This is a genomic window from Enterobacter sp. 198 (genome assembly GCF_009025585.1).
Taxonomy (GTDB): Bacteria; Pseudomonadota; Gammaproteobacteria; order Enterobacterales; family Enterobacteriaceae; genus Enterobacter; species Enterobacter ludwigii.
In genome coordinates, this window is the sequence record NZ_WCIM01000019.1 from 342,437 (window position 1) to 457,421 (window position 114,985).

Annotated in this window: 113 protein-coding genes (2 of these 113 cut by a window edge); 48 read left to right on the forward strand and 65 right to left on the reverse strand. The window is 54.7% G+C overall.

Annotation, left to right across the window (positions count from 1 at the left end):
• The 4 genes in view from F8561_RS11680 to dsbG are tightly spaced (at most 47 nt apart) and all read left to right on the forward strand, a layout consistent with a single transcriptional unit that may run on beyond the window.
• Positions 1-208 carry the 3' portion of a hypothetical protein gene (locus F8561_RS11680; RefSeq protein ID WP_040017533.1) on the forward strand. Its footprint begins 164 nt before the window's first position, so only the last 208 of its 372 coding nucleotides appear in the window; the start codon falls outside the window, past its left edge; the stop codon is at positions 206-208.
• 47 nt (positions 209-255) lie between these two features.
• Entirely contained in the window at positions 256-2,289 is a 2,034-nt protein-coding gene (locus F8561_RS11685) for a protein-disulfide reductase DsbD family protein (protein ID WP_151887480.1), read from the forward strand.
• Positions 2,290-2,296: 7 nt separating this feature from the next.
• The gene (locus F8561_RS11690) at positions 2,297-2,908 is read left to right on the forward strand and encodes a DsbA family protein (protein WP_020884110.1); all 612 of its coding nucleotides are present in this window, start codon (positions 2,297-2,299) and stop codon (positions 2,906-2,908) included.
• 42 nt (positions 2,909-2,950) lie between these two features.
• Positions 2,951-3,709 (forward strand): thiol:disulfide interchange protein DsbG, encoded by a 759-nt coding sequence (dsbG, locus tag F8561_RS11695; RefSeq protein ID WP_151887481.1) that lies wholly within the window; start codon positions 2,951-2,953, stop codon positions 3,707-3,709.
• Between the two features lie 47 nt (positions 3,710-3,756).
• Here the strand turns inward: dsbG and F8561_RS11700 are convergent, their stop codons facing one another.
• The 3 genes from F8561_RS11700 to F8561_RS11710 all read right to left on the reverse strand — a co-directional run bounded on the left by F8561_RS11700 (position 3,757) and on the right by F8561_RS11710 (position 6,988).
• Positions 3,757-5,049 carry a glycoside hydrolase family 10 protein gene (locus F8561_RS11700; RefSeq protein ID WP_014170106.1) on the reverse strand — a complete coding sequence of 431 codons (1,293 nt, stop codon included), beginning with the start codon at positions 5,047-5,049 and terminating at the stop codon, positions 3,757-3,759.
• Positions 5,050-5,056: 7 nt separating this feature from the next.
• Positions 5,057-5,344, reverse strand: a complete 288-nt coding sequence (locus F8561_RS11705) for a VF530 family DNA-binding protein (RefSeq protein WP_014170105.1) — start codon at positions 5,342-5,344, stop codon at positions 5,057-5,059.
• 153 nt (positions 5,345-5,497) lie between these two features.
• Positions 5,498-6,988: a UbiD family decarboxylase gene (locus tag F8561_RS11710; RefSeq protein ID WP_032680977.1), complete on the reverse strand. Its 1,491-nt coding sequence runs from the start codon at positions 6,986-6,988 to the stop codon at positions 5,498-5,500.
• Between the two features lie 115 nt (positions 6,989-7,103).
• Between F8561_RS11710 and F8561_RS11715 the strand changes: the two genes are divergently transcribed.
• Positions 7,104-7,988, forward strand: coding sequence for a LysR substrate-binding domain-containing protein (locus F8561_RS11715; protein WP_063214437.1), 885 nt, complete (start codon positions 7,104-7,106; stop codon positions 7,986-7,988).
• Here the strand turns inward: F8561_RS11715 and F8561_RS11720 are convergent.
• The 4 genes from F8561_RS11720 to F8561_RS11735 all read right to left on the reverse strand — a co-directional run bounded on the left by F8561_RS11720 (position 7,979) and on the right by F8561_RS11735 (position 11,482).
• The gene (locus tag F8561_RS11720; RefSeq protein ID WP_063214438.1) at positions 7,979-8,890 is read right to left on the reverse strand and encodes a LysR family transcriptional regulator; all 912 of its coding nucleotides are present in this window, start codon (positions 8,888-8,890) and stop codon (positions 7,979-7,981) included. The genes F8561_RS11715 and F8561_RS11720 overlap by 10 nt on opposite strands.
• 13 nt (positions 8,891-8,903) lie before the next feature.
• Positions 8,904-9,890, reverse strand: coding sequence for an MBL fold metallo-hydrolase (locus tag F8561_RS11725; protein ID WP_014170098.1), 987 nt, complete (start codon positions 9,888-9,890; stop codon positions 8,904-8,906).
• Between the two features lie 142 nt (positions 9,891-10,032).
• Positions 10,033-10,776: a 5'-nucleotidase, lipoprotein e(P4) family gene (locus tag F8561_RS11730; RefSeq protein ID WP_249221881.1), complete on the reverse strand. Its 744-nt coding sequence runs from the start codon at positions 10,774-10,776 to the stop codon at positions 10,033-10,035.
• A gap of 178 nt (positions 10,777-10,954) precedes the next feature.
• The gene (locus tag F8561_RS11735) at positions 10,955-11,482 is read right to left on the reverse strand and encodes a GNAT family N-acetyltransferase (RefSeq protein WP_020884118.1); all 528 of its coding nucleotides are present in this window, start codon (positions 11,480-11,482) and stop codon (positions 10,955-10,957) included.
• A gap of 132 nt (positions 11,483-11,614) precedes the next feature.
• On the opposite strand from F8561_RS11735, the gene treZ reads away from it, so the two are divergent.
• From treZ to glgX, 3 genes are read left to right on the forward strand one after another with little or no spacing between them, the layout of a single operon-like run.
• Positions 11,615-13,402: a malto-oligosyltrehalose trehalohydrolase gene (gene treZ / locus F8561_RS11740; RefSeq protein WP_151887482.1), complete on the forward strand. Its 1,788-nt coding sequence runs from the start codon at positions 11,615-11,617 to the stop codon at positions 13,400-13,402.
• Positions 13,399-15,867: a malto-oligosyltrehalose synthase gene (treY, locus tag F8561_RS11745; RefSeq protein ID WP_151887483.1), complete on the forward strand. Its 2,469-nt coding sequence runs from the start codon at positions 13,399-13,401 to the stop codon at positions 15,865-15,867. The genes treZ and treY overlap by 4 nt, the downstream gene beginning before the upstream one ends.
• Before the next feature lie 16 nt (positions 15,868-15,883).
• Positions 15,884-17,959 carry a glycogen debranching protein GlgX gene (glgX, locus tag F8561_RS11750; protein ID WP_032680984.1) on the forward strand — a complete coding sequence of 692 codons (2,076 nt, stop codon included), beginning with the start codon at positions 15,884-15,886 and terminating at the stop codon, positions 17,957-17,959.
• Here the strand turns inward: glgX and F8561_RS11755 are convergent, their stop codons facing one another.
• Positions 17,960-18,508, reverse strand: a complete 549-nt coding sequence (locus F8561_RS11755; RefSeq protein ID WP_014170092.1) for a winged helix DNA-binding protein — start codon at positions 18,506-18,508, stop codon at positions 17,960-17,962.
• Positions 18,509-18,752: 244 nt separating this feature from the next.
• Between F8561_RS11755 and F8561_RS11760 the strand changes: the two genes are divergently transcribed.
• The 3 genes from F8561_RS11760 to F8561_RS11770 are packed head-to-tail and all read left to right on the forward strand — an operon-like array spanning position 18,753 to position 21,480.
• Complete coding sequence (locus F8561_RS11760; protein WP_138013852.1) at positions 18,753-19,475, forward strand: DUF969 domain-containing protein; 723 nt, start codon at positions 18,753-18,755, stop codon at positions 19,473-19,475.
• Entirely contained in the window at positions 19,472-20,458 is a 987-nt protein-coding gene (locus tag F8561_RS11765) for a DUF979 domain-containing protein (protein WP_014170090.1), read from the forward strand. The genes F8561_RS11760 and F8561_RS11765 overlap by 4 nt, the downstream gene beginning before the upstream one ends.
• Before the next feature lie 26 nt (positions 20,459-20,484).
• Positions 20,485-21,480, forward strand: coding sequence for a DUF2891 domain-containing protein (locus F8561_RS11770; protein ID WP_151887484.1), 996 nt, complete (start codon positions 20,485-20,487; stop codon positions 21,478-21,480).
• 35 nt (positions 21,481-21,515) lie between these two features.
• On the opposite strand, the gene F8561_RS11775 is transcribed toward F8561_RS11770, so the two are convergent.
• A complete protein-coding gene (locus F8561_RS11775) occupies positions 21,516-22,925 on the reverse strand; it encodes an MFS transporter (protein WP_151887485.1) in 1,410 nt (469 codons plus the stop codon).
• Positions 22,926-23,041: 116 nt separating this feature from the next.
• On the opposite strand from F8561_RS11775, the gene F8561_RS11780 reads away from it, so the two are divergent.
• On the forward strand, positions 23,042-23,965 hold the full coding sequence (locus F8561_RS11780; RefSeq protein WP_151887486.1) for a LysR family transcriptional regulator: 924 nt from the start codon (positions 23,042-23,044) through the stop codon (positions 23,963-23,965).
• On the opposite strand, the gene F8561_RS11785 is transcribed toward F8561_RS11780, so the two are convergent.
• The gene (locus F8561_RS11785) at positions 23,952-25,412 is read right to left on the reverse strand and encodes a Cu(+)/Ag(+) sensor histidine kinase (RefSeq protein ID WP_151887487.1); all 1,461 of its coding nucleotides are present in this window, start codon (positions 25,410-25,412) and stop codon (positions 23,952-23,954) included. The genes F8561_RS11780 and F8561_RS11785 overlap by 14 nt on opposite strands.
• On the reverse strand, positions 25,402-26,085 hold the full coding sequence (gene silR, locus F8561_RS11790) for a copper/silver response regulator transcription factor SilR (RefSeq protein ID WP_032670366.1): 684 nt from the start codon (positions 26,083-26,085) through the stop codon (positions 25,402-25,404). Before silR ends, F8561_RS11785 begins: the two co-directional genes overlap by 11 nt.
• 190 nt (positions 26,086-26,275) lie before the next feature.
• Here silR and F8561_RS11795 point away from each other — a divergent pair, with 190 nt between their 5' ends.
• The 5 genes from F8561_RS11795 to F8561_RS11815 all read left to right on the forward strand — a co-directional run bounded on the left by F8561_RS11795 (position 26,276) and on the right by F8561_RS11815 (position 32,976).
• A complete protein-coding gene (locus F8561_RS11795; RefSeq protein WP_151887488.1) occupies positions 26,276-27,661 on the forward strand; it encodes an efflux transporter outer membrane subunit in 1,386 nt (461 codons plus the stop codon).
• A 33-nt stretch (positions 27,662-27,694) separates the two neighbouring features.
• On the forward strand, positions 27,695-28,036 hold the full coding sequence (cusF, locus tag F8561_RS11800; protein WP_014170083.1) for a cation efflux system protein CusF: 342 nt from the start codon (positions 27,695-27,697) through the stop codon (positions 28,034-28,036).
• 11 nt (positions 28,037-28,047) lie between these two features.
• Positions 28,048-29,298 carry an efflux RND transporter periplasmic adaptor subunit gene (locus F8561_RS11805; RefSeq protein ID WP_151887489.1) on the forward strand — a complete coding sequence of 417 codons (1,251 nt, stop codon included), beginning with the start codon at positions 28,048-28,050 and terminating at the stop codon, positions 29,296-29,298.
• A gap of 10 nt (positions 29,299-29,308) precedes the next feature.
• Positions 29,309-32,443, forward strand: coding sequence for a Cu(+)/Ag(+) efflux RND transporter permease subunit SilA (gene silA, locus F8561_RS11810; RefSeq protein WP_032678165.1), 3,135 nt, complete (start codon positions 29,309-29,311; stop codon positions 32,441-32,443).
• 221 nt (positions 32,444-32,664) lie between these two features.
• A complete protein-coding gene (locus F8561_RS11815) occupies positions 32,665-32,976 on the forward strand; it encodes a hypothetical protein (RefSeq protein WP_049022559.1) in 312 nt (103 codons plus the stop codon).
• A gap of 156 nt (positions 32,977-33,132) precedes the next feature.
• On the opposite strand, the gene F8561_RS11820 is transcribed toward F8561_RS11815, so the two are convergent.
• The 5 genes from F8561_RS11820 to F8561_RS11840 all read right to left on the reverse strand — a co-directional run bounded on the left by F8561_RS11820 (position 33,133) and on the right by F8561_RS11840 (position 37,166).
• Positions 33,133-34,335: a serine hydrolase domain-containing protein gene (locus F8561_RS11820; protein WP_080471937.1), complete on the reverse strand. Its 1,203-nt coding sequence runs from the start codon at positions 34,333-34,335 to the stop codon at positions 33,133-33,135.
• Positions 34,336-34,412: 77 nt separating this feature from the next.
• Positions 34,413-35,144, reverse strand: a complete 732-nt coding sequence (locus F8561_RS11825; protein ID WP_151887490.1) for a putative quinol monooxygenase — start codon at positions 35,142-35,144, stop codon at positions 34,413-34,415.
• 29 nt (positions 35,145-35,173) lie between these two features.
• Complete coding sequence (locus F8561_RS11830) at positions 35,174-36,193, reverse strand: aldo/keto reductase (protein WP_151887491.1); 1,020 nt, start codon at positions 36,191-36,193, stop codon at positions 35,174-35,176.
• An 18-nt stretch (positions 36,194-36,211) separates the two neighbouring features.
• Positions 36,212-36,769, reverse strand: coding sequence for an NAD(P)H-dependent oxidoreductase (locus F8561_RS11835; protein ID WP_047955615.1), 558 nt, complete (start codon positions 36,767-36,769; stop codon positions 36,212-36,214).
• A gap of 94 nt (positions 36,770-36,863) precedes the next feature.
• Entirely contained in the window at positions 36,864-37,166 is a 303-nt protein-coding gene (locus tag F8561_RS11840) for a hypothetical protein (protein WP_032680999.1), read from the reverse strand.
• A gap of 139 nt (positions 37,167-37,305) precedes the next feature.
• Between F8561_RS11840 and F8561_RS11845 the strand changes: the two genes are divergently transcribed.
• Entirely contained in the window at positions 37,306-38,205 is a 900-nt protein-coding gene (locus tag F8561_RS11845; RefSeq protein ID WP_151887492.1) for a LysR family transcriptional regulator, read from the forward strand.
• Between the two features lie 49 nt (positions 38,206-38,254).
• Here F8561_RS11845 and F8561_RS11850 read toward each other — a convergent pair whose 3' ends face one another.
• A complete protein-coding gene (locus F8561_RS11850) occupies positions 38,255-38,839 on the reverse strand; it encodes a hypothetical protein (RefSeq protein ID WP_151887493.1) in 585 nt (194 codons plus the stop codon).
• Between the two features lie 292 nt (positions 38,840-39,131).
• On the reverse strand, positions 39,132-40,751 hold the full coding sequence (locus F8561_RS11855) for a mechanosensitive ion channel family protein (RefSeq protein WP_151887520.1): 1,620 nt from the start codon (positions 40,749-40,751) through the stop codon (positions 39,132-39,134).
• Between the two features lie 226 nt (positions 40,752-40,977).
• On the opposite strand from F8561_RS11855, the gene F8561_RS11860 reads away from it, so the two are divergent.
• Positions 40,978-41,340: a DUF4406 domain-containing protein gene (locus F8561_RS11860; RefSeq protein WP_020884136.1), complete on the forward strand. Its 363-nt coding sequence runs from the start codon at positions 40,978-40,980 to the stop codon at positions 41,338-41,340.
• 60 nt (positions 41,341-41,400) lie between these two features.
• Here the strand turns inward: F8561_RS11860 and F8561_RS11865 are convergent, their stop codons facing one another.
• Entirely contained in the window at positions 41,401-42,174 is a 774-nt protein-coding gene (locus F8561_RS11865) for a DeoR/GlpR family DNA-binding transcription regulator (RefSeq protein WP_020884137.1), read from the reverse strand.
• An 86-nt stretch (positions 42,175-42,260) separates the two neighbouring features.
• On the opposite strand from F8561_RS11865, the gene F8561_RS11870 reads away from it, so the two are divergent.
• Positions 42,261-42,845 (forward strand): NUDIX domain-containing protein, encoded by a 585-nt coding sequence (locus tag F8561_RS11870; protein ID WP_149376535.1) that lies wholly within the window; start codon positions 42,261-42,263, stop codon positions 42,843-42,845.
• An 82-nt stretch (positions 42,846-42,927) separates the two neighbouring features.
• On the forward strand, positions 42,928-43,686 hold the full coding sequence (gene tam, locus F8561_RS11875; RefSeq protein ID WP_020884139.1) for a trans-aconitate 2-methyltransferase: 759 nt from the start codon (positions 42,928-42,930) through the stop codon (positions 43,684-43,686).
• A 6-nt stretch (positions 43,687-43,692) separates the two neighbouring features.
• Here the strand turns inward: tam and F8561_RS11880 are convergent, their stop codons facing one another.
• From F8561_RS11880 to F8561_RS11900, 5 genes are all read right to left on the reverse strand, one after another.
• Positions 43,693-44,883, reverse strand: a complete 1,191-nt coding sequence (locus F8561_RS11880; RefSeq protein ID WP_014170066.1) for a cytochrome c biogenesis protein/redoxin — start codon at positions 44,881-44,883, stop codon at positions 43,693-43,695.
• Positions 44,884-45,020: 137 nt separating this feature from the next.
• Positions 45,021-46,319 carry an ATP-binding protein gene (locus F8561_RS11885; RefSeq protein WP_148575645.1) on the reverse strand — a complete coding sequence of 433 codons (1,299 nt, stop codon included), beginning with the start codon at positions 46,317-46,319 and terminating at the stop codon, positions 45,021-45,023.
• On the reverse strand, positions 46,316-47,056 hold the full coding sequence (locus tag F8561_RS11890; protein WP_151887494.1) for a response regulator: 741 nt from the start codon (positions 47,054-47,056) through the stop codon (positions 46,316-46,318). The genes F8561_RS11885 and F8561_RS11890 overlap by 4 nt, the downstream gene beginning before the upstream one ends.
• 44 nt (positions 47,057-47,100) lie before the next feature.
• Positions 47,101-48,096, reverse strand: a complete 996-nt coding sequence (locus F8561_RS11895) for an alpha/beta fold hydrolase (protein WP_032678150.1) — start codon at positions 48,094-48,096, stop codon at positions 47,101-47,103.
• A 145-nt stretch (positions 48,097-48,241) separates the two neighbouring features.
• Positions 48,242-48,682 (reverse strand): GNAT family N-acetyltransferase, encoded by a 441-nt coding sequence (locus F8561_RS11900; RefSeq protein WP_014170062.1) that lies wholly within the window; start codon positions 48,680-48,682, stop codon positions 48,242-48,244.
• A 143-nt stretch (positions 48,683-48,825) separates the two neighbouring features.
• Here F8561_RS11900 and F8561_RS11905 point away from each other — a divergent pair, with 143 nt between their 5' ends.
• On the forward strand, positions 48,826-49,374 hold the full coding sequence (locus tag F8561_RS11905) for a GNAT family N-acetyltransferase (RefSeq protein WP_025204195.1): 549 nt from the start codon (positions 48,826-48,828) through the stop codon (positions 49,372-49,374).
• Here the strand turns inward: F8561_RS11905 and F8561_RS11910 are convergent.
• The 9 genes from F8561_RS11910 to sad all read right to left on the reverse strand — a co-directional run bounded on the left by F8561_RS11910 (position 49,362) and on the right by sad (position 59,731).
• The gene (locus F8561_RS11910; RefSeq protein ID WP_014170060.1) at positions 49,362-50,276 is read right to left on the reverse strand and encodes a bestrophin family protein; all 915 of its coding nucleotides are present in this window, start codon (positions 50,274-50,276) and stop codon (positions 49,362-49,364) included. The genes F8561_RS11905 and F8561_RS11910 overlap by 13 nt on opposite strands.
• 202 nt (positions 50,277-50,478) lie before the next feature.
• The gene (locus F8561_RS11915) at positions 50,479-51,930 is read right to left on the reverse strand and encodes a tagaturonate reductase (protein ID WP_014170059.1); all 1,452 of its coding nucleotides are present in this window, start codon (positions 51,928-51,930) and stop codon (positions 50,479-50,481) included.
• A gap of 117 nt (positions 51,931-52,047) precedes the next feature.
• A complete protein-coding gene (locus F8561_RS11920; protein WP_020884147.1) occupies positions 52,048-52,575 on the reverse strand; it encodes a GNAT family N-acetyltransferase in 528 nt (175 codons plus the stop codon).
• Positions 52,576-52,657: 82 nt separating this feature from the next.
• Positions 52,658-53,623, reverse strand: a complete 966-nt coding sequence (locus F8561_RS11925) for a sensor domain-containing diguanylate cyclase (RefSeq protein WP_014170057.1) — start codon at positions 53,621-53,623, stop codon at positions 52,658-52,660.
• 109 nt (positions 53,624-53,732) lie between these two features.
• Complete coding sequence (locus F8561_RS11930; RefSeq protein ID WP_020884148.1) at positions 53,733-55,178, reverse strand: GGDEF domain-containing protein; 1,446 nt, start codon at positions 55,176-55,178, stop codon at positions 53,733-53,735.
• A gap of 113 nt (positions 55,179-55,291) precedes the next feature.
• The gene (locus F8561_RS11935; RefSeq protein ID WP_047356499.1) at positions 55,292-55,648 is read right to left on the reverse strand and encodes a DUF4186 domain-containing protein; all 357 of its coding nucleotides are present in this window, start codon (positions 55,646-55,648) and stop codon (positions 55,292-55,294) included.
• On the reverse strand, positions 55,648-56,574 hold the full coding sequence (gene glsB, locus F8561_RS11940; RefSeq protein WP_020884150.1) for a glutaminase B: 927 nt from the start codon (positions 56,572-56,574) through the stop codon (positions 55,648-55,650). The genes F8561_RS11935 and glsB overlap by 1 nt, the downstream gene beginning before the upstream one ends.
• Positions 56,575-56,636: 62 nt before the next feature.
• Complete coding sequence (locus F8561_RS11945; protein ID WP_151887495.1) at positions 56,637-58,226, reverse strand: methyl-accepting chemotaxis protein; 1,590 nt, start codon at positions 58,224-58,226, stop codon at positions 56,637-56,639.
• Between the two features lie 116 nt (positions 58,227-58,342).
• On the reverse strand, positions 58,343-59,731 hold the full coding sequence (gene sad / locus F8561_RS11950; protein ID WP_151887496.1) for a succinate-semialdehyde dehydrogenase: 1,389 nt from the start codon (positions 59,729-59,731) through the stop codon (positions 58,343-58,345).
• Between the two features lie 99 nt (positions 59,732-59,830).
• On the opposite strand from sad, the gene ptrR reads away from it, so the two are divergent.
• Positions 59,831-60,709, forward strand: a complete 879-nt coding sequence (gene ptrR, locus F8561_RS11955; protein WP_014170051.1) for a putrescine utilization regulator PtrR — start codon at positions 59,831-59,833, stop codon at positions 60,707-60,709.
• Here the strand turns inward: ptrR and F8561_RS11960 are convergent.
• The gene (locus tag F8561_RS11960; protein ID WP_014170050.1) at positions 60,663-61,145 is read right to left on the reverse strand and encodes a GNAT family N-acetyltransferase; all 483 of its coding nucleotides are present in this window, start codon (positions 61,143-61,145) and stop codon (positions 60,663-60,665) included. The two genes, ptrR and F8561_RS11960, sit on opposite strands and share 47 nt — an antisense overlap.
• Before the next feature lie 61 nt (positions 61,146-61,206).
• Positions 61,207-62,118 (reverse strand): LysR family transcriptional regulator, encoded by a 912-nt coding sequence (locus F8561_RS11965; protein WP_226778048.1) that lies wholly within the window; start codon positions 62,116-62,118, stop codon positions 61,207-61,209.
• A gap of 92 nt (positions 62,119-62,210) precedes the next feature.
• On the opposite strand from F8561_RS11965, the gene F8561_RS11970 reads away from it, so the two are divergent.
• A complete protein-coding gene (locus tag F8561_RS11970; RefSeq protein ID WP_020884154.1) occupies positions 62,211-63,173 on the forward strand; it encodes an NmrA/HSCARG family protein in 963 nt (320 codons plus the stop codon).
• A 51-nt stretch (positions 63,174-63,224) separates the two neighbouring features.
• Here the strand turns inward: F8561_RS11970 and F8561_RS11975 are convergent, their stop codons facing one another.
• A complete protein-coding gene (locus F8561_RS11975; protein WP_032681016.1) occupies positions 63,225-64,025 on the reverse strand; it encodes a PhzF family phenazine biosynthesis protein in 801 nt (266 codons plus the stop codon).
• Positions 64,026-64,052: 27 nt separating this feature from the next.
• Positions 64,053-64,841 (reverse strand): PhzF family phenazine biosynthesis protein, encoded by a 789-nt coding sequence (locus F8561_RS11980; RefSeq protein WP_059306736.1) that lies wholly within the window; start codon positions 64,839-64,841, stop codon positions 64,053-64,055.
• A gap of 177 nt (positions 64,842-65,018) precedes the next feature.
• Here F8561_RS11980 and F8561_RS11985 point away from each other — a divergent pair, with 177 nt between their 5' ends.
• Positions 65,019-66,215 (forward strand): sugar transporter, encoded by a 1,197-nt coding sequence (locus F8561_RS11985; protein ID WP_020884157.1) that lies wholly within the window; start codon positions 65,019-65,021, stop codon positions 66,213-66,215.
• A 58-nt stretch (positions 66,216-66,273) separates the two neighbouring features.
• Here the strand turns inward: F8561_RS11985 and F8561_RS11990 are convergent, their stop codons facing one another.
• Complete coding sequence (locus tag F8561_RS11990) at positions 66,274-66,939, reverse strand: MarC family NAAT transporter (RefSeq protein WP_014170045.1); 666 nt, start codon at positions 66,937-66,939, stop codon at positions 66,274-66,276.
• 256 nt (positions 66,940-67,195) lie between these two features.
• Here F8561_RS11990 and marR point away from each other — a divergent pair, with 256 nt between their 5' ends.
• From marR to marB, 3 genes are read left to right on the forward strand one after another with little or no spacing between them, the layout of a single operon-like run.
• Complete coding sequence (gene marR / locus F8561_RS11995) at positions 67,196-67,630, forward strand: multiple antibiotic resistance transcriptional regulator MarR (RefSeq protein ID WP_020884159.1); 435 nt, start codon at positions 67,196-67,198, stop codon at positions 67,628-67,630.
• A gap of 20 nt (positions 67,631-67,650) precedes the next feature.
• Entirely contained in the window at positions 67,651-68,031 is a 381-nt protein-coding gene (gene marA / locus F8561_RS12000; RefSeq protein ID WP_008502237.1) for an MDR efflux pump AcrAB transcriptional activator MarA, read from the forward strand.
• 32 nt (positions 68,032-68,063) lie between these two features.
• Positions 68,064-68,282 carry a multiple antibiotic resistance protein MarB gene (marB, locus tag F8561_RS12005; protein ID WP_014170042.1) on the forward strand — a complete coding sequence of 73 codons (219 nt, stop codon included), beginning with the start codon at positions 68,064-68,066 and terminating at the stop codon, positions 68,280-68,282.
• A gap of 38 nt (positions 68,283-68,320) precedes the next feature.
• Here the strand turns inward: marB and eamA are convergent, their stop codons facing one another.
• Positions 68,321-69,220, reverse strand: coding sequence for an O-acetylserine/cysteine exporter (gene eamA, locus F8561_RS12010; RefSeq protein WP_151887497.1), 900 nt, complete (start codon positions 69,218-69,220; stop codon positions 68,321-68,323).
• A gap of 247 nt (positions 69,221-69,467) precedes the next feature.
• Here eamA and ydeE point away from each other — a divergent pair, with 247 nt between their 5' ends.
• The gene (gene ydeE / locus F8561_RS12015) at positions 69,468-70,661 is read left to right on the forward strand and encodes an efflux MFS transporter YdeE (protein WP_151887498.1); all 1,194 of its coding nucleotides are present in this window, start codon (positions 69,468-69,470) and stop codon (positions 70,659-70,661) included.
• Positions 70,662-70,709: 48 nt separating this feature from the next.
• Here the strand turns inward: ydeE and zinT are convergent, their stop codons facing one another.
• The 8 genes from zinT to F8561_RS12055 all read right to left on the reverse strand — a co-directional run bounded on the left by zinT (position 70,710) and on the right by F8561_RS12055 (position 78,726).
• Positions 70,710-71,348 (reverse strand): metal-binding protein ZinT, encoded by a 639-nt coding sequence (zinT, locus tag F8561_RS12020; protein WP_151887499.1) that lies wholly within the window; start codon positions 71,346-71,348, stop codon positions 70,710-70,712.
• A 52-nt stretch (positions 71,349-71,400) separates the two neighbouring features.
• Positions 71,401-72,099: an urea ABC transporter ATP-binding subunit UrtE gene (gene urtE, locus F8561_RS12025; RefSeq protein WP_151887500.1), complete on the reverse strand. Its 699-nt coding sequence runs from the start codon at positions 72,097-72,099 to the stop codon at positions 71,401-71,403.
• A 9-nt stretch (positions 72,100-72,108) separates the two neighbouring features.
• Positions 72,109-72,906, reverse strand: a complete 798-nt coding sequence (gene urtD, locus F8561_RS12030) for an urea ABC transporter ATP-binding protein UrtD (RefSeq protein ID WP_151887501.1) — start codon at positions 72,904-72,906, stop codon at positions 72,109-72,111.
• Entirely contained in the window at positions 72,906-73,979 is a 1,074-nt protein-coding gene (gene urtC / locus F8561_RS12035) for an urea ABC transporter permease subunit UrtC (RefSeq protein ID WP_044858652.1), read from the reverse strand. The genes urtD and urtC overlap by 1 nt, the downstream gene beginning before the upstream one ends.
• Positions 73,979-75,553: an urea ABC transporter permease subunit UrtB gene (gene urtB, locus F8561_RS12040; protein ID WP_151887502.1), complete on the reverse strand. Its 1,575-nt coding sequence runs from the start codon at positions 75,551-75,553 to the stop codon at positions 73,979-73,981. Before urtB ends, urtC begins: the two co-directional genes overlap by 1 nt.
• Positions 75,554-75,577: 24 nt before the next feature.
• A complete protein-coding gene (gene urtA, locus F8561_RS12045) occupies positions 75,578-76,849 on the reverse strand; it encodes an urea ABC transporter substrate-binding protein (RefSeq protein ID WP_020884166.1) in 1,272 nt (423 codons plus the stop codon).
• A 203-nt stretch (positions 76,850-77,052) separates the two neighbouring features.
• Positions 77,053-78,156 carry a cobalamin-independent methionine synthase II family protein gene (locus F8561_RS12050; RefSeq protein ID WP_047356507.1) on the reverse strand — a complete coding sequence of 368 codons (1,104 nt, stop codon included), beginning with the start codon at positions 78,154-78,156 and terminating at the stop codon, positions 77,053-77,055.
• Between the two features lie 156 nt (positions 78,157-78,312).
• Positions 78,313-78,726, reverse strand: coding sequence for a rhodanese-like domain-containing protein (locus F8561_RS12055; RefSeq protein WP_151887503.1), 414 nt, complete (start codon positions 78,724-78,726; stop codon positions 78,313-78,315).
• 73 nt (positions 78,727-78,799) lie between these two features.
• On the opposite strand from F8561_RS12055, the gene ftrA reads away from it, so the two are divergent.
• Positions 78,800-79,801 (forward strand): transcriptional regulator FtrA, encoded by a 1,002-nt coding sequence (gene ftrA / locus F8561_RS12060; protein WP_032670382.1) that lies wholly within the window; start codon positions 78,800-78,802, stop codon positions 79,799-79,801.
• A 158-nt stretch (positions 79,802-79,959) separates the two neighbouring features.
• Here ftrA and F8561_RS12065 read toward each other — a convergent pair whose 3' ends face one another.
• The gene (locus F8561_RS12065; protein ID WP_014170029.1) at positions 79,960-80,322 is read right to left on the reverse strand and encodes a hypothetical protein; all 363 of its coding nucleotides are present in this window, start codon (positions 80,320-80,322) and stop codon (positions 79,960-79,962) included.
• A gap of 242 nt (positions 80,323-80,564) precedes the next feature.
• Between F8561_RS12065 and F8561_RS12070 the strand changes: the two genes are divergently transcribed.
• Complete coding sequence (locus F8561_RS12070; RefSeq protein WP_025204219.1) at positions 80,565-80,795, forward strand: DUF2554 family protein; 231 nt, start codon at positions 80,565-80,567, stop codon at positions 80,793-80,795.
• On the opposite strand, the gene F8561_RS12075 is transcribed toward F8561_RS12070, so the two are convergent.
• Positions 80,796-82,760: a peptidase U32 family protein gene (locus F8561_RS12075; protein WP_047744637.1), complete on the reverse strand. Its 1,965-nt coding sequence runs from the start codon at positions 82,758-82,760 to the stop codon at positions 80,796-80,798.
• An 80-nt stretch (positions 82,761-82,840) separates the two neighbouring features.
• Entirely contained in the window at positions 82,841-83,368 is a 528-nt protein-coding gene (locus F8561_RS12080) for a helix-turn-helix domain-containing protein (RefSeq protein WP_014170026.1), read from the reverse strand.
• Positions 83,369-83,460: 92 nt separating this feature from the next.
• Between F8561_RS12080 and F8561_RS12085 the strand changes: the two genes are divergently transcribed.
• Positions 83,461-84,627, forward strand: a complete 1,167-nt coding sequence (locus F8561_RS12085; RefSeq protein ID WP_151887504.1) for a benzoate/H(+) symporter BenE family transporter — start codon at positions 83,461-83,463, stop codon at positions 84,625-84,627.
• Here the strand turns inward: F8561_RS12085 and F8561_RS12090 are convergent.
• Positions 84,607-85,479: a helix-turn-helix domain-containing protein gene (locus F8561_RS12090; protein ID WP_025204220.1), complete on the reverse strand. Its 873-nt coding sequence runs from the start codon at positions 85,477-85,479 to the stop codon at positions 84,607-84,609. The two genes, F8561_RS12085 and F8561_RS12090, sit on opposite strands and share 21 nt — an antisense overlap.
• 173 nt (positions 85,480-85,652) lie before the next feature.
• On the opposite strand from F8561_RS12090, the gene F8561_RS12095 reads away from it, so the two are divergent.
• Positions 85,653-86,549, forward strand: coding sequence for a DMT family transporter (locus tag F8561_RS12095; protein ID WP_014170023.1), 897 nt, complete (start codon positions 85,653-85,655; stop codon positions 86,547-86,549).
• Between the two features lie 33 nt (positions 86,550-86,582).
• On the opposite strand, the gene F8561_RS12100 is transcribed toward F8561_RS12095, so the two are convergent.
• A complete protein-coding gene (locus tag F8561_RS12100) occupies positions 86,583-87,257 on the reverse strand; it encodes a DUF3313 domain-containing protein (RefSeq protein WP_020884175.1) in 675 nt (224 codons plus the stop codon).
• A gap of 135 nt (positions 87,258-87,392) precedes the next feature.
• Complete coding sequence (locus F8561_RS12105; RefSeq protein ID WP_032678134.1) at positions 87,393-88,988, reverse strand: ABC transporter substrate-binding protein; 1,596 nt, start codon at positions 88,986-88,988, stop codon at positions 87,393-87,395.
• A 111-nt stretch (positions 88,989-89,099) separates the two neighbouring features.
• Between F8561_RS12105 and pepT the strand changes: the two genes are divergently transcribed.
• Entirely contained in the window at positions 89,100-90,329 is a 1,230-nt protein-coding gene (gene pepT / locus F8561_RS12110; protein WP_020884177.1) for a peptidase T, read from the forward strand.
• Here pepT and tehB read toward each other — a convergent pair.
• Together tehB and tehA are read right to left on the reverse strand one after the other, a co-directional pair.
• Positions 90,326-90,919 carry a tellurite resistance methyltransferase TehB gene (tehB, locus tag F8561_RS12115; protein WP_032681029.1) on the reverse strand — a complete coding sequence of 198 codons (594 nt, stop codon included), beginning with the start codon at positions 90,917-90,919 and terminating at the stop codon, positions 90,326-90,328. The two genes, pepT and tehB, sit on opposite strands and share 4 nt — an antisense overlap.
• A complete protein-coding gene (gene tehA / locus F8561_RS12120; RefSeq protein WP_151887505.1) occupies positions 90,909-91,922 on the reverse strand; it encodes a dicarboxylate transporter/tellurite-resistance protein TehA in 1,014 nt (337 codons plus the stop codon). The genes tehB and tehA overlap by 11 nt, the downstream gene beginning before the upstream one ends.
• A gap of 122 nt (positions 91,923-92,044) precedes the next feature.
• Here tehA and ydcK point away from each other — a divergent pair, with 122 nt between their 5' ends.
• Positions 92,045-93,025: a YdcK family protein gene (gene ydcK / locus F8561_RS12125; protein WP_025204226.1), complete on the forward strand. Its 981-nt coding sequence runs from the start codon at positions 92,045-92,047 to the stop codon at positions 93,023-93,025.
• Here ydcK and rimL read toward each other — a convergent pair.
• From rimL to F8561_RS12145, 4 genes are all read right to left on the reverse strand, one after another.
• Positions 93,020-93,568 carry a 50S ribosomal protein L7/L12-serine acetyltransferase gene (gene rimL / locus F8561_RS12130; protein WP_151887506.1) on the reverse strand — a complete coding sequence of 183 codons (549 nt, stop codon included), beginning with the start codon at positions 93,566-93,568 and terminating at the stop codon, positions 93,020-93,022. The two genes, ydcK and rimL, sit on opposite strands and share 6 nt — an antisense overlap.
• Before the next feature lie 47 nt (positions 93,569-93,615).
• Positions 93,616-95,271, reverse strand: coding sequence for a glucan biosynthesis protein D (locus F8561_RS12135; protein WP_025204228.1), 1,656 nt, complete (start codon positions 95,269-95,271; stop codon positions 93,616-93,618).
• Positions 95,272-95,513: 242 nt separating this feature from the next.
• Positions 95,514-96,287, reverse strand: a complete 774-nt coding sequence (locus F8561_RS12140; RefSeq protein ID WP_025204230.1) for a transporter substrate-binding domain-containing protein — start codon at positions 96,285-96,287, stop codon at positions 95,514-95,516.
• Between the two features lie 10 nt (positions 96,288-96,297).
• Complete coding sequence (locus F8561_RS12145) at positions 96,298-97,467, reverse strand: pyridoxal phosphate-dependent aminotransferase (RefSeq protein WP_151887507.1); 1,170 nt, start codon at positions 97,465-97,467, stop codon at positions 96,298-96,300.
• A gap of 113 nt (positions 97,468-97,580) precedes the next feature.
• On the opposite strand from F8561_RS12145, the gene F8561_RS12150 reads away from it, so the two are divergent.
• Complete coding sequence (locus F8561_RS12150) at positions 97,581-98,438, forward strand: LysR family transcriptional regulator (RefSeq protein WP_050736771.1); 858 nt, start codon at positions 97,581-97,583, stop codon at positions 98,436-98,438.
• On the opposite strand, the gene F8561_RS12155 is transcribed toward F8561_RS12150, so the two are convergent.
• On the reverse strand, positions 98,410-99,915 hold the full coding sequence (locus F8561_RS12155) for a carboxylesterase/lipase family protein (protein WP_032678128.1): 1,506 nt from the start codon (positions 99,913-99,915) through the stop codon (positions 98,410-98,412). The two genes, F8561_RS12150 and F8561_RS12155, sit on opposite strands and share 29 nt — an antisense overlap.
• A 42-nt stretch (positions 99,916-99,957) precedes the next feature.
• A complete protein-coding gene (locus F8561_RS12160; RefSeq protein WP_151887508.1) occupies positions 99,958-101,301 on the reverse strand; it encodes a VOC family protein in 1,344 nt (447 codons plus the stop codon).
• Between the two features lie 644 nt (positions 101,302-101,945).
• Between F8561_RS12160 and F8561_RS12165 the strand changes: the two genes are divergently transcribed.
• The 8 genes from F8561_RS12165 (at position 101,946) to F8561_RS12200 (ending at position 108,475) form a co-directional block, all read left to right on the forward strand.
• Positions 101,946-102,125, forward strand: coding sequence for a general stress protein (locus F8561_RS12165; RefSeq protein WP_020884187.1), 180 nt, complete (start codon positions 101,946-101,948; stop codon positions 102,123-102,125).
• A 91-nt stretch (positions 102,126-102,216) separates the two neighbouring features.
• Positions 102,217-102,711: a ferritin-like domain-containing protein gene (locus tag F8561_RS12170; protein ID WP_020884188.1), complete on the forward strand. Its 495-nt coding sequence runs from the start codon at positions 102,217-102,219 to the stop codon at positions 102,709-102,711.
• Between the two features lie 23 nt (positions 102,712-102,734).
• Positions 102,735-102,938: a hypothetical protein gene (locus F8561_RS12175; RefSeq protein ID WP_020884189.1), complete on the forward strand. Its 204-nt coding sequence runs from the start codon at positions 102,735-102,737 to the stop codon at positions 102,936-102,938.
• Between the two features lie 25 nt (positions 102,939-102,963).
• Positions 102,964-103,470, forward strand: a complete 507-nt coding sequence (locus tag F8561_RS12180) for a ferritin-like domain-containing protein (protein WP_059305991.1) — start codon at positions 102,964-102,966, stop codon at positions 103,468-103,470.
• Between the two features lie 16 nt (positions 103,471-103,486).
• Entirely contained in the window at positions 103,487-104,359 is an 873-nt protein-coding gene (locus tag F8561_RS12185) for a manganese catalase family protein (RefSeq protein WP_020884190.1), read from the forward strand.
• A gap of 68 nt (positions 104,360-104,427) precedes the next feature.
• Positions 104,428-105,831 (forward strand): cytochrome ubiquinol oxidase subunit I, encoded by a 1,404-nt coding sequence (locus tag F8561_RS12190; protein ID WP_151887509.1) that lies wholly within the window; start codon positions 104,428-104,430, stop codon positions 105,829-105,831.
• The gene (gene cydB, locus F8561_RS12195) at positions 105,831-106,841 is read left to right on the forward strand and encodes a cytochrome d ubiquinol oxidase subunit II (protein ID WP_151887510.1); all 1,011 of its coding nucleotides are present in this window, start codon (positions 105,831-105,833) and stop codon (positions 106,839-106,841) included. The genes F8561_RS12190 and cydB overlap by 1 nt, the downstream gene beginning before the upstream one ends.
• 8 nt (positions 106,842-106,849) lie before the next feature.
• On the forward strand, positions 106,850-108,475 hold the full coding sequence (locus F8561_RS12200) for an alpha-amylase family protein (protein ID WP_151887511.1): 1,626 nt from the start codon (positions 106,850-106,852) through the stop codon (positions 108,473-108,475).
• Here F8561_RS12200 and F8561_RS12205 read toward each other — a convergent pair whose 3' ends face one another.
• The 4 genes from F8561_RS12205 to F8561_RS12220 are packed head-to-tail and all read right to left on the reverse strand — an operon-like array spanning position 108,476 to position 110,969.
• Entirely contained in the window at positions 108,476-109,462 is a 987-nt protein-coding gene (locus F8561_RS12205; RefSeq protein ID WP_151887512.1) for an SDR family oxidoreductase, read from the reverse strand.
• Between the two features lie 17 nt (positions 109,463-109,479).
• Complete coding sequence (locus tag F8561_RS12210) at positions 109,480-109,998, reverse strand: 2-oxo-tetronate isomerase (RefSeq protein WP_014169998.1); 519 nt, start codon at positions 109,996-109,998, stop codon at positions 109,480-109,482.
• Positions 109,999-110,009: 11 nt separating this feature from the next.
• Complete coding sequence (locus F8561_RS12215) at positions 110,010-110,456, reverse strand: DUF421 domain-containing protein (protein WP_020884195.1); 447 nt, start codon at positions 110,454-110,456, stop codon at positions 110,010-110,012.
• A gap of 9 nt (positions 110,457-110,465) precedes the next feature.
• Positions 110,466-110,969, reverse strand: a complete 504-nt coding sequence (locus F8561_RS12220; RefSeq protein WP_032678124.1) for a hypothetical protein — start codon at positions 110,967-110,969, stop codon at positions 110,466-110,468.
• 138 nt (positions 110,970-111,107) lie between these two features.
• Between F8561_RS12220 and F8561_RS12225 the strand changes: the two genes are divergently transcribed.
• The 4 genes from F8561_RS12225 to F8561_RS12240 form a co-directional block, all read left to right on the forward strand.
• Complete coding sequence (locus F8561_RS12225) at positions 111,108-111,497, forward strand: YdeI family stress tolerance OB fold protein (RefSeq protein ID WP_020884197.1); 390 nt, start codon at positions 111,108-111,110, stop codon at positions 111,495-111,497.
• Positions 111,498-111,561: 64 nt separating this feature from the next.
• On the forward strand, positions 111,562-112,446 hold the full coding sequence (locus F8561_RS12230; RefSeq protein WP_032678123.1) for an SDR family oxidoreductase: 885 nt from the start codon (positions 111,562-111,564) through the stop codon (positions 112,444-112,446).
• 186 nt (positions 112,447-112,632) lie between these two features.
• Positions 112,633-113,556, forward strand: coding sequence for a LysR substrate-binding domain-containing protein (locus tag F8561_RS12235; RefSeq protein WP_014169993.1), 924 nt, complete (start codon positions 112,633-112,635; stop codon positions 113,554-113,556).
• 282 nt (positions 113,557-113,838) lie between these two features.
• Positions 113,839-114,985, forward strand: the start of a protein-coding gene (locus tag F8561_RS12240; RefSeq protein ID WP_151887513.1) for a glucose/quinate/shikimate family membrane-bound PQQ-dependent dehydrogenase. 1,235 nt of this gene lie beyond the right edge of the window; only the first 1,147 of its 2,382 coding nucleotides appear in the window; it begins with the start codon at positions 113,839-113,841; the stop codon falls past the right edge of the window.

Genomic DNA, 114,985 nt, shown 5'->3' on the forward strand with positions numbered 1-114,985 from the left:
GCCGTCCGGGCCATCGCCGTGTCAGTTAGGCGCACACTCGCTGCTTTGTGCTCAGCCGCTGTTCTTTGATGGTGCGCTACCGGCGATTATCATCTTCTTCGCGCTACTTCAGTTGTTTACGCAAGGGCGGGCATGCGTTCCGAGAGAACAGCCCGTTCAGGCACCGCCTCCCCGAATACACCTCAAAAACTGCGTTTTTCGTGAATGAAAAGCATCGTCACCACACGATAATTTTCACTATTCACGGAGTAAAACATGTTTAACCTCTTCAGGGGATTCGTCTTCCTGTGGCTGTCCTGCATCGGCATTGTCCATGCGGCGGATACAGGCTGGCTGGTTTCCCCGCAAAACGATCATGCCCGGATCCGCGTTCAGGCGGAAAGGGAGCAAAACCGCATCCTCGCGCTGCTCACCGTTGAGCTGCAGCCAGGCTGGAAAACCTACTGGCGTTCACCCGGCGAGGGCGGCGTAGCCCCGAAAATCACCTGGCCGGCTGGCGTAACGGATGACTGGCACTGGCCGGTGCCTTCGCGCTTTGATATCTCCGGGATGACCACCCAGGGCTATCACGGTAAGGTCATCATCCCCATCACCCTCGACGGTGCGGCGGGGGATGCGCTCGACGGGACGCTTACCCTTTCCACGTGCAGTAATGTCTGTCTGCTGACGGACTATAAGCTGCATCTTGATTTTAACCAGCCGGTGGATGAGGGATTCAGCCACGCGTTTGAACGCGCGATGCAGGCCATTCCCGCGACATCTGGCGTGTCCGCAGACCTGTCAGCCTGGTTATCAGACGACAAGCTGATCATTACGGGAACCACACAAGGGCAATGGGACAAGCCAGGGATCTATTTTGACCCGCTGGAAGGCGACATTCTTCCCGGTGAACCGACCCTCAAAGCCGACGGCAATCAGCTTCGGGTAACGGTGCCCGTGACCGATGAGTGGGGAGATAAACCCACTTCGCTGCAGGGAAAAGCGCTGTCGTTTGTGCTCACCAATGGCGATAAAGCGCAGCAAACCGTGATGACCGTCGGGGCAACGCCCGCGGAACCGTCAGCGGCGGGCGTGTCTGAGGGAACCGGCAAAATGGTTCTCTTTGCGCTACTGGGCGGGTTGATCCTGAACCTGATGCCTTGCGTGCTGCCGGTGATGGGCATGAAGCTCAACAGCGTGCTCCATGCGGGCTCAGACAAGCGGATGATCAGGCTCCGTTTTCTGGCAACCAGTGCCGGGATCCTGGTCTCCTTTATGCTGCTGGCCGCAATGGTAACCGCGCTTAAGCTGACCGGTGCCTCGCTGGGCTGGGGTATTCAGTTCCAGAATCCGTGGTTTATTGGCCTGATGGTCGCGGTGACCTTCCTCTTTGCACTCAATCTGTTCGGGGCGTTTGAGATGCTGCTGCCTTCTGCCGCCGCAGGACGGCTGGCAACGGCAGGGGGAACGGGGCTTGCCGGCAGTTTCTGCGAAGGGATGTTTGCCACGCTGCTGGCCACACCATGTTCTGCGCCGTTCCTCGGCACGGCGGTGGCCTTTGCCCTTGGCGCACCGCTGCATTCCCTGTGGCTTATCTTCCTGATGCTCGGCGTGGGGATGAGTTTGCCTTGGTTGTTCGTTGCGCTGGTTCCAAAAACCGCCATGCTGCTGCCAAAACCTGGTCGCTGGATGAACGGCCTGAAGATTATTCTTGGCCTGATGATGCTGGCTTCTAGCCTGTGGCTGGTGACGTTGCTTAGCCCGCATCTGGGTGAGGCGGTGAGCCAGAGCGTGATGTTAGTGCTTATCGTCGTCGCTATCGCACTGCTTGCGATGACCGGGCAGAAAACCTCGCCGCTGTTCTGGTGCGTGGTGATCGCGCTGTCAGCCTTTGGCGGGTACCAGCTGCGCGGGTTGCTTACCTCACCGCCTGTAACAAACACCGCAAGCGTCGCTCAAGCAATCCCGTGGCAACCGCTAAGTGAAGACGCTATTCAGGGTGCCCTTGCGCAGGGCAAACGGGTCTTCGTGGATATCTCCGCGGACTGGTGTGTTACCTGCAAGGTAAACGAGCATCGGGTGTTGAACCAGCCTGACGTTATTGCCGCGCTTAGCCAGCCGGACGTGGTGGCGCTGCGTGGCGACTGGAGCAAGCCTTCAGCGTTTATCGCCGAATTCCTTGAAAAGCGAAACCGTTACGCCATCCCGTTTAACGAGGTGTACGGCCCGGGCTTCCCTGAGGGGGAGATGCTTTCGCCGCTGCTGGATAAAGACACGCTTATTGCCACCCTGAACAACGCTAAAGGCTAAATGTATTATGAAAAGAATCCTTATTACGCTTCTGCTACTGTTGACCTCAGCGCAGGTGATGGCGGCGCAGACCATGACGCCGGAACAGGAGCAACGTGCACAGAAGATGGTTTATGACTTTCTGTTTAACGACCCGGACTCGCCGCGCATTGGCGCTAAGGATCCGAAGCTCACCCTGGTGGTCTTTACGGATTACAACTGCCCGTACTGCAAGAAATTCGATCCTTACCTGGAAAAGATCGTCGAAAAACACCCGGATGTGGCGGTGGTATTTAAGTTCTTGCCTTTCCGGTCGGAAAGTTCACTGACCTCAGCACGCGATGCCTTAACCGTCTGGCGCGCGCATCCTGAGCAATTTATGAAATTTAACCATACCCTGATGGCTAAAAAGGGATATCACGATGACGCCAGTATTCAGGAGGCGCAAAAACGGGCCGGGGTGAACGTCACAACGCCTGATGATGAGAGCCTGGTGACGATCAAACGCAGCCTGATCATCGCCGAAAAGATGGGTATCCAGGGAACACCGGCCACGCTGATTGGCGAAGGGTTACTCCCGGGCTGGGTTCCTTTTGAACAGTTCGATGAAATGGTCAGTGACGCACTGAAAAATCGTTAACGTGAAGGGGGCGGTTCGCCCCCAATGATCCCGGAGCGGAAAATGAAAAAATTACTGTTACTGTCGGTGCTGGCAACGTCAGGGCTAGTGCAGGCCGCTGAAGCGATACCGGATGTGGTGAAGCTCTTCAGCGAGCAGCAGAATATCAAAATCATTAAGAAAATTGATGCGCCAGGGGGCGCGCCGGCCTGGCTGGGGCAGTATCAGGATATGGGCGTTACGCTGTTTTTAACCCCTGACGGCAAGCACGTAATTTCTGGCTATCTGTACGATGAAAAAGGAAAAAACTTGAGTGAAGGCTATTTCCAGAAAGAGATCTACGCCCCGATGGGACGCGAAATGTGGAAGCAACTGAACGCGGCGCATCCCCTGAAAGAGGGGGCGGATAACGCTCCGCGCAAAGTCTTCGTCTTCGCCGATCCGTTCTGCCCGTACTGTAAGCAATTCTGGTCCGAGGCGCAGCCGTGGGTGAAGGCGGGCAAGGTGCAGCTTAATACGCTGCTGGTAGCGTTTCTCAACCCCAACAGTGGGCGTAATGCCTCCGCTATCCTGAATGCGAAAGATCCCGTTTCGGCATGGCGTGATTACGAGCTTTCTGGCGGGAAAAAATTGCCAAAACCGCAGGGCACTGCGTCCCGTGAAACCGTCGACATACTGCAAAAACACCAGACGTTAATGGACAACCTGGGCGCGAATGCCACGCCCGCCATTTATTATCTGAATGCCGATAATGAGCTTCAGCAGGTGGTCGGCATGCCGGATGAGAAGCAGCTTGAGGCGATGTTTGGGCCGAAGCCGTAGTAAAAAAAACAGGCAGAAACAGGGTGTTTCTGCCTGATGTAGACAGGTCAGCTACCCCAGCGTCCGCGCAGGTAGCTGACGGCTTCCTGCGTCTGCGGCTGGTTAAGATAATCTTCGCGGAACAGGATCGTGCCATTCACGTTGGGCAGAGAATCGTTGAGATCGAGCTGTTTTTTCAGCTCCGGCACGCCGCCCTGAACCGTCCAGTCCGGCTCATTTTTCGACGGTTCACCTACCTTGTAGAACGCAATGCCGATATACAGGCGGGTATGCGTCGGTTTCACCACCTCTGCCCACCATTTCGTCAGCACGTCATAGCGCGCCGCATCCCGGGAGAAAGGCCAGTAAATTTGTGGCGCGATATAGTCCAGCAGACCCTGCTGCACCCACTGACGCGTGTCGGCGTAGGATTCATCGTAGGCTGCGGCACCGCGCGTGTCTGAGCCTGCCGGGTCGAATGAGCGGTTACGCCATACGCCAGCCGGGCTGACACCAAACTCCACGCCAGGTTTCGTCTGCTTAATAGCCCGGGAAACCTGCACAATCAGCTGCTGCGTATTGTGGCGGCGCCAGTCTGCTTTAGAGGCAAATCCCTGACCGTATTGTCTGAAAGTCTGCGCGTCATTGAGCGCGGATCCCGGTGATTCGGTATAGAAATAGTCGTCAAACTGCACGCCATCAATGGGATAGTGCGCAACCACTTCGGTGACCACCTGCGTTATCCAGTCGCGCACTTGCGGAATGCCGGGGTCGAGTACAAAACGATCGCCGGCAATACGAATCCATTCCGGATGCTGGACATAAACGCTGGAAGGGTGCAATGACGACGTGCGGTTCAGCGCGGCAATGGTCGACGGTTTGGTATTGGTTGAAACGCGGTAAGGGTTGAACCAGGCATGGACTTTCATGCCGCGTTTGTGCGCTTCATCGAGCATAAACTGCAGCGGATCGTAGCCCGGGTACTCGCCGATATTGCCGGTGAGCATATCTGACCACGGCAGAATTTTAGACGACCAGAGCGCCGTGCTGTCCGGTTTGACCTGGAAAAACACGGTATTGATACCGAGGTGCTTAAGCTTGTCGAGCTTGTTCGTCAGGGCCTGTTTTTGCATCGCGATGCGGTCTTGCGCATCGCGGCCATTCACTGAGGCCACCGGGGGCCAGTCCAGGCGTGAGACGGTTGCCAGCCAGATCCCACGCATCGGCTCGTTAGCCTGCTGGGTCGGTTTACTCGCGGTCGGGAGAGGCGTTACCAGTGATTTTGGTGGTTTTGAGGAGCAACTAACAAGTAAAAGTGCGCAGGCAGTCAGCGCACCAATCCGTTTTACATGTCGCGTCATTTGCGTTTTAGCTCTTGGTTATCCGACTGTTAGCCCAGGGGTTAAAGGCGGGTTCGTCCGGTTCTGCGATCCCCTCATCATTCAGGGAATCAAGATACAGGGCTTCAACTTCTGCGCGAGCCCAGGGCGTGCGGCGCAGAAATTTCAGGCTCGATTTAACGCTTGGGTCTTTTCTGAAACAGTTAATTTTGATTCGATCGCCCAACTCACTCCAGCCATATCGTGCAACCAGGGCATTGACCTGCATCTCCAGCGTTACGCCATGTAAAGGGTCTTTAGAAAGGTGTGCAGTCATAAGCGTCCGGATGTCTCAGTTCTTGTGGGGTTGGGGTTAACGACGAAAGGGTACAAGAAAGCAGGGGAAGCGGCAATTTCCCTTTTTGCCTGCGATGAAAAACAGAAGAGCGTATGACCCGAAAGCCATACGCTCTTCTGTATCGCGAACGCGCTAGTCGTGTTTTGTGCCAAACAAATCTGGTGCCCACGGACGTGGGTCAACCTCCATAAACGGCGCGCGTTCGAAGCGGTCCTTCAGCGCCCACGGTACCGTGCAGTCGAAGATGGTCTTACAGGAAATGCCATTTCCGCGAATCGACGTGCTGTAATCCGGCGACTGCGACGGATCGAGTTGGTGGCCGCGGATCCCTGGAATAGTGGTGATGCTGACATCTCCCTGCATGCGGGTAGTCATCGCCCACAGGATGTCGTCGCTGTCGAAAATATCCACGTCTTCGTCGACAAGAATGATGTTTTTCAGCTCGGAATAGGTCGCGAGTGCGATAAGCGCCGCCTGTCCCTGACGTCCTTCATCGGATGGCTGGCGTTTTTTCACCTGCAGAATGCCGAGGAACTTACCGCCGCCCGCGGTATGCGCATAGACATTTTGCAGGAAGCCCGGAATGGCCTCTTCAACGGCATTGCGGATGCTGGCCTCCGTTGGCAGGCCTGCGAGCGTGGTGTGCTCTTCACCTGGCCCCACCAGCGTTTGCAGGATTGCCTGGTGACGCAGGGTGACGGCTTTCACTTTGATGACGGGCAAAGAAGGGTTTGCCTCGCCGCAGTAGCCCGGAAATTCCGGCATCGCATGGCCACTGTTGGTGTGCTGATCTTCTCTAACGCGCACCCCTGGCAGCAGTTCGCCTTCGATAATGATTTCAGCCCGCGCGATCGCTTTCTCTTTTACCGCCACGCCCTGCACCAGTTCGACCGGTTTCTGACGCAGCGCCCCGGCAACGCCCAGTTCGTTATAACCAAACGGCGTCGTGGGCGCTTCAAAGCAGGCGCCGATATAAATCGCCGGGTCGAGCCCCATGTTGATCGTCACCGGCAGCGGTTTTCCGGCTGCTTCAGCCTTTTTACGAAAGACCTCAATGTGGCGCCCCGCGGCCAGGAACATGGAAAGCTCATCGCGCTCCTGAACGCAGAGACGGTGAATCGTGACGTCAGTCAGCGAACTGTCTTCCGGATCGCTTGCCAGTACCAGCCCCAGACAGAAGAACGGGCCAGCATCAATCGGCGTATTTGTCGGGGCCGGAAGCAGTTTACGCAGATCAAAATCAGGATCGTCAGCGTAGAATACCTGCTCCTGGCAAGGGGCCTGCGATGCCGGAACGACAACCGGCGCGATCGGGTTTTTCACGGCCTGACCGACGTGCTGCGCGAGCGTCGAGGGTTCACATCCCAGAAGGAGTGCCGCTCTTTCCCGGCTGGCGTGCATGCCCACCAGGATACGCGAATCCGGATAGCCTTTAACGTTATTGAACATCATGGCCGGGCCCGTTCGGGTAGGGCGTTTCACCGTGCCGCCCGCACCAATATGTCGATAAACACCCGCCAGCTCTGCGTTGGGATCGACCGGATGATCCGTTTCAATATACTGTCCTTCATGGCGTTGCAGTAACGCGATGGCACTTCTGAGATCGTTGACTGGGCTTTCCATTTTTTCCTCCCGTGTTTGCATGCCTCCATTTTTATGGCAATAGCCCATAGCATCAATTGCATCATTACTGCTATTTTGATAATAAATTTGTTATCAAAAAATCCGGGGAAGCGTTATGCAATTTCGTCAGATGCGTAATTTCATTGTCGTTGCGGAAGAGCTTCACATGCACCGGGCTGCGGAGCGCCTGAACATGGCACAACCCGCGCTGAGTCAGCAGATTAAAACGTTAGAGGAACGGTTAGGCGTTACGCTCTTTAGCCGGGCGAACCGCCGTTTAACCCTGACGCCGGCCGGTGAAGCTTTCCTGGAGAAAGCCAGGCTGGCGATCGCCCTGACGGAACAGGCGGTACTGGACGCCAGGCAAACGGCGAGGGGGGAGCAAGGGGTGTTGAATCTCGGGTGCGTATCGAGCGCCATGTTTGACACCAGGCTGCCTGCCGCGCTGCGCCAGATGCACAGTCGGTGGCCTGCCATCACCATGTCGCTAATGACGGGGAATGTGCAGACGCTCTATACCGCCGTGCAAAGCAACCAGCTGGATGTGGCCATCATCCGGGCGCCGCTGCCGTCTCTGCCTGACGACCTGCAAAGCCGCCCGTTTACGTCCGAGAAAACGGTGCTGGCACTCTCTTCACAGCACCCTCTGGCGAAATCGTCCGCGCTTACGCTCGCCTCGGTGAAAGATGAAAAATGGATCTCCCTGCGCGACCCGGAGGGAATGGGCCTCGAACAGTACTTCTATGACGTTTGTTACGTCGCAGGTTTCCAGCCTGAGGTGGTACAAAACGCCACCGACGTACCTACTGTCATCAGCCTGGTCTCTGCGGGGTTTGGCATGGCGCTATTGCCGGCCTCGGCCAGGGCAGTCAGCGTGGAGAATGTCGTGTACGTCGACATCATTGACAGGCTCAGGGAAAGCGAGCTGAAGCTGGTGTGCCACCGGATCATTCGCTCAGAGGTGTTAAAGAAATTTCTGCACACCCTCGATCACATCTGACGTCCCGCGGCCAGCAGCAGTTGCTCGCGCAGCCAGAGGCTTGCCGGATCCTGACTGTTTTTCGGGTGCCAGTACATGCTGATGGTAATCGGCTGCAGCGGCAGCGGCGGGGGAAAGATATCCAGCGTCGAGGCAAAGCGTTGCAGCATACGTTCCGGTAAGGTGCAGAGCAGGTCCGTGCTGGCGACAAGTGGAGGTGCCATGGCGTAGCTCTGCGTGGACATCACCACGTTGCGCTGATACCCCAGTCCGCCCAGGGTTTGATCCACAAAGCCGGTAAACGGGTCACCCTCTGAAGAGACCACCAGATGAGAGAGCGCGCAATAGTGCTCCAGATCCAGTGGCCCGACACCGCGGGGGTGGCCTTTTCGCTGGGCTGTTGCAAACTGGTCATCGAAAAGTTTGCGTCTGACCCAGCCGTCGTGCGCGCCGGCGCTCACACCGATATAGGCATCCACATCACCCTTTTCCAGCTGCTGTGGCAGGGTTGCCATTTCTGGCAGCGCGAATCGCAAGCGGATCCCCGGGGCATGGGCCCGGAACTGATTAAGCAGTTCGGCACCCAGCATCAGGGCCGGATTTTCATGCAGGGCAATCACAAATGTCCGCTGGCTGGTTTGCGCATCAAAGGTGGTGGGAGCAAACATCGCGTTAATGCCCCGCAATACGGTCATGACCTGCGGTCGCAGCGCTTCCGCTCTGGGCGTGGGCAACACCCCACGTCCATGTGGGGAAGGGATAAACAACGGTTCGCCAAAGAGCGAACGCAGGCGCGCCAGACGGGCGGACATCGCGGGCTGGCTGATGCCGAGCCGCGCGGCCGCATGGGTGATGTTCTGATCCTGGAGCAATGCATCCAGCGTCAGGATCAGGTCGATATCCATCTCAGCAACGGGCGTCATCGTGTTATCCGTTTTACTTTGCGCTGTGGCTGTCACGATTGGTATAGGTGACGGGCACCCAGGCGTAACCGCCGTGCTCGCCTTTCGTGACGTAACCGATACCCGGGAACGGCAGGTGGGGGGCTGCGACAAGGTCTCTGTTTTTCACAAAATCAGCAAAAGCATCCTGGCGGACACGTGCCGCACCGTCCTGATCCTGGTCGTAGGCGATGGTCACGGCGGGCTGCGGGAACTGTACCGCCGCGACGTGGATAATATCGCCGACAAAGGTGATTTTCTCGCCTTTACTTTCCAGCGTATAGAAGGCTGATCCAGGCGTATGGCCCGGGTGAACCGTGCCGGTTATCCCGGGCAGAAGCTGCGAGGTTCCGGAAAAAGGAACCACCTTGCCGGCATCACGATACGGTTTTAAGGTTTTCTGCGCGACATCGAAGTAGTTCTGGTCGTAGCCGGTTTTTTTCTGATTATCGTTGTTAAAGAAAAAGTCGATGTCAGGTTTGCCGACAAAAACGCGCGCATTGGTAAACACCGCCTTGCCATCTTTAACCAGGCCACCGGCATGGTCGGAATGTGCATGGGTCAGTAAAATCTCGGTGATGTCCTGCGGCGCGATCCCCTGCGTTGCCAGACTCTCAATCAGCCGCCCGCCGTTACCGGGGCCAAAAAGCTGGCCTGAGCCGGTATCTACAAGAATCTTGTGGCCGGGTAGCGCAATCAGAAACGCATTAATGGACGCCTCTACCGGGTTGGTCTGGAAATTTTGTGTGAGCAACGCATCGGTTTTCTGCGGGGTCGTCCGACGAAGTAATTTGTGCAGGTCTTGCGCCACGGTACCGTCGGTAAACGAGGTCACCATAATATCGCCAACCTGCACGCTGTAGCCCCCGGCAGGCTGTTTAACCACGTGCTGGGGCGTTTCTGCCGAAGCCTGAAGCGCAGGGTAGAACAATAACGAACTGGAAATCAGCGTTGTCAGGGCAAGTTTTTTTACGGTCAGCATAAGGGTCTCCTTCAGAAAGAGCTCATCTTACTTCTCCGTAAAATTATATGAACCTGCCTGATAATGATAGGACCTATAAACGGGATGGATAGGTCGGGTCAAATGTCGGGTGGCAGCAATGTGCCACCCTGCAAGCCAGACGTTATTGCTTCAGCGGGGCTTTCCAGCCTTCAAGCGTGGCTTTTGACCACGAGCCATACGCGGCATTGGGCAGCACAATCCAGTCACTGCCAAAGCGATCGGCGCTGGCCTCAACGAGTTCACGCTGCGCTTCGCTCGGCTTTTTGTTTTTAAATTGCGCGGCGAAATCAGGCAGGCTGTCACCGAAGAGCATGATTATCTGCTGTTTCTTCAGGATGCTCTGGCGGCGGGCTTCTTTACTGACCGTATCGAGCAGAACGCTATCCTCTGAAACCTGCGGTAAGCCAAGGGATTTTAACGTATTGAGAGTATCTGCTTTGTTTTCCTGCATGCGGTCAGATACATAATAAATACGGACCTTACTTTGATTCACGCGATCAAGAAACGCCTTCGCGCCAGGAATTAATCCCGGTTTTCCCTGCTTTTCCCAGTCACTCCAGGTGTCCCATTTCGTGTAGTCGTGGCACTGTTCGGCATCACGCGCCAGTAACGGAGTGTTATCCAGCACCGTTTCATCAAGATCCATCACAACGGCATAGTTCTCTGGCGTAGTCAGCCCTTTTATTTTTTCGTTAAAACGCTCGGTGGCGAAACGGTAGGTCTGCAGCTGAAGAGCCATGATTTCTGCCGATTTCTGTTGATAGCGCAGCGCCATCTCATACGCTTTCGGCTCACAGATTTCGTGGTCGGCTGCCGTGGCGGTCGCGCTCATAACAGGTAATGCCAGCAGTAATGCCTTAGCCATTGAATTCACTCTTCTTTCCTTAACGTCATTGTCAAAATCATGTAAGCGTATTGAAATTAAGTGACAGAAAAATGAAGGGAGGCAGGCGAGTCATATTCTGACGCACATTCCTTTGTGCGCCGGGTGGATAATTTTCAGACAAATCGCTTTCGTCCGTCAATATCCGTTAGAGCCAGAGTCAGATCAGCATGTAATACCAGAACAGGGCGATTTCGTCTTTTTCCGGTAATGCGTTGTAGAGGAAACGATCGTATCCGCCTAACGTAAAGCCATAATGACGGTAGAACAGGCAGGCAGAAACATTCACATTCTGGGTTTCGAGCCTTAATCCAGCCGCGTTGACGCTTCGCGCCCACACGTGTGCGGCCGCCATCAATTTTTGCGCCGCGCCAGCTCTGCGTTTCGTGCGCTCAACGGCAATATAGTCAACGGCGATAAATTTATTCCAGCTCATTGACGCGGTGATAAAACCGGCAATTTCTCCCTCATCTGTTTCGGCCACAAGAAATATGGCATCCGGATTAACGCAATGATTTTCAAGGGTCTGCATATCGAGCTCATACGTTTTACGATAAGGCACGGCGACAGCGTCGATATGCAAATCACAATGTATAAAAGGCTCCCGCGCAACGTGACTGACGGTGAATGAAAAGTCACAGCATTCAAGACGTGCGAGGTCGGTATTTAATCCTTTTCGAATCTGCATGGTATTCCTTGTGGCGAATATTTTTATAAATAATAGATGAAGCCATTAAAACCGCTGGCGTAACACTCTTTTGATCCTGAACTAAGCTTGTACTTCATTCCGCGTAAAATGTGGGTCATTCGAGGACAATGAATGGAATTCAGGACATTTCAAAAACACTGGGGTGCTGAGTTTATTTCCAATGACGTTGTACGTTTTCGCGTCTGGGCAGAAGGACAGAAAGAACTTACGCTACGTCTGGCAGAAAACGACTTGCCAATGACGGCGGTCGGCAGCGGCTGGTTCCAGATTGACGTCCCCGGCGTCACGCACGGCACAGAATATCAGTATGTTTTGCAGAACGGCATGGCCGTACCCGATCCGGCGTCGCGCGCCCAGGCTGGGGATGTTAACGGTCCCTCGGTTGTTATCGATGCCAGACGGTATCCGCCCGGCAACCGGGAGTGGGCAGGGCGTCCGTGGGAAGACACGGTGATTTACGAGCTGCACATCGGCACCTTTACCCCGGAGGGCACCTTCCGGGCCGCCATTGAAAAACTGCCTTACCTGGCTGAACTTGGCATTACCCAGATTGAAGTCATGCCCGTCTCACAGTTTGGCGGATCGCGCGGCTGGGGATATGACGGGGTATTGCTGTATGCACCGCACTCTGCCTATGGCACGCCAGAAGACTTCCACGCCTTTATCGATGCTGCGCATGGGCTTGGGCTTTCTGTCGTGCTGGATATTGTGCTTAACCACTTCGGCCCGGAAGGGAATTATCTGCCTGTGCTGTCACCCGCGTTTTTCGACGCGGAACGGATGACGCCCTGGGGCAACGGGATTGCTTACGAGACTGAGCCGGTCAGGCAATACATTACCGAAGCCCCGCTGTTCTGGCTGACGGAATACCATCTTGATGGGTTACGGTTTGATGCTATCGACCAGATTGAAGACGCGTCGGATAAACATATCCTGCAGGAGATTGCCGAACGCATTCGCGAGGCTATTCCCGGGCGGCAGATCCATCTCACCACCGAAGACAGCCGTAACGTTATCTTCCTGCATCCGCGTGACGCACACGGTGCGACCCCGCTTTTTACCGCGGAGTGGAACGATGACTTTCACAATGCCGCGCATGTCTTTGCCACCGGCGAAACGCATGCCTACTACCAGGATTTTGCCTTTGAACCGGAGAAAAAACTTGCCCGTGCGCTGACGGAAGGTTTTGTCTATCAGGGCGAGGTTTCTCTCCAGACCGGCAAATCGCGTGGCGTGGAATGTCACACGCAGCCGCCACAGTTTTTTGTCGATTTTATTCAAAACCACGATCAAACCGGCAACCGCGCTCAGGGAGAGAGACTGATCGCCCTCGCGGGGGCCGATAAAACACGGGTGTTGCTTGCTGCACTGCTGCTTTCGCCCCATATTCCGCTGCTGTTTATGGGGGAAGAGTTTGGTGAAACCAATCCGTTTTTGTTCTTTACCGATTTTCACGGTGAGCTTGCTAAAGCAGTGCGAGAAGGGCGCGCAAAAGAGTTTACCGGCCATGCCGGGCACGATGCGTCCGTCCCCGACCCGAATGACGTGCAGACCTTTGTTCGCTCCAAAATTGACTGGAATAAGGTCGCCACCGATGACGGTAAAACGTGGCTTCGCTTCACGCGAACGCTGCTGACGTTGCGCCATCGTCATATCGTTCCGTTACTGCGAAAGGGCGTCACGGTGGAGAGCAAAGTCATCAGAACGGCACCCGGCATGATTGCAGTGAGCTGGCGATTCCCGACCGGAACGTTGTCTCTGGCGTTCAATACCGGCAATAAGGCTGTTGATGTGCCTGCACTGGCAGGAGAAACGCTCTTTAGCTGGCCGGAGGTGAACGAGGTGTTACCGCCGAACAGTATTGTTGTTCGCTTTGCTGATGGAGAAGCATCGTTATGATCCCTTCCGCGACCTACCGTATTCAGTTCCGTAACGGCATGACGTTTGACCGTGTCGTGGAACTGGTGCCGTATATGAAAGATCTCGGCATCAGCCATCTTTACGCCTCACCTGTGTTCACCGCCACGACCGGCTCTACGCACGGCTATGACGTGACCGACCCGAATGAAATTGACCCCGCCATTGGCGGACGAGAAGGATTCGACCGTATGGCGGCCGCGCTCAGGCAGGCGGGAATGGGCTTGATACTGGATATTGTGCCTAACCACATGTCGACCTCGCTGGAGAATCACTGGTGGCGAGACGTGATTGAGCATGGCAAACAGAGCCGCTACGCACGCTATTTCGATATTGACTGGTCACGGCCGCTTACGCTGCCGTTTCTGGGCGACACCTTTGAGGCGGAGCTTGAGAAGGGCGCCATCACTGTAAAACGTGACCCTGTCACGGACAAAGCCGCGCTGGTCTACTACGACACCGCCTATCCTCTTAACCCGGGTACCTTTGTGGAGGGTAAAAGCATTGCGGCGCTGCACGAGGCCCAGAGCTGGAGGCTGATGTCCTGGCGTGAAGCCCCGAAACAGCTCTCGTGGCGGCGTTTCTTCGAAATCACCGGCCTGGTGGGCGTGCGGGTTGAAGACGCGTCGGTATTTAGTGATACACACCGATTGATCCTTGAACTGGTTCATTCTGGCGTCGTTGACGGTCTGCGAATTGATCATATCGACGGTCTGGCCGATCCGCTGGGCTATCTGCAGCGTTTGCGCCAGGCAACCGGACCGGCGTGTTACATCACGGTTGAAAAAATTCTCGCCAAAGGGGAACAGCTGCCCGTCGAATGGCCAGTCTCCGGCACCACGGGGTACGAGTTTATTGCCTCGCTGGCGGAAGTTCTGGTGGACGACAGTCGCCTGGACCGCCTGGAGAAAATCCATGACGACACGCTCGGGGAAACCGTTGATCGGTTTGCAGCGTTACGGGATGCCAAAGGGCTGATGACCGATCGCAATTTCGAGGGCGAATTCACTACCCTGTTAACTATCGCCACCGATCTTGCCCGACGCAATGCGGTTGAACTGCAACCCGATGAGATCCACCATGCGTTGCGCGAGCTGCTGATCGCGTTTCCGGTGTATCGGACCTACGGCACCCGTGAAGGATTAACCGCCTCTGACGTGGCGCTGCTCAATCGCGTTGTCGCAAGCGTTAACACCTCTGAAGCGGCCCTGAGCCTGATCGTGTGCATTCTCACCGGCGATCTTCCTGAAAATTGCCACGACGACGCGGCTCGTTTCAGAACCCGCTTCCAGCAACTCACCGGGCCACTGATGGCGAAATCCGTGGAAGATACGCTGTTCTTTCGGCATAACCTGGAGCTGGCGCTTAACGAAGTGGGGGCAGACCCGACGCCGCGCGCCTTTTCGCTATCGCGTTTTCATCAGGAAATGCGCATCCGTCTTGCCCGCCAGCCTGACGCCCTACTCGGGACATCCACCCATGACACGAAGCGTGGTGAAGATGCCCGGGCACGCCTCTATACCCTGACGGAAGCGCCGGAACAGTGGGGCGAAAATCTGGCCCGCTGGCGGCAGATGAATCAAACCCACGTGCGTTTTCTGAGCGACGGTACCGCGCCGAACGCTGCCGATACCTGGATGATTTATCAGGCTCTGGCCGGCGTCTGGCCCGCCACGCTGTCACCTGACGATGTCGACGGGCTGAAATCACTCGAAGAGCGCTTCCTCGGCTTCCTGGAGAAAGCGCTGCGCGAAGCCAAACAACGCACAGACTGGATAGACAGCAACGAAAGCTATGAGAGCGTGGTGCTGAGCTATGCCCGGCATCTGCTTTCACCGGACAACACGCTGTTCCTGAAGGATTTCAGTGAGGCGATGCAGCCCTTTATCCGTGCCGGGCTGATGAACAGCCTCAGCCAGACGGTGATCAAACTCACTGCTCCTGGGGTACCGGACATCTATCAGGGCTGCGAAGCGCTTAACTTTAGCCTTGTCGACCCGGATAACCGACGGGAACCGGATTTCCCCACGCTGGTGCACCACCTCAGCACGGCGGATGCCAGGGTATTTGCCCGCCCGGAATGCTGGCGAGACGGAAGTGTTAAGCAATATGTCACCGCCACGCTCTTACGGCTTCGTCCGCATTATGCCGCGCTATTCCATTACGGTGACTGGCTGCCGCTGAAGGTGAGCGGCGAGCGGGCGGAGAACCTGATTGTTTACGCACGCGTGAAAGACGAGGAGGCGCTGATTGTTGCCGTGCCGCGGCTGGTCTTCGACGTGACAACCCATGAAGCACTGTGGGCCAATACCACTATTGCTATACCCGCTGCGCTGGCAGGAAAACGCTACCGGGATCTGTTCACCGGTGAAAGCCGGGTTCTGCAAGAGACGCTGGATGTAACGTCTGAAACGGGATGCTTAATGGTTCTGCTTACCTGCGAATGATCGTGGAGAACAAAAAATGCCAAAGGATAATACGTTTGAAATTCGGGCCGGTCATGGCCAGCAGCAAGGCGCAAATTATGACGGGAAGGGGGTCAACTTTGCGCTGTTTTCAGCACATGCGGAGCGAGTTGAGCTCTGTCTGTTTGACCCTTCAGGAAAAACCGAAATCGCCCGGCTGGAGCTGCCGGAATATACCCATGAAGTGTGGCACGGCTATGTGCCGGACCTGAAGCCTGGCGCGCTGTACGGCTATCGTGTTTACGGCCCCTATGACCCGGAAAACGGGCATCGCTTCAACCCAAATAAACTGCTTATCGATCCGTATGCCCGTGAACTGGTGGGCGATATCGACTGGAACGACGCCCATTTCGGCTATGAGCTGGGTCATGACGATCTCGACCTCAGTTTTGATACCCGCGACAGCGCGCCGTTCACGCCAAAATGCAAGGTCATCGACCCCAATGCTTTTGACTGGCAGGATGATAACCGGCCAACCATTCCGTGGCCGAATACCGTTGTGTATGAGAGCCACGTGAAGGGCTTTACCCAGCTTAACCCGGCGATTCCGCCTGAACTGCGCGGTACGTTTGAAGGGATGGGACACAAAGCCTCGGTCGATTACATCAAAAGCCTTGGCATCACCTCGGTTGAACTGCTTCCGGTTCACTGGTTCCCGGATGATCAACACCTGCTCGACAGGGGGCTGAAAAACTTCTGGGGCTACAACACGCTCGGCTTCTTTGCACCGGCGTCACGCTATTACGGTCCGGCGGGGATCCAGGGTTTTCGCGATATGGTGCGCGCCTATCATGACGCAGGCATCGAGGTGATCCTTGATGTTGTCTATAACCACACGGCAGAAGGCAATGAGCTCGGCCCAACGCTGTCGTTTAAGGGGATCGATAACTTCAGCTATTACCGCACCTTACCCGATCAACACCGGTATTACATTAACGACACCGGCACGGGGAATACGGTGAATACCTCCCACCCGAGAGTGCTGCAGATGGTGATGGATTCACTGCGCTACTGGGCCGAATCGATGCATATTGACGGTTTCCGTTTCGACCTCGGGACAATTCTGGGCCGTGAGCCCGAAGGCTTTGATCCGCGCGGTGGCTTTTTCGATGCCGTCACGCAGGATCCGGTGTTATCCCGTCTGAAGCTGATTGGTGAGCCCTGGGATATCGGCCCCGGTGGTTATCAGGTCGGCGGCTTCCCGCCAGGCTGGGGGGAGTGGAACGACAAATACCGCGATACCGTACGTGAGTACTGGAAGGGCGATAACGTGTCTAACGACTTCGCCGCGCGCCTGCTCGGTTCCGGTGACTTGTACGATCTGCGCGGACGCCGTCCGTGGGCCAGCATCAACTTTATCACCGCCCACGACGGCTTTACGTTGAACGACCTAGTGTCTTACAACGAAAAGCATAATGCCGACAATGGTGAAGACAATAACGACGGGCATAACGATAACCGGTCGTATAACTACGGAGAGGAAGGGCCGACAGAGAATCCGGATATTATCGCTACCCGGGAGCGGCAAAAGCGTAATTTCCTCACCACGCTGTTGTTCTCTCATGGCACGCCAATGCTGCTGGCCGGGGATGAGTTTGGCCGTACGCAAAAGGGCAACAATAACGGGTATTGCCAGGACAGCGAGATCTCCTGGATCGACTGGAAGGGATTATCGGAAAACGACACCGCCCTGCGCGACTTTACCCGCCATCTGATTGCCCTTCGCGCGAAACAGCCGTTGCTGCGGCGTGAAAGCTGGCGCGACGGGCTTGAGATCCGCTGGTTTAACGCCGGCGGCGGCCCGCAGCAGGATGAGCAGTGGGATGAAGGTTCCACCCTCGGCGTATCCATCAGCAGACCGGACCTCAGACAGGAGCCGGGCCTCTGGCACGATGTGCTGATGCTATTTAACCCGTTTGAAGGCACCGTGCCGTTCCAGATCCCCCAGTTTGGCGAAGGAGGCTGGGTACTGGAACTCTCCACGGCGGATGACGTTGTCCCCGGGACGGTCATCACCAAAGCCGTGGAATACCATCTGGCCGGACGAAGTATTTCGCTTTTCAGACGCCCTTAACTACAGTGATGCCGCCGCCCGCGCGGCGGTGTCATACAGGGAAGATATGGTCCGGAGCAACTGCGCGGTGTCACCAATAGACGCTCCGGAAATCCCGCTCTCCGCATGGATATTGATCAGACACGCTTCCCGCACGTCGCGGTATTTCATGCATAGCGCTTTCCCTTCCTCCGTCGTTGAGAAATAGAGCTCTTTTCCGGCTTTTTCACTCGTCACGTAGCCCGCCTTGACCAGCTTCTTCAGTGCATACGTCACCACATGGGTATCTTCCACGTTCAGGACAAAACAGATGTCGGCCAGCTTTTTTTTGCGGTCGCGGTGGTTCACGTGATGCAGAAGCGAGACATCAAAAGCGCCCATATCTGGCTCACCGGCTGCGGTCATGCAGCGCACCATCCATTTGTTAAACGCGTTGCTGGTCATGATCAACGCGTACTCCAGCTCTGATAATTCCGCGCAACGTTCCGATACCAGATGGCGAGAGGACACGATACGGCCATCGGTTATATCGTCGTGATTTGATGATCCAGCACTCTTCTTTGCAGTCATAACGTTCCTTACGGGGGGTGACGTTGGCCCGGAAATGTAAACTCATCGATAAAATAAGAACATTTTATTGATAAATTGTTTACATGTTTTTGTGGTTCAGATATAGCTTTTTAGTGCAGGTTCTGCGGAGCCTGACGCAAAACACAACATCGCGCGCCGCACTGCATCCCGCTTCGCCATGATGCGAAGTATTAAAAAAATAGCCGCCGGCGCGCAACGCTCACTTTGGATAGGGTAAACGTTTATGGACGGTTCGACACTGTTGCCGCTCATCGGTATACCGGTGGTGGTTATTGGTTTTGCTCTGCGTTTCAACCCGCTACTGGTGGTTGTGGTGGCGGGGCTGGCTACCGGACTGCTGGTTGGCATGGATTTTGGGATGTTGCTGGAGACCTTTGGCGAGAAGTTCGTCAACAGTCGTTCCCTGGCGACCTTTATTCTGATCCTGCCGGTTATTGGCCTGCTGGAATATTATGGGTTGAAAGAGCGGGCGCAGGCGTGGGTGGCAAAGATTGCCAGCGCCACCTCGGCACGTATTCTGATGCTCTATTTTGTGGCGCGTGAAGGGACGGCCGCGCTGGGATTGATGTCGCTGGGTGGGCATGCTCAGACGGTTCGTCCGCTGCTGGCACCGATGGCCGAAGGCGCAGCGCTCAATGAGTATGGCGAACTGCCGCAATATATCCGGGACAAGATCAAAGCGCATGCCGCGGCGTGCGACAACATCGCGGTTTTCTTTGGCGAAGATATTTTTATCGCGTTTGGCGCGGTGCTGCTGATCGACGCTTTCCTGAAAGAGAATGGGATACAGGGCATTGAACCGTTGCATATCGGTCTGTGGGCCATTCCGACCGCCATCGCGGCATTGATTATTCATATGACGCGCCTGTTGCGTCTGGATGCCAGCATCCGTCGTGACGTTATGTCCTGGCGCGCTGAGCAGGGTACACAGGAGATCGCGCCATGATGACCCTGATCACCATTAACCGCGTGTATTACCTGATCGGCTTTGTCGTGATGCTGCTGGTCGTGATGACCCTGCGCGATCGCGCGAATCCTAAACGTTTTACCACCGCGCTATTCTGGTTCCTGTTCGGCGGGATCTTCCTGTTTGGCGACCTGATGGTGCAGGAGCTGGGCAAATCCCTTGCTTATCGAATTATCGGCGGCTGCGTCATTGTGATTGCTCTGCTGGCGGGCTTTGGTCTGGTCGGGAAGGGGCATTATAAAATGGCTACCGATGCCGAGCGCGAAGCCTCGTCAACGCGGCTGAAAAACTGGCTTTTCCTGCCTGCGCTGATGATCCCGGTGGTTACGGTGATCGGGACATTATTCCTGAAAGGGGTGTCGATAGGGGGCGTATTCCTTCTTGACCAGAAACAGCTCACGCTGGCGGCACTGTGCGTCGCCTGTGTGGCGGCGATCCTGACCGGCTGGTGGCTGACAAAAGGCACGCCATTGCAGGCTATTCGCCAGTCCCGGCGCCTGGTCGACACCATTGGCTGGGCGGTGATTTTGCCACAGATGCTGGCCATGCTGGGCGGGGTGTTTGTGGTGGCGAACACCGGTGAGTCAGTCCAGAAGGTCGTTAGCCTGTTTGTGAACCCCGATAGCCGGTTCATGCTGGTGGTGATTTACTGCGTGGGCATGGCGCTTTTCACCATGATCATGGGCAACGCCTTCGCGGCATTCCCGGTGCTCAGCGCCGGTATCGCCTTGCCGTTCCTGATTAACGTTCACCATGGTAACCCGGCACCGCTGCTGGCGATTGGCATGTACGCGGGCTATTGCGGCACGCTGATGACGCCGATGGCGGCCAACTTTAATATCGTTCCGGCCGCGCTGCTGGAGCTTAAAGATAAGTACCAGGTGATCAAGATCCAGATCCCAACGGCGTTAACCCTGCTGGTGGTCAACGTGTTCTTAATGTATTTCCTCGTTTTTCGCTAAGCGCGGCAACGATCTAAGGAGCTGATATGGAATTAACGCAACACCAGGCCGACGCGTTTGCCCGCATGCCTTTGACCTATTTACGCCAGGAATATCCGAACCACATTATGCACCTGCTTAATGATGACGGTGATGTCCTGCCACCCCGTGAACTGCACCCCATTTTTTATGGCTGCTTCGACTGGCACTCGGCGGTGCACGGCTACTGGCTGCTGCTGCGCTGCGTGCGGCTTTACCCTGAACTGTCGTGCCGGGATGAAATTGTCGCCCTGTTTGATGAACACCTCACGCAGGAGAAGGTGGCGAAAGAGCTGGCCTATTTCAATGCACCGTTTCGCGCCTCGTTCGAGCGCCCTTATGGCTACGGCTGGCTTCTGGCGCTGGCGCAGGAGCTGAAGCAGTCCGCGTTACCTCAGGCCGCCAACTGGTATCAGACACTGCAGCCGTTAACGCAGGACATTCGCGACAGGCTGGTGGATTACCTCAGCAAACTCACCTATCCGATCCGTGTCGGTACGCATTACAACACCGCTTTTGCCCTGGCGCTGGGGATTGATTACGCCCGTGAAGTGCAGGATAACGCCCTTGAACAGGCTATTCTGACGGCGGCGACGCGTTTTTATCTGGCTGACACGCATTACCCGGCTCACTATGAACCGGGTGGTGATGAGTATATTTCCGGCGCGCTGACGGAAGCGCTGTTGATGAGTAAGGTGGCGGAGCATTTCCCGGCGTGGTTTGACGCCTTTCTTCCTGATGTGGGGTCTGTTTCGGCCCTGATGCACCCGGCAGAGGTGAGCGATCGTACCGACCCGAAAATTGCCCATCTGGATGGGTTAAACCTCAGCCGCGCCTGGTGCATGAAGCATATTGCCCGCGCATTGCCGGATAACCATCCGGGACAACAGGCGCTGCGCGAGGCAGTCAACCGACATCTGGCGGCAAGCGTCGAGCATGTGGTGGGAAGCCACTACAGCGGTGGACACTGGCTGGCGAGTTTTGCGCTGCTGGCGCTGGAGTAAATCACAGGTGCAGCGCGTAGTGCGCTGCACCGTGTTTATGCCGTAGCCTGACGCGTGGCGCGCAGCCGGCTCACGCTAAACATGACAGAAACCGCCGAAGCAATGACCGCAATCCACAGTGAATAATGAACGGCCCGATCGTCAAAGGCCGGCTGATTCTGCGTTGTGGCCAGCAGAACGCCGACCACGGCAGCCCCCAGGCATTGTCCAAACGTCCGCACGATAGCCAGTACGCCGGATGCGTAGCTGGCATACTCCCGCACCACGTTAGAGAGCATTTCCCGGTTATTGGGACTCTGGAAACAGCCAAAACCAATCCCGCACACCAGGCTTCGCAGGCAGATATTCCATGCGGAAGGGCTGGCGGGCAGTGTCGCGAGCAGGATCAATCCCACCACAAACACGATAAGCCCAAGGGTAGATATCAGCGGGGCTGAGATTGTGTCTGCCCAGCGACCCGCATGCGGTGCGATCAGTACGATGCCTATCGGCCAGGGCGTGAACAGCAGCGCGGAGACCACCGGACTGTAGCCATATACGCTCTGAAACAGGAACGGCAGGGCGATAAAGGTGATGCCCTGGCTCACAAACGAGGCCAGCGACGTGAGCGCGGCAAGCGTAAAGCGTCCGTTGTGGAAAATAACGGGAGGCAGTATGGGGCTTCGGGTGCGGCGAATATGCCAGACAAAGGTGATGGCGCTAATCGTGGCGAGCAGCGCCCAGCTGATAGCCTCGTGGCTGATGTGGTGCGAAGTATGCTGGAAACTGTTGGCCGTCATGATCATCGCCCCCAACAGGACCGCGGAGAGCAGTGCCCCCGGGGCATCGAACGGAGAGGGATCTGAAGCCGGCTGTCGTGGTAAGGCCTTACAGGCCAACAGCAGGGCAATCGTTCCGGGAACAAGGTTAATGGCGAATAACCACTGCCAGCGCAGTACGTCCAGGATCGTCCCGCCCAGTACGGGTGCAATGGCCGTGCTGGAGGCGATAAGCAGGGCGTGCAGTCCCAGAATGCGGCCAAGCAGTCGACCGGGGAAGACGGCGCGCAGTATCGCCGGGGCAATACTCAGTGTGGCCGCCCCGCCAATCCCCTGCAAAATCCGCATCCCGATCAGCATGTCCGGGGTGCGGGCCAGCGCGCAGCCGAGCGAGGTGAGTGTAAAGACGGCAAGTCCGGTCAGAAACACCGGGCGGTAGCCAACGCGGGCCGCCAGGGCAGCGAAGATGGCCAGAGTCATGGCCGCGGACAACAGATACCCATTGGCGAACCAGACGGCCACATTCGCGGGCACCTGCATCGCGCTGGCCATCGAAGGCAAGGCGATGTTGATCATGGTGCCATCAAAAACGCCCATCAGCGTGGTGGTCATTACCGCGGCCATCACCCGGGCGCGTTCATGGCCGGGCAATCCTTCGTCGCCGGGCTGGTTTGAAAATAGCGTCATCGTCGTAACTCCGGAAAGAATGTTGATGACGAAACTATAATCATGGGATATACAAGGCGGAAGACGCAGCAGTTGCACTGTTCAGTTGCATACAACGCCTTATCTGAGGATGCATCATGTTCGATCCGGATTTTAATTTGCTTGTCGCCCTCGACGTCCTGCTGGCCGAAGCCAGCGTGGCGGGCGGGGCGCGGCGTTTAAACCTGAGTACGTCAGCCATGAGCCGTACCCTGAGCCGGCTGCGAGAGGTGACCGGCGACCCGATCCTGGTGCGGGCAGGGCGTAATATGGTGCTGACGCCCTGGGCCGAGGCCACCCGGGAGCGAGCCCGAGGCGCCGTGTATGAGGCAAGAGCCGTACTGCAGCCCTCCACTGAAACGCTGAAGGTGGAAAACCTCGAGCGGCTGTTTACTATCAGAGCCAATGATGGTTTTGTGGTTGCATTTGGCCCATTGCTGATTGCCGCCGTGGCCGAAGCTGCGCCCGATGTGTGTATTCGGTTCTCGCCGAAGCCTGAGAAAACGTCACGCTATCTGCGGGAAGGGCTGGTTGACCTGGAAATTGGCGTGCAGAGCAACATGGGACCTGAAATACGCCTGCAGCGATTATTTCAGGATCGGTTCATTGCCGCGGTACGTAAGGGACATCCGCTGGCGGCACACCCCACGGTCAGCCTTCACGATTATGTTTCCTGGGGCCACGTGGTTGCCGCACCCGACGGGTCGCTACACGGCTTTGTCGACGATGCGCTGGCTGAAGTGGGGATGAAGCGCAAAATTGCCAGCGTCGTGCCCGGTTTCCCGACGGCGCTATCCGTGGCGCTGGCGTCCGATCTGATCGCTATGGTTCCGGCATTGTATCTGCTGAACCAGCCGATGGCGCAGAGTGTGCATGTCTTTGAACTGCCGTTTAAAACCCGAACCATTACGGTATCGCAAATGTGGCACCCGCGAATGGAAAGGGATCCGGGGCACCGCTGGCTGAGAGAGAAAGTGCTGGACGTGTGTCGGGCTGTGCAGCAACCACTCAGTGCTGAGTAACCCGCTTAGGCACGGACAAGATAAAGCGTGTCGACTGAGCATCCGATTCGACGCGGACTTTGCCATGATGCGCGGTGACAATTGACTTCACAATGGCAAGACCAATCCCGCTGCCTTCGCCTTTTCGCTGCCTTGAAGGATCCACCCGGTAAAAACGGTCAAACAGCCTGGGTAGATGTTCTTGCGGGACAGGTTTCCCGGGGTTGGCAATCATCAGCTCAAAATCGCTTTCCCGTTCGGCGATCGAGACGGTCACCGTCTTGCCTTCCGGCGTATAGCGCAGGGCATTGGATAACAGGTTGTTGATTGCGCGTCTGAACATCTGCGGATCGCCTTCGATCAGGCAGGGCATCCCGTGAAACGTCAGCGTGATATGACGTTCTTCCGCCCAAGCCTCGAAGAAATCAAAGACTTTAACGACCTCCGCGCTTAAATCAAACATCACCCTGTCCGGGATCAGCTGATTATTATCCGCCTGCGCCAGGAACAGCATATCGCTGACCATCCGGGTCATCCGGTTATACTCTTCAAGGCTGGAGTAGAGGATATCTTCCAGCTCTTTCGGCGTCCGGTTCTGGCTGAGTGCGATTTCAGTCTGGGTCACCAGATTGGTGATGGGGGTTCTGATTTCGTGGGCGATATCGGCAGAAAAATTCGCCTGGCGGGTGAACACATCTTCAATCTTTTCAATCATATGGTTGAACGAAATCACCAGTTGCTCCAGTTCAACCGGAACGCGCGACGGTTCCAGCCTCGCATCGAGATTTTCAGAGGTGATATTTTTAATGGCATTGCTGACGTTACGCAGCGGCAGGTGTCCCTGACGGACCGCGATTCGAATGATAAGAATAATCAGCAGGCTGATCACCACGGCAATCGCAATCAGGTTCTTTTTCAGCGCATCGAGGTAATGGAGATGGAAATTAATTGAAAGCCCGATCAGCATAACGTAATTCTGCGCTTTTCCCTGCAGCGTTGCCGTGCCTGACGAGGCGATAATCCGGTACGTGTCACTTTTCATCTCAGCGCCGGAATGACTCTGCAGGGTGGGGGCATCTACCGTCCAGAGAAACACATCCCGTGCCCGACTGTGCGTGCTGAACGCCGCCGTGTTCACGGCAGGGCGTAACGCTGCCCCCTGCGCCGTACTGAACAACACCTCCCCACGCGCGTCGAGAAGCAGAACCGCAACGTTACGATAGCTGGCAATTGACTCTTTGATTTTACTGATTTTCTTCTCGTCCGGATCTGCCGGGGACTGCAGGATACGGTGCATCGCGGTACTGATTTGCTGCAGATCGTTGATATCCTGCTCGGCAAAATGCTTTTCAACGGAGTGCAGCATAAACCAGGTGAAGGCGAAAAATGCCAGTATCGTGGAGAGGCTGATAAAAAACGTCAGCCTCAGGGCTAATGAAAAAGGGCGTCCGGGTAATTTAACGCGCATCCGGTGCCTCCAGCATGTACCCCACGCCGCGGACCGTCTGGATCAGCTTCGGCTCATAATCATTGTCTATTTTCGCGCGAAGCCGTTTGACGGCGACATCAATCGCGTTGGTGTCGCTGTCAAAATTCATGTCCCAGACCTGGGATGCAATCAGGGAGCGGGGCAGCACTTCCCCCTGGTGTCGCATAAAAAACTCCAGCAGGCTGAACTCTTTACTGGTCAGCAGGATGCGGTTCCCTGCGCGGCTCACCTTTCTGGACACGAGATCAATCATCAGATCAGCCACCTGAAACTGGCTTTCTGTGATCACCGTATTGCCCCGTCGCAGAAGCGTCCTGACGCGGGCGAGAAGCTCCGCAAAGGCAAAGGGTTTGATCAGGTAATCATCCGCGCCCAGTTCAAGACCCTTCACCCGGTGTTCAATAGTGCCAAGGGCTGAGAGTAACAGAACCGGCATTCCCTTCCCGGCAGAACGTAGCATGCGGATGATATCCCAGCCGTTCACGTCGGGAAGCATGATATCCAGAATCAGGAGATCATACTCGGCGGTCATGGCGAGATGATATCCGGTCAGGCCATTGTCAGCGTGGTCCACCACAAACCCCGCCTCAGTCAGCCCCTTGCTGAGGTACTCCCCGGTTTTTATCTCGTCTTCAACGATCAGTATTTTCATCTTGCTCCCCTGACTGGCTGCTCTGGACATTCTAGAGAGCCTCAAACCGTTATCAATGACTTACGTTAAGAATGACAACATTGTCATTATCCTGTCACCAGGCAAACAGGAAGTACGCTGTAGAGTAACCCTGGTAATACTCTGGACTTCATTTGAAACATTTACCAGGCCTGCCTGGACGAGAAGCGTGATGTGCACATTAAAACGACTTAGCATTAGCACAATATTTTTCCTGGCGGGCTGCGTCTCGCTGGCACCAGAATATGCGCGTCCGCCAGCACCGGTTCCGCAGCAGTTCTCGTTATCCCGCAATAGCCTCACGCCGGTGGTAGCGGGGTATCACGACAGCGGATGGCGTAACTTTTTTGCCGATCCTCAGGTCGCAGCACTGATCGCCGAAGCCCTGAATAACAACCGAGATTTAAAAATGGCCGCCCTTAAGGTTGAAGAGGCGCGCGCGCAGTTCAACGTGACGGATGCCGACCGGTATCCGCAGCTGAATGCCTCGTCAGGTGTGACCTACAGCGGTGGGCTGAAAACGGACAAGCCGACCACACAGCAGTACGACGCAGGGTTGAACCTCAGTTACGAACTCGATTTCTTCGGCAAGCTCAGGAATATGAGTGATGCTGACAGACAGAACTATTTTGCCAGCGAGGAGGCCCGCCGTGCCGTGCATATCCTGCTCGTCTCCAGCGTGTCGCAGAGCTATTTCAGCCAGCAGCTGGCCTACAAACAACGTCGAATTGCCCGCGATACGCTAAAAAACTATCAACAATCCTGGGCTTTTGTTGAACAACAGCTGGTAACGGGCAGCACCAACGTTCTGGCACTTGAACAGGCCCGGGGGCAGATTGAAAGTACCCGTGCAGAAATAGCGAAAAGAGAAGGCGAGCTGGCTCAGGCCAATAATGCCCTGCAGCAGGTTCTGGGAACCTATCGCGCGCTGCCGGCAGAGAAAGGAGGCAGCGTCGATGAGATTTCCCCCGTCAAACTGCCGCCTCGTCTGCCGTCAGAAATATTGCTTCAGCGCCCGGACATTATGGAAGCGGAGTACCAGTTGAAAGCGGCTGATGCCAATATTGGCGCGGCGCGTGCCGCCTTTTTCCCGTCTATTACGCTAACCAGCGGGCTTTCAGCAAGCAGTACGGAATTATCCAGCCTCTTCACCGCAGGAAGCGGGATGTGGAATTTTATTCCGAAAATTGACATTCCTGTTTTTAATGCCGGAAGGAATAAAGCCAATCTCAAACTGGCTGAAATTCGCCAGCAGCAGTCAATCGTCAATTACGAACAAAAAATTCAGGCGGCTTTTAAACAGGTCGCCGACGCGCTCGCATTGCGGGACAGCATCAGTCAGCAACTTGACGCCCAGCAGCGTTATCTTGATTCGCTACATATCACCCTGCAGCGAGCCAGAGGTTTATATTCCAGTGGCGCGGTCAGTTACATTGAAGTGCTCGATGCTGAACGTTCTCTTTTTGCAACACAACAAACCATTCTCGACCTTATCTATTCCCGACAGGTGAATGAAATTAACTTATTCACCGCGCTGGGCGGCGGTTGGGTTGAGTAATTTCTTTTAATTACTCCATCAGGAAATCAAAAAATGAACAGTTTATTTAACGCGGTCGTACTGGGCGCACTCTCCGTTATATTTTCTGCAGGCCTGCATGCTGAAACACATCAGCACGGGGAGATGAGCACAGCAGCACAAGCCACGCCAGAGCAGGTCATCGCGGGAACCGGCGTGGTGAAAGCGGTTGATCTGAGCACTAAAAAAATCACTATCGCGCACGATGCTATTCCAGCGATTGGTTGGCCCGCCATGACCATGCGTTTCACCTTTGTCCAGGCAGACGAAACTATTCTTGCCTTAAAAGCCGGCAGCCACGTTAATTTTACGTTTGTTCAGCAGGGCAATATCTCTTTACTCAAGAGCATTAAATAGCGAGAAAAAGCATGGCCTCTTTAAGAATAAAGTTTGCTGCCGTCATCCTCGGCAGCCTTATTGCAGGAGGGCTGATTTCAGTTATCGCCTGGCAGTCGGTGCATCCCGCAGAAAAAACAGAACAGACCACGACGGAGAGAAAAGTTCTTTTCTGGTATGACCCGATGAAGCCGGATACCCGGTTTGATAAACCCGGCAAGTCTCCGTTTATGGATATGGATCTGGTGCCGAAATATGCCGATGAAAATGACGAAAAAAGCAGTGAGGGTATTCGTATTGACCCGACGCAGGTTCAGAACCTGGGACTCAAAACGCAGAAAGTGACGCGGGGAGCGCTGAATTACGCCCAGACCATACCGGCCAACGTCAGTTATAACGAATATCAGTTTGTCATTGTGCAGGCGCGTTCTGAGGGTTTCGTTGAGAGAGTGTACCCACTGACCGTGGGCGATCATGTTAAAAAAGGGACGCCGCTTATCGATATCACCATTCCGGAATGGGTAGAAGCGCAAAGCGAGTTCCTGTTGTTATCGGGTACCGGCGGAACCCCAACCCAGATAAAAGGTGTTCTGGAGCGACTACGTCTTGCCGGCATGCCGGAAGAGGATGTTCAACGACTGCGTGCGACCCGGAGTATCCAGACCCGTTTTACTATCAAGGCCCCTATAGATGGCGTGATTACGGCGTTTAACCTGCGCGCGGGCATGAACATTACCAAAGATAATGTGGTGGCACAGATACAGGGGATGGATCCGGTCTGGATCAGTGCGGCCGTGCCGGAATCCATTGCGTATCTTCTCAAAGACAGCTCGCAGTTTGAAATTTCAGTGCCCGCGTACCCGGATAAATCGTTTGCCGTTGAAAAATGGAACATTCTCCCCAGCGTGGATCAAACTACCCGCACGCTGCAGGTCCGTCTGCAGGTCTCCAACCAAGACGAAAGCCTGAAACCCGGCATGAACGCCTACCTGAAACTGAACGCCAGGAGCCAGGAGATGCTGCTGATCCCATCCCAGGCCGTGATTGATACGGGCAAAGAACAGCGGGTGATTGTGGTCGATGCGGAAGGGCGTTTTGTGCCAAAAAACATTCATGTTCTGCATGAATCTCAGCAACAGTCCGCGATTGGCAGCGGACTGAACGAAGGCGATTCTGTCGTGGTCAGCGGTCTGTTCCTGATTGACTCCGAAGCCAATATTAGCGGTGCGCTGGAGCGCATGCGTCATCCTGAAAAAACTCACGACGCGCATTCGGGCCATTAAGGAGACGATGATGATTGAATGGATTATCCGGCGCTCCGTCGCCAACCGTTTCCTGGTGATGATGGGCGCTTTGTTTCTCAGCGTCTGGGGAACATGGACTATCATCAATACCCCTGTGGATGCATTGCCCGATCTGTCTGATGTGCAGGTGATCATTAAAACCAGCTATCCCGGTCAGGCTCCGCAGATTGTTGAAAATCAGGTCACGTATCCGCTCACGACAACCATGCTGTCGGTACCCGGCGCAAAGACCGTGCGTGGTTTTTCCCAGTTTGGTGACTCCTATGTTTACGTCATTTTTGAAGACGGTACTGACCTCTACTGGGCTCGCTCGCGCGTTCTGGAATACCTGAACCAGGTTCAGGGCAAATTGCCTGCCGGTGTAAGCTCAGAAATAGGACCAGATGCCACCGGTGTCGGCTGGATATTTGAATATGCCCTGGTGGATCACAGCGGAAAACACGATCTTGCAGAACTGCGTTCCCTTCAGGACTGGTTCCTGAAATTCGAACTGAAAACCATCCCTAACGTCGCGGAGGTTGCGTCAGTAGGCGGCGTGGTTAAGCAGTATCAGATTCAGGTTAATCCGTTGAAGCTGGCGCAGTACGGTGTCACGCTGCCCGACGTTAAACAGGCTCTCGAATCATCTAACCAGGAAGCAGGGGGATCATCCATTGAAATGGCGGAAGCGGAGTACATGGTCCGCGCCAGCGGTTACCTTCAGTCCATTGATGATTTCAATAATATCGTCCTGAAAACGGGCGAGAACGGCGTGCCGGTTTATCTGCGCGATGTGGCCCGCGTGCAAACGGGCCCGGAAATGCGGCGCGGCATTGCAGAGCTTAACGGCCAGGGCGAAGTTGCTGGTGGCGTCGTGATCCTGCGCTCGGGGAAAAACGCACGTGAAGTTATTACCGCAGTGAAAGACAAACTGGAGACGCTGAAAGCCAGCCTGCCAGAGGGTGTCGAGGTGGTGACCACCTACGATCGCAGCCAGTTAATTGACCGCGCCATTGATAACCTGAGTAACAAACTCCTTGAAGAGTTTATCGTGGTGGCCATCGTCTGTGCGCTGTTCCTCTGGCATATCCGCTCTGCGCTGGTGGCGATCGTTTCTCTGCCGCTTGGCCTGTGCATTGCCTTTATCGTCATGCATTTCCAGGGGCTAAACGCCAATATTATGTCTCTGGGCGGGATTGCCATTGCCGTGGGGGCGATGGTGGATGCCGCCATTGTGATGATTGAAAATGCGCATAAACGGCTGGAAGAGTGGGATCATCAACACCCTGAGGAGCAGATAGACAACGCAACCCGCTGGAAGGTCATTACCGATGCGTCCGTTGAAGTGGGCCCGGCGCTGTTTATCAGCCTGCTGATCATCACCTTGTCGTTCATCCCCATTTTCACGCTTGAGGGACAGGAAGGGCGCCTGTTTGGGCCGCTGGCCTTCACGAAGACGTATGCCATGGCGGGCGCGGCCGCGCTGGCGATCATCGTCATTCCTATACTGATGGGGTTCTGGATCAGAGGGAAAATCCCCGCGGAGACCAGCAACCCGCTGAACCGACTGCTGATTAATGCCTATCACCCGTTATTGCTTCGCGTGCTCCACTGGCCGAAAACGACCTTGCTGGTTGCGGCGTTAACTATTTTTACGGTCATATGGCCGCTGAGTCAGGTCGGGGGGGAATTTCTGCCAAAGATCAATGAGGGCGATCTGCTGTACATGCCTTCAACGTTACCTGGCGTATCGCCGGCAGAGGCTGCCGCGCTCTTGCAGACGACAGACAAATTAATCAAAACCGTCCCTGAAGTGGCCTCCGTATTTGGTAAGACCGGTAAGGCCGAAACGGCGACCGACTCCGCGCCACTGGAAATGGTCGAAACCACCCTTCAGCTTAAACCTGAAGATCAGTGGCGACCAGGAATGACGATTGACAAGATCGTTGATGAACTGGATAAGACCGTGCGTTTGCCCGGCCTGGCTAACCTCTGGGTACCGCCGATCCGTAACCGTATAGATATGCTCTCCACCGGCATTAAAAGCCCAATCGGTATCAAGGTGTCTGGCACCGTTTTGTCTGATATTGATGTCACGGCACAACGTATCGAAGCGGTGGCCAAAACCGTGCCGGGCGTGGTTTCAGCACTGGCAGAACGTCTGGAAGGCGGACGCTACATCGACGTGGATATCAACCGCGAGAAAGCCTCCCGATACGGAATGACGGTGGGTGATGTGCAGCTGTTTGTCTCATCAGCCATCGGTGGCGCAACAACCGGCGAGACGGTTGAGGGCGTAGCCCGTTACCCGATCAATATCCGCTACCCTCAGGATTACCGAAACAGCCCACAGGCACTGAAACAGATGCCCATTCTGACGCCCATGAAACAGCAAATTACCCTGGGCGATGTCGCTGATATTCGTGTCGTTTCCGGACCTACCATGCTGAAAACGGAAAATGCCCGTCCTGCCAGCTGGATTTATATTGATGCCCGTGGCAGGGATATGGTGTCGGTTGTGAACGACATTAAAACCGCTATCAGCCAGCACGTAAAATTAAGACCGGGCACCAGTGTCTCTTTCTCCGGACAGTTTGAATTGCTGGAGCACGCCAATAAAAAACTGAAACTGATGGTGCCGATGACGGTAATGATCATATTCATTTTGTTATATCTGGCATTCCGTCGTGTTGATGAGGCACTGCTTATTCTGATGAGTCTGCCATTCGCCCTGGTCGGCGGAATTTGGTTCCTGTACTGGCAGGGCTTCCATATGTCCGTGGCGACCGGAACCGGCTTTATTGCCCTGGCCGGGGTGGCAGCAGAGTTTGGCGTGGTGATGCTGATGTACTTGCGTCATGCCATTGAAGCCCATCCGGCGCTTGCCCAGCGGGAAACCTTTACCGCGGAAGGGCTCGATGAAGCCCTTTATCAGGGGGCGGTACTCCGCGTGAGACCGAAAGCAATGACCGTAGCGGTTATCATTGCCGGTCTGTTGCCCATCCTCTGGGGAACCGGTGCGGGCTCAGAAGTCATGAGCCGGATAGCCGCGCCGATGATTGGAGGAATGATTACGGCTCCGCTGTTATCCCTGTTCATTATTCCGGCCGCCTACAAATTAATCTGGCTGCGAAGACATAAATAAACGCGCGACGATATTAAAAGGACACGCTGGAGTGTCCTTTTTTATGCGTATGGGGCAGGGGGTTATTCCCCGTATGGCCCAGTGACAGAAATGTCATCAGCCCGTCACGGGATAAACAGAGGTCGGTTTTTATAATCAATGATAATTCAGACGCCGATGCATTTATCTCTGACTTTTCATTCAGCGATATTGCAGAGCATGTAAACTTAGGAGATTCGACCATGAAAAAGATCCTGTTATCCATTGTCACCATTATGGCTGTCACCTCATCTGGCTGGGCAGCAGAAACGATCAACATGCACGACCAGGTTAATAACGCTCAGGCAACTGCGCATCAAACCATGGCTGAGATGCACAAGAAAATGCTCAAAGCTGGCCCCTGTAATACTACTCCCGAATCGGCAAAGTCTTTCTCTGCAATGAATGAGCATGAGAAGGCCGCCGTTGTGCATGAAACGGCGAACAATGGGCAGTCTTCTGTTATTCACCAGCAACAGGCAGAGAAACATCGCCGTATGAATCAGGCGAATTAACTGGCGCGTGGTGGATGTCACGGGTATACGCTCCTCGAGTGAGGGGCGTTTTCAGCATCTTTTAGAAGGTCGCAGTAAGAATGCAGCCACCGCTGAGCAGTATCATGCCGATACGGAGAAGCGCTGCAGTTGGTTTGCAGACATGACCAGGCGAGGTTACAGCGCGCGAGAATGTTCTTCTCTCTGGCTATCGTTTTTCGCCATATCCATTAATAGTGCGATACCAATATAGTTACTCCAGTTAAACGCATTTTGAAGCACGACTACCGCATTGCCTTTTTGTTTATCGAAACCGATAAAGCTTGAGTAGCCGCCAATATAGCCTACCTGATAAGTAATTTTTTCCAGACCGATAAAGTCGGTGGTCCAGGCAATACCCTGTACACCATCGGGGCGTTGAATATCGGTATTACTGACTTCAGCAAAGACGCTATCCAATAAGCGATTGTCGGTTGTCGCCACGTGATAGCGGGCATACGCGGCCAGATCTTCGGCGTTACTGTATAAACTCGCTGCCGCTACCATGTTGTTGGAAAAATGCCAGTCGGGCGTCAGCTGCCCGCGCGGGATGAATTTGGGCTGATCGCCAGCATGGCCAAGCGCACGCTGCGGGTATCCCTTTAACGTCTGGGGAGTAAAACTACTGTTAGCCATTTGCAGCGGTTGAAAAATATAGCGCGAGGCTAAACTCTGAATATCTTCGCCGGTTTTGTGTTTCAGGATATAGCCAATCAGGGCATAGCCGGTATTAGAGTATTGCGGCATTTTATGCTGCGGCGCATGCCAGTTGGCTAAATAGCGCAATACGTTGTCGCTATCCAGTTCGCCATAAAAGTTATCGCCACTGCTTAAATAGCTGATGAATTTTCCCAGCATCGGAACATCCATATTCTGACGGGGCAGGCCAGAGGTGTGGGTCACCAGTTCCAGTAGAGTAATTTTTTGTGCATCTGCGCTTAAGGGCGTACCCGGTGGCAGCAATGTCGCCAGGTTATCGTCCCAACTCAGCCTTCCTTCGTTCACCAGACAAGCCACCACTTCCGCCGTAATCCCTTTGCTGAGCGAACCGAGGGCAAACAAGGTATTGGACCCGATCGGGTAGCGATTGGCCGCATCAGTTACGCCCCAACTGTAAAACTGCGGAGAACCGTAATTATGGATCACCGCAACCGTCATCCCGGGAACGGATTTTTGCGCCATATAGTGACGGACCACGCTATCAACGTCGCCGTCCAGCGATTTATGGGTGAGGAGTTCCTGTGTTCCTGCCGGGGAGGACATTTGCGAGAGGGTGCCACAACCGCTCAGTGACGGGATAACAAGCAGAAGCCAGCGAAATTGTTGAGTTATGTTCTGCATACCTGTCATGTGTGGTGGTCATTAGAGCGCCCGGAATGTATCACACCTGGCCTGCGTAAACGCCATTTTTCTACGCTTTAGCCGCCAGGGGCGATTTCTGCGGTTATCCCGCCTTTATTACGCAGAAATAGTGGTTTGACAGGAATAGACGTTTTACGGGTACTCATGTGCGCCGTTTGCTTTAGATAATCCCTAAAGTGCAGCGTCTGTCTGTGGAGTTGATAATCTTCCTCACTGGCGTAAATCTCATAGAAATACCAGCGGTGGGGATCATCTACGTCTGTCGCGGCATACATGGCAAGCACGCCTTTTTCTATGTTGAGCGACTGAGCCATTTCAGGAAGGACAATGTTTTTGAATTCGGTCTGATATTCCGGCTTCACCTCAACTACCACCAGATTATTGATGGTCCGCTCATCGGGTATGATGTGTTTGTCCCCTGTAAATTGCGGCACGAGTGTGATTTTCAGCTTCCGATCAATCATATCAGGTGCTTGAGTAACAAACGCTTTGTATGGAGCGGCATCCAGATGTTTGCGGTAGGCCAACTCGCTTGCATAAAGCTCAACCATATATGCCTGACGCGCATTGTCACTGCGTTTCAGCGCGTACATCGCCAGCGTGCCCACTTCATGATCAACCGAAGCGGTGATTGTTTGCCTGGCAACTTCATCAAAATGCCTGTCCCGATCGGGTGTGATGCTTATCTCAACGATATTCATCACGGGCGTATCCTGTATGCCCTGACTTTCTGCAAAGGCAGGGCTGCTTATTAGCAGGAAAGTTAAAAACATGAGACTCTTTTTCATGATGATCCTTTTTCTAAACCAGAGACAGGCTACCGCGTCCAGACCTGCTTAACATCTTTGGTATGCGGCGTATTTTGCGCCATAACCCCCGTCAGAAAGTGGGGCTGATAGCATTCTTCCAGATAGCGGATCGCCTCCGGACTCAGCTGCAGACTCACGGCGTTTACTGCACCTTCGACATGACGTTTTTGCGTGGCACCGACAATAGGTGAGGTGACCCTGGTCAGTAGCCAGGCGAGAGATATTTCCGTCATGGATACCTGATACTCTTCGGCAAGCTCGGCAACGCGTTCGATAATGATCCGATCTTGTTCTGCCGTCCGGTCATACTTCCCGCGGGCGTAGTCATCCTCGACGGCTCGCCGCGTGTGGCCTTCTTTGCGGGAGAGGCGGCCGCTTGCCAGCGCGCTATAGGGCGTCAACGCGATCCCATCCTCAGCGCATAAACCGAAGAGCTCACGTTCATCTTCACGCATAATCAGGTTGTAGTGACTCTGCATGGAAACAAAGGGCGTCAGCCCTTCGCGTTCTGCAAGCGCGTTCGCCTTAGCCAGCTGCCAGGCGTAGCAGTTTGAGATCCCTATAGCGCGCACTTTGCCGGCAGTAACGGCGGCATGCAGCGCTTCAAGCACCTCGAGAACGGGCGTGTTGTAATCCCAGATGTGGTAAATGTAGAGGTCTATGTAGTCCATACCCAGATTTTGCAGACTCAGATCCAGCGAGCGGGCTATTGCCTGTTTTCCGCTGATCCCCTCGGCATTTTGCGCGTGCGTCCGCGGCAGAAACTTTGTAGCCAGCACCACATCATCGCGCTTCGCCATGTCACGCAACGCCCGGCCAACAAACCGTTCACTCGAACCGTTCTGGTAGGCGATGGCGGTATCGTAAAAATTGATGCCCTGTTCAAGGCCGTAGCGAATGATCTGCCGGCTTTCCGTTTCGTCCAGCGTCCAGCGATGCTGGCCTGTCAACGGATCGCCAAACCCCATGCATCCCATGCAGATGCGAGAGACAAGTAAGTCACTTTTACCGAGCCGGGTATACTGCATCGTTATTCTCCTTCCGAATTATTCACCAATAGCGTTAAGCAGGTCGACAAGCCTTGACGCGTGCCCCCGGGCAAGCGTTTTTTGCTGGGCGATTTTCTCGGCATCCCTGTCGGCGTAGCTGATACCGCAGGTATAAATCGGTGCCAGCATCTCAAGATTGCACAGCCTTGCCGTCGTCTCGAAGGCAATGAGATACTCCTCAATGGTGTGGCCAAAGAAACCGTCAGCGGTGTAAAGCACTTGCGGTGCCCCCGTTGTGAAGGAGAGAACCAGCTTTTTACCACCCAGTTTCGCCGTGGAACCATGCGCGAAACCGTGAACAAAAACTTCATCCAGCCACTGTTTCATGAGTCCCGGGAGTCCGTACCAGGAAAAAGGGAACTGCCAGACAATCACATCGGCCCTGAGCAGGCTTTCCTGCTCCGCTCCGATATTGAATTTGCCGTCCGGATAGAGCCAGTCCAGACGACGAATTTCAGCGTCGGGCAGGGCTGTCGCCACCTCGTCAAGGATGGTGGCGTTGGCGACAGAATGGTTAAGTTCTGGATGTCCGGAAACGATAAGGATATTTTTCATTTCAATTAGTTATGCAGAATTGATGAATGTTTAACTCAGGCGTGTTTTCAGATGCAGCGTCTTAAAAAGACGGGACGTCAGCCACGCCGTGCTTTTAGTTTTTAAATTCTTCTGAGAAGAGATTTTCCCAGTTAATAAAGGAGCCAAGAGGAATGCACTCGAAGCTTAATAAGCCTGCTTTCGCCAGAGGGAATTCGGCCATTACGTTCATCGCTTCCTCGACAGCGTCACATTCAAGGAAAATAGCGACGCCGGGTCTGTCCTGACGAAAGTAGATGTCGCGGATGACGCCGGATTTATACAGTCCCCAGGCGTGCAATGCTTCAGCAGTAAGGTGCGGTGCATATTTTTCCGGCGATGCACCCGCGGCGGGAATATCCAGACATAAAATTCGCATCAGTCGCTCCAGTAATCAGTTTTCAGTGAGAAGAGCAGAAAGTATAAGAGCCTCAATGTATGAAGATAAGGCGAGCATTGACTTAAGCATCTTTAGTCTGTACTTAATAATCAGGCGGTAATTGCTTAAGGAAAATGCTATGAATAACGCTCTTTATAATCAGATCCGCATCTTTCAGAGCATTGCGCGTGAAGGAAATATCTCGGCAGCCGCGAGGAAACTTGAAATCACGCCGCCCTCCGTCAGCAATGCGCTTAAGTTGCTGGAAGAGCATATTGGTCATCCGCTTTTTGTGCGCACGACCCGGCGTATTGAGCTGACCGAAACCGGGCAACAGTTGCTGGAACAAACGGCCGCCGCGGTGGATTCGCTGGAAAAATCGCTGGAAAGCATTCGCGATCGGAATCAGGAACCCTCTGGCGTGGTAAGAATTACGCTCTCGCGTTTCGCCTATCTGTTAATTCTCAAGCCTGCAATGGCTGCGTTCTGTCAGCAATACCCAAGGATTCAACTGGAAATTTCGGTCTTCGACGGTACCGTGAATATTATCGAGGAGCGTTTTGATCTGGGGATTCGTTTTGGCGATATTCTGGAGGGTGGGGTGGTAGCACGGCCGTTAATGAAACCGTTTCGTGAAGGGTTATACGCATCCTCTGCCTATCTCGCTGAACAGGGTATACCTGAGGTGCCGGCAGATCTTAGTCATCACCGATTGATTGGTTACCGTTTTATCACTAACAACCGCATCCTTCCGTTGATCCTGAACGATCGCGGAGAACAGTTAACCGTTGAGATGCCCGGGCAGTTAATCAGCAACGATATTGATGTTATGGCAGACGGAATTCGTAACGGACTGGGAATTGGGCGCTTGTTCGAACCCATCTGGCGGTTACAGCCAGATCGGGAACAATTTGTACCTGTGATGGAGAGCTTCTGGAAAACCTATCCGCCAGTGTATCTCTATTACCCGAAAAACGCGGGGAAAACGAAAAGGGTGAAAGCCCTGATTGATTTTCTGATCTCCGCGACCGAGCGATAAGGTTGCGCAGGCACAGGGCGAAGTCACGCCAATAGTGGCGGGAATGTGTTTAACGCAGCATGTTATTACATGTCTGGCGGATTTGCTGGCGCCAGGCGCGATTATGAAGGGTAAATAGCAGCATCGTATAGAAGGAAGACGATCGTATACAGAAACCGCTGAGCAGCAACATGACAACACTCACCAGTGCGGCTGTTAAATTGACGCCTGGCCAGATGGTGCCGCTCAGCGCCGCAATCAGATAAACGACCGTCAGCAGAAGGCTTATGAATGCCAGAGAAAGATGTACCCGCACGGCGCGAATACTGCCTTTACCCATCATAAACATCGTCAGACCGTTGATGCCGGCGAACAGAAGGGCAATCAGCACTACCCACACAAATACCTTTTCTGCCGGCTGATTGAGTGCGGCGAATACGCCGTAGCCCAACCATAGCTGCGGAATAGCAAAACTGACAATCACCCCGAGGGTGCTGATTCCCGCAGGGATGCCTATCGTATGTAGCCCCACGGGCTTACCCATCTGCTGGGCCAACTGCGTTTTCAGTTCTTGCAGCTGCGAATCGTTGGCATTGTTTATACGTACAGCTATGTCGTTACAGTGTTGTAGACGACGGGATAGCTCTTTAAGCATTTGAATACTCTAGGCTTAACGCTTAATTAATGATTTCGATGATAGCAGTGTTAAAACGTTGAGCCAATATCCTGTGGTCAGCCAGGATGGCCTGGAATTAGAAAAGGGTAGGATTGCATAATGAGTGTTGCCCATGAATGGATCATAATAGTCAATTTAACATAATATACATTATGCGCACCAACATAGATTAAGGCAGAATCTGGCTTTTTGTGGTCATCCTTGTTCTGGTGTTTAACAGTCTCTAATGCACCTTATCTGCTCCGAATCCTCTAAACCTGCATAGCCATCTTCATTCACGCTGTTTATTCTCTGACTTCTCTGCCGGCGCTGCATACCAGTTATCTTCCGTCACGACGACCGCGCCTTCTGGTTGCATCACAAAGTTTGGCGACATGATTTGTACATTAAACTCGTTAAAGACATCCTGAATATTGCTGTGCAGTTCATTGCGGGCCTCCGCCAGTGATTGCCCGGCACACAGCTTCACCTGAAGTTCATAAGCAATATACCAGTCCATCAAACTCAATTGTCTTACCAGCGGCTGTTGTGACTGATCGATACATTTCGCCCGTCTGGCGGCAATCTCCAGCATGGCATGAACTTGCCGCCATGGCGTGTCGTATCCGATAGTGACACCTGTCGTCAGGTTCACGCCACCATCTGGATTTTGCGCGCTGAGATTAGTGATTTTGCCGCTAACTACGACAGCATTCGGTACGGTTACAACGTAATTCTCCCGCGTAATGATTTTCGTCGCGAGCATACCTATCTCGGTGACCAACCCTTCGTTATCCGCGACCCGAATGATGTCGCCTTTTCTCAATGCTCGCGAGTAAATCAGTACCAGGCCACTCATGGCATGATTCATCACCCCGGCAGATCCCAGGGTCAACATCAGCCCAAAGAATACACTGATACCTTTAAAGGCCAGTGAATTGGCCCCCGGTAAAAACGGGTATGCTGCAGACAGAGCAAATAACCACACCACCACAGAAATTAACTTCCGCGTCGCGCCGACGGTTTCAGGATGGATCCCTGGAAGGTGTAAACGCCCTGCTTCTACCTGATTTAACAAGACTTTAAGGAGTTTTAGAATGAAGGCTGTGATAAGAAAAATAATCAGGACGATCAAAATGCCCGGCATAGCCGAGACAATCGACAGTGCAATATCCCGCAGAACACGCATGGTCCAGTCACCCAGCGATGCCCCCCAAACGCGCGTCCAGGGAAACAGACTGAATGCCCAACTTAGCCAGATATAAAGCCCGAGAATACCCAAAATAATCATCAGCAAAGCATACAAACGAGTCTCAATCGCGCCGACAAACCTGCGCCAGCTTTGTGGAATGATACTGCGGTTCTCAAGAATGCGGCCTCGGTAAAAACGCCTTACTCCACGCCATGACCGCCAGGCACCGTACCAGAAAACAAACAGTGCCAGCAGCCCTGCGGCCGTTTTGCCTGCCGATAATGCCAGCCACCCGGCGTCATATTGATCGCGAAGTGCCGTACGTTGTGCCTCCATTCGGGTCAGCACACGTTGAGCAGCTTCATCAAGCGTCAGGTCGTCACCCTCATCGAGATCGTCTTGTGCCAGTAACATCACCGGCTTGCCGTTCATCACAATCAGTCTTCCCGGTTGGTTGTAACGGGTAACCGGAATAATTTTCAGGGGCTCCCGAACATCCTGTTGAGAGAAATTGCGCAGCGTATTACGAATGCGCAAAACTCGCTCTTCAGGCGTGGTCAGACCGAATTTTGCCTGCAGCATAACTATCGGCTGATGGAAAATATAAACCGTTCTGGCGCGCTCCCGATCTGTCGGCTCCTGGCGCGGCTCTGCGGCTACGCTGAGAAAGGAGATTACCGAGAGCAAGCATGACACTGTAACGAGCAGAATCCTCTTCATTTCCACCCCCTGAAACGCAAGATTATTGTTATTTTTCAATACGCCCAGAGAATGGCTGATCTCTGCTTTTTGAGCATAGACCAGCTCGACTCTTCTGCAACTGTCTTAAAAAAACCATAATGCACAATATTGCTTGAAATTGCACGAAATTGGCGACTAATATGAAGCCAGAAACAAAAGACGCACAAACGTGCAAACTCATGCATTTTTACTTACTGAGGTTGATATGACACAACAGTTGATTTTAATCGCCGGCCCCTATCGTAGCGGCACCGATGGCGTGCAGGCGCGCATTGATGAAAACCTTGCTCGTCTTGAAAATGCGGCGTTAGCCGTCTATCAACGTGGCCACGTTCCGGTTATTGGCGAATGGCTGGCCTTACCGTTGGCAAAAGCGGCTGGCTCGAAATCGATGGGTGATGAAATCAGTGAAGCAATGCTGTATCCCGTCGCGCACCGACTCATTGCGAAATGTGATGCTATCTACCGGATTGCCGGCGCGTCCAAAGGGGCCGATATGGACATTGAGGTGGCGCAAACGCTGGGGCTTAAGATTTACACTGCGCTTGAGGATATCCCTCAGGTTTGATGTTGCCTGCCAGCCTGTCGGCTTACCGACAGGCCGGATCATAAAGGCTTTTCGCGTGGGTTATGCCTTTTCCGGTTCAGAGGTCATCACCACGGAAACCCCCTTTTCTTTTACCGCGTTAATCCAGGCGCTATCGGTATCGTCTTCAACGACAATCGTGTTCACCAGCGACAGATCGCCAATCACAAAAGATGACGCGGTATTGATTTTTTCGGGGGAAGCCAGCACAACCGTTTCGGCGGCTCTGCCGGAAAATGCACGTTTGATACTCGCCTCTTCAAAATCACCGGTCGTCAGGCCCGCATCAGGATGGATGCCGGTCACTCCCATAAAGAACAGGTCCGCATGGATTTTTTCGATGCCTTCGATAGCAGCCGCGCCGACCGCAACAATAGAGTGTTTATACAGACGGCCACCGATCAGGATAACCTCAATGGAGGGATGTTCGACAAGTCCCAGCGCAATGCCAGGGCTGTGCGTGACCACGGTTATCTTTAAATCAGGAGGTAAAAACGTAATCAGCTCTGAGGTGGTCGTGCCGCCGTCAATGATCACCACCTGGCCGTCAGAAATCAGCTGCGCACCTTTACGGGCGACATTTTTCTTGGCATCCATCTTTACCGATTTACGCTCAGCAAACGGGGCAATGGCCGAGGATGACGGCAGCGCCCCGCCGTGAACACGCTGTAAACGCCCTTCTGCCGCCAGCTCGCGTAAATCACGCCGAATCGTGTCTTCAGACACCGCGAAGAGCGTGCTGAGCGCTTTCGACTGGACCTGACCTTCAGCCTCGAGCTTTTCAAGGATCAATTGTTTTCGCTGCGTTGTGAGCATAAGGAATTCCTGATATTGCACGTTCAATCTTGAAACTGCACGACAATGCTGTTTATGATAATTACTCTACGTAAGGAGGAACAAACGTGCAATCAAAACGTGCAGATGTACGCATCATAGAAAGTGAAACACTGTCTGATAACTGGTACATCCTGAAAAAATATACCTTTGATCTGCAGCGACGCGATGGCGAATGGCAGCGGCAAAATCGCGAAGTTTACGACCGGGGAAACGGAGCCACCATCCTGCTTTATAACCGGGATAAAAAGACGGTGATCCTGACCCGCCAGTTCCGCTTCCCTGTCTTTATTAACGGGCACAAAGATGACCTTATTGAAGCTGCTGCGGGCTTGCTCGATAACATGGATCCGGAAAGCAGGATTAAAGCAGAAGCGGAAGAAGAGACCGGCTATAGCGTTTCCCGCGTTGAGAAAATTTTTGAAGCTTACATGAGCCCGGGCTCCGTCACTGAAAAACTCTATTTTTATCTCGCCGAATACCAGCCGAAAGACAGAACCAGTGAAGGCGGTGGACTCAAAGCGGAGGGTGAGGATATCGACGTACTGGAAATGACGCTGGAAGAGGCACTGCGCGGCATTGAAACGGGCAGGATTGTCGACGGGAAAACCATCATGCTGCTTTATCATGTTGCCCTGAAAGGCATTCTGTAATTGCCGCAGGACAGACACCTGCCGCAGTGCAGGTGTCTGCGTGTGCTATTCTTGCTGAAGCATGCACAACGGAGATGCAAAGATGGCTGACTGGAACCCTTCCCTGTACCTGCGATACGGAGCCGAACGTACGCGCCCCGCCGCTGAATTGCTCGCCAGAATTCCCCTGGATGACGTGTCATCCATCGTCGATCTGGGCTGCGGGCCTGGAAACAGTACGGCGCTGTTAAAACATCGCTGGCCTTCAGCGCACGTCACAGGGGTCGATAACTCACCTGCGATGCTCGACGAAGCCCGCAGCGCCTTACCGGATTGCCACTTTGTTGAGGCCGATATCCGCCAGTTTAAGCCCGGCCAGCCGCTGAGCCTGATTTACGCCAATGCCTCATTGCAGTGGGTGCCCGACCACTACGATCTTCTGCCGCACCTGGTCTCTCTGCTCACGTTAAATGGCGTACTGGCCATTCAGATGCCAGACAACTGGCTTGAGCCCACTCATGTGGCGATGCGTGAAGTTGCCTGGGAGCAAGGTTATCCTGACCGGGGTCGTGAAGCCTTGCCCGGCGTACATGCCTATTACGACATTCTGACAGACGCCGGTTGTGATGTGGATATCTGGCGGACAACCTATTTCCATAAAATGAGCTCACACCAGGCCATCATTGACTGGGTAAGCGCGACCGGTTTACGTCCGTGGCTGCAGGAGCTTAATGAGAGCGAGCAGAAACGTTTTCTCAAGCGCTACCATGAAATGCTGGAAGAGCAGTATCCGCTCCAGGAAAACGGGCAGATACTGCTGGCTTTTCCACGGTTGTTTATCATTGCTCAACGTCAGCCCTGAGCAACGTTATGAGCGGGCCTCTTTAAGCAGCTGCTGGATAACTTTTTCCTGTTCTTCATAGTTACCTTCACCAAAAGAGGTATAACGTAACTGCCCTTTGGCATCGAAATAGTAATGTGCCGGCCAGTACTGGTTCCCGAAGGCGTTCCAGATCTGGTAGTTATTATCCGTCACGACCCGATACGGCAGTTGCCATTTGTTCACCGCGTTTTTCACCGACGAGAGCGGTTTTTCCCACGGATATTCAGGCGTATGCACGCCGATGACCACCAGACCCTGGGACTGATATCGCGTGGCCCAGCCGCGGACATGCGGGAGCGTATGCTGGCAGTTGATACAGTCCCAGGTCCAGAAATCAATCAGGACGACTTTACCCCGCAATGATTCAGACGTGACAGGGTCACCATTAATCCACCCGGTACCTCCACTTAACGAAGGCAACTGACTGCTGGGTTCGGTCATTACGACCGGCTGCAGTTTTACTGGCGCAGTGGCGGGCTTCGCCAGGGTCAACAGCGTCGTTTCAAGACGGTCTGCCACCCCATTTGCACCCTTCAGCACCGAGTTCATCCCCGTGGCGTTGAACGCCACAGCCGCTAACATCACCACGCCCGCCCCCTTGCGCAACCTTTCCATCAGCGCTGATTTGGCCCGCAGCGGTGCCATCAGTTTCCGACCGCCGGCCATAAGCAGGCCCAACATAAGCGCACATCCGCTGCCATACGCCGCCAGCAGCGCGCCGGTAGTGATGGCCGAATGACCCGCAATATTGATACTGAAAATAGCCCCAAGGATCGGTCCGGCACAGGGAGACCAGAGCAGACCGACGGCCAGTCCGGCCAGGAAAGCGGAAAACATTCCGCGCGTTTGTCCGCTGCGGGTATTGAGGATATTGCCCGCGCTGACCGCAGGCCCGGCTATACGCTGGGCGAAGGACGGGAAAATTAAGGCCAGCGCGGCTGTAGCCAGAATAATGAGTGCCAGCCAGCGCCCTATTATCGTGGCATCCGTGATCCATTCACTGGCAACCGTGACAACCATCGCCACCACGGTAAACATCACGATCATCCCTGCCAGCAGAGCCAGGATATGTCTTCGCTGCCCCTGAAAACCGGCAAACAGAAGAGGTATCACCGGGAGCGTACATGGACTGAGCAGGCTTATCATCCCGCCCAGAAACGCGATTATCAAAAACATAAAAACCTCACATTACAGATGGCCTGCGACGCTGCAGTGAGGGTATTTCATCGTACGGATGTGTTTGGGATGTGTGCAAAACGGGACGATTTGTCTGCTCTCGTATCGGTCACGCAACCGGATACAAAACCGTACAATCAGCGACGCGGCAGCGTTACCGTGACCTTCAGCCCGCCTTCAGGAAGGTTTGCCAGCCGCAGTTTCCCGTCAAGCTGCGCGGTCAGCTGCGCGGCAATCGCCAGCCCCAGGCCGGTACCGCCGGTATCACGGTTACGCGATGTTTCTACCCGATAAAAAGGCTGTAATACCGCGTCGAGTTCAGCCTCGGGTATCCCCGGCCCGCCGTCCAGAATATGGATAGCAATGTGTCCGGCAGAAGAATCATCAATCTCAATAACGGCATAGCCACCAAACTTAAGCGCGTTATCCAGGAGGTTGGTCATCACCCGGCGAAGTGCCTGCGGCCGAGTCACTATCGGCAGGCGGGCGTCGTTTGCCTGAAACTGCACGTTTTTACCAATGTCCTGATAATCACAGGCAATGCTGTTTACCCAGGCATTGAGCTCCAGCTTTAGCGAGGTCTCTTCCAGAGATTCTGATGACCGGGCATAGGCAATCCCCTCCCGCACCAGACGGGTCATGTTATCGAGGTCGTTCAATAATTTGTCGCGTAACTCGGGTTGATCGGTCATCTCGACGCGCAATTTCATGCGCGTGATGGGCGTCTGCAGGTCGTGAGAAATGGATGCCAGGATCTGCGCGCGTTCGCGAAGATAGGATTGAATGCGCGCCTGCATCGCGTTAAAGGCATGCGCGGCTCTTTGCACTTCTACCGGCCCCTTCTCCGTCATTGGTGTGTTTGCCGCCGGATCCAGCGCGTCAACCGCACGGGTAAACTGTGAGAAAGGCCGAATCACCTGACGCACGGCAATCCAGGCACAGGCCGCAAGCAGCAGCAGCTGCAATACCAGCACAACAGGTAACCAGCTGGCGACCGGCGGCATGCGTGGTGTCAGATCGATGGTCAACGGTGCCCCATCACGTAAGGTGAGATGCGCCTGAATATGGGAAATGGGACCGGGAACGGCGGTAAACGTGAGCGGGTAGTCAGCCGTAAGGGTCTCTTTTAGCGTTCGAATGGCATCGCGTGAACGTTTATCCTCAGGGGGTGCGCCCGGTTCTCCAGGCCCAAGAATATAGCGATAGTTACCGCGCTCCAGCCGCGGCAGCCAGGCCGCCCGCTCATGAGCGGGAAGCCGGTCAAGAATGGCCACGCTAGTGGCTACATCGTTTTCCAGATTACCCAGCATTACGCTGCGGGCGCTGTGCATACGTTCAACCATCACCAGCGTCAGGCTGAGGGTATTGGCCAGCAAGAGTCCAGCCAGCACGATGACCAACAGCCGGGACAGCAACGAGCGTGGCCAAAGCGTCATTCATTGGCCTCTTTTATGGTCACCGGCATTGTAAAGACATAGCCTTCACTGCGCACGGTCTTGATATAAGCCGGCGTGCGGGCGTCTTCATTCAGACGCTGACGCACCCGGCTCACCAGCAGATCAATCGATCGTTCAAAGAGCTCGGCATCGCGCCCCTGGGTCAGATTTAGCAGTTGATCCCGGGTCAGGACGCGCTGAGGGTGATCGAGGAACACGCGCAGAAGACGATATTCCGCCCCGCTGAGCGCCACCACCATCCCTTCACTGTCGATTAAATGACGGGCCACGGTGTCCAGTTGCCATTCTCCGAACGTGACCAGTCGTCCGGCTTCCGTCACCTGTAAATTGGGAGGCATTGTGCGGAAACGACGTAAAATGGCTTTGATCCGCGCGAGTAACTCGCGTGCAACAAAAGGTTTCACGACATAATCGTCTGCCCCCATCTCCAGCCCCAGGATCCGGTCTGTTTCCTCGTTACGCGCCGTGAGCATCAGAATGGGCAAGTCTTTATGTTTACCGCTTCGGAGCTGACGACACAGCGTTAATCCATCATCGCCGGACATCATGACATCCAGCACCACAAGATCGATATGCTGTTTATCAAGCACAACTCGCATCTCTTTGCCATTCGCCGCGCCAGAGGCGCGATATCCGGACTTAATGAGGTAATCGACAATCAGCTCACGAATATCCCTGTCGTCATCGACGACAAGGATATGATCAATATGCTCCACAGAAATCTCCAGACTGAAGGGTAACGTATTGAAAATAGGACATTTCAGAGTTTATCTGCGTCCACAACTGCGTTGACGAAATCCTGCGGATCTTCCTGTGGTGGGTTGTGACCTACGGTTTTGCCAAAGGTACGGTGTTCATACTTACCGGTGAATTTCCCGGCGTAGGCCTGTGGAGCAGGATGCGGCGCCCCGTTGTTTCCACCTTCGATGGTGATCGTCGGGACGGTAATATTCGGAAGCGTTGCCAGTTTTTGCTCATAACTGTCGTATTTGCGCTCCCCTTTTTCCAGCCCTAAACGCCAGCGATAGTTACTGAGCGTCACCGCGACATGGTCCGGGTTATCAAGGGATTTGGCACTGGCGTTAAACGTTGCATCGCTAAATTTCCAGTCAGGTGATGCCTGTGACCAGATCAAACGGGCGAAGTCATGGGTGTTTTTGGCGTAGCCTTCAGCGCCACGTTCGGTGGCGAAATAGAACTGATACCACCACTGAACTTCTGCTTTCGGCGGTAAGGGTTGTTTGCCAATCTGCTGGCTGCTGATCAGGTATCCACTGACGGAGACCAGCGATTTAACGCGTTCTGGCCACAGCGCCGCGACGATGTCCGCCGTACGGGCACCCCAGTCGTATCCGGCAAAAACGGCCTGCTTGATGTTCAGGGCATCCATCAGGTTCACAACGTCTTTCGCCATGGCCGAAGGCTGGCCGTTACGCGGCGTTTTGTCTGAGAGGAAACGGGTAGTTCCGTAGCCACGCAGAGAAGGCACAATCACCCGATATCCTTTGGCAGCCAGCGCGGGAGCGACTTGCGCATAACTATGAATATCGTAGGGCCAGCCGTGTAATAAAATGATCGGTTGACCATTTTTCGGGCCGATGTCGACATAACCGACGTTAAGGTCGCCGGCGTTAATCTGCTGAGGATGATCAAACGCCGTCGCGAAATCAGTACCGGTTGCTTCGGCCTGACAGGACATGACGGTACCAAGAGAAACGGTTAACGCCAGAGTTGAGTATGCGAGTTTGCTGAACATGTTGTTATCTCCGATTGAGTACGATTCACGGGGATATAACAACATCGGTTTGTATAGCGGATATGTGCGAATGGGCCTTTATTGCAAGCCTGTGTATGTATCAGAGGCGTTGATACAATGTGATACAAACACAGGTCATTGCGTCTTAAAGCGAGACGCGATAACGAACGTAATCGTCGGCTTCGCCATATTGGTCGTAGAGTTTACGTGCCGGGTTGTTCTGCCGCGTGACCCAGTAAAGTTTCGACCACCCTTCGCGCTTGCCTTCGTCCATCAGGGCGTCAATGAGCGCTTTTCCGGTCCCTGCTCCCCGTTGGCTGGCAGCAACAAACAGGTCTTCCAGATAACAAACGGGCGCTGTCGACCAGGTTCCTTCGTGCAAAATACACATGGCGAAGCCGATGACGTTGCCGTCGCTTTCCGCAACCCGGCAAAACATCGATGATCGCTCGTCGAGCGCCCTTTGCCATGTCGCGGCTGTCACGGACTCATCGAGGACACAGTCATAAAAATGAGTGTAGCCGTCCCACAGCGGACGCCACTGGGAATAATCTTCTGCGCGTAAAGCTCTTACCGTAACAGCCATATATTCCTCATATTACAAATCGAAAGCCTTTTAAAAGCAGTTATTGGTAGTAAAGAAGTCCAGCACACCGAAAAAGAATGTGATAGAGATGAAAATACCAGAAGGTGAACAAAAACATAACGCTTAAACAGGGAGAACCACGGATGACAATACCGACGCTAACGACAGACCGCCTGTTACTCATTCCCCTGGTCGCGGAAGATGCCGTCCAGATACAGCGGCTTTATCCACGCTGGGAAATCGTTCGCTATATGGTCTCCTCAGTGCCCTGGCCCTACCCGGATAACGGCGCGGAGTATTATGTTAATAACGTTGCGCTGCCGGATATGGAAAAAGGCATTGCCTGGTTCTGGAGTATTCGACGTCGCGAGGTGCCGGATGAGCTGATGGGGATTATCTGCCTGTACGATGTTGAAGATAATAACCGTGGGTTCTGGCTGGCGCCGGAGTTTCAGGGTAAGGGATACATGCGTGAGGCCAGTATTGCGGCGACGGATTATTGGTTTAACACCCTGAACAAGCCGGTGTTGCGTGCGCCAAAAGCGGCTGCTAACAGCCGCTCCCGTCGTATTTCAGACAGTAGCGGCATGCGGCTTATCAGGACAGAAAAGAAAGCGTACGTCAGCGGCATACTGGACTCCGAACTGTGGGAAATCACCCGTGACGAATGGAATGCCCGTCAGGTCAGTTGATAATATTTATCCGGTAACAGTCTTTCGGGGATCTCTTCTTCATCGTTCATCTGCAACAGGTCTCGTTCCATCATGTTGCAGATGGCGTCCAGCGGCAGGTCATTATCTTCGGTACCAAACGGGTCTTCCAGCTCTTCCGCCAGCGTATCCAGCGAGATAAAGGTGTAAGAAATCAGCGCCGACACAAAAGGTGTCATGTAGTGCAGATCGACGACCAGCGCGAACGGCAGCATGATGCAGAACAGATACACCGTACGATGAAGGATCAGCGTGTAAGCAAACGGTACGGGTGTCGTCAAAATACGCTCGCAACCCGACAGGACGATGGACATGTCGTTCAGCCGGTTGTTGAGACTGTGGAACAGGATATCTGAGAGCTCGCCATTGCGGCGCCTGACGGCAAGCCACTCCCCCATGATCAGTAAAATACGGTTCGCCGGCGAGTTGGCGTTCATCACCTTGCGTAAATCATCTTCCGGAAGATAACGGGAAAGTTGTTCGGCGTTCGTTTCCCGGCGCAGGGTCATGCGCAAACAGTTGGCAAAGGCAATCTGCAGGCGGACAAACTCGCCGAGATGTTTATCGTCCGGCAAGGTGTTTTTTACCTCGCGAAACAGAGAGCGTGCCGCTATCATCAGTTGCCCCCAAAGCTGGCGCGCCTCAACGTAGCGGGAATAGCAGGCGTTGTTTCGGAAACCGAGAAAGATAGCGATCGCCACACCGAGAATGCTAAAGGGCGCAACGGTAAATTTGATGCCAAGGGACGTGTACCACGGCAGCATCAGGATCACGGCGATAGAAAGCAGGAAGTTGAGTAGCAAGCGGGTATAGATTTTTGGCAGTACCGAGCCATGCCAGACAAAGATGAGTTGTAACCAGTGCTGTTTAGGACGAACAATCATAGTGAGTTTCAGGAAAGAAAAAGAGCGTGGCTATTAAACGTGATCCCCCTCACGGTTGCAAGCATGTTAATAAAACATTGAATTTTCTGACCTGGCTAGCCTAAACCGCACGGTGTCAGAGGTGTTTTTTAAAAACAGAGCAAATAGTATGTTGTAACTAATAAGATCCCCATTAAAACCCGGCCGAAGCCGGGCAACGGTGTTAGCAGAGCGGTTTAACCGCCGCACGCATTCCTTGAAGCAGAATAGCATCCAGATCCCGTGTAACCTGCTCGACCAGGCCGTTAACCTGCGTAAGATCTTGCTCCCAGTGTTCGCTCACGCTCAGTACCGATTTTACCAGTTGGCGGGTAGTGATCTGGCGATCGTGATGCTGTGTCCACAGCTGCTGGAAACGCGCCAGCCAGTGCGCGTCGTCCTGAACCGGGTAACTTTCCCCGTTACGCTCCCCGCGATAAAACGCAATCAGTGCCGCTAAAGCAAACGTCAGTCGCGCAGGCAATGACCCGGTTGCTTTCTGCCCTGCCAGCAGCTGCGGCAGAATGCGGGTGCGGAACTTGGTCATCCCGTTGAGGGCAATCGACAGCAGCTGATGTCGGATATAAGGGTTACGGAAACGGCCCGTTACCGCACTGGCGAACGATTCCAGCTCATCACGCGGCAAATCCAGTACCGGAATAATTTCCTCATAGATAGCTTTTTCGACAAAAGCACACACGTCAGCATCGTTCATCGCCTCGCCTACCGTGTCCAGCCCGGCCTGGAAGGCTACCGGTACCAGCGCCGTGTGCGCACCGTTCAGAATGGCGACTTTACGCTCTTTGTAAGGCCGGATGTCATCCACGATCAATACGTTGAGCGGGAACTTATCAAGACGCAGTTCGCTGGCAAGGGAGTCAGGGCCCTGAATCACAAACAGATAGAAGTGTTCGGCGGTATCCAGGAACCCATCCTGATAACCCAGTTCAGCCTGCAGGGCGGCCACTTCGTCACGCGGGTAACCCGTTACAATGCGGTCAACCAGGGTCGAGCAGAAGCAGTTGGCATCGTTCAACCATTCAGTAAAGGCCGTCGGCAGCGCCCAATCCTGCGCGTAGCGCAGCACCAGTTCCCGCAGCGCATCCCCGTTGTAGTCAATCAGTTCACACGGAATGATGACCCAGCCTTTGTCTGGCGCACCGTTAAAATGACTGAAACGCTCGAAGAGCAATCGCGTCAGCTTCGCCGGGTAGCTGACGGCAGGCGCATCTTCAAAGGTGTCGCCCGCGTGATAACCGATCCCGGCTTCCGTGGTATTCGAGAACACAAAGCGCATCTCCGGGTTATGAGCCAGCCTGAGGAACGCATCGTATTCATTATAAACGTTGATTTCGCGGTTAACGGAACGGATAAGACGCGCATCGCTCACCGCGTCGCCCTTCTCGTTCAGGCCGCGAATGATCGTGGTATACAGACCATCCTGCGTATTCAGCGACGGCGGAAAATCACTTTGAATGGGACGAACGACCACCACACCGGCGTTGAGATCGGTATGTTCGTTTAACAGGTCGATTTGCCAGTCGATAAACGCCCGCAGGAAATTGCCTTCACCAAACTGAATGATACGTTCCGGATAGTGTGGACCGGGAAAATCATGACGGTTAAGTGTGTTCACAATGGGTTCCTTTTATAATTAGTCATACAGCCTGATAAGATTGGTACGATAACTTATCAAAACTTTACGACCGGGAACCCTGTTTTGATCAATTCATGATGGAGTTGTGAAAAATAATTATAAGAACTTATAGAACACGGAGGTGGCGGTCATCGCACCGTCCGGCATCAATGCATAGCGCGGGATCTCCCCCACTTTTTGCCAGCCAGCACGCTGGTAGAACGTCTCGGCACCGCTGCCGGTGGACGTATCCAGTACCAGGACCGAAATACCTCTGGCTCTGGCCTGTACTTCAAGTTCTTCCATCAGGGCCATTGCCGCCCCTTTACGGCGCGCTTTTTCATGGACCAGCAGTTTTGCCACATCCGCGCGATGCGGCTGATTCTCCGGCTGATCGGTGATCAACTGTACCGTGCCGATAACACCGTCCTGCGGATCGATACTGGCCAGCACAAGACGTTCATTGCGTCCCACGCTCTCAGCAATACCGCGCCAGAAAGCACGCGCTTTTTCCGGGCTAAAGGGCAACATAAAACTGACGGATGCGCCGCCGTTAACGCAGTTTTCGAGGATCGCGGACAACGCATCAAGGTGGGTGAGGATCTCTTCCCGGGTGAGGTTTTTGATGTGCAGTGAGGTATTCATTGTTTTTCCTTACGTTGAATACCGTCACTGTGCAATTAACATCTTATTAACGCAAACGGATCGATCATAGGCTTTTGTTATGTCATCTTTCGCGATGGCGCTGCTGCTTCATGGCATACATCTTTTCATCGGCCTCTTTTAGCCACTGTTGCAGGTCATGGCCATTGTGGTCGAATTCACTGAGGCCCCACGAGAACAGAAGCGACCACGGATGCAGTTTGCGGGCATTATAATTTTCGACCTGCTCGGCCAGATACTGCATCGCAATCCAGGCCCCCTGCTCATCCGTATCGGCGAACAGCACGGCAAACTCATCCCCGCCAAAGCGAACCAGCAGATCCGCCTCACGGAAGGAGGAACGCATCAGTTGCGCCATCACGTTCAGCGCCTTATCGCCTTCCTCGTGGCCGTAGCGATCGTTTATCTCCTTAAAGCGATCCAGATCCAGCCAGCCGAGGGTTAACGGCTCTGCACGGCGTCGGGCGACGGACAGGGTAAACCGGACGAGCTGATTAAAGCCCCGACGGTTGAATAAGCCGGTAAGTTCATCGGTAGTCGCCGCACTGACGGCGGCAAATTCATCTTCTGCCAGCGCGCCCAGGTCTCCCAGCACGGCAAGATCGGCCGCCGTAAACTCGCGCGGAGAATAATCAATCAGGCAAAGCGATCCTACACTCGCGCCGTCGCGCAGACGCAGCGGGAAACCAGCGTAGAAACGAACGCCGGGCTCACCGGCCACCAGCGGATTATCGGCAAAGCGGTCATCCTGACGCATGTCCCCCACCACCAGCGGCGCTTCGCTGAGGATCGTATGGCCACAAAATGAGATATTGCGCGGGACCGAGTCCGGTGCCTGGCCATCCGCTGACTTCACGATCAGCGAATGCTCATCGATAAGATTGACCATCGCCAGCGGCACCTGGAAAAAGCGTTTTGCCAGACGCGTCAGGCGATCAAAGGCCGGCGAACTGTCGATTTCAAGCAGGCCTGATTCGCGCAGCGAGTTCAGACGTTCCGTTTCATTTTCAGGGGTTGCAGGTGTTTTCATAACGTCTCCTGACGCAAGCTTTACTAAAAGCGTAGCTTAAACAGAGACATTGTCAGTGTACGAATATCCTGTTCAGACGCTATTTGTTAACGTCACTGGCTCATGACGACTAATGCAGTGATGTTTCGCTGCCGGACGTTGCAGTAACCTGCTCATCCGACAGCCGGGCGCTGGTCCGATTTCGCCCCGCTTTCTTTGAACGATAGAGATGATCGTCCGCTTCAGCCATCAGCTTATTAAAGACCTCCGTCAACTGCCATGACTCAGATTTACCGCTGCCCAGGCCAATGCTGACGGTCAGATACAGCGTCTGCTGGCGCCAGGTAAACGGATGATGTGCGACGGTGGTTCGAATGCGTTCAGCCAGTTCAAAACCGTGCTGCGCATCCCCGGAGTTCACGACCACCGCGAACTCTTCTCCGCCCATTCGCGCCACCATACCGTCCTCACCGACAACCTGCTGAACCTGCCGGGCAAAGGCCGCCAGTATGCGATCACCGCACTCGTGACCGTAGTTATCATTGATGCTTTTGAAATAATCGATATCCAGCAGCATGACGGTTAAAAAACGCGAATGCCGGTGCGCCTCTTCTTGCTTTAACGCTTCATAAAGCCCGGAGCGGGAATAGACATGCGTCAGAAAATCATAATCTGCCCGCAGTGACACCTGACGAATCAGTGAATTAATGGCCGCCACGCTGACGGAGACCATCACCGGACAAATAGCCATGGTGGCAATGCCCAGCCGGGCTGAGAACATCATCGGGGTCGAAAGCGGTGTCGCAACGGCAATATTGATAATGGAGTTGGCAACCAGAATGATCTCAACGGCACCCGTGAGAAACGTCAGTAAACAGGTGACGGGCAGCGGGTAGCGTACCGCACACCAGATAAGCGCCGGCAGCGGGAAACAGAGGCTCCCCGCGCCGCCAATCACCACCGACGCGACCACCGAGACTATCAACGCCATAACCGGGAACAGCTGTTCCAGGCGTAACTGAATATCACGCACGGGCAGGCTAATCGTCAGCATACACGGCACAATCAGCACCCCCGTTGAAAACTGCTCGCTAAACCAGTCGGCAAACAGCGGCCAGAAGGTGTGACTGTCGATACCGACCGACCCCACCGCGCCAAGCAAGGCACACAGCAGCGCGGCAATCAGGCAGTAGTTAAACAGACGCAGCGCATTAAGCGGATCGGGGGTTTTCATCAGCCGTTTATCACGCAGAACCAGTATGGCGACCACGACGATAAAAATCATATTCGACAGGTTAATCACCAGCGAGGCCATTCCCCAGCTGGTGGTGACCGCGTCGTACATCAGCATGGCAACATACGCGACCGCGTAGTTATGCAGACGATTCAGATAAGCATAACGGGCGAATACTCCCGCCATAACGCCATTCAGTGGCCAGAACAGCGACAACGCTTCAACCAGACGCAATTCAGCACCCACAAAATAGAATAAGGTGGTGAGAATAAAGATCCACGACGCATTACGCAGCGGAGTATCGGGTTGAAAAAACCTGAAGGCAGAGAGAGCAGAACGCATTAAATATCATTCCGTATAATAACTTATGGCGATTATGTCGATCGTCAGCAGGATCTGAACTAACTTAACCTGCATCTATAACACAAATACAACAGGATCATAACTCGTCAAATTTAGGCGTTCATCTGCAGCACCAGCCAGTGGTGGATCACGCTGACGATATAATGCTGTTGCTGCGCGCTGAGCTGAACACCCTGCGGAATGTTATGCCACTTTGCCAGACAGCCACGACAACAGGTGGCGGTGGCATGCTGAGCGATAAACACCGGATGACCGCGCATGGGCGTCTGTTTCCCGTCATTGGTGGGATGGGCCGGTGCAAGACGCCGGGCAATAAAATCGGCGGCGTGCTGGTCAATGGTTTCGGCACCTTTGTCCCAGCAGTACTGCCGTTCCTTCGTACCTAAGCGAAAGCGCGAACGAAAAGGCGATCGCGCCAGGCGGACAAAAAGCGGATCCAAGGTTGACATCAGTATACGGAACGTCCCAGACGTTGGGTCAGTTTCTCCAGAACTGCCACACCGGCAAGTGAATTTCCCGTTTCATCCAGCTCCGGGCTCCAGACGGCAATCGCCATTTCGTGAGGCACGATTGCCACCACCCCGCCGCCGACACCCGATTTAGCCGGAAGACCGACGCGCCAGGCAAACTCTCCGGCGTTCTGATACATCCCGCTGGTCGCCATCAGGGCATTCACCTGACGCGCCTGCATGGGCGAGACAACATCTTGATCGAGGTGCGGCGCATGCCCCTGATGGGCGAGGAACAAGAATGTCTGTGCCAGTTCAACACAGCTCATTTCCAGCGCGCAGTAATGAAAATAGTTTTGCAGCACGGTGGCGACATCGTTATGGAAGTTACCAAACGATTTCATGAGCCAGGCGATAGCCGCGTTACGGGCGGAGTGTTCAAACTCCGAGCGCGCCACCACCGCATTGTAGGCAATATCGGCGACGCCCGAGAGCTGGCGGACAATTTCAAGCATGCGCTGGCGAGGGGCGCTGAGACGGCTTTGCAGCATATCGCAAACCACCAGCGCACCGGCATTGATAAACGGGTTACGCGGTTTACCCTGTTCAATTTCGAGCTGAAGCAGTGAGTTGAAAGGCTGCCCGGACGGATCTTTCCCCACGCGGTGCCAGATTTCGTCTTCCTCATACTGGCGCATGGCCGCAACCAGACTGAGTACTTTTGAAATGGACTGAATTGAAAAACGCTCGGTGGCGTCACCGGCCTGGTAACGCTGCCCGTCTACCGTACAAATGGCAATACCCAGCTTATTCCCGCTGACCGAGGCAAGGGCCGGAATATAGTCGGCAACCTTCCCTTTTCCAATTAACGGACGAACCTGCGACAGAATCTCGTCCAACATCTCATTATGGATGACCGCAGCCACACTTTGCTCCTTGCCCTCAGGCTAAAACGGGCTGCGAGTATAACAGAGGCTTATATGTTGCGTCAGGCGCTAAGACGAAAACGCGAAACCGCCTGCAATAAAAGATCGGATTGCTTATGCAGCCGTTCAGAGGCATCCGACGCTTCAGACACCAGCATGTCGGTCTGACGGGAAACCTGATTTAACGCCTGAAGCTGCCGCGTCATTTGATGAATGCTCTCCCCCTGGCTCAGTGTCGCGACCGAGATCTCATTCAGCAGACTGCTTAAATTAGCCACCAGCCCGATCACCTGCTGCAGATTATCTTCCAGCAGGTTAACGGCCCGGGAACCGTCTTCGATGCCCTGCAAAGAGTGATTGATCAGCGCCTGAATAGTCTGCGTCGAGTGGCTGCTCTTTCTGGCCAGCAGCCCCACTTCCCGGGCGACAACGGCGAACCCGCGCCCGTGGTTCCCCGCATGGGCGGCCTCGATGGCCGCATTCAGTGCCAGAATGTTGGTCTGAAACGCCACGCTGTCGATCATCGCCACGATCCCGCGCATCTCTGACGATCGGTCAACGATCGCCTGCATGGAGGCATTGACGGTTGTCATCATCCGATCGCCACCCGCGGCTACCTGGCGCGCCTCGTCCGCCCGTGAGCTGGCGAGTTTTGCATAACCTGTATTCCCTTCCACGTGGTTTTCCAGCGCGGCAATGTGTGTCGTCACATCCTCAAGCTCTTTCGCCTGACGAGCCGACTGCAGATACAGCTTCTGGTTGCCCTGAGCCAGCGAGCCTATATTTTCAACCATTGCGTGGGTGGCATTGCTGACCTGGGTCACCAGTTCCTGCAGTCCGTGTTGCAGGGTGGAAACACTGTCGCTTAACTGTCCGATCTCCTTGTTAAAGCGCAGTACGCCCGGCGGTGTACCGGACAGGTCTCCTGCCGCCAGTTGGTTAATGTGAGCAATCAACCGTCGCAGCGGCGTAATGACCCAGCGGGACATGCCGAACCACACCAGAATGGCGATGGCAAGCAGCAGAACCGGCGCTATCAGAAAAAGCGTTTGCAGGCCAGAGAGTTGCGCCATCAGACTCTGGCGGCCCTGCATCGCCTGCTTCTCGCTGGCCTGCTGATAGCGGGCATAGTTTTCGTTGAAGTCAGTCTGAAAAGCCTGGGCAGGTACGGCAAAAAAGGCGTCGATCGTGTTGGTCTTGATGAGCCCTTCCGCCTGCTCCTTGATGGCACCGTAGAAAAGCTGGTAGCTGGTGATCATGGCATCATCTTTTGGCGGATTGAGCGCCAGCCAGGCGTTCCAGGCCTGCTGAGAAACCGTCAGCGACGCCTGAGCTTCGTCCATCAGGCTGTGCCAGCTTCCTTCAGAGCCGGTCTCTTTATCCTGCATAAACCAGACGCCGGAGCGGTTAAGCAGATCGCTTGCTGCCAGCAGAGACACGCGGGCCAGATCCAGTTTGCTCTGTTGCTGGTACGCCAGCAGATTTTGCTGCTCGTTGCGCTGAGCGTCCTTCAGGGAAGCATTGAGCAAAAATGAAGAGGAGAGTTGCAGTGCGGAGAAAAGACCAATAATACAGAAAATACCGGTCAGCAGGCCAAACTGACGAGGGATGAGGCGCTGCGCAATACGGCGAAAAATTTGCGTTAGGTTCATAATTTTCTTCAGTAACAAGACGTTAGACGCGTGCGAGTCTACGAAACGAAAATGACAGAACCATTGCAGGAAAATGACAACGGCCTTCGTGCTGAAGGCCGTTATCGGAGAGCGAACTAGACTCTGTTCTTCCATACCGTTTGCACGTTACAGAACTCGTGCAGACCGAAGTGGGAAAGCTCACGACCAAAACCGCTCTTCTTCACGCCGCCAAAGGCCACGCGCGCATCGCTGGCGCTGAAACCATTGATGAACACCCCACCGCACTCCAGCTCACGGGAAAATTTCTCCGCCAGCGTATCGTTCGCGGTAAAGACGGTTGCGGACAGACCAAAGTCGCTGTCGTTAGCCAGCTGCAGCGCGTGCTCCGCGTCTTTCGCAACGCTAACCGCCGCAACCGGACCAAACAGCTCCTGACGAAATGCCGTCATGCTGGCAGTGACATTCCCCAGCACGGTCGGTGCATAGTAATTACCTTCACCGGCGACTTTCTCCCCGCCAAGCAGCAGCGTGGCGCCTTCGGCCAGCGTGGCCTGCACCTGCTGATGCAATTCATCACGCAGGTCAAATCGCGCCATCGGGCCAATAAAGTTTTCTTCGCTATCCGGCGCCCCCATCTTCAGGGCTGCCGTCGCCTCGACAAAGCGCTGGGTGAAAGCATCAGCGATGCCCTCTTCCACAATAAAGCGCTTAGCGGCGGCGCAAACCTGTCCGGTATTCTGATAACGTCCGGCCACGGCTGCTTTCACCGCCAGATCCAAATCAGCATCATTGAGCACAATAAACGGATCTGAACCGCCCAGCTCCAGAACGCATTTCTTCAGTGCTGCCCCTGCCTGCGCACCAATCGCCGCCCCCGCGCGCACGCTGCCGGTTACAGTTACGGCAGCAATACGACGGTCGTTGATCGCCTGGCTCACGCCCTCATTCGTGGCATTCACCCAGCCAAAGGCACCCTGCGGAAAACCGGCGTCAGCAAATACCTGCGCAATAAGGTCAGCCGAGCCGAGTACGTTTGGCGCATGCTTGAGCAGATAGCTGTTCCCGGCCAGCAGGATGGGTACCGCGCCACGCAGTACCTGCCAGAGCGGGAAGTTCCACGGCATGACGGCAAGAACAGGTCCCAGCGGTCGGTATTCAATCACCGCGTTCTGGTTTTCTACCAGGGTCGGTTCAGGCTGCAGCATTGCCGGGCCGTGTTCCGCATACCAGTCGCAGAGGCTGGCGGATTTTGCCACTTCAGCACGCGCCTGCAAAATGGGTTTGCCCATCTCACGGGAGATCATTCGGGCCATCTCGTCTGCACGGTTTAGCAGCGCGCTGGCGAGATCGCGCAGCTTTTGCGCCCGGTCTGAAACGCTTACGCGTCTCCACTGACGAAAACCGGCATCAGCCTGCGCAATTGCGCGTTCAACGTCGTCGGTGCTCGCCCACGGATACGCCGCGAGCGTCTCACCAGTGGCTGGGTTAACAGAGAGGGCATGTGTAGCAGAGGAATAAGTCATGATGGTCTCCACGTAATAACGGTTGATTCATTGTGGCGCACTCTGCTATTTCTTAAAAATGAATAATACTAACCACCTTGTTCACGAATCGAGAATGGTATGGACTTAACTCAGCTTGAAATGTTTAACGCCGTGGCGCTCACCGGCAGCATCACCCAGGCGGCGCAAAAGGTGCATCGCGTTCCGTCGAACCTGACCACCCGCATCCGCCAGCTGGAGGCCGATCTTGGCGTTGAGCTGTTTATTCGTGAGAACCAGCGTTTACGTTTATCTCCCGCCGGGCATAATTTCCTGCGCTACAGCAAGCAGATCCTGGCGCTGGTCGATGAGGCACGAATGGTCGTCGCCGGTGATGAACCGCAGGGATTATTTGCGCTTGGCGCGCTGGAGAGTACCGCCGCCGTGCGTATTCCGGAAAGCCTGGCGCAGTTTAACCAGCGCTATCCACGTATCCAGTTTGCCCTCTCTACCGGGCCGTCCGGCACAATGATTGACGGCGTACTGGAGGGAACCTTAAGCGCCGCGTTTGTCGACGGCCCCCTTTCGCATCCGGAACTGGAAGGCATGCCGGTTTACCGGGAAGAGATGATGCTGGTCACGCCCGCCGGGCATGCAGAAGTGGCACGCGCCACGCAGGTAAGCGGCAGTGACGTCTACGCCTTTCGCGCAAACTGTTCGTATCGCCGACATCTGGAAAGCTGGTTTCACGCCGACAGAGCCACACCCGGGCGTATTCATGAAATGGAGTCTTATCACGGCATGCTCGCCTGCGTCATCGCGGGCGCCGGTATCGCGCTGATGCCTCGTTCGATGCTGGAAAGTATGCCAGGCCACCATCAGGTGGAAGCCTGGCCGCTGGCAGAAAACTGGCGCTGGCTCACCACCTGGCTGGTCTGGCGCCGCGGGGCTATGACCCGCCCGCTGGAGGCTTTTATAGCGCTGCTAAACGAACGTCAACCACCAGTGCCTTCTCCATAAACAGGCTCAGCGGGTCATCAACATACGGCGGAAACGCCGGACGTTGCTCATAGCCGCACTGCTCATACAGACGGACGGCGGCATGTTGCCGGATGCCCGTTTCCAGGCGAAGCGTGTGGCAGTGACGGCTCAGGGCTTCATCTTCCAGCGCCGCCAGCAGCATCTCGCCGAGATGTTGCCCGCGATGAGCCGGATCGATATACACCCGTTTCATTTCACCGGTCCCGTCGCCGTTGAGCACCACGGCACCACACCCGACGGCATGAAGCTGCCGGTCCCGAATAATCATCAGGATCAGCGAGGCTGTCGGCAGTTCGGTCAGATCGAGCAGGTGGTTACTTTCAGCGGGATAGAGTTCGCTCTGATAGCGGTCAAGCGCGGCAATCAGATGCAAAATATCAGGGTGATGTGCAGATTCAGCGGTAATGGAATACATGGCGGGCTCCTTGTTGTTTTTATTTCAACATAGCGCAGCCCTGCACACGTGCTTCATACCGTTAACTTATATCAGCATTGCGGTTCAGGCTGACGAGGGTATCTCTTAGCCAGCGGTGTCCTGCGTGGTTATGGCTGCGTTCATGCCAGATAAGACTGACGTCAAACGTCTCTTTCAGCCAGGGGAGTTCCACCACGGTGAGCGGGTTAATGGTTCCCATAATTAATCGTCGGGGCACCAGTGCTACCAGATGGCTCATCTGCACCATGCCGGGAACAAACAGAAATGATGCCGCAGACACCGCAACCTTACGTTGCAACCCTGACTCCGCCAGCATGACATCCAGCGGCGTGGTAAAACCGCCCCCCGAGGGGGACACGATAATATGCTCAAGTTTTGCGAACGCTTCCATTGTCAGTTGGTCGTTCAGTTCAGGATGCTGAGGGCGCCCGATAAGCACGTACGATTCGTCATAGAGATATTGCGTTCTGAGCTGCGCCTGAGCAGGGTCTGGCGTGGCTATGGCAGCATCAACATCGCCTGAGCTCAGTTGATGGGCCAGCTGATGCGGATCGTAATTCCTGACAGCAATACGCACGCCGGGGGCAATCTCTTGCAGGGTCACAATCAGCGGCATAATGACCGCGGCCTGCACGTAATCAGTACAGGCCAGAGAGACCGTTAGCGAATCGTGCAGCGGATCAAAGTCCTCATGTGATTGCAGCGTATCCCGTATTTTTGCCAGCGCCCCGCCAAGCGTCGCCATCAGCTCAAGAGCTTTAGGGGTTGGCGTCATCCCCCTGCGCCCCGGGATCAATAACGGATCGTTAAACATCCCCCTCAGCCGGTTAAGCTGCGCACTGACGGCAGGCTGGCTAAGACAAAGCCGGCTGGCGGCCCTGGTGACATTTTGCTCCGCGACCAGCGCTTCCAGAGTCAGCAGCAGGTTTACGTCAGGCTTTTTGGTATTCATAGGATGGATATCATGTAAGAAATAAATCGATTTCACGCTCGCCGCCCGCATTCCGATAATGCACTACCGCAACAACACAGAGCGAGAATGAAATGTCGTATGATAAAAAACCACTCATAACAGTTTTTGGTGCCACCAGTAAACAAGGACGTAGCGTAACCAGAACCCTGCTGCAAAGTGGGCGCTATCGGGTGCGCGCCTTAACGCAAAACACGGACTCTCCTGCGGCGAAACAGCTGGCGGAACGGGGCGCTGAACTGAGGCAAATCACCCTTCAGACGGGCAATGATGCGCATCTGATCGGGGCGTTTGCCGAGTCAGACGGGGCGTTCCTGATGACACCAGGTTTCATCCCCGTATCGACGCAGATGCCAACGGGTGAAACGGCGCTGGGTTACAGGCTTGCAGATGCCGCCGTCAACGCCGGGGTAAAACACCTTGTCTTCAGCAGTCTGGAAAACGTCGAGAGAATAACGGCCGGAACTCTATGGGCTCCTCATTTCAGCGATAAGGGCCGAATTGAGGAGTACATCCGCACACTCCCCGTCAGCGCGTCGTTTATTCAACTGGCGTTCTTTTACACCAATCTGGCCGAATATTATCCGCCGCGTAAAGAAGGCGACGAGCTGATCTTCCCCCTCTATCTCCCGGAAGACGTTCGGGCGCCCTTTGTCGACCCGCTCACGGCGACCGGCCCTGCGGTGCTTGAGATGTTCGATAACCCCGAACACTACAACGGCATGACGTTACCCGTTGTCGGTGAGTGTCTTTCGCCGCGTGAGATGGTGGAAACCTTCACGGAGGTCACCGGCATAAAAGCCCGGTATCGCTCAGCCTACACGCGAGAAGCACTCCTTCACCACTTCCCCGATTTCGCAGACAACGCGGCACTGGTCAGTGAAATTACCGGCATGACGGAATATGCCGTGAACTACGGCTATTACGGAAAAGACCGGGATCTTACCTGGAGCAGAACCATAAACCCTGCCACCTTAACGTGGCGTGAATTTCTGATTACGTCTGGCTGGCAGGGGGAAAAACGAACGTTTGATTAACGCAAGCCACCGTCATTCCCGATGATGAAATGACGGTGGCCCATTCCTGGCTTACATCGCCTGGCGTAAATAGATATGCCCTTTCAGATACAGGGTGGCCTGACCGCCGATTAACACCCGGTCCCCCGCCAGCTCACAGCGTAAATCCCCGCCCCGTCGCGAGACCTGGCGCGCGTTCAGCACGGTTTTGCCCAGCTTTTCGCTCCAGTAGGGAATCAACATGCTGTGAGTGGACCCCGTGACCGGATCTTCCGGCACCCCTTCTCCCGGACAGAAGAAGCGGCTGACGAAGTCATATTCATCGCCCGGTGCCGTGACGCAGACCATCTTATCCAGCGGAATCATTGCTGAGATATCCGGCGTAAGGGCCTCTACCTGCTGCTGGTTCTCCAGCACCACCATGTAATCGCGCCCGACACGCACCTCTTTTGCCCGCTCAATGCCCAGCGCGCTCAACAGCAGCGCTGGCGGATTGTCGACGACCGCCGTCGGCCAGGCCGGGAAGTTGAGCGTCAGCCAGTCACCGCTGCGTTTTACCGTCAGCTCGCCGACGAAACGGGTGGTGAAGGTGATTTCCGTGTGTGGATAATCAAGGTATTCGAAAATGACATGCGATGCCGCCAGTGTGGCATGTCCACACAGGTTAATTTCGTCAAGGGTAGTGAACCAGCGCAGCTCGAATCCGCCGTCAGTGCGTACGAAAAAGGCCGTCTCAGACTGATTGTGCTGTTGCGCCATGTTGAGCAGCGTCTCGTCCGGCAGCCACTCTTCCAGGGGGCAAACCGCCGCTGCGTTGCCGCCAAACGCCCTGTCGCTGAAGGCATCGACCAAATAGAAATCAATTTCCTGCATTGTCTTTTCCTCTTTTGTTATGGTTATTTAGCGCAGAAAGACGGTGCCTTTCAGATAAAGCGAGGCCTGCCCGCTCATCAGCACGCGTGAACCTTTCAGTTCGCAGCGCAGATCACCGCCACGAGCCGACACCTGGCGGGCAAACATCGCTGTTTTACCCAGTTTTTCACTCCAGTAGGGAATAAGCATTGTATGCGCGGATCCGGTGACCGGATCTTCCCAGACGGCAACTCCCGGTGAGAAAAAGCGGCTCACAAAATCATAATCCCCCTCTCCCCGCGCCGTCACGCTGACCTTATGTTCGCCAGGCGTCATTGCCGAGATATTCGGCGCAAGCGCCTCAACCTGCTGGCGGTTTTCCAGAACCACCATCCAGGCTCGCCCCTTACGGGCCTCAACGTAATGGCCGATCCCCAGCGCCGCAAGCATCGCCGGCGGGGGCGTCTCTTCCTGCGTCGGGCATGCCGGGAAGTCCAGCGTCATCCAGTCCCCTTCCCGGCTAACCGTCAGCTGGCCAGAGGCGGTATCAAAGTGGATACGCGGGTCAGGATAGTTGAGTTCATTAAACAGGACGTACGCGGCTGCCAGTGTGGCATGTCCGCAAAGGTTGACTTCGGTAAGGGTGGTAAACCAGCGTAACTCAATTCCCGCTTTACTGCAGACGAAAAACGCGGTTTCCGACTGATTATGCTGCTGTGCCATTCTGAGCAGTGTCTCATCAGGCAACCATGCGTCTAACGGGCACACGGCCGCCGGGTTTCCACCAAAAGAGGCATTGCTGAACGCATCTACCAGATAAAAATCAATCTCCTGCATTGTCTTACCGCCTGTTTTTGTCGTGTTGTTCTTTTATATTCAATGAAAACCATGCCCCCGGCTACCGCTTTTACCAGGTGAATTTTGAGATCTGCATCACATAATGGTTGAGTTTTCGCCGGTTGACGTTTTAAGATCGTCTCCTCTTCTTTTCAGCAACGAATCTCCGACATCGCTATGACAACGAACACAGTTACCCGCAGAGTCGCGTGGCTACGCGTGGTCACGCTGGCAATTGCCGCGTTTATTTTTAATACCACAGAATTTGTTCCGGTTGGGCTGTTGTCTGACATCGCTGAAAGTTTCCAGATGGAAACCGCGCAGGTGGGCATTATGTTGACCATCTATGCCTGGGTGGTGGCACTGATGTCACTGCCGTTTATGCTGCTGACCAGCCAGATGGAACGGCGAAAGCTGCTGATCGGGTTGTTTGCCCTGTTTATCGTCAGCCACGTCCTGTCGTTTCTGGCGTGGAACTTTACGGTGCTGGTCATCAGCCGCGTCGGTATTGCCTTTGCCCATGCCGTATTCTGGTCGATCACCGCGTCACTGGCCATCCGCCTGGCACCTGCGGGAAAACGCGCGCAGGCGCTGAGCCTGATAGCCACCGGCACGGCACTGGCTATGGTCCTGGGCCTGCCGATTGGCCGTATCGTTGGGCAATACTTTGGCTGGCGAACCACGTTCTTCGCTATCGGCATGGGGGCAATGATCACCCTGGTCTGCCTGATTAAACTGCTGCCGAAGCTGCCAAGCGAACACTCCGGCTCGCTGAAAAGCCTGCCGCTGTTAATGCGTCGTCCGGCATTGCTGAGTATCTATCTGCTGACGGTCATTGTGGTCACGGCACATTACACCGCCTACAGCTATATTGAGCCGTTCGTTCAGGTCGTGGCCGGCTTTAGCGCCAACTTTGCCACCGTTCTGCTGTTGATCCTGGGGGGCGCGGGCATTATTGGCAGTATTCTGTTTGGTAAGCTCGGCAATCAGCACGCGTCGGCGCTGGTCAGCAGCGCCATTGGTTTACTGCTGGCGTGCCTGGTGTTACTCATGCCAGCGGCGGGCAGCGAGGGTCATCTGGCCGTCCTGAGCCTGTTCTGGGGAGTGGCGATCATGATTATCGGTCTGGGTATGCAGGTGAAGGTGCTGGCCCTCGCGCCGGACGCAACGGATGTGGCGATGTCACTGTTCTCGGGGATTTTCAATCTTGGTATTGGCGCGGGCGCGCTGCTGGGAAATCAGATTAGCCTTCACGTGTCGATGTCGGCGATTGGCTATCTGGGTGCCATTCCGGCACTGGTGGCGCTCATCTGGTCCCTGCTCATCTTCCGTAAATGGCCGGTCGCACTGGAAGAACAGGCCCATCACGGGTAGACCGCAGTCAACGTAAAACGGCAACCGAGGTTGCCGTTTTGCATTACCGGGCGGGTGATTAATGGTACGTCTTAATAATCTCCAGCACGCCGTTGATAATAAACTGCACGCCCATACACACCAGTAAGAAGCCCATCAGGCGGGAAATCGCCTCAATGCCGCCCTTGCCGACCCAGCGCATGATCGCGCCTGAACTGCGCAAGGATGCCCATACGATGATACCAATCAGTGCAAAAATCAGCGGGGGCGCAACCGTGATGACCCAGTCCGGAAAGGTCGAGCCATCCCGCACCGTTGACGCGGAGCTGATGATCATCGCAATCGTTCCTGGCCCCGCCGTACTGGGCATCGCCAGCGGGACAAAAGCAATATTCGCGCTGGGCTCGGTTTCCAGCTCTTCGGATTTGCTTTTGGCCTCAGGTGACTCATGCGCTTTCTGCGCAGGGAACAGCATACGGAACCCGATGAAGGCGACAATCAATCCGCCGGCAATACGCAGACCCGGGATGGAGATTCCGAAGGTGTTCATCACCAGCTGTCCGGCGTAGTAAGCCACCATCATGATGGCAAACACATAGACCGAGGCCATCATCGACTGATGGTTACGCTCGGCGCTGTTCATGTTCCCTGCCAGCCCCAAGAAGAGCGCAACCGTCGTTAGCGGGTTAGCCAACGGCAGCAGTACCACCAGCCCCAGACCAATTGCTTTAATCAAATCCAACATAGTGCGTCGTTGTCCTTATCCATGTTTATCACCGCAATTATAGGGTGAAAGTGTGACGTTCAGCCATTCGCTCAACGTAACGATTATTTACGGTCATTAACGATAACCATTCGTTATCTATTTGAATTGAAAGCATGCAAAAAAAGTTCATGAAACGTTTTAGCAATTCGTGGCATCCGCTGATCCATTCAGTTGACTTATACTTGCCTGAGCAATAATATCTGCCGTGACTAAACTACTTGCCAGGGCAACCATTGTGAAAAGCACCAGTGATCTCTTTAACGACATTATTCCGCTGGGTCGTCTTATTCATATGGTTAACCAGAAAAAAGATCGCCTGCTCAATGACTATCTGTCACCGCTGGATATCACCGCCACGCAGTTCAAAGTGCTGTGCTCCATTCGCTGCGAAGTGTGTATCACGCCGGTTGAGCTGAAAAAGGTGCTCTCTGTCGATCTGGGTGCGCTAACCCGCATGCTCGATCGTCTCGTTTGCAAAGGATGGATAGAACGAAGCCCTAACCCGAATGACAAACGCGGCGTCCTGGTGAAACTCACCAGCGATGGCGCGGCGATGTGCGAGCAATGTCATCAACTAGTAGGACAAACACTGCATCAGGAACTAACAAAAAACTTAACGGCAGATGAAGTGGCAACGCTTGAGCTTTTGCTTAAGAAAATACTGCCGTAAACAGAAAAAGAGGTATGACGATGTCCAGACGCAATACTGACGCTATTACTATTCATAGCATTTTGGACTGGATCGAAGATAACCTGGAATCGCCGCTCTCCCTTGAAAAAGTGTCAGAGCGTTCAGGTTACTCCAAATGGCACCTGCAACGGATGTTCAAAAAAGAGACTGGCCATTCATTAGGTCAATATATTCGCAGCCGCAAGCTGACGGAAATTGCCCAGAAGCTGAAAGAAAGCAATGAGCCGATCCTTTATCTGGCGGAACGTTACGGTTTTGAATCACAGCAAACCCTGACGCGTACGTTTAAGAACTACTTCGACGTGCCGCCTCACAAATACCGTATTACCAGCGTGCCGGGTGAATCCCGATACCTGTATCCACTAAAACATTGTAGTTAATCATCGCCTGTAAAGACGTAACCGAGGAAATCATGAAAGTTACAGCCTCCGCCGCCCTCGCCTTGCTGGTGCTGTTTTCCAGCCAGACCTTCGCGGAGCAAACCCCTCGTGCAACGCAGCAAAATAATCGTGACACGATGATTTTGCCGTCAGCACATGACCAGTCACCTTATGACTTCAACCACATGGGTGCTGGTAGTGACAAATCCGACGAGTTAGGCGTGCCTTATTATAATCAGCACAGCTTCTGATTCGTTTTTGCCCCGCGGATGCGGGGCTTTTTTTATGCCTATCCTCTTGCCCGCGTTACCCGACGCACGCGCAAACCAAACACGTTGATGTACAGCCCGGCCATGATCAGCACGGCCCCCAGCAGCTGCAGCGCACTCAGCTTTTCATCGAGCATCAGCGCGGCACTGGCCAACCCTACCACCGGAACCAGCAGGGATAACGGCGCCACGCGCCAGGTTTCGTAGCGACCCAGCAGCGATCCCCAGATCCCGTAGCCAATAATGGTGGCCACAAACGCCAGGTAGATCAGCGATAAAATGGTGGTGAGATCGATTTCCACCAGGCTTTTCAGCATCACGTCCGGCCCATCAAAAATGAGCGCCGCAACCATAAACGGAACAATGGGGATCAGTGCGCTCCAGACCACCAGCGACATCACCTTCGGGCGCGCCTCATGCTGCATAATCAGCTTGTTGAAGATATTCCCGCAGGCCCAGCTCAGCCCCGCTGCCAGCGTTAACATAAAGCCCAGTAACGCCACGTGCTGCCCGTTCAGGCTGGCTTCTATCAGCACCAGCACGCCGAACACCGCAAGAGTGATCCCCGCCAGCTGTTTACCCTGCAGACGCTCGCCAAAGACAAACGCCCCGAGAATGATGGTAAAGAACGCCTGAGCCTGTAACACCAGAGAAGCCAGACCGGCGGGCATCCCGAACTTAATGGCGCAGAACAGAAACGCGAACTGGCCAAAGCTGATGGTCAGGCCGTATCCCAGTAAGAGTCTGAACGGAATTTTCGGGCGCGCGACAAAGAAGAGCGCCGGGAAAGCCACCAGCAGAAAACGCAAACCGGCCAGCATGAGTGGGGGCATGTTATGCAACCCAAGCTTGATGACCACAAAATTCAGACCCCATACGATGACCACCAGCAACGCCAGCAGCCCTTCTTTTCGCGTCATACTCTGCCCCTGAATGATTAAATTTTTGTAAACACTTCAAGGTAACGAAAAAAACATGCCACGAGAAGATCATTATTTCTGGCAGTCAACTGAAGCACTTACGGATAAATTAGGTGCTATACAAGCCCCTTATGTCGTGATACTCCTGATATATACCTAAAATAATACACGTTGCAGGATGGCGGCGAGCGAGCGCGGCCAGAATCTCTGCGGCTCAAAATACCAAACGCAATTGTCAGGCAGGAATATGAAACCATCACTCAGGCGCTCAACCGCAGCGCTGCTGGCGTCGTCGTTATTATTAACCATTGGTCGTGGGGCAACGCTGCCGTTTATGACCATCTATCTCACGCGTGTATTTAATATGAGCGTTGAGAATATTGGTTATGCCCTGACGATTGCGCTTACCGTCGGTGTGGTATTCAGTATGGGGTTTGGCATCCTCGCCGATAAGTTTGATAAAAAGCGCTACATGCTGATGTCTATCGTCGCCTTTATTGCCGGGTTTGTTGCTATCCCGCTGGTGGATAACGTCACGCTGGTGGTGCTCTTCTTTTCCCTGATTAACTGCGCCTATTCGGTGTTTTCAACGGTGCTGAAGGCCTGGTTTGCCGATGTGCTAACCTCGAGCCAAAAAGCGCGCGTTTTCTCGCTAAACTATAGCTTCCTGAACATTGGCTGGACGATCGGGCCGCCGGTGGGCACCTTACTGGTGATGTACAGCCTGCAGCTGCCGTTCTGGCTGGCCGCTTTTTGTGCCGCACTGCCGCTCGGTTTTATCCATTTCTTCGTGCAAAAAAGCGTTGCGCTCGATGCCACCGAAGAGAAAATGCCGTGGCAACCGTCAGTACTGCTTAAAGACCGCGCCCTCTTCTGGTACACCCTTTCCGGCCTGCTGGCGTCGTATGTGGGCGGGTCATTCGCCAGCTGTATTTCGCAGTACGTGCTGGCTGCGAATGCCGACAGCAACTTTGCGCAAAACGTGGTCGCCGTGGTGCTGCCGGTGAATGCTGCGGTGGTCGTCACCCTGCAATACGTTATCGGTCGCAAGATCTCCGCCACCAATATACGTCCGCTGATGACGGCGGGAACACTCTTCTTCGTCCTGGGTCTGGGCGGTTTTATGCTCTCCGGGGAAAACCTGGTCTACTGGGGCATTGCGGCAGCAGTGTTTACGCTGGGTGAGATTATCTATGCACCGGGCGAATATATGCTGATCGACAATATTGCCCCGCCGGGTATGAAAGCGAGTTACTTCTCTGCCCAGGCGCTGGGCTGGCTTGGGGCGGCGGCAAACCCGATGATCACCGGTATTATCCTTACCAATCTGCCGCACTGGTCACTGTTTGCGATCATGATGGTTGCCATCGTGATTGCCTGGCTGATGATTTTGCGCGGGATGAGCGTGAAGGCGTGGTGCGAAATGCCGAAAGTGGCTTAAGTCCTCAACGCCGGGCGGCATGACGCCCACCCGGCATCGGGCAGGCCATTAATGGTGCAGCATCTCGTCTACCACCTGCTGTTTGTACATCTCGTTCGGGTAATACGTCGGCCAGTTATCCATCTCTTTTAGCAGCGCCTCGTGGGAGGTGTTGCCCATAAAGATATGGAAATGGGAAGAGGCTTTTGGGGCGATGGTATGGTCGCTGAACTGGACAAACTTCGGCGCCTTGCTGTCCGGATCTTTACACTCGAACAGATAGCGAACCCCTTTCTTACCTGATGCATAAGTCAGGATCTTATAGCCGCTGTAATCATACTGGCAGCGACTGATAGCCTTACCTTTGTGGAATTCCATCACGTTGTTTTCGATGCCGATAGCCTCAACGTCCGTCGCATACCCTGTGCGGTAGTAAGCTTTCACCTCGTCGAAGGATTTTTTATCCTTCTGCGCTTTCTGTTTAAAAACCGGATCCAGCGCGCCATCGAGCAAAAACGGATAGACGGATTGCCATGTCCCATCCCAGTCAGACAGCTTTCTGTCTTTGACGTCTTTATCCTCAAAGACGCCGTTCGCCGCCTTCTGTTCCGCTTCCGTCATCTGATGTCCATGCGAATGGGCAAACAGCTGACCGCTTACCAGCAGCAGCCCCAGAGTCATTGCAAATTTGCCAATATGTGCAGCCAAAACAAACTCCTCACTCCGTTTTATGAGAATGAGGATGTTATAATATAACACTTCAAATCGCAACCAGTCCGCGAACGCCCTCTTGTTCCATTGTATCGCCCCGTCCACGCTGAATGATGGTCCCGCGCGACATCAGCAGATAGCTGTCGGCAAGTTCAGCGGCGAAATCGTAAAACTGCTCTACGAGCAGGATTGCCATATCCCCTCTGTCCGCCAGTTGGCGGATCACCAGGCCTATCTCTTTGATTACCGACGGCTGAATACCTTCCGTGGGTTCATCGAGGATTAACAGCTGTGGCCGGCTCGCCAGGGCGCGACCAATCGCCAGCTGTTGCTGCTGACCGCCGGAGAGATCGCCTCCACGACGATGCTTCATCTCTTTAAGCACCGGGAACAACTGCCAGATATCTTCCGGGACGCGCTTTGCGTCGCGGGCGGGGAAGCGTGACAGCCCGAGCAACAGATTCTCCTCGACCGTTAAGCGTGGAAAAATCTCACGCCCCTGCGGAACATAGGCCACACCCGACTGCACGCGCTGGTGCGGTTTGCTGTGGGTGATTTTTTTTCCCTGCCAGATAATGTCGCCTGTTTTTACCGGGATCAGGCCCATCAGACACTTCAGCAGCGTGGTTTTCCCCACCCCGTTGCGCCCCAGCAGACAGGTCACTTCACCGGTCGCCGCTTCAAAACTGACCCCGCGCAGAATATGACTGCCGCCGTAATACTGATTCAGTTCGTTCACCTGTAACATGACGGCTCCTTAGCGTCCCAGATAGACTTCTATGACCTGCTCATTCGCCTGTACCTGGCGAAGTGACCCTTCCGCCAGCACGCGTCCCTGGTGCAGCACCGTCACGTGATCGGCAATGGTTTCGACAAAGCCCATATCGTGCTCGACCACCATCAGGGAGTGTTTGCCCGCAAGGGTTCTGAACAGCTCAGCCGTATAGTCGGTCTCCGCGTCGGTCATTCCGGCCGCCGGTTCATCCAGCAACAGCAGATGCGGGTCCTGCACCAGCAGCATGCCAATCTCCAGAAACTGCTTTTGCCCGTGCGAAAGCAGCCCGGCGCGGCGATCGCGCTCACCGCCAAGCCGCAGCAAGAGCAGCATCTCGTCAATACGGTCCCGCTGCTCGCCGTTGAGTCTGGCCCGCAGGCTCGCCCAGACGGATTTATCGGTTTTCATCGCAATCTCAAGGTTTTCCCACACCGTGAGCGCTTCAAAGACCGTGGGCTTCTGGAACTTACGTCCGATGCCCTGGCGGGCAATCTCGGCGGGTTCAAGCGCCGTCAGGTCGATGGACTGATCGTACAGCGCTCTGCCGCTTTTAGGCCGCGTTTTGCCGGTAATCACGTCCATTAATGTCGTTTTTCCCGCACCGTTGGGGCCAATCACGCAGCGCAATTCACCCACGCCAATGTTCAGTGAGAGGTCCGTCAGCGCCTGAAAACCATCGAAATTCACGTTGATGGCTTCAAGTTGCAGTACCGGATCGGTCTGGTCGCGATAGCGATCCCCGGGTAACTGGCGGGTAAATAATTCTTCGGCTGGCTGCATTAGTGTTCTCCCTTACGAAACAGACCGTAGACACCGCGCGGTAAAAACAGCGTCACGGCGATGAAAATCAGCCCCAGAAACAGCTGCCAGTATTCCGGCAGGGCAACGGTAAAGACGCTCTTCGCACCGTTCACCAGCGCCGCGCCTATCACCGGGCCGACCAGCGTGCCGCGCCCCCCCAGCGCGACCCAGATGGCCGCTTCAATCGAGTTGGTTGGCGACATTTCACCCGGGTTGATAATGCCCACCTGCGGCACATACAGTGCGCCGGCCAGACCGCAGAGTACGGCTGAAAGTGTCCACACCAGCAGCTTGAAACCGCGGGGATCGTACCCGCAAAACGTCAGGCGGTTTTCGGCATCACGCACCGCGGTCAGAATGCGACCGAACTTACTTTTCGCCAGCGCGAAGCCTGTGCCCAGCGCTATCAGCAACAGCATCACGGTAGCCAGAAACAGCGCGATACGGGTGGTGGTCGCGGTAATGGAAAACCCAAGCAGCGTGGTAAAACCGGTAAAACCGTTATTCCCGCCAAAGCCGGTTTCATTGCGAAAGAACAGCAACATCCCCGCGTACGTCAGCGCCTGGGTCATGATCGAAAAATAGACCCCTTTGATTTTTGAGCGAAAGGCAAACCAGCCAAACACCAGCGCCAGCAGCCCCGGTACCATCACAATTAATACCAGTGCCCAGACAAAGTGCTGCGTCCCCCACCAGAACCATGGCAGTTCGCTCCAGGAGAGAAACGACATAAACGCGGGCAGCCCGTCACCCGCCGCCTGGCGCATCAGGTACATGCCCATCGCATAGCCGCCCAGCGCGAAGAAGATACCGTGGCCCAGGGAGAGCATTCCGGCATAGCCCCACACCAGATCGAGCGCCACGGCGACAATGGCATAGCAGAGGATCTTACCCGTGAGCGTGAGCATCCAGGTCGAAATCGCCAGCGGATGCGTCGCGGGCAGTAAGGCGAAAAACGGTAAAATCAGCAGGCAGGCCACGATCAGGCTACCGGCTATCTGCGTCGTGCGTGGCGCTTTGCGCGCCAGCGTTAAGGTAAGCGGCTGGCTCATCAGTCAGTAACCCTCCCTTTCAGTGCGAATAACCCCTGCGGACGTTTCTGAATAAACAGAATAATAGCCACCAGGATCAGGATTTTGCCCAATACTGCCCCCATTTGCGGTTCGAGAATTTTATTAAAGATCCCCAGCCCAAACGCCGCGGCCACGCTACCTGCCAGTTGACCCACCCCGCCAAGCACCACCACGAGGAACGAGTCGATGATGTAACCCTGGCCCAGTTCTGGCCCAACGTTGCCTAACTGCGATAACGCCACGCCCCCCAGACCCGCAATCCCCGAGCCAAGCCCAAAGGCCAGCATATCGACGCGACCTGTCGGTACCCCGCAGCAGGCCGCCATGCTGCGATTTTGCGTCACTGCGCGCACGTTCAGACCAAGACGGGTTTTGTTCAGAATGAGCCACGTGAAGAACAGCACCAGCAGCACAAAACCCAGTACCACAATGCGGTTCCACGGCAGCGTCAGATTGGCAAACACCTGCACGCCACCGGACAGCCATGTCGGGTTTGCCACCTCCAGGTTCTGGGCGCCAAACGTCATGCGTACCAGCTGAATAATCATCAGGCTAATACCCCATGTCGCCAGCAGCGTTTCCAGCGGTCGGCCATACAAATGACGAATAACGGTACGCTCAAGCACCATCCCGATGCTGGCGGTTACAATAAACGCCACCGGCAGCGCAACGATCGGGTAGAGCGCCAGCCACTGTGGGGCGAGCCCGGCCATCACCTGCTGAACCATCCAGGTGGCATACGCGCCCAGCATCAGCATCTCCCCGTGGGCCATGTTAATCACCCCCAGCAGGCCGTAGGTAATTGCCAGCCCCAGCGCGGCGAGCAACAGTACCGACCCCAGCGAGAGTCCCATAAACGCCTGACCAAGCAGATCGCCCCACATCAGGCGATGCTCAATCAGTTTCAGACTTTCGGCAGCGGCGGCACGCACGCCAGCATCCGGCTCCGTTGCTGCCTGCGTATACGGCGTCAGCCGGGACTGAACGTCCGGATCGTCTGATTGCCCTAACAGCGCCACAGCGTTCAGGCGCACCGCAGCCTGCGGACTTGCCAGCTGGATGTTCGCCAGCGCCAGCATCAGCGACTGACGGGCCACATCATCCGTTTCGCTGCTCACCCGTTTTTGCAGGAAATCAAGCATTTCAGGCTGTGCATCCCGCTGGAGTTGACGGGCTGCCGCACGCCTTTCCGTGACACTGTCACTCACGAGCTGATGGGTTGCCATTGCCGTCGCCACCAGATTGCGCAGCCGGTTGGTCAGACGCACGGCTTTGGTTTGGCCTGCTGCGGCTTTTGTTTCACCCAAGGGAACCATTGCCCCCTGGCGTTGTGCAAACGCATGTTTCTGGCTGTCGGTGTAGAGACTTTCACTCTGCAGCGCCTGGAGCAGCGGCAACCGTGCCGCCTCCGGCGCGGTTGCCCACTGTGTCAACAGTTCTGCCTGCTGGCTGCGACTGGCGGCCACGAATTGGTCGGCATCCGATGCCTGCACCATCCCTGGCAGCAGTCCGGTAAGCCACACAATAGCGATGATCGTGCGTATGGCGTTCATGACTTTTCTCCCTGCGGTGATAACTTAGTTGCTGGCGGTTTTCATCGGCTGATCGGGCTTTTTGTCATTACCGGCAATGAAGGGACTCCACGGCTGGGCGCGCACCGGCTGTTCCGTCTGCCAGACCACATTAAACTGGCCGTTACCTTCAATTTCGCCAATCATGACCGGCTTATGCAGATGGTGGTTGGTGGCATCCATGGTGAGCGTAAAGCCCGAAGGTGCCTTGAAGGACTGACCGGCCATTGCCGCCCGAACTTTATCGACGTCGGTGGTACCTGCTTTTTCAACCGCCTGCGCCCACATGTGGATCCCGACGTAGGTGGCTTCCATCGGGTCGTTGGTGACCACGGTGTCGGCGTTCGGCAATTTGTGTGCCCTGGCATACGCTTTGTAATCCGCCACAAACGCCTGGTTGGTCGGGTTATCAACGGACTCAAAGTAGTTCCACGCCGCCAGGTTGCCCACCAGCGGTTTGGTGTCGATCCCGCGCAGCTCCTCTTCTCCCACGGAGAAGGCTACAACCGGAACATCGGTAGCTTTCAGGCCCTGGTTAGCCAGCTCTTTATAGAACGGAACGTTGGAGTCGCCGTTGATGGTGGAAACCACCGCGGTTTTCCCTCCGGCAGAGAATTTTTTGATACTGGAAACGATTGTCTGGTAATCGCTGTGACCAAACGGGGTGTATACCTCTTCAATGTCTTTGTCTTCCACCCCTTTCGAATGCAGGAAAGCACGCAAGATTTTGTTCGTGGTGCGGGGATAAACGTAGTCGGTGCCTAACAGGAAGAAGCGTTTCGCGCTGCCTCCGTCTTCACTCATCAGGTACTCCACCGCCGGGATAGCCTGCTGGTTTGGCGCGGCACCGGTATAGAAGACGTTAGGTGACATCTCTTCACCCTCATACTGCACCGGGTAGAACAGCAGTCCGTTCAGCTCCTCAAACACCGGCAGCACCGATTTACGCGACACCGACGTCCAGCAACCAAACACCACCGCTACTTTGTCCTGGCTCAACAGCTGGCGCGCTTTTTCGGCAAACAGCGGCCAGTTCGAGGCCGGGTCAACCACTACCGGTTCCAGCTTCTTACCCAGCACGCCCCCTTTGGCGTTGATCTCATCGATGGTCATCAGCGCAACGTCTTTAAGCGGCGTTTCAGAAATCGCCATCGTGCCGGAAAGGGAATGCATGATCCCCACCTTGATGGTATCGGCCGCCTGAGCGCCAAAACTCATCCCCATAGCTACGACAGACGCGGACAATGCGAAGGCTTTTAATAAGGTACGACGGTGCATATTTTCACTCCTGAAAAAGAAAGCTGTGCAAAGGCGTCCGTTACGGCGTGGACGCAGAAAATAAAAACGTCAGCTTAGAGAGAGCAAAAAGGATGCCAGGATGGATAAAGCGCTATGACAGGAGAGGTAATGAAGGATGTAAAAAGAACGACTCAGAATGGTACAGCGCTGCACTTTTATAATGCAGCGCTGTGGCGGAGGGTTTACCAGACTTCGCTGGCGATCTGCGTCACCAAGCGGACTTTGTCCCACTGCTGGGTTTCACTCAGGCTGTTGCCCTCTTCGGTAGAGGCAAATCCGCACTGCGGGCTCAGGCAAATCTGCTCTTTAGCCACGTATTTCGCCGCCTCCTCCAGACGCGCCTTCACCCCTTCCGGGTTCTCCAGCTCGCCATTTTTGGTGGTGATAAGGCCGAGCACCACCTGCTGCTTGCCCGGGCGAACAAAACGCAGTGGCGCAAAATCACCGCTCCGGTCATTGTCGTACTCAAGGAAAAAGGCATCCACGTTGACCGTCCCGAACAGCACTTCAGCCACCGGCTCATAGCCCCCTTCGGAAATCCAGGTTGAACGGAAGTTTCCGCGACAGACATGCAGCCCGATGGTGAGATCGTCCGGCTTGCCCTCCAGTGCCTTATTCAGAACGCGGGCATATATACGCGCCAGCTCGTCGGCATCGTCACCACGCTCGCGGATCTGACGACGTTGATCGTCCGAACAGAGATAGGCCCAGACAGTGTCATCCAGCTGCAGATAACGGCAGCCCGCGTCGTAAAACGCCCGAATCGCGTCCCGCCAGGTGGTCGCCAGATCGTCAAAATAGTCCTTCAGATCCGGGTAGACCGTCGCATCAATGTCTTTGCGTCCACCGCGGAAATGCAGCACGCTCGGGCTGGGAATGGTCATCTTCGGCTGAGCATTGCCGCTAATGCTTTTCAGGTAGCGGAAATCCTCCAGCATCGGGTGATCGCCAAAGCCCAGTTTGCCGGTCACGCGCACGCCGTGGGCTTTGGTCTGTACACCGTTGAACTGAATACCCTGCTGAGAATCGTAACGCTCAACACCCTGCAGACCGTCGAAGAAATCAAAGTGCCACCAGGCACGACGAAATTCACCGTCGGTCACCACATGCAAGCCACAGGCGCACTGCTGCTCGACAACATGGCGGATCGCCTCATCCTCAACCGCACGAAGCTGCCCGGCATCAATTTCGCCGCTGGCGAATTTCAGGCGAGCCTGTTTGATGGCATCCGGACGTAAAAAGCTGCCAACTACATCGGCGCGGTATGGGGCATGGTGTCGTTGCATGGAAATCTCCTCTATCTGCCGACAATAATTGCCTGCAGTGATAATTCATTATTTGAATCTTTAGACTTCTGGATGTCTAAATGTCCAAAAAAGATGTCATACCTGCCGCCAGCCGGCAAACGAGAAAATTTCACGGGTGTTGAAAAAAATTCATCTTCACAGTGCGGACAGCGATTCCTGGCTCGCAAACTCAAACTTTTCATCTTCCCAGCCGGTGATCCCACCGAGCATAATTTTCACCGGCAGCCCCAGACGCGCCAGCTTCAGCGCGGCTCTGTCCGCACCGTTGCAGTGAGGCCCGGCGCAATAGACCACAAACAGCGTGCCGTCAGGCCACTGGGCCATGCCTTCGGGGGTGATCTGACGCCACGGCATATGTAGCGCACCGGGAACGTGACGGCGGGCGAACTGCTGCGGGCTCCCGACGACGTGCAGCAGGACGAAATCCTGTTCATGATTCGTGATGGCATGATGCACATCGGCGCAATCGGTCTCGACGCTCAGGCGGCGCAGAAAATGGGTAACGGCTTCCTGGGGTTCAGCAGCCGGAAATTCAGTAACATAACTCATGATCCTTCCTCATCTTTGGCGTTTGTGTTAACACTACTCTATCCACAAATTCAGCCCGTGAATGCGCTCGCTTATGCCAGAAAACAGCAAAAAGATGACAAACTTAAGACAGATTTCCCGCCCTCAGGTCATTGTGCTGGCGTATGACGGTTTGTGTACCTTTGAGTTTGGCGTGGCAGTGGAAATCTTTGGTCTGCCGCGTCCGGAACTGGGAGACGAATGGTATCGTTTTGCCGTGGCGGGCGTAGACAGCGGTGAACTTCGGGCGACCGGGGGGATTCGCCTCATCACCGACGGCGATTTAACCCTGCTTGAGACGGCCGACCTGATCGTTGTGCCCGGCTGGCGAGGACTGGATTCACCGGTTCCGCCCGCGCTCTGCGCGGCATTACGTAAGGCCAATGCGCGGGGATGCCAGCTTTTGTCGATCTGTTCTGGCGTGTTTGTTCTTGCCGCTGCCGGGCTGCTGGATGGGCGTAAAGCCACAACGCACTGGCGCTATATTGAGGCGCTTAAGGCCCGGTACCCGGCCATCGAGGTGGTTGAAGATGTACTTTATCAGGACGACGGCGACATTCTCACCTCGGCGGGCAGCGCGGCAGGTATCGATTTATGCCTGCACGTAGTCCGGCGGGATTATGGGATGGAAATCGCCAACACCGTAGCGCGTCGTCTGGTCATTCCCCCGCACCGGGATGGCTCACAGCCGCAGCAGCTAAGCCGCCCGGTGGCGCAACTGCGCGAAAGTCAGCGTCTCGGTCAGCTGTTTGATTTTCTGCACACCCATCTTGCCGTATCGCACAGCGTTGATTCACTGGCGCGTCGGGTCGGCATGAGTCAACGCACCTTTCTGCGCCGCTTTCAGGATGCGACCGGCACCACGCCCGCGCGCTGGCTGCTCAATGAGCGCCTGCTGAGGGCAAAAGATTATCTGGAAAGCAGTCGTTTAAGTATCGACAGCATCGCGGAGCAGACCGGATTCGGTCAGGCATCGACCCTGCGTCACCATTTTCGGCAGCAGTTCGCCCTTTCACCGGCCCAGTATCGCAAACACTATTCGCGTCCTGCCCGCTAGTGGCCGGATTGCAGACAAAAAAAACCGCCATAATATGGCGGTAAATGCTTGCATGGATAGATTTGTATTTTGGTCTCTACGTCCCGACACTCCATGGCCGGGCAGCGGATCTCTTACAAACTAACATCCATAGTCTCAATGAAAGGTAAACAGCCTGATTAACCCGCTTTGGTATTGATTTGCAAATAACGCATCAGACCCTGCTCCGCGCTCTGTTTTGCATCATCATTGATGGCTTCCAGATAAAACGAACGCGACACACCATACGGTGCTTTTTCAGACGGATAAACCGCGAACTCGAATGTTTTACCTCTTGCCTGATTGGTGCAGCCTAATTGCCAGCGCTGGTCATCAATTCTGGTGCTATTACAGGCCACGCGTCCGTAATCGCTGGTTAAATATGACCCAACACGCGCTTTCGCGGACTGAATATATTCTGGTTCGTCATTACTAATAGAGTAAATACCTGCACCCGCCCCAACAGCAACCACCAGCAGCGCAAGCGCTATCATTTTTTTCATTTAACAAGACCCATTCCTTAGCCAGAGTTTAACCATTATATAGGATTTATCCTTAAAGCTAGTGGCTAATTACGTACCAGAATTGGCGGTTAACAAACTTGATGCTAATTTTAGGAAAAGTCTCATCACGGCTGTCGCCGCACAGAATTTGACACTCTCTTTGCGCTAATTTGAATTTTTGAATAATTTCCCGAAGAAATTATTGGCATGATAGTCCCGCGATGGCATTCAACGGTGAAATAATGATGAGAAAAGGGTTAACGCTGATATTGCTGGTGTGTGGATTATTTTCAGGTCAGCTCATGGCAGGACATAAAGGCCATGAATATGTGTGGGTAAAGAATGTGGAACATCAGCTCCGCCATGAAGCGGATAGCGATGAATTACGCAGCGTTGCCGAAGAGTCAGCGGAAGGTTTGCGCGAACACCACCTGTGGCAGAAATCGCGCAAACCAGACACGCACTTTCGGTAATTAATTACCCTTACGCTTCGGCAGGGTTTTCATTAAATCGTCCGGGCTCACGGAGGCCACAACGCTACCCGGTGACGGCATTTTGAAAATATGATTTTTCATCTTGCCAATCACATGCATTTCGCACGGACGGCAGTCAAATTTCAGGGTCAGCACTTCGTCGCCATTCACCAGCTGCATCGGTGTGGCCTTCCAGCTTTTAATATTCCCTTTCGCCTGTTTCGGGCAGAGGTTGAAGGCGAAGCGCAGACAGTGCTTGGTGATCATCACCGGCACATCGCCCTTCTCTTCATGCGCTTCATAGGCTGCGTCAATCAGCTGTACGCCGTGACGGTGATAGAATTCACGCGCTTTGTGGTTATAGACGTTCGCCAGGAAGGACAAGTGCGTGTCAGGGTAAACCGGCGCAGGAACGGTTTCGGCCTTGCGGCTGCCGCGTGGATAGTTAGCCAGGCGGGCGGCATCCAGCATTTCTGCCGTCTCGCGGCGGAACTGGTTCAGCAGGCTGTTCGGAACAAACAGGGCATCCGGCAGGTTAACGTCGATATGACGCGCGTAGTAAAGGGTCTGCCCCAGCTTCGCCACGCCATCCTTCAGGTTGTTAAGGGCTTTTTCCGCGTTGTTTGCCACCTCGAACAGACCATCAAGCGTGTGCGTTACGCTGATACCGTCTTCACAGGTCATGGTCAGGATCAGCTGCTCTTCCCAGCCGCCCAGTTCAATGTCCACCGCGATACGGCGTTCGCTCGAGGTTTTCAGTAGCGCCTGCTGCCAGTTGTGGTCAAGATTACGGTTCAGTGCCGCGTTAGGGCGCGCTTTGTAGAGATCCGCAGGCATCTCGTTTGGCCATACGCGATAGCGATTTTCACCGGTTTTTTCCACCGTATTCGCACGGAAGCCCACCACTTCACGCTTGATCATCACGTTCAGGCCATCGCCGTTGGCCAGCGGCTCGGTCACTTCCACGTCGAGGTGATCTTTTGCCACTTTCAGCACTTCACCCACCGGTAAACCGATAAACTTCGGTGAATCAAACGCACCGATATCCCCTTTACGGGCATTCACAAAGTAGTCAGTGCTGCCGCGGTGGAAAGTTTTGTCCGTTGACGGAATAAAGAAATGCTCGGTACGACCGGCCGACGCACGCGCCAGGTCACCGCGATCTTCAATGATGGCATCCAGCATCTGACGATAGTGAGCGGTGATGTTCTTCACGTAGCTCATGTCTTTATAACGCCCTTCAATCTTGAAGGAGCGCACGCCGGCGTCAATCAGCGCACCCAGGTTGGCGGTCTGATCGTTATCTTTCATCGAGAGCAGGTGTTTTTCGAACGCCACAACGCGGCCCTGATCGTCTTTCAGGGTATACGGCAGACGACAGGCCTGAGAGCAGTCGCCGCGGTTGGCGCTGCGCCCCGTCTGGGCGTGGGAAATATTGCACTGACCAGAATAGGCGACGCACAGCGCGCCGTGGATAAAGAATTCAATGGTTGCGTCGGTCGCCTGGTGAATATCGCGGATCTGGTTCAGGTTCAGCTCACGCGCCAGCACGATCTGGGAAAAACCCACGTCAGAAAGAAACTTCGCCTTCTCTACCGTGCGGATATCGCACTGGGTACTGGCGTGCAGTTCAATGGGGGGAATATCCAGCTCCAGCACGCCCATATCCTGCACAATCAGGGCATCGACGCCGGTCTGGTAGAGATCGGTAATTAAACGTTGCGCAGGCTCCAGCTCATCATCATGCAGAATGGTGTTCAGGGTCACGAACACTTTCGCCCCAAAGCGATGGGCGAACGGCACCAGTTCAGCAATATCGCTCAGGCTGTTGCTGGCGTTATGGCGGGCACCAAAGCCAGGTCCACCAATGTAGACGGCATCAGCACCATGAAGGATCGCTTCACGGGCGATGGTGGCGTCGCGGGCCGGGCTTAAAAGTTCGAGATGATGGGATTGCAGGCGCATACTTCGTCGTTATCCGTTATGGTCAAAATGGCGGCTATTGTAGTCAGAAGTATGCGGCAGCGAAACAGTTTTGCGTCGCTTCAGCGGGGATAATGGATCAGGGAGTGAAAATGCACCGGCCGGTCGCTGCTGTTGCGGTAGGCGTGCGGTTTATCCCCGGCAAAACGCACCCCCGAATCGGCAGTAATGGTCTGCCACTCGCCATCGATGTTCATCTCCAGTTCGCCGCTGATCACCACCACGTGTTCAATCACGCCAGCCTCGTGGGGCGTGGATTCGCTCAGGGCGCCGGCAGCGAGGGTTATCGAAAAGTGGTCAAACTTTAGCGTCTCATCCCACGGGAATAACGGTTTCACCACCATCGCCTGCTGTTCCGGGTCGAATACCGCCTGCCTGTCAGCTGCCGGCGTGATGAAGGCAGAAAAAGGGATGTTCAGCCCCGTGGCGATTTTCCACAACGTGGATACCGTCGGGCTGGATTCATTGCGCTCGATTTGCCCGAGCATGGCCTTTGAAACGCCGGTCTCTTCCGCCAGTCTGGCGAGGCTCCAGCCACGCGCCTGACGCTCGGTTTTCAGTGTGTAAGCAAGATGTTGTGTGATGTCCATGTTCCCTCCTGATGCGACCGATCATACCACTTGTACGCTATAACGCACAGTGTTACCTTAAAGTGGACGTTATAACGCACAACGGAGTTTTTATGCGCCCTTCATCCTCACTCTTTCCTGCCGTTCTCGCCGGTTTTGTCGCCGTTCTGGTTGGATATGCCAGTTCCGCCGCCATTATCTGGCAAGCCGCTGCTGCCGCAGGCGCAAACGCGCAGCAGATCGCCGGCTGGATGACGGCCCTGGGGATAGGTATGGGGGTCAGCACGCTGGCGCTTTCCTGGTGGTATAAAGCCCCGGTGCTTACCGCCTGGTCTACACCAGGCGCGGCGCTATTAGCCACCAGTCTGCATGGGGTAACGCTTGCCGAGACCATCGGGATTTTCATCTTTGCCAACGCGCTCATTCTGCTGTGCGGCGTAACCGGGTTGTTTGCTCGCCTGATGAAGCTTATCCCGCATTCCCTTGCCGCCGCTATGCTCGCCGGGGTGCTGCTCAGGTTTGGACTGCAGGCGTTCAGCAATCTTGAGGGGCATTTTTTACTGTGCGGCAGCATGCTGGCGGCATGGCTGTTCGCCAAAGCGCTGGCACCCCGCTACGCCATTGTCGCCACGTTGCTGGTGGGCAGTATGGTGGCCTGGGCGGGAGGTGACGTTGTCACAAAAGAGTTAACCCTTTCCGTGGTGATGCCCACGTTTATCGCGCCGACCTTTACGTTAACCAGTCTGATAAGCATTGGCGTGCCCTTCTTCCTGGTCACCATGGCGTCCCAGAATGCGCCGGGCTTCGCCACGATGCACGCTTCCGGCTATCCTCTGGCCGTATCACCGCTGATGATCGTCACCGGAGGGCTGGCACTGGTGTTATCCCCGCTCGGCGTCTTTTCCATCTGTATCGCCGCGATCACCGCTGCGATTTGCCAGAGCCCGGATGCGCACCCGGATGCCAGCAAACGCTGGCTTGCCGCCGTGGCCGCAGGCGGGTTTTATCTGCTGGCGGGCATTTTTGGCGGATCCATTTCCGGGCTGATGGCCTCCCTTCCCCTGAGCTGGATCCAGATGCTCGCCGGCCTGGCGCTGCTGGGCACCATCAGCGGGAGCTTGTATCAGGCATTGAACAACGAAACGGAGCGCGACGCGGCAATTGTCACCTTTCTGATGACCGCCAGCGGCGTCACGATCCTGGGTATTGGCTCTGCGTTCTGGGGGCTGGTGCTGGGCGGCGTATGTTATACGGTCTTTTCACACCTTCGCCGCGCGTAGCTGCGAGGGCGTTATGCCCATCATGCTGCGAAAGCGGTTACTGAAATGGCTGGCGGAGTTAAACCCGCAGGCCAGCGCGATATCCGTGAGTGGTGTGGTTGTGTGCTGCACCAGCGCTTTGGCTTTCTCCATTCGACGCTGCATCACGTACTGATGTGGCGCCAGCCCCATGGACTGACGGAACATTCTGGCGAAATGATACTCGCTCAGCGCGGCCTGTTCGGCCAGTTCCGCCAGCGTCAGCGGCTGGGAAAGGTTCTCTTCGATAAACGCCAGCACGTTACGCAGCACAAACGGTGACAACCCGCCGGTCACCACCGGCAGCTTCCACTGCACGCTGGAGTAATTCTGTAACAGGTGGGTCATCAACAGCGTAGACGCGGTACTCAGGGTGAGCTGGTTAGCTTTTTGCTGCCAGTCGCAGCCGAGCAAAAACTGACGGTAAAGCGCGGTAATTTTCGGGTCGCTGCCGAAGATCTTTTCATCCAGCGTCAGGGACAGCGGGCGCTTGTCCCAGATTTTTTCCCCGACATCACGCAGATGCTCATCGGTGCAGTAGAGATGGACAAACGACAGATCATCGCGAATATCCCACGTCGATTCACTCTCTTTTGGCATCAGACAGAAACGGTCCGGGCCGCCGCCGTTTTTCCAGCCGCCCGGCGTTTTTTGATAGCTCTCATAACCGTCCGCCACGTACAGGCTGAGGGTATGGTGATTACTTTTCACGGTTATCGTGTCGTGCTTGTTGTACCAGGCTGCCAGTTGAATACCGGAATTCAGCGCAACGGTTTCACGCAGCACGGCGTTCTGCTGGCGTAGCGTTTCAAAGGTATCGTAAGCGCGAGACATAGCTATTAACGGGTGAGTAATCAGACTCTCAGTCTATGAAGTGTTGCGCCACGATGCCAGATCTGCAGCCACAAAAAAGCGCAAGAATATGCAAGTCCACCGCAAATCGGTGAAAGCAATGTCATGCCACTCGCGCCAGACTGCACTTTTCAGTATGTGGGAAGAGAGCAACAATGAACGCATTACTCTATGGACTGGTGGTGGTGATATGGGGAACAACCTGGATTGCCATTTTCCTGCAACAGGGGCCAGTCGCAGCCCCGGTGTCAATTTTCTGGCGCTTTGCCGTGGCCTGCGCCACGATCATGATCGTCTTAATTGCCCTGCGTCGGCTTCGTAAGCTGGCCTTGCGGGATCATCTCTTTTGCATGCTGCAGGGATGCTGCGTTTTTTGCTTCAACTTCTGGTGTTTTTACACCGCCGCCGCGCACATCAATACCGGGCTGGAGTCGGTGATTTTCTCGATGGCCGTACTGTATAACGCCATCAACAGCTTTATTTTCTTCGGTCAGCGCCCACCCGCACGCTTCTGGACGGCGGCGGCCCTGGGGCTTATCGGGATCATCACCCTCTTCTGGGACGACCTGCTGGCGAGTGGCTGGAGTGCCTCCCTGCTGACGGGGATTGGTCTTTCAGCACTGGGGACCTACGGGTTCTCGCTGGGCAATATGATCAGCATGCGCCACCAGCGAAAAGGGCTGGAGACCATGACCACCAACGCCTGGGCGATGTTTTACGGTACGGTCATTATGGGCTGCATTGCCCTGTTCCGGGGTGACAGTTTTATCCCCGAATGGACGGTGAGTTACATTGGCGCGCTGCTTTATCTCGCCATTTTTGGTTCGGTCATCGCTTTTGGTGCCTACTTCACGCTGGTGGGACGCATTGGCCCGGGCAAAGCGGCATACAGTACGCTGCTCTTCCCGCTGGTGGCGCTGTCCATCTCCACGGTCTATGAAGGTTACGTGTGGCATCTCAACGGCATCATTGGATTACTGCTGATTCTGGGCGGGAATATGGTGATGTTTACGAAACCGGAAACCTGGTTCAGACGTTTGCGTATGGCATAAAAAAAAGGCCTGCATTGCTGCAGGCCGTTTTGATTATTTCGCGGTTTTCTTAACATCAAACATGGTGGCATCCGTCGCCATGTCATCCACAACCTGTTTTAACGTTGCGAAGCCCATTGGCGTGTTTTCGTTCGCCAGCTCTTTACCTTCGCCTTTACGCACGACCTTCATGACCGGCTTATTCGTCGCCGAATCAATCAGCTCGCCTTCGAAGAAGAGATGGGTATCCATGGTGCGGTGCCCCGTTGCCATCTGCGTACCTGCAACCACTAACGCGACGGGCACTACTTCATAGAACTGCAGACCTTCTTTCTGCGAACTCACACCGGTAATCGCACCGCGGAAGATCAGGCTGTGTTTACCTGGTGTCGTAACAACAGGTTTACGCTGGCTGATTGCCGCTTTCATTTTGGTGTTGGTATAAGCCAGAAGCTCATCAAGCGTTTTTTGACCAATTTGGGTCGTTGGTTTTGGCGCTGGATAATAGGTGATTGGCGTCCATAAAATACTGTCGTAATTTGCCTCGTTATACGACGGGTCGACCCAACGCAGCGTCGGTTTACCCGTTGCGGACGTTGTTTGCTGCAATCCAGAATAATCTTTTAAAAAGCCTGAATATTGTTCGGGGGCGGCGACTTTAGACGAACAGCCCGCTAACGCCAACAGACCAGAAAGCACTGCAACTTTAAAAAAAGTGTGAGTACGCATGATGGTATTCCATGTTATCTGCAAGTATGCATTTGAAGTTATAGCAAAAGTCTGGCGGGTTTGTTGTGACAAAAAATGATGTAAGCAGCACAAATTGCGAAAAGATTGCCCGACTGAACGCCGGGCAGTGAAAAACTACTGATTAATATCAACCTGCCAGAACAAATGCTTGCCGAACGGATCGATTTCATAGCCCGTGACTTCCTTGCGCACCGGTTCAAAAATCGTCGAATGGGCAATCATTACTGCCGGTATCTGGTCATGCATCATCTGCTGAGCCTCTTTATACAGCGCCACGCGTTTATCATGATCGGTTATCGATTTCGCTTCAGCGATAATTTTATCAAATGGTTTGTAGCACCATTTGGCGGAATTAGATCCACCGTTAGCCGAAGTACAGGTAAATAACGGACCAAAGAAGTTATCCGGGTCGCCGGTTGCGGTGGTCCAGCCCATCAGCGCGGCCTGGTGTTCACCGCCCTTCACCCGCTTAAGATACTCGCCCCATTCATAGGTGACGATTTTGGTCTGGACGCCAACCTTCGCCCAGTCGGCCTGAATCATCTCCGCCATCCGTTTTGCGTTCGGATTGTAGGGACGCTGAACCGGCATCGCCCATAAATCGATGCTGATGCCGTTTGCAAAACCAGCCTCCTTCAACAACGCTTTCGCTTTTTCAGGATCGTAGTCGTAATCCTTCAGTTCGCTGTCGGCGCTCCAGACGCCGGGTGGCAGCAGGTTTTTCGCCGCCGTGCCGGTGCCGTGGAATACCGCGTCAATAATGGCCGGCTTATTGATGGCCATTGCCAGCGCCTGGCGAACCTTCACGTTATCCAGCGGAGGTTTTTGCGTATTGAAGGCCAGAAAACCGGTATTCAGCCCGGCTTTACTCATCAGATTAATGTCTTTGTTAGCCTTCATGCGCGGCAGGTCCGCCGGGTTTGGAAACGGCATCACCTGACATTCGTTCTTCTCGATTTTGGCAAAACGCACCGAGGCATCGGGCGTGATGCTAAACACCAGTCGATCCAGCTTCGATTTGCCCTGCCAGTACTCCGGAAACGCAGTGAACAGGATGCGCGAATCTTTCTGGTACTGCGCCAGCTTAAACGGCCCGGTGCCAATCGGGTCCATATCCACCTTTTCCGGCGTGCCGGCTTTCAGCATCGCGTCGGCATACTCCGCCGACAGGATCGAGGCGAAATACCACGCCAGATCGGCGACAAACGGCGCTTCCGGATGGGCGAGCGTAAAGCGCACGGTGTACTCATCGACTTTATCAATGGCCGTGATCAGGCTACCGAACTCAAGGCTCTCGAAGTTGGAATAGCTGCCGTTAGAGACGTTGTGATAGGGATGATTTACATCCTTCTGGCGCATAAACGAGAAAATCACGTCGTCGGCGTTAAAGTCGCGCGTCGGCCTGAACAATTTATTACTCTGGAATTTCACCCCTTTACGCAGATGGAAGGTATAAACCTTGCCGTCCTCGCTCACCTCCCAACCTTCCGCGAGGCTCGGGACCAGTTCCGTTGTACCCGCCCTGAAATCGACCAGCCGGTTATAGACCGGCACGGCACTGGCATCCACGCTGGTTCCCGACGTGTATAACTGAGGATTAAAATTTTCCGGCGATCCTTCAGAGCAATACACCAGCGTTTTTGCCGCGACGGTGGAACTGACCGTGAGCGCAGCAAGTGCCAGCGTTAACATTGTGAGTTTGCTTTTCATCATTTATTCCTGTCTTTTTAATTCGACGGCTAATTAATTCTTTTGCCATTTCATAAATATCATTAAAGTGATGTAGCAAACACCTGAAAAATAAATACAGAAGGAATCACTATGGGCTCGGCACTCTCCAGACAATTAACGCACCGCTTCTTCCGCTATCTCGCCATCACCAGCCAGAGCGATCCCAGAGTGAACACCCTTCCCTCTACGCCGGGCCAGCACGACATGGCGCGTGAGCTGGCCCAGGAGCTGGCGCAGCTGGGTTTAGACGATATTGTGATTGATGAATACGCGACGGTTACTGCGGTTAAAAAAGGTAATGTAGCCGGGGCGCCACGCATCGGTTTTATTACCCATATTGATACCGTCGATGTCGGTTTATCACCGGATATTCATCCACAAATATTAAAATTTACGGGTGAAGACCTCTGTTTGAATAAAGAGAAATCAATCTGGTTACGCGTAAAAGAGCATCCGGAAATTCTGGCTTACCCGGGTGAAGAGATTATTTTCAGCGACGGGACCAGCGTATTAGGCGCAGATAATAAAGCCGCCGTCACCGTGGTCATGACGCTGCTGGAAAACCTGACGCCAGAACACCAGCATGGCGACATTGTGGTCGCGTTTGTGCCGGATGAGGAGATCGGCCTGTGTGGCGCGAAGGCGCTGGATCTAAACCGTTTTGACGTTGATTTTGCCTGGACCATCGACTGCTGTGAGCTGGGTGAGATTGTTTACGAGAACTTCAACGCCGCGGCGGCAGAAATTCGCTTTACCGGCGTAACGGCTCACCCCATGTCCGCCAAAGGCGTGCTGGTTAACCCACTGCTGATGGCGACAGACTTCATCAGCCATTTTGACCGCCAGCAAACCCCGGAATGCACCGAGGGGCGTGAAGGCTATATCTGGTTTAACGGCATTCAGGCGGGGCAAAACGAGGCCGTCTTAAAAGCGAATATCCGTGATTTCGATAAAGCACAGTTTGCCGCCCGCAAGCAGCAGATTGCCGATGTCGCGGCGTTGATTGCCGGACAGCATCCTACGGCAAAGGTGGAGTATCGCATTGAAGATACCTACAGCAATATCAGCAATGCGATTGGTGAGGATCGTCGCGCTATCGACCTGATGTTTGAGGCCATGGAATCCCTTGGGATCACGCCCAAACCGACGCCAATGCGCGGCGGTACTGACGGCGCGGCGCTCTCGGCAAAAGGCCTGCTCACGCCAAACTTCTTCACCGGCGCGCATAACTTCCACTCGAAGTTTGAGTTTTTGCCGCTGTCGTCGTTCGAGGCCTCATACAACACGGCCCTGCAGCTCTGCCTGCTGGCCGCCCGTTAAGCGGGCTTGCGCGCCAGCAGCGTGGCAAAACGCAGTTTAATGCGGTTACCGTTCTCGTCGGTGCGGTGCAGTTCGCCCACCTCTTCGTTGTACTTGAGCAACGCCCAGCCCTCGTAGTAGTTGCTCAGTTCACCGCTTTTGAACGCAAACGGGAAGCCGACGGTGCACGGGTAATCCGCCGTGTCCATCGCGGCAACAATCAGGTTATAACCGCCGGGTCTGGTGCAGCGCTGCATATTGCCGATCAGGCCCGGAATGGTTTTCGCTTCCAGGAACATCAGCACCACGGTAGAGAGAATAAAATCGTATTCGCCCTCAAAGCTCAGGTTGTTCAGATCTTTGATTGCCGTCTGCAGGTTTACGATGCCTTCTTCCGCTTTGATGCGCTCAATATTCTCGATACTCAGTGGATTTTTATCCCACGCGGTCACGTCGTAACCGTTGGCTGCCAGATAGAGGCTGTTACGCCCGTTACCACAGCCCAGATCCAGCGTTTTACCCGGTTTCACAATGCCCGCGCTGTACAGCACTTCTGAGTGCGTACGGGTTAAGCCATATTTCTCTGTGAAGTAATTTTCATCAACAGCCATTATTTTTTTCCTCAGATTGCATAAGCAGCGCTTTATCAGTGCGCACCAGAAGTTTGCCCTGTATCAGCAAGATAAACGTTCGTACCAGCAGCATCCCGATGATGACATTGGTAAAGATAAACAGTGGGACGGCAATGGCGTGGAAAAAGCCCGACGGACTGCTCTGCCCAAGATGAAGCCCCGTGGTGGCAAGGGCCGACACGCCAAACGAGAAGCTCCAGAACGAGGCGTTAAACGGCTGGGATAAATACCATGGCATCAGCCGTAACATAAACAGCAGTTGCAACAGGCCGTAGCCGAACAGCATTTTGGCAAATGTATCCGCCTCACCGCCATTGACGCTAAACCAGGCGCTGCAGGCCACCAGCGCGGGAGCCAGCTGAATACCCAGCGAGGTTCGCAGCGCGGAAGGCAACTCCCCGGCGCTACGAAGTCGTTGCAAAATCACCGGCTCAAGGCTGAGCCAGGAAAAAACGCCCGCCCCGAGAAACACCAGTCCGGCATCGTTAAACCCCAGCGCGCCGCACGCCATGGCGCTGATAAAGTTGTTTGCCACCGTGGGCAGATATAACCCCGGCGTGGTGGCCTCTTGCGGATGGTTACCGCGCCATAATCCGGCGCTTTGCCAGGCAGCATAAGCCAGCTGTATCACCACCCCGACGCCAAATAACACCAGTGACACCGGGCGCAGCCAGGGCACAAAACCGATGGCGACCAGCATCGTTGTGGCGGGAAAAAGGCTGACAAAACTGCTCATCACCGGGTGGCGCATCTCGGCCAGCACACTTCGCGGGAAACGGATCGCCCGGGCGATAAACGCCACCGTCAGCAAAAACCAAATCACAATCGCAAGGGCCACCAGGCTCTCACCAGGCCAGCGCGTCACGTGCCAGAGCGTGCTGGCGTATCGCCAGGCGAACCCCATCCCAATGATGCCAAGCACCATACCGAAGTAACCCGCGGGCAGGTTAAGCACTTGTTGAGCGTTGTTATTTTTATTCATTAATTTGAATTTTTAAAATGTATTTTAAATGCCATTTTAAGGGGTTTCCGCGACGGATGCCAGCACTACGAAACGCCGAAAGTTTGCTACGTTTAGTGGAGACGCTTACCCGAGACTCCATGATGAAAAAGTACAGGCTCAGCGAGGACACCCGCCTCTGGCAATGGAAAAACGGCGAGACAACGCACACGACGTCGTTACGACAGATTATTGCCACGGCGAATTTTAACGACATCGTGAGCGGCACGAAGGGCGGCTGGGTTGAAGATGAGAGCGCCCTCGCGCACGAAGGTGACTGCTGGATCTACGATGAAAACAGCGTCGTCTTTGCCGGTGCGACGGTGTCCGGCAACGCGCGCCTTACCCTGCCTTGCATCGTCAGTCATGACGCGCAGATTGGCGACAACTGCTGGCTGGACGGCGCAGAGGTCAGTCACGGTGCGCGCATAAGTGACAACGTCACGATACAGCAATCCTGCGTGCGCGGCGAATGCCATATTTTCGGCGAGGCGCGGGTGCTTCATAACAGCGTGGTGATTGCTGCCAAAGGGCTTACGCCGGACCATGAGCAGATCCTGAAAATTTATGACAAGGCGACGGTGAGCCAGTCCCGCATTGTGCATCAGGCGCAAATCTACGGCGAGGCAATGGTTAATTATGCCTTCGTTGAACACCGGGCGGAAGTTTTCGACAGCGCCATCCTCGAAGGCAACGATCTCAATAACGTCTGGGTATGTGACTGCGCAAAAGTGTACGGTAACGCCCGCGTCATTGCCGGTTTTGACGACGATGCCATCCCTACCGTCCGCTACAGCTCTCAGGTGGCTGAAAACGCGGTGGTGGAAGGAAATTGTGTCATTAAACACCACGTCCTGATTGGCGGTCAGGCCTGGCTGCGCGGCGGCCCTATCCTGCTTGACGATAAGGTCGTGATCCAGGGACGGGCGCGTATCAGCGGCGATGTGCTTATTGAGCATCGGGTTGAAATCACCGACGATGCGGTGATTGAGGCTTTTGCCGGTGAGAACATCCACCTGCGCGGCGAAAAGGTGATTAACGGCGACCAGCGCATCACCCGTACGCCTCTGTTGGGGGCGTTATAGCGGGTAAATTTTGCCGTAGAGATTCACATCGTCATAACGGCCATTCAGGAACTCTGCTTCCCGCAGGCACCCCTCCAGCGTAAAACCGTTGCGCAGGGCAACATTGTTGCTGTGTTTATTCGCCACCCGACACTTAATGACAAAACGGCGGATCTCGCCTCGCTCGGCGTAATAGCGCATAAACGCCTGCAGCGCCTGCGACAGAATGCCCTGTCCCTGATGCGCCTCATCCAGCCAGTAACCGATGTATCCGGCTTTGTTGGCGGGTTCAATCGCATTAAACGACAGCACGCCGACCAGGTCCTCATCCTTGAAAATCAGAAACATTTTGGCGTAGCCGCGCTGGTGCAGCATCTGATTACTCAGTACATTACGACGGGTGTCATCTTCGGTGCCCACATGCTGCGCCCAGTCAAAAGCGGTTTGCAGCCAGGCTTTGTTTCTGATGACCATGTTGTGCAGATCGGCGGTATAGCGCTCTTCGACGGCGCGAAGCTCGAGATGGTCAGTCACCGGGATAATTTCAGATTCAGTGGCGGTCATCGTCCCTTCCCGTCACCCTCTCCCCGGCGGGGAGAGGGAATAAATGGTCAACGCATGATGCGATCGTCGACGTAGTTACGTTTGTCCGGCGCAGGCGGGAAATACTGATACAGCCAGGTCTCACTGATCGCATCCCCCTGACAGCGCAGGAACAGGCGCATATCCACCGGTTCGGTTGAATCCGAGGTAGGATACCAGTCGAACAGAATGCGATAGCCGTCAAACGGCTCAACGTAGAGGATCTCAACCTGCTTCGCTTCGCCGCTGGAGAGGGTAATGACCGGCTCAATGCCTTTTGGCGCGGCAGCTTTCAGATCGCCCCCGACGAAGTCGATAGCAAAGCGACGGGCCCACACTTTCGGGTAGTTTTCGCCCGGCGCCCAGCCTTCCGGGAACCCACCCATACCGGTGCGGGTCGCGAAGACATTCGCCAGTGGGGAACGGACCGGCGGCATGGCGCTCCAGTAAAGACGGTATTTAAAGTCCAGCTCATCGCCCGCTTTCACCGGTTTTTCTGGCTGCCAGAAGCAGACCACGTTATCCAGTGTTTCACCCGTTGTCGGGATCTCCATCAGGCCAACCGCACCTTTACCCCAGTCGTTACGCGGCTCCACCCAGAGGCCTGGGCGTTTGTTATACCAGCCCATGACGTCCTGATAATGCGAGAAATCGCGATCGAGCTGGAGCAAGCCGAACCCTTTCGGGTTTTTGTCCACAAACGCATTAAACTGCAGCTTCTGCGGGTTGTTCAGCGGACGGCAAATCCACTCCCCGTTACCGCGCCACATGGCGAGACGGTCGGAGTCATGAATTTGCGGGTGGATGGTATCGCACATGCGGCGTTCGTTTGTACCGCAGCTGAACATACTGGTCATCGGCGCAATGCCGAGCTGTTTAATGTCTTTACGCGCATAGAGATGGTTTTCCACCTCCATGATCACCTGGCTCTTCTCGCAGTGGATCACGAACTTATATGCACCGGTGATGCTTGGGCTGTCCAGCAGCGTATAGACGGTAAAGGTAGTGTCGCCCGGTTTGACGGTTTCAAACCAGAACGCGGTGAAGTCAGGGAACTCTTCCGGCGTGTCGGTAAAGGTATCCACCGCCAGACCCCGCGCGGAAAGACCATACTGATAGGTATCATCAACCGCACGGAAATAGCTCGCCCCCAGGAATGAGACGATATCACGACGCGCCAGTTCCGGTGCCTTGAAGGCGCGGAAACCGGCAAACCCAAGATCGCTTTGCCCTTCCAGCTGCTTCGTATCAACACCGGTTTCACCGTAGCTGAACAGCTCAGGACGGAAGTGGATTTCGCGCGCCTGTGACGTTGACTGATCCAGCGAGAACATGCGCACGCGGCGACGGAAACCCATGCCCATATGGAAGAACTGCACGTCCAGCTGACGGCCTTCAATGTTATTCCACAATGACTGTTTTTCATCGTAACGGATGGCGTTATAGGCCTGCGGCGTCATGGTCGCCAGCGTGTCCGGTAACGGTCGCGGTGCTCCGCCCCACGGGGTTTTCGCCAGGTCATGGGCCATGGATTGCAGTACGGAGAAGTCAAAACGACGGCTCTGACCGTCAGCAATGTCAGAGTCAGCAGCGTAAGCCGCTTTGGAAAACAGGGAAGCAAGGCCAGTTGTGCCGCTCAGGGCTGCCATTGCCAGCGAGCCTTTTAGAAAACGTCTGCGATTCATGCCTGGAAAAACGTCCTTATGGTCGTGTGAATGTGTTTCGCACTCGGCGAAATGACGGCAAGAAAGAACGCACAGCCTAAACAAAAATGGTTAAGAATCCAATTGTTGGGCGGCGATTATCTGTACAAAGTGCGAAATATTTTCTGTCGACCAGAACGACCCGAAAAAGGTGTAAAGAAAGGTATAAAGACGTGTATAAAAATGCCCCGGCTGGACATCGTCAGTCGGGGCAAATGAGGCGGTTATTTTACGCTGACATCGATACCTGGGAAGTACTTATCAGCGAGTTTAGCGATCGTGCCATCGGCACGCACTTTATCAATTGCGGCATCAAGTTGCTTTTTGGTGGCCTCGTCCCCTTTACGCAACCCAAAGCCGATCCCACTGCCGAGGATAGTGTCGTCCGACACCGGTTTGCCGATAAAGCCAAACCCTTTCCCCTGCGGCTTGCTGAGGAAACCTGCCTGCCCGGCCGCGGACATAACCAGCGAGGCGTCGATACGGCCATTCAGCAGATCGCCCCAGGCCATATTCTGATCTTTATAAGACACCACGGTGACACCCTGCTTTTCCCAGTGCTCTTTCGCGTAGGTTTCCTGAATGGAGCCCTGCAGGACACCGATGGTTTTGCCCTTAAGCCCCGCGGGCGTTGCCTCTACCGCGGTACCGGCCTTGCCAACGAGCTGCGACGGGATGCGGTAAATCGGCTGGGTAAAATCAATACTTTTACGTCGCTGTTCGGTGATGTTCATCGCCGAGTTAATGGCATCAAATTTCTTCGCCACCAGGCCCGGTATTAACGCATCAAAAGAGGTTTCAACCCAGGTGCATTTCAGCGCTGCGGCTTTGCAGATGGCATTGCCCAGCTCAACGTCAAACCCTTCCAGTTCGCCGGCAGCATTTCGGCTTTCAAACGGCGGATATTCCGCCTCCAGCCCGTACCGCAGTTCGGTAGCCGCGAATGACGAAAACGTACACAGCAATCCCATGCCGACAACTAACGCGCGTAATTTCATCTCCAACTCCTTAGCGTGGTTTAACCCGACACAGGGCCTGGGCACCTGCCCGTAACGTCGCCTCATCTTTCGCAAAAGAGAGACGAATCAATTTATTATCCGTACCATCCGCATAAAACGCCGACAGCGGAATGGTGGCCACTCCATACTCAACGATCAGCCGTTTCACCAGTTCACTGTCGCGCTCATCGCTAAACTGGCTGTAGTCGGCCAGCAGGAAAAACGAACCGGCGCTCGGCAAGAGTCTGAACGGTGATGCCTCCAGCAAACTTTGCAGCAGATCACGTTTGCGCTGATAAAACGCCGCCAGCGACAGCCAGGTTTGCGGGTCAATCATGTGCTCTGCAAACGCATGCTGCATTGGCGTATCGGCAGAAAACATCAGAAATTGATGGACTTTACAAATCTCATCCATCAGTACCGCCGGAGCAACACAGTAACCCACGCGCCAGCCGGTCACGTGATAGGTTTTTCCGAAGGAAGAGATAATGACGCTCCGCTCCGCCAGCTGCGGATGTGTCGCCATACCGTGGTGCGGTTCACCATCAAAGACGACGTGTTCATACACTTCGTCAGACAAAATAATGATATCGGTATTGCGGGTCACCGCCACCAGCTGCTGCAGGTCCTCTGCTGAGAAGACCTGCCCGCTCGGGTTGTGCGGGGTATTGATGATAATCATGCGCGTACGCGGGGTGATCGCCGCACGGACTTCATCCCAGTTGACGGCAAAATCCGGCACCGTCAGTTTAATGGCAACCGGCGTGGCCCCCTGCAGGCGAACAATCGGGGCGTAACTGTCAAACGACGGTTCAAAGTAGATCACTTCGTCGCCCGGGTGCACCAGCCCGCTGATCGCCGAATAGAGTCCTTCACTGGCACTGGCGGTGACCAGCACTTCGCTGGCCGGGTCATAGTGCGTGCCGTAGAAGGTGGCAATTTTATCCGCAATACGCTCTTTAAGCGACTGCAGGCCGGTCATGGCCGCGTACTGGTTGTGCCCTGCCTCCATCGCCCGGGTCACCCCGGCGACCAGTTTGGGATCGCAGGAAAAATTGGGTGCCCCCTGAGAAAGATTGATGGCGTTATGCCGGGCGGAGAGCTGGCCGATAACGGTAAAAATCGTGGTCCCCACATCGGGTAATTTGGAACGGGTGTGCACCGGAGTGTGTAACGTCATCCTCTTTCCTTTCTCATGATGAATGCATAACTATTCAAACAACAAGTCAGTTGTCGGGACAATCGAATTGTTGTCATAATAGCCATGAGAAAAACGCATACCTGAGGTGGTTAATGTCGCGCCGTTCGCTCCCGCTTAATGCCATCGACGCCTTTTTAGTCACCGCGCGTCATCTGAATCTGACCCATGCCGCAACAGAGCTCTGTCTGACGCAGGGAGCCGTAAGTCGCAAAATCGCCACCCTTGAAGCGTGGTTCGGCTTTCCGCTGTTCGAGCGCCATGCGCGCGGCCTGCGCCTCTCCCCACAGGGCAGCGCCCTGCTTCCGGAATTGCAATCCACTTTTGAAACGCTGCTGACCCTGGCCGATCGGGCCCGTACCCAGCAAACCGTGATCCGACTCAAAGCACCCACCTGCGCCATGCGCTGGCTGGTGCCTCGTCTGCTGGAGGTGGAGCGCGAGCAGCCGGATATGCAGATCGCATTGACCACCACTACCGACCATAACGTCAATTTCAAAACGGAATCTTACGACGCGGCCATTGTATTTGGCACCCATATGAGCGCGGGCGATCTGCTGTTTGAAGAGGCGTTAACCCCGGTAATGAGCCCCCTGCGAGCAGGTTGCGAACTGGGTGCGTTAACCTTCCTTCACCCGACACGGGATAAGACAGACTGGTCATTGTGGCTGGCGAAGCAGGAAGGCCCGGGGGTTGTTATGCACAAAAATCAACACTTCGACACGATGGACCTTGCCATCACGGCCGCCATTCAGGGGCTGGGGGTTGCCATTGCCGACGAAACGCTGGTGGAAGAAGATGTCCGCGCCGGAAGGCTGGCGCGGCCTTTTGAGAGCAGCATTAAAACGGGTGCGAGCTACAGACTTGTTCTGCGCGAATCGCCTGGCCAGGAAAATGGGCTGGCGGCGTTTCGCGCCTGCCTGCTCAGTCGAGGCTCACATGGTGTTTCATGACGCGCTTAAAGAGACTCATGCGCGCGCGCATAAAGCGGTTTTCAAGCCTGAAACCTGCATGTTTATTCACGCCGATACGTAGCAGCACGTCCCTTCCTTTTCGACAGGCCGGCCAGTGCGTCGGGCCAGGAAGACTTTCCCGGTGACCGGCGTCACGCGCAAAGCTCACCCAATAATCTGCAACCTGCGCTGCGAATTGCCGGTCTCGCGCGTTAACGTAGTGGCAGGAAGGCTCAATCTCACCAAGGGTGTCAAACACGTACGGCACCTCATTACCGTGCCAGGCACCGTTGATATAGGTTGCGTGCTCTGCTTCCGCCACATAGTCGAACCAGTAACGCCAGCACAAGCCGCCCACGCGCTGCTGGGCCTGCATCACCACATATCCCATGGTGGTAAAAGCCATATCCCGGCACACCTGCCTGCCAAGCTCAACATCCCCTTTCACACCCGGATAGAGCAGTTTGATCAGCCCCAGTCCAAAGCGACGTTCACGGCGAAGCTTCTGGATCTGACCGGCGAGATCGATACCAAATACCGCCATCACGCTGGCTTCGTCACTGTTCGACCCAATCATCACCGGAACAGGATGCTGACGCGCGGCAAAGAACACATCGAGCATTGATTCCGGCAGAACACAGTCTCCGACGATGGGTGCCGGGGCGATGTTCAGCGGCGCGGCCAGCGGCCAGAACGCTTCGGGGGGAATGGCACGTAACTGTTCTGCTGACGCCTCCTCAAGGCCGAAATGCGCCGCCAGCGCTTCCCCTTTTTGCAGGGCCTGTTCCCGCGGCGTATCCGGCAGGGTGTATCCGCTTTGCACAATCGCCTTGTGGAAGAGTCCCTTCGCCAGCGGAGACGCCAGCAGCGACAGCACGCTGCGCGCGCCGGCGGATTCACCAAACAGGGTGACGTTGTCAGGATCGCCACCGAAAGCGGCAATATTCTCCCGAACCCATTCAAGGGCGGCAATCTGATCCAGCAGCGCAAAGTTATGCACCACCCGGTCTTCTTCTCCTTCCAGCGCGGGATGGGCAAAGAAGCCAAGGTGACCAAGACGGTAATTGATCGTCACAACCACCACGCCGCGCGTTGCCAGCGCCTTACCGTTATAGGGCGGCAGGCCACCCGCGCCAATGGTAAACCCCCCGCCGTGCAGCCAGACCATGACGGGAAGCGGCGCCGGCCGCTCGACGGGTGACCAGACGTTAAGATACAGACAATCTTCTGAGAACCGGCCGGGATCGCCGCCGCCTAACGCCTGGCAATACTCACTGTTCTGCCAGCTTGAGGGCGAAAAAGCGGTGGCCAGACGCAGCCCCTCCCAGCGTTCAGGCGGCCGTGGCGAACGCCAGCGCCAGTTGCCAACGGGAGGCGCCGCATAGGGAATACCACACCAGAGATGTACGTTTTCATCCGTTAAACCAGACAGTGCGCCCTGGCGCGTTTCAATCACAGGGGCGGAGGGATTTTGCATAACAACCTTCTGTTTCCATCACACCCCAGAAGAGTAACGATTTCAGAGCAAACCGCAACGCTGTTTGCTACGGATTTCAGCCTCCTGATAGAGCATGAACTCATCGTACACCGGGCAACCCAGCGCCGCTTCGAACGCGTCGCGACTGGCGTTACCGTGGCTACGCGCCTGGGTTTCATTGCCCAGATTCGACTGGAAAATCCCTGCGGCACTGACCGGGAGGAAATCTTCATAGGTGATCGGCTGAGCGACAACCCACCCGCGCTCAATTAACGGCTGTGGATCGTCTCCCGGACGAAACGCATGTCGATGCGCTTCCCCGGATGGCGTCAGGCGATAGCGGAAATAGGCGAGTTCCTGACGGCGCATCAACAATTCGCTGTCCGGGAAGGCGCTGAAGATCTCGCGCAAATGGAGCTGGTGCGTCATGTTGTCTTTACCGGTACCGGCCTCTGCAAGCAGGCTGTCATAAAGCGCACGACCTTTTGGCGTCAGCGCCACGCCGCGCTGTTCAATTTCGCCAAAGCGCGCGGTATGCGTTCCTGTATGCTCCCCGGCAAACAGCACCGGCTCTTCCAGCGCTTTAAAGCTGGTCTGGCGCAGTAATACGGGAACCTCGCGGCGCGGTGGTCCTTCAATCAGAATTTTGGGTTCAATCCCGTACTTCGGCATCAGCTCCTGCACCCGGTCAATATCCAGCGTACGTGGCGTGAGGTGGTTGATATGGCACCCCGGAAAACAGACCACATCCGCAATCAGTCGGTGCTCGTTATGCAATGCCAGATAGGTCTCCTGGTCGACCGTCGCATGACGATGCCAGCGGAAGGTTTCTAACGCCTCATGGACAAACGCTTGCGCCTGCGCATCCGTAAAGTGCCCTTCTGCCTCATGCAGCGCGATAAGCTCCAGACAACGCGGGGTAAAGATATTGCGGTGAGACAGGATCTCCGCGGCACGCTCACGCAGGACGACGTTGTCAATCAATTCGAGGCGCAGCAGCGAGGTAAAGATACGAAACGGATTTCGGCACAGCGCCGCATCATCGACCGGGCGGAACGCCGTGGAGTGGACGGGCACGCCCGCCTGAGAGAGGTCATAATAGCTGACCGGGTACATCCCCATAATGGCAAACATACGACGCAAGGTCGAAAGCTCTTGCGCGGTACCCACGCGGATCGCCCCGTGACGCTCCACATTCAGGCGCGCCAGTTCATCCGCGTTCGCCAGTTGTTCATGTAATAGTGGGTTATTTTCCAGAACCGCCAGGTTTACGTCCGCAACCAGGTCGAGCAAGGTGCCGTACTGCGGAACTTCCTGCTGGTACATCGCCGACATAGCCTGCGAAAAGTGTTCCCGAATATCATCAGCCGTGATGGTGTTCGCCATGATGTCATGCCTCCAGTGAATATTACCTGGAGTGTAGAGAAACCCGTTCCCTCTGGGGGGAAGAATTTCCGATTTGTGATCTTAAGACAGGAGTGGTTAAAGCGTGTGCTGGCCTGCCCTGACACCCATATGACCTGGCAGATTCACCTTCTCTAAATGTAGATTCACCTTCTCTAAATAAAGCGTTTTCTGATCAAACTGTATTATTAATAACCTCATTGCTTAACCATTAAGAGGTAATAAATAGCATTATCTTAAGAGGTAATATCTCATTAAAAACAAATATCAGTGGCATATATCTTATTTCGTTAACGCAACAAGCGGATTTTCAATATTTCTCCTTAAGATTAATCTGTAATTTTTAGACTGCCGCACGCGCTTCAGGCATAAACAATGCAAGAAAAACAGTTATCCCCTGCGGCTCGCGGATTAACTCCATGAAGACAGACAGTTAGCCGCAAGCCATCCAGGATATATTCATATTAAACGAAGCGTTAACCATCAGAAATATCTCAGCAACGAAGCGATGGTTTACAAAACATATTTGACGAATATGAAACACCGACTAAAGTTATTATTCGAACGACGAGTGATACGGAATATTTTCGTATCTTAACTGACATAACCAATATATGAGGTTTAATATGGCAGAGCATCGTGGTGGTTCCGGTAATTTCGCACAAGACCGTGAAAAAGCATCAGAAGCTGGACGTAAAGGTGGCCAGCACAGCGGCGGTAATTTTAAAAACGATCCGCAACGCGCATCTGAAGCAGGTAAGAAAGGAGGAGAAAACAGCCACGGTGGTGGCCGTAAAAACTCCTGATCTGATGTAAATCTCTTTTATTTAAAACAGAGAGCATGCTGCGGGCCTCCAGGCTCGCAGTACCCCTTCTTTATTTTACCGGAGCGTAATGATGAATATGAAAAGTGTCGAAGATGTGTTTATTCACCTCCTGTCCGATACCTACAGCGCTGAGAAGCAGCTGACCCGCGCGCTCGGCAAACTGGCTCGTGCTGCCTCCAGTGAAAAACTGAGCGCAGCCTTTAGTGCACACCTTGAAGAGACGCAGGGACAGATTGAGCGTATCGACCAGATTATTGAGCAAGAATCTGGCCTTAAGCTCAAGCGTATGAAGTGCGTAGCAATGGAAGGCCTGATTGAAGAGGCCAATGAGGTCATTGAGAGCACCGAGAAAAATGAGGTGCGTGACGCCGCATTAATTGCCGCAGCACAAAAAGTGGAGCATTACGAAATTGCCAGTTACGGTACCCTCGCCACATTAGCAGAACAACTGGGCTATAAAAAAGCCGTTAAACTTCTGGCCGAAACGCTGGAAGAAGAGAAAGAAACCGATCTTAAACTTACCGACCTGGCCGTAGGAAATATTAACCAAAAAGCGCAAAAATGACGCTATAGCAAAGGTTAAATAAAATGAGCATCAGTCCCAGGACTATTAAACGGTGCCATTTAACGGCAGCAATAATATGGTTCATACTCGCTATCCCTTCCGTTTTATGGTGGAAGAGCAGCGTGCTATGGGTCATTATCATCAGTATCTACGCCAATATTGTCGGCCATTTATCTGGCTACAGTGCTGCGCGTGCCGATCAGGCTGCTGAGAGTGAGACCAAATAAGCGACACCATAATGAGGACAGTATAATGAATCACGTAGAACACTACCATGACTGGCTACGCGATGCCCATGCGATGGAAAAGCAAGCCGAATCTATGCTGGAATCCATGGCCAGCCGTATCGATAATTATCCCGATGTTCGCGCCAGAATTGAGCAGCATATTAGTGAAACAAAGCGACAAATTACCTTACTGGAAGAGATCCTCGACCGTAATGATATTTCTCGTTCGGTTTTAAAAGATTCGATGAGTAAAATGGCGGCGCTCGGACAGTCCATTGGCGGGATGTTCCCCTCTGATGAGATTGTCAAAGGGTCTATCAGCGGCTATGTTTTCGAACAGTTTGAAATAGCCTGCTACACCTCCCTGCTGGCCGCGGCCAAAAAAGCGGGCGACATGGCTTCCGTGCCCGCCATCGAAAGTATCCTCGCGGAAGAGCGCGAGATGGCCGACTGGCTGATTCGCCACATTCCACAGACCACCGAACAGTTCCTGCTGCGTTCAAACGCATCCGGTGTCGAAGCAAAAAAATAACCTCAGGAGAGAAGACATGTTTCGACACGTCAAACAATTACAATATACGGTTCGGGTTGCCGAACCGAATCCCGGCCTTGCCAATTTATTACTGGAACAATTCGGCGGTCCTCAGGGCGAGCTGGCCGCCGCCTGCCGTTATTTTACTCAGGGGTTGAGTGATGACGACCCGGGTCGTAAAGATATGCTGATGGATATCGCGACCGAAGAGTTAAGCCACCTTGAAATTATCGGTACCCTGGTGGGTATGCTTAATAAAGGGGCTAAAGGCGCACTGGCGGAGGGCGTGGAAAATGAAGCCGAGCTGTATCGGTCCATGACCGAAAACGGTAACGACAGCCATATCACCTCCCTACTTTACGGTGGCGGTACTCCGTTGACCAACTCCGCCGGGGTGCCGTGGACGGCGGCTTATGTCGACACCATTGGCGAGCCGACCGCCGATCTGCGCTCAAATGTGGCTGCCGAGGCCCGAGCGAAGATCATTTATGAACGGCTGATTAACGTCACGGACGATCCGGGCGTGAAGGATGCGCTGGCGTTTCTGATGACGCGTGAGGCGGCGCATCAGCTCTCCTTTGAGAAGGCGCTTCAGTCCATTCGTAATAATTTCCCTCCGGGAAAACTGCCGCCAATCGAGGAATACACCAACAAGTACTACAATATGTCTGAAGGTGGAGAGGTTCGCGGAAGCTGGAACAGCGATAAACATTTCGACTACGTTGAATCCCCCCAACCTGCCGTTGACGGCGGAGACGGGAGTGCAAGCGTGACGCTGACGACCGAACAGGCCACGCTGGTCAAAGCGATGTCGGCCCGCACGAAGTCCGATCCACATTCCGACCCGCTGACCGGTGCCGAACTGGGTGCCGGGAAGAAAAAACCGTAACCGATTTTGCCAGGCAGCCCCGGACTGCCTGGCAATCCTCGTGCGCAACAGTTCCAGAGGTACGGACCATGTTCGAACTCGACGCATTTCATCTCGCCAGAATCCAGTTCGCTTTTACCGTCTCGTTCCATATTCTCTTCCCGGCGATCACCATCGGTCTTGCCAGCTATCTGGTGGTGCTCGAAGGGATGTGGCTTCGCACCAAAAATGAGGTGTGGCGCTCGCTGTACCATTTCTGGCTAAAGATATTTGCCGTTAACTTCGGTATGGGGGTCGTTTCCGGTCTGGTCATGGCCTATCAGTTCGGCACTAACTGGAGCGGATTCTCACAGTTTGCCGGCAGTATCACCGGCCCTCTCCTGACCTATGAAGTCTTAACCGCCTTCTTCCTCGAAGCCGGTTTTCTTGGCGTGATGCTGTTCGGCTGGAACAAGGTCGGCCCGGGCCTGCACTTCTTCTCGACCTGTATGGTCGCGCTGGGTACGCTGATGTCCACCTTCTGGATCCTCGCCTCCAACAGCTGGATGCACACGCCCCAGGGGTTCAGTATTCAGAACGGTCAGGTCATTCCGGAGGACTGGTTGGCCATCATTTTTAACCCCTCCTTCCCTTACCGTCTCATTCACATGGCTATCGCCGCGTTCCTGAGCAGCGCGCTGTTTGTGGGGGCGTCAGGCGCATGGCATCTGCTGCGCGGCAACGACACGCCCGCGATACGCACCATGTTTTCCATGGCGATGTGGATGGCCCTGCTGGTCGCGCCCATTCAGGCCATCGTCGGTGATATGCATGGCCTGAATACCCTCGAACATCAGCCGGCCAAAATTGCCGCCATCGAAGGTCACTGGGAGAACCCGCCAGGCGAAGCGACACCGCTGCTGCTGTTTGGCCTGCCGGATATGGAGCAGGAGCGCACCCGCTACGCGCTGGAAATTCCTGCCCTTGGCAGTCTGATTCTGACCCACAGCCTGGATAAACAGGTTCCGGCACTGAAAAACTTCCCGAAAGAAGATCGCCCGAACTCACCGATTGTTTTCTGGTCATTCCGCATTATGGTCGGCATGGGTCTGCTGATGATCACGCTGGGTCTGGTCAGCGTCTGGCTACGCTATCGCCATCGACTCTACCAGTCGCGGCCCTTCCACTGGTTCGCGCTGTGCATGGGACCGGCGGGCCTACTGGCGCTGCTGGCCGGCTGGGTCACCACCGAAGTGGGTCGTCAGCCGTGGGTGGTGTATGGCTATCTGCGCACGATCGACGCGGTCTCGCTGCACAGTACGCTGCAGATGAGCATCAGCCTGCTGGCCTTCTTTGTGGTCTATTCGTCGGTGTTTGGCGTGGGCTACGTCTACCTGATTCGGCTTATCAAGAAAGGTCCGCAGCCCGTTGATACCTTGACGTCAAATACCTCGGGCACCCCTGCCCGTCCGCTGTCTGCCGCTGAGTCTGTTCCGGAACAGGAGAGAAACTGATGGGCGTCGATATCTCAGTTATCTGGTTTGCCATCATCGTGTTCGCCACGCTGATGTATATCATCATGGATGGCTTTGATTTGGGCATCGGGCTGCTTTTTAACTTCGTGGGCGATGCCAGAGAGCGTGACGTAATGGTCAACAGCGTGGCGCCGGTGTGGGACGGCAACGAGACCTGGCTGGTGCTCGGCGGTGCGGGGTTGTTCGGCGCGTTTCCGCTGGCCTATGCGGTGATTATCGATGCGCTGACCATCCCTCTTACCGCCATGTTAATTGGCCTTATCTTTCGCGGCGTGGCCTTTGAGTTCCGCTTTAAGGCAACGCCTTCGCACCGCAAGTTCTGGGACTACGCCTTCGCCGGCGGTTCTTTGTTTGCCACCTTCAGCCAGGGGGTGGTGGTGGGAGCAGTGATTAACGGCTTTGACGTTGAGGGCCGGCGTTTTGTCGGCTCCGCCCTTGACTGGTTAACGCCCTTCAATCTTTTCTGCGGCATCGGGCTGGTAGTGGCCTACACCCTGCTCGGTACCACGTGGCTTATCATGAAAAGTGAAGGCGCGTTGCAAAACCGCATGCGTGAGCTGACCCGGCACGTGCTGCTGGCGCTGGTGGTGGTGATCGCGGTGGTGAGTATCTGGACGCCGCTCGGCTGGCAGTACGTTGCCGACCGCTGGTTTACCTTCCCCAACTTCATCTGGTTCCTGCCAGTTCCCCTGCTGGTAGGCGTGTTTAGCCTGTGGATCTGGCGACTGACGCGCAACCCGGCCAGCCACTCGCGTCCCTTCCTGCTGACCCTTGGGCTGATCTTCCTCGGATTCAGCGGTCTGGGAATTAGCCTGTGGCCTAACATTATTCCGCCGCACATTACCCTGTGGGAGGCTGCGGCACCACCGGCCAGCCAGCTGTTTATGCTGGTCGGAACGTTACTGATTATTCCGGTGATTCTGGTGTACACCGCCTGGAGCTACTACGTTTTCCGGGGCAAAGTTTCCGACACGGAAGGTTATCACTGAGGTGAACTATGGCAGACTGGCATACCCGAGCCATTATTTATCAGATTGATACTGCACTCTTTTATGATTTAAACGGCGATGGCTGCGGGGACATCGCCGGGATTGGCGCAAAGCTGCGCTACATTCGCCGCATGGGAGCGACGGTTATCTGGATCACCCCTTTCTACCTCACCCCGTTTCTGGATGAAGGCTACGACGTCAGCGACCATCTGCAGGTTGATCCTCGCTTCGGAAAGCTGGCCGACATTATCGCCTTTATTGAACAGGCCCGGGAGCTGGGTATGCAGGTCATTATTGAGCTGTTGATTCAGCACACCTCGGACGCCCATCCCTGGTTTCAGCAGGCGCGCCGTAACCCAACTTCACCTTTTCGTGACTACTATATCTGGTCGGATAATAACGAGGACGATACCTCCCCGATGTTTCCCGGCGTGGAAGAGAGCGTCTGGACATGGGATGACGAGGCCGGGCAATACTACCGACATATGTTCTATCACCACGAGCCCGACCTGAATCTGACCTGCCCCGCGCTGCTCAACGAGATCGAAAATATTATCCTCTTCTGGCTCAAGCTCGGGGTGTCGGGCTTTCGCCTTGATGCCGCAACGCACCTGACCGCGCAGGCAGGCGGCGGTGACGAGAAAAAGGGGTTATGGATCCTGGAGCATATGCGCCGCCTTATTGAAGCACGTAATCCGGAAGCGATCCTGCTCGGTGAGGTGGACGTCGACGTGGAGGCGTATAAAGACTATTTCGGCGAAAATAACCGTCTGAATCTGGTGCTGAATTTCTGGCTCAATAAGTATTTCTACGTCAGCCTTGCCAGGAAAAGCGCCCGACCGCTGCGCAATGCCATAAGGAAGATGATTGTCCCGCCTGACTCGTGCTGCTTTGCCAACTGGCTGCGCAACCACGATGAGTTAGATCTGGAAGGGATTGGTAAAAAAGAGAAACAGATTGTGGTCGACACCTTCGCCCCTGACGAAGAGATGAACGTCTACCAGCGCGGGATACGACGCCGTCTGGCACCGATGTTAAAGGGCGATCAAAAACGGCTGGCGTTCTGCCACGCGGTGCTCTTCTCACTCCCGGGCGTGCCGGTCATGCGCTACGGCGATGAGATTGGCATGGGTGATGATCTGACGCTGGAAGAGCGCTATGCCGTGCGTACGCCAATGCAGTGGGCGGGGTCAGAGGGCGGTGGCTTTTCAGCAGCGGATCCTGAGCGGTTTATCGCCCCAATCATCGATCGCGGTCCCTGGCGTTATCAGAAAATCAACGTGGCCGATTCCCTGCTGCACCGCAATTCCCTGCTGCACCGGATCATCGACATGGCCAATACGCGCTCTGAATTTCCGGAGATTGCTGTCGCACCGTTTCGTCTCATCAATATTGATGATGACGCGGTGCTGGGCATTTATTACGAGGCCGAAGCGCGCAGTATCCTGACTTTCGTTAACTTTAGCGACAAGCCGGTCCAGTTTACCGCCCGCGGGATCCGTCACGCCACCTGGACCGCCTGCCTGGCGGATAAACGCTATGACGACGCGCTTATCTGTGGCAAAACCGTCCAGCTTACCCTCAGCGGCTACGGCTATCGCTGGTTCTGGACTAACCGTAGCGCGCTGCGCTGATTACCTTTTACGCCGGGTCATGAGCCGCGTCAGCACAACGCCCGCCACCGCGAGGGAGCCTAACAGGACTTTCCCGGGCACACCTGACGTGATCGCCGTGGCGCGGTTTTTCGCTTCCGGGGTAAAACGCCCATGGATTTTGTGCAGGTCGTTGACCGGCTGGTCGAGATAATCCTGGCGATCCCGGTCATTCAGATCGTCAGTCATCTGACCTTCCCAGGCCTTCTTCACCATCAGCCGGTCCAGGAAACCCGGGAAGAGGAATTGTCCGACGATCGACTGAATGGTACTGCTGCCCACCCACAGTTCGCGCACCGGTTTTTGCGCGACCTTAAAAATCGCGCTCGCGGCAACTTCAGGCTCAAACACTGGCGGAACCGGACGCATAGCCCAGGCGAATTTGTTTCTTGCCCAGTCAAACTGCGGTGTATTCAGCCCCGGCATCTGCACCATTGAAAGCTGCACCCGGCTGTTCTCATGCATCAGTTCCGTGCGCACCGCATCGGTGAATCCCCGAATCGCCGCTTTGGCGCCGCAGTAGGCCGATTGCAACGGGATCGAGCGGTAGGCCAGCGCGGACCCGACCTGAATAATCACGCCGCGATCGCGTGGCACCATCAATTCCAGCGCGGCGCGGGTTCCGTTTACGAGGCCAAGATAGGTCACGTCAGTGACGCGGCGAAATTCATCCGGCGTCAGGGTACGAAACGGTGCCAGCACCGCACCCATCGCATTGTTAACCCACACATCAATCGCGCCGAGACGATATTCAATCTCGTTTGCCGCGTCCACCACCGCCTGGCTGTCGGCGACATCCGCCTGTACCGCACAGGCTTTGACGCCAAAACGCGTTAACTCCTCCTGGGTCGAGTGCAGGCTTGTCTCATCGCGGGCAATAATCCCCACATCGTAGCCTGCCTTTGCGAAGTGCAGCGCCGTTGCCTTTCCCACACCCGCCGTACCGCCGGTAATGACAATCACAGCCATAGAACCTCCGCGTTAATTTACTCGTTATCCCAGCCGGATAATCTGGTCACTAATTCAGACAATGAATACTGCACCGCCTTCTCTACCACATCCTGGCAGTCGCCGGAAAACAGGACGGTACGGGTTTCCGTGTGTCCGCGAAGGTTCCAGGCGAAGCAAACGGTCCCTGCCGCCGTGCCATCGTCGCCCCCTTCTGGCCCGGCATAACCGCTGATGGCAATACTGACATCCGCCTGGGCAATCTCCAGGATCCGGGCGGCCATTTCGGTTACCGTCTGTTCACTTACGGCCGTATACCGTTCAAGGGTCTCAGGACGCACGCCCAGAATGCGCTCTTTTGCGCCGTCACTGAACACGACCAGGCCGACATCATAAAATTCGGCCGTGTTCTCTTCAGCACAAAGGGCGACGGAGAGTTTTCCGCCGGTGCAGGATTCTGCCGTGGTTAAGCGAAGCCCTAGGTCTGTCAATTTGCTCGCCACTTTTTTGGTCAGTTCGGCGACGGTATAATTGTTATCATGGTGAAGGTTGCTCATTTCGTGGCCTCTTACTTCTCAAAAGGAATGATTGAAATATGGCCATTGCGCTCAAGAATGGCATATTTAATTTCACTCAGCTGCGTAACACCATTATTCTGGCGTGCCGATACCAGAATATCATCACAGGAAACGTCGACTTTTTTGAGTTTATCTGCTAACGGCACGCCGTTCTCAACCAATATCACCGGAGTGCCATCAAGAATATTTTCTACCGGTGAGAAATATTTTTTCATTATCCCAAAGATAATATCCACTACCACCAGCGTGGTAATGGTAATCATTGCGCCGGTGACCGAAAAATCTTCCCCGAGCAGCGCCTGTTGCGTCGCCTCACTGATAATTAACAGGAGAATCAGATCAAAGCTGGTCATCTGCAGCAAAGCGCGCCGTCCGGCAACTTTAAATACCACGACGAGGAACAGGTAAATAGCCAGCGCACGAAAGACCATATCCATATCAGCCTCCTACGGGTAAATAAATTGCCAGAAAGGGATTTCCGGCTCGTTGTTTATGCGAACGACATTGTCCCATTTACCTGCGCGTGCAGGGGTCGTGAAAAGTAAGACAGAGAAGTTGTCGGACATTTTCAGGTTGTTATACACAAAAAAGAGCGTATTCCCGCGACTGAACATGCTGTCCGGTTGCGGCCAAACGCTTCCTGGCTCGTAAACATCGTTGCTCTCGCTGGTCACACTCAGGGTGTATTTCCCTTCTGTTCTGACCGGGAATGAAAGGTGGATCTTCGACTCCGTCTGGCGTCGGCCAAAGCGCTCGTAGTTGATGGTCAGCGACTTTGCCGAGTTTGTTCTTTGCGTATCACTCACCACTCCGCTTGAAAAGAAGCCCGCTATCGCCGCAACGATAATGGCCAGCAGGACAATAAAACCCACCTGACGAAATCCATATTCAAACGTCAGCAATCGGTAATTCTCATCTATCCCAGGTAGCTTATCACTTTGACGCTTCATGGCGGCTATCACCGTTTCGCTTATTAACCGATATTTTTGATTTCAAAAGCGAATGTTTTTAAGACTTATCACATTTGCCACATAAAGGAATAGCAACAATACTTAATAAGTCAAGACACACAAAATGAAGGATATCAGATGAAATTATCGCTTATTTCCGCTTTTTTGATATTTCTGGTACCGGCCGCATGGGCAGATAATAACGGCGGGTTACAAAAAGGTGAAGCACCGCCACCGCCGCACGCACTGGATAGCGGTTATCGTGGAACCGATGACGCACGAATTATGACCATCGATCATGCAAAAGAAATGCATGATGGTGCGACTATTTCATTACGCGGGAACCTTATTGACGGTAGCGGCGATAAGTTTGTATTCCAGGATAAAACCGGAAAAATAGACGTTATTATTCCCCAGGCAGTATTCGACGGCAGAACAGTAAAACCCGATCAGATGATCAGTATCAACGGATCGCTTGATAAGAAATCATCGCCGCCTGTCGTGCGCGTCGATCATTTGCAGAAATAATTCAGCGAAGCGTTAACGCTGCAACTATCCATCAAATCTCACCCCTTGGCTTAAGGAGTCAGCTATGAGTGATACTACACAACGTCAGAACGCTTACCCGCAACCCCCTTTCCCGGAGCAACCGCAAACGCCGCCGGGACTGGCATCAGAAATGCAACCCGTACCCGACCACGGGGAAACGAGCTATAAAGGGCATGGCCGCCTTGCCGGCAAGAAAGCATTGATCACCGGAGGCGACTCCGGTATTGGTCGCGCAGTCGCGATCGCTTACGCCCGTGAAGGGGCTGACGTCGCAATCAACTATCTGCCTGAAGAAGAGAAAGACGCGGTTGACGTCATTGAGCTTATCAAAGCGGAAGGACGCATTGCCGTCGCGCTGCCGGGTGACATCCGTGACGAGACGTTCTGCCAGAAGCTGGTAGAAGAGGCGGTGGCCAAACTGGGGGGACTGGACATTCTGGTGAATAACGCTGGTCGTCAGCAATACCGGGAATCCCTTGAAGAGCTCACCACGGAAGATTTTGACGCAACCTTCAAAACCAATGTCTATGCGCCTTTCTGGATAACAAAAGCGGCGCTGCGCCATCTGAAACCGTCGGCCTCTATCATTAATACTTCCTCGGTCCAGGCGGTTAAGCCCAGCCCTGTGCTGCTGGATTATGCCCAGACAAAAGCCTGTCTGGCGGTGTTCACCAAATCCTTAGCGAAACAGCTTGGTCCAAAAGGAATACGCGTCAACGCGGTTGCCCCGGGTCCTTACTGGACGGTGCTGCAGTCCAGCGGCGGCCAGCCGATGGAAAAAGTGAAAGAGTTTGGCGGTGATACCCCGCTGGGGCGTCCGGGTCAACCTGTTGAGATCGCACCGCTCTATGTCACGCTGGCCTCGGATGAATGTTCATTTACCTCCGGTCAGGTATGGTGCTCTGACGGCGGTGATGGCGTGATTTAACCCGGCTATACACTGACGTAACGCTCTCAATGTGCACGAAAAGAACAAGGACGTTCTTCCTCTCCCCCCTGCCAAAAAACATGTTGTAACTCAAACAGATCAAATGTTAAAAATATTTTGCTATCAAGTTATCAAAATTAAACAACTTAGCTTGTCACCCGCATCGCTCTGTTTTTAACATCGCCTATGGAAAAAAATGGTCTGTTCAGTCAGCGCATACGCTTGCGCCATTTGCATACATTTGTGGCCGTCGCTCAACAGGGAACGCTGGGGCGAGCGGCTGAAACTCTCAACCTAAGCCAGCCTGCGCTCTCCAAAACGCTGAACGAGCTGGAACAACTCACCGGCACTCGTCTCTTCGACCGCGGTCGGCTGGGGGCACAACTCACCCTCGTGGGTGAACAATTCCTAACGCACGCCGTCAAGGTTCTCGATGCGCTGAATACTGCCGGACAGTCGCTCAACCGCAAAGAGGAGCACGCCACGGAGATTGTGCGCGTGGGTGCCCTGCCAACGGCGGCGCTCGGCATACTGCCTCCGGTCATTGGGCAGTTCCACAAACATCAGCGGCATACCACTATTCAGGTTGCCACCATGAATAACACCATGCTGCTCGCTGGACTAAAATCCGGCGAACTGGATCTCGGTATCGGGCGCATGTCCGACCCCGAGCTTATGGGCGGGCTTAACTACGAGCTGTTGTTCCTGGAATCCCTGAAGCTGGTCGTGCGTCCCGGTCACCCTCTGCTGCAGGATACGGTGACGTTAAGCCGCGTGATGGAGTGGCCGGTGGTAGTATCCCCAAAAGGCACCGTTCCGCGTCAGAACGCTGAGACACTGCTGCAGATGCAGGGCTGCTCACTGCCTTCAGGTTGCATCGAAACGCTGTCGGCCTCGCTTTCGCGCCAGCTTACGGTGGATTATGACTACGTCTGGTTCGTTCCCTCCGGCGCGGTGAAAGATGATCTCCGCCAGGGCACGCTTACCGCACTGCCGGTGACGTCGCCAGGTGCGGGCGAACCTATCGGTATATTAACCCGTGTGGATACCCCGCTCTCCCCGGGTGCGCAGACGCTGCTCAGCGCCATCCGCAAATCCATGCCTGCCTGAGACGCCTTTACAACCTCAACAACTAACCCGTCCTGTCGACGGGTTTTTTGTTTCTGTGGTCAAAAAATGCGAAATCATCCATTAACAATTGCGTAAAACAATTTAACAGTTTTATCATAGCCGCGAATTCACCAAATGGTTCGCATGCTATTTGTTAAACAGGAATTCAACCGCACATGATGCGGATAAACCGTATAAAACCTCATCCCCCTCCGCGATTATTACCCAATTGGTACATATTCGGCACCGTTCCGCAACGCGGGGGATTTAAAGGAGACAGAAATGGCATTTGGCAGCGCGCCACGTGGGATACCCCGTATCCTGCAGTGGCTCCTTGCCGGACTGATGACGCTCATCGGTCTGGCTGTTGGCGGCTTAGGTTTAAAGCTTGTTACCGTAGGCGGAAGTGGGTACTTCCTGATCATGGGCGTGGCGATGGTGATTGCCGCCGTCCTGATTTTCATCAACCGCGCCAGCGGGATCGTCCTCTATGGCATCGCGTTTATCGCCTCGCTGTTCTGGGCCGTCAGCGATGCCGGATGGGATTTCTGGCCGCTCTTCTCGCGCCTCTTTACGTTTGCCGTGCTGGCCTTCCTCTGTGCCATCGTCTGGCCGTTTATGCGCGCAGCAAACCACAACGCCCCGAACAAAGCACCGGCATTTGGCGTCGCGGCCGTTCTGGCGGTCGTGATGCTGGTGAGCCTCGGCTGGATGTTCAAGCCGCAAACGCTGGTGGCGGCGAATGAGCCGGTACCGGTAAAACCGGTCGCTCCGGGTCAGGAGCAGAAAAACTGGGCGCACTGGGGCAATACCACCCACGGTGACCGCTTCGCCGCCCTCGATCAAATTAACAAACAAAACGTGAACGATCTGAAGGTGGCCTGGGTTGCCCACACGGGGGATATTCCTCAGAGCAACGGCTCCGGTGCGGAAGATCAGAACACCCCATTGCAAATTGGCGACACGCTGTATGTCTGTACGCCGTACAGTAAAGTCCTGGCGCTGGACGTCGACTCCGGTAAAGAAAAATGGCGTTACGACGCGAAAGCCTCAGCACCGAACTGGCAGCGTTGTCGCGGTCTGGGCTACTTTGAAGACCATAGCAGCGTGACAACGTCACAGGCAGATGCACAGCCTGCGGCATGCCCTCGTCGTCTGTTCCTGCCGACCACCGATGCGCGACTGATTGCTATCAATGCGGATAACGGCAAAGTCTGTGAAGACTTTGGCGATCGTGGCACCGTTGACCTGAGCATCGGGATGGGGGAAATCAAGCCGGGTTACTATCAGCAGACCTCCACGCCGCTGGTCGCGGGGAATGTGGTGGTGGTTGGCGGTCGTATCGCGGATAACTTCTCCACCGGCGAACCGCCGGGCGTCGTGCGTGCGTATGACGTTCATACCGGCAAGCTGGCATGGGCATGGGATC

Coding starts and splice junctions, on each gene's coding strand:
- F8561_RS12230 (WP_032678123.1), top strand. CDS start 111,562: ATGAGTGATACTACACAACGTCAGAACGCTTACCCGCAACCCCCTTTC.
- urtE (WP_151887500.1), bottom strand. CDS start 72,099: ATGTTACAGGTGAACGAACTGAATCAGTATTACGGCGGCAGTCATATT.
- F8561_RS11705 (WP_014170105.1), bottom strand. CDS start 5,344: ATGACTGCACACCTTTCTAAAGACCCTTTACATGGCGTAACGCTGGAG.
- ptrR (WP_014170051.1), top strand. CDS start 59,831: ATGGACTTAACTCAGCTTGAAATGTTTAACGCCGTGGCGCTCACCGGC.
- F8561_RS11835 (WP_047955615.1), bottom strand. CDS start 36,769: ATGAAAAATATCCTTATCGTTTCCGGACATCCAGAACTTAACCATTCT.
- F8561_RS11985 (WP_020884157.1), top strand. CDS start 65,019: ATGACAACGAACACAGTTACCCGCAGAGTCGCGTGGCTACGCGTGGTC.
- F8561_RS11795 (WP_151887488.1), top strand. CDS start 26,276: ATGTGCACATTAAAACGACTTAGCATTAGCACAATATTTTTCCTGGCG.
- glgX (WP_032680984.1), top strand. CDS start 15,884: ATGCCAAAGGATAATACGTTTGAAATTCGGGCCGGTCATGGCCAGCAG.
- F8561_RS11900 (WP_014170062.1), bottom strand. CDS start 48,682: ATGGCTGTTACGGTAAGAGCTTTACGCGCAGAAGATTATTCCCAGTGG.
- F8561_RS12170 (WP_020884188.1), top strand. CDS start 102,217: ATGAATATGAAAAGTGTCGAAGATGTGTTTATTCACCTCCTGTCCGAT.
- F8561_RS11850 (WP_151887493.1), bottom strand. CDS start 38,839: ATGCTTAAAGAGCTATCCCGTCGTCTACAACACTGTAACGACATAGCT.
- F8561_RS11700 (WP_014170106.1), bottom strand. CDS start 5,049: ATGACGCGACATGTAAAACGGATTGGTGCGCTGACTGCCTGCGCACTT.
- treY (WP_151887483.1), top strand. CDS start 13,399: ATGATCCCTTCCGCGACCTACCGTATTCAGTTCCGTAACGGCATGACG.
- F8561_RS12150 (WP_050736771.1), top strand. CDS start 97,581: ATGTCGCGCCGTTCGCTCCCGCTTAATGCCATCGACGCCTTTTTAGTC.
- pepT (WP_020884177.1), top strand. CDS start 89,100: ATGGGCTCGGCACTCTCCAGACAATTAACGCACCGCTTCTTCCGCTAT.
- marB (WP_014170042.1), top strand. CDS start 68,064: ATGAAAGTTACAGCCTCCGCCGCCCTCGCCTTGCTGGTGCTGTTTTCC.
- cusF (WP_014170083.1), top strand. CDS start 27,695: ATGAACAGTTTATTTAACGCGGTCGTACTGGGCGCACTCTCCGTTATA.
- F8561_RS11760 (WP_138013852.1), top strand. CDS start 18,753: ATGGACGGTTCGACACTGTTGCCGCTCATCGGTATACCGGTGGTGGTT.
- F8561_RS12135 (WP_025204228.1), bottom strand. CDS start 95,271: ATGAATCGCAGACGTTTTCTAAAAGGCTCGCTGGCAATGGCAGCCCTG.
- sad (WP_151887496.1), bottom strand. CDS start 59,731: ATGACTTATTCCTCTGCTACACATGCCCTCTCTGTTAACCCAGCCACT.
- F8561_RS11970 (WP_020884154.1), top strand. CDS start 62,211: ATGTCGTATGATAAAAAACCACTCATAACAGTTTTTGGTGCCACCAGT.
- dsbG (WP_151887481.1), top strand. CDS start 2,951: ATGAAAAAATTACTGTTACTGTCGGTGCTGGCAACGTCAGGGCTAGTG.
- F8561_RS12160 (WP_151887508.1), bottom strand. CDS start 101,301: ATGGCGAACACCATCACGGCTGATGATATTCGGGAACACTTTTCGCAG.
- F8561_RS12070 (WP_025204219.1), top strand. CDS start 80,565: ATGATGAGAAAAGGGTTAACGCTGATATTGCTGGTGTGTGGATTATTT.
- F8561_RS11980 (WP_059306736.1), bottom strand. CDS start 64,841: ATGCAGGAGATTGATTTTTATCTGGTAGATGCGTTCAGCAATGCCTCT.
- tehA (WP_151887505.1), bottom strand. CDS start 91,922: ATGAATAAAAATAACAACGCTCAACAAGTGCTTAACCTGCCCGCGGGT.
- F8561_RS11780 (WP_151887486.1), top strand. CDS start 23,042: ATGTTCGATCCGGATTTTAATTTGCTTGTCGCCCTCGACGTCCTGCTG.
- F8561_RS11815 (WP_049022559.1), top strand. CDS start 32,665: ATGAAAAAGATCCTGTTATCCATTGTCACCATTATGGCTGTCACCTCA.
- F8561_RS11825 (WP_151887490.1), bottom strand. CDS start 35,144: ATGAAAAAGAGTCTCATGTTTTTAACTTTCCTGCTAATAAGCAGCCCT.
- F8561_RS12215 (WP_020884195.1), bottom strand. CDS start 110,456: ATGGATATGGTCTTTCGTGCGCTGGCTATTTACCTGTTCCTCGTCGTG.
- F8561_RS11860 (WP_020884136.1), top strand. CDS start 40,978: ATGACACAACAGTTGATTTTAATCGCCGGCCCCTATCGTAGCGGCACC.
- F8561_RS12075 (WP_047744637.1), bottom strand. CDS start 82,760: ATGCGCCTGCAATCCCATCATCTCGAACTTTTAAGCCCGGCCCGCGAC.
- F8561_RS12235 (WP_014169993.1), top strand. CDS start 112,633: ATGGAAAAAAATGGTCTGTTCAGTCAGCGCATACGCTTGCGCCATTTG.
- silR (WP_032670366.1), bottom strand. CDS start 26,085: ATGAAAATACTGATCGTTGAAGACGAGATAAAAACCGGGGAGTACCTC.
- F8561_RS11735 (WP_020884118.1), bottom strand. CDS start 11,482: ATGCAGATTCGAAAAGGATTAAATACCGACCTCGCACGTCTTGAATGC.
- F8561_RS12210 (WP_014169998.1), bottom strand. CDS start 109,998: ATGAGCAACCTTCACCATGATAACAATTATACCGTCGCCGAACTGACC.
- F8561_RS11855 (WP_151887520.1), bottom strand. CDS start 40,751: ATGAAGAGGATTCTGCTCGTTACAGTGTCATGCTTGCTCTCGGTAATC.
- F8561_RS11775 (WP_151887485.1), bottom strand. CDS start 22,925: ATGACGCTATTTTCAAACCAGCCCGGCGACGAAGGATTGCCCGGCCAT.
- F8561_RS12200 (WP_151887511.1), top strand. CDS start 106,850: ATGGCAGACTGGCATACCCGAGCCATTATTTATCAGATTGATACTGCA.
- F8561_RS11755 (WP_014170092.1), bottom strand. CDS start 18,508: ATGACTGCAAAGAAGAGTGCTGGATCATCAAATCACGACGATATAACC.
- urtD (WP_151887501.1), bottom strand. CDS start 72,906: ATGCAGCCAGCCGAAGAATTATTTACCCGCCAGTTACCCGGGGATCGC.
- F8561_RS12220 (WP_032678124.1), bottom strand. CDS start 110,969: ATGAAGCGTCAAAGTGATAAGCTACCTGGGATAGATGAGAATTACCGA.
- F8561_RS11930 (WP_020884148.1), bottom strand. CDS start 55,178: ATGCGTTCTGCTCTCTCTGCCTTCAGGTTTTTTCAACCCGATACTCCG.
- F8561_RS11690 (WP_020884110.1), top strand. CDS start 2,297: ATGAAAAGAATCCTTATTACGCTTCTGCTACTGTTGACCTCAGCGCAG.
- F8561_RS12180 (WP_059305991.1), top strand. CDS start 102,964: ATGAATCACGTAGAACACTACCATGACTGGCTACGCGATGCCCATGCG.
- urtA (WP_020884166.1), bottom strand. CDS start 76,849: ATGCACCGTCGTACCTTATTAAAAGCCTTCGCATTGTCCGCGTCTGTC.
- F8561_RS11960 (WP_014170050.1), bottom strand. CDS start 61,145: ATGTATTCCATTACCGCTGAATCTGCACATCACCCTGATATTTTGCAT.
- urtB (WP_151887502.1), bottom strand. CDS start 75,553: ATGAACGCCATACGCACGATCATCGCTATTGTGTGGCTTACCGGACTG.
- urtC (WP_044858652.1), bottom strand. CDS start 73,979: ATGAGCCAGCCGCTTACCTTAACGCTGGCGCGCAAAGCGCCACGCACG.
- F8561_RS12205 (WP_151887512.1), bottom strand. CDS start 109,462: ATGGCTGTGATTGTCATTACCGGCGGTACGGCGGGTGTGGGAAAGGCA.
- ydeE (WP_151887498.1), top strand. CDS start 69,468: ATGAAACCATCACTCAGGCGCTCAACCGCAGCGCTGCTGGCGTCGTCG.
- F8561_RS11975 (WP_032681016.1), bottom strand. CDS start 64,025: ATGCAGGAAATTGATTTCTATTTGGTCGATGCCTTCAGCGACAGGGCG.
- F8561_RS11710 (WP_032680977.1), bottom strand. CDS start 6,988: ATGGAAAGCCCAGTCAACGATCTCAGAAGTGCCATCGCGTTACTGCAA.
- ftrA (WP_032670382.1), top strand. CDS start 78,800: ATGCCAGAAAACAGCAAAAAGATGACAAACTTAAGACAGATTTCCCGC.
- F8561_RS11805 (WP_151887489.1), top strand. CDS start 28,048: ATGGCCTCTTTAAGAATAAAGTTTGCTGCCGTCATCCTCGGCAGCCTT.
- F8561_RS11905 (WP_025204195.1), top strand. CDS start 48,826: ATGACAATACCGACGCTAACGACAGACCGCCTGTTACTCATTCCCCTG.
- F8561_RS11820 (WP_080471937.1), bottom strand. CDS start 34,335: ATGCAGAACATAACTCAACAATTTCGCTGGCTTCTGCTTGTTATCCCG.
- F8561_RS12100 (WP_020884175.1), bottom strand. CDS start 87,257: ATGCGTACTCACACTTTTTTTAAAGTTGCAGTGCTTTCTGGTCTGTTG.
- F8561_RS12105 (WP_032678134.1), bottom strand. CDS start 88,988: ATGAAAAGCAAACTCACAATGTTAACGCTGGCACTTGCTGCGCTCACG.
- silA (WP_032678165.1), top strand. CDS start 29,309: ATGATTGAATGGATTATCCGGCGCTCCGTCGCCAACCGTTTCCTGGTG.
- F8561_RS12090 (WP_025204220.1), bottom strand. CDS start 85,479: ATGTCTCGCGCTTACGATACCTTTGAAACGCTACGCCAGCAGAACGCC.
- F8561_RS11885 (WP_148575645.1), bottom strand. CDS start 46,319: ATGACGCTTTGGCCACGCTCGTTGCTGTCCCGGCTGTTGGTCATCGTG.
- F8561_RS12055 (WP_151887503.1), bottom strand. CDS start 78,726: ATGAGTTATGTTACTGAATTTCCGGCTGCTGAACCCCAGGAAGCCGTT.
- F8561_RS11990 (WP_014170045.1), bottom strand. CDS start 66,939: ATGTTGGATTTGATTAAAGCAATTGGTCTGGGGCTGGTGGTACTGCTG.
- treZ (WP_151887482.1), top strand. CDS start 11,615: ATGGAATTCAGGACATTTCAAAAACACTGGGGTGCTGAGTTTATTTCC.
- F8561_RS11840 (WP_032680999.1), bottom strand. CDS start 37,166: ATGCGAATTTTATGTCTGGATATTCCCGCCGCGGGTGCATCGCCGGAA.
- F8561_RS12175 (WP_020884189.1), top strand. CDS start 102,735: ATGAGCATCAGTCCCAGGACTATTAAACGGTGCCATTTAACGGCAGCA.
- F8561_RS12145 (WP_151887507.1), bottom strand. CDS start 97,467: ATGACGTTACACACTCCGGTGCACACCCGTTCCAAATTACCCGATGTG.
- F8561_RS12140 (WP_025204230.1), bottom strand. CDS start 96,287: ATGAAATTACGCGCGTTAGTTGTCGGCATGGGATTGCTGTGTACGTTT.
- F8561_RS12050 (WP_047356507.1), bottom strand. CDS start 78,156: ATGCAACGACACCATGCCCCATACCGCGCCGATGTAGTTGGCAGCTTT.
- cydB (WP_151887510.1), top strand. CDS start 105,831: ATGGGCGTCGATATCTCAGTTATCTGGTTTGCCATCATCGTGTTCGCC.
- F8561_RS11685 (WP_151887480.1), top strand. CDS start 256: ATGTTTAACCTCTTCAGGGGATTCGTCTTCCTGTGGCTGTCCTGCATC.
- F8561_RS11895 (WP_032678150.1), bottom strand. CDS start 48,096: ATGTTCAGCAAACTCGCATACTCAACTCTGGCGTTAACCGTTTCTCTT.
- F8561_RS12080 (WP_014170026.1), bottom strand. CDS start 83,368: ATGGACATCACACAACATCTTGCTTACACACTGAAAACCGAGCGTCAG.
- tehB (WP_032681029.1), bottom strand. CDS start 90,919: ATGGCTGTTGATGAAAATTACTTCACAGAGAAATATGGCTTAACCCGT.
- marA (WP_008502237.1), top strand. CDS start 67,651: ATGTCCAGACGCAATACTGACGCTATTACTATTCATAGCATTTTGGAC.
- F8561_RS11865 (WP_020884137.1), bottom strand. CDS start 42,174: ATGCTCACAACGCAGCGAAAACAATTGATCCTTGAAAAGCTCGAGGCT.
- F8561_RS11770 (WP_151887484.1), top strand. CDS start 20,485: ATGGAATTAACGCAACACCAGGCCGACGCGTTTGCCCGCATGCCTTTG.
- F8561_RS11880 (WP_014170066.1), bottom strand. CDS start 44,883: ATGTTTTTGATAATCGCGTTTCTGGGCGGGATGATAAGCCTGCTCAGT.
- F8561_RS11830 (WP_151887491.1), bottom strand. CDS start 36,193: ATGCAGTATACCCGGCTCGGTAAAAGTGACTTACTTGTCTCTCGCATC.
- F8561_RS11725 (WP_014170098.1), bottom strand. CDS start 9,890: ATGCTGACCGTAAAAAAACTTGCCCTGACAACGCTGATTTCCAGTTCG.
- F8561_RS11935 (WP_047356499.1), bottom strand. CDS start 55,648: ATGTCAACCTTGGATCCGCTTTTTGTCCGCCTGGCGCGATCGCCTTTT.
- F8561_RS11965 (WP_226778048.1), bottom strand. CDS start 62,118: ATGAATACCAAAAAGCCTGACGTAAACCTGCTGCTGACTCTGGAAGCG.
- eamA (WP_151887497.1), bottom strand. CDS start 69,220: ATGACGCGAAAAGAAGGGCTGCTGGCGTTGCTGGTGGTCATCGTATGG.
- F8561_RS11720 (WP_063214438.1), bottom strand. CDS start 8,890: ATGACGCCCGTTGCTGAGATGGATATCGACCTGATCCTGACGCTGGAT.
- F8561_RS11920 (WP_020884147.1), bottom strand. CDS start 52,575: ATGAATACCTCACTGCACATCAAAAACCTCACCCGGGAAGAGATCCTC.
- F8561_RS12085 (WP_151887504.1), top strand. CDS start 83,461: ATGCGCCCTTCATCCTCACTCTTTCCTGCCGTTCTCGCCGGTTTTGTC.
- F8561_RS12165 (WP_020884187.1), top strand. CDS start 101,946: ATGGCAGAGCATCGTGGTGGTTCCGGTAATTTCGCACAAGACCGTGAA.
- F8561_RS12155 (WP_032678128.1), bottom strand. CDS start 99,915: ATGCAAAATCCCTCCGCCCCTGTGATTGAAACGCGCCAGGGCGCACTG.
- F8561_RS11925 (WP_014170057.1), bottom strand. CDS start 53,623: ATGAAAACACCTGCAACCCCTGAAAATGAAACGGAACGTCTGAACTCG.
- F8561_RS11945 (WP_151887495.1), bottom strand. CDS start 58,226: ATGAACCTAACGCAAATTTTTCGCCGTATTGCGCAGCGCCTCATCCCT.
- F8561_RS11785 (WP_151887487.1), bottom strand. CDS start 25,412: ATGCGCGTTAAATTACCCGGACGCCCTTTTTCATTAGCCCTGAGGCTG.
- rimL (WP_151887506.1), bottom strand. CDS start 93,568: ATGACCGCCACTGAATCTGAAATTATCCCGGTGACTGACCATCTCGAG.
- tam (WP_020884139.1), top strand. CDS start 42,928: ATGGCTGACTGGAACCCTTCCCTGTACCTGCGATACGGAGCCGAACGT.
- F8561_RS12185 (WP_020884190.1), top strand. CDS start 103,487: ATGTTTCGACACGTCAAACAATTACAATATACGGTTCGGGTTGCCGAA.
- F8561_RS12065 (WP_014170029.1), bottom strand. CDS start 80,322: ATGAAAAAAATGATAGCGCTTGCGCTGCTGGTGGTTGCTGTTGGGGCG.
- F8561_RS11845 (WP_151887492.1), top strand. CDS start 37,306: ATGAATAACGCTCTTTATAATCAGATCCGCATCTTTCAGAGCATTGCG.
- F8561_RS11715 (WP_063214437.1), top strand. CDS start 7,104: ATGCAATTTCGTCAGATGCGTAATTTCATTGTCGTTGCGGAAGAGCTT.
- F8561_RS12190 (WP_151887509.1), top strand. CDS start 104,428: ATGTTCGAACTCGACGCATTTCATCTCGCCAGAATCCAGTTCGCTTTT.
- F8561_RS12095 (WP_014170023.1), top strand. CDS start 85,653: ATGAACGCATTACTCTATGGACTGGTGGTGGTGATATGGGGAACAACC.
- F8561_RS11730 (WP_249221881.1), bottom strand. CDS start 10,776: ATGGCTAAGGCATTACTGCTGGCATTACCTGTTATGAGCGCGACCGCC.
- F8561_RS11765 (WP_014170090.1), top strand. CDS start 19,472: ATGATGACCCTGATCACCATTAACCGCGTGTATTACCTGATCGGCTTT.
- ydcK (WP_025204226.1), top strand. CDS start 92,045: ATGAAAAAGTACAGGCTCAGCGAGGACACCCGCCTCTGGCAATGGAAA.
- F8561_RS11910 (WP_014170060.1), bottom strand. CDS start 50,276: ATGATTGTTCGTCCTAAACAGCACTGGTTACAACTCATCTTTGTCTGG.
- F8561_RS12225 (WP_020884197.1), top strand. CDS start 111,108: ATGAAATTATCGCTTATTTCCGCTTTTTTGATATTTCTGGTACCGGCC.